We start from the raw sequence: 115,343 nt of genomic DNA, 5'->3' as shown, positions 1-115,343 counted from the left end.
CGACCGCCCGGCCGAGGACCACACCACGGTCGCCGAGCTCGCCATCGAGCGCGCCAAGCGTCTGGTGGAGCTGGGTCACGACGTCGTCGTACTGCTCGACTCGATCACGCGTCTGGGCCGTGCGTACAACCTCGCCGCCCCCGCCTCCGGCCGCATCCTGTCCGGTGGTGTCGACTCGACCGCGCTGTACCCGCCGAAGCGCTTCTTCGGTGCCGCGCGCAACATCGAGGACGGCGGCTCGCTGACCATCCTGGCCACCGCGCTCGTCGACACCGGCTCGCGCATGGACGAGGTGATCTTCGAGGAGTTCAAGGGCACCGGCAACATGGAGCTCAAGCTCGACCGGAAGCTCGCCGACAAGCGCATCTTCCCGGCGGTCGACGTCGACCCGTCGGGCACGCGCAAGGAAGAGATCCTCCTCAACGCGGAGGAGCTCGCCATCGTCTGGAAGCTGCGCCGGGTGCTGCACGCGCTCGACTCGCAGCAGGCCATCGAGCTTCTGCTGGACAAGATGAAGCAGACGAAGTCCAACGCCGAGTTCCTGATGCAGATCGCGAAGACGACGCCGGGCAACGGCGGCAACGACTGATCTGGACCCCGCGGAGCCCGAGGGCCGCCCCCGTCACACCGGTGACGGGGGCGGCCCTTTGCGTGGCACGGGCAGGGCGGCCGGCGAGACCTTTCCCACAATGATCAAGACCGGTACCGATTACGGGCAGTGCGTCCTCGCCGGTTGAAAACGCAGGTGAATGCGGGTTTACCCAGGTTCATCGGTGACTCACCGTGCCCGTCGGGCCACAGGCTGAGCACAGTGCGTTGTGCAACCCTTTCCCGAGTTTCCCCGTCTGACCGTACGGAGTGACCATGGAGCGGTACGTCATGGCACGCCGACCGGGCCTGAGCCTGAAAGCAGGGGGTAACCGACCCGAACAAGGACTGAGGAGCACATGCCTGCCGAGAGCACGCCGGAACCCGGCATACCCGGGGAGTCCGGCACCAGCGCCCCGCGCCACCGCGCGAAGGGCCGCCGCCGCAAGGCCCGCAGCAAGCGCCGCAAGGGCCTGCTGATCACGGCCTGGGTCGCGGCGGGGATCGTCGTGCTGGGCGGCACCGGCGCCGGATACCTGTACTTCAAGCTCAACGGCAACATCAAGAGCGTCGACATCAACCAGGCCCTCGGCACCGACCGGCCGACGAAGGTCGACAACGGTTCCGAGAACATCCTGGTCCTGGGCTCCGACACCCGCTCCGGCTCCAACGAGAAGCTGGGCGGCGGCACCGACGACGGCAGCGCCCGCTCCGACACGGCGATGGTCGTGCACGTGTACGAGGGCCACAAGTCGGCGAGTGTGGTCTCCATACCCCGCGACACCCTTGTCGAGCGCCCCTCCTGCACGGACGCCAACGGTGTCACGCACGACGCGGCCTCCGAGGTCATGTTCAACTCCGCGTACTCCACCGGTGGCGCCGCCTGCGCCGTGAAGACCGTCGAGTCCATGAGCGGGATCCGCATGGACCACTACATCGAGGTCGACTTCAGCGGCTTCCAGAAGCTCATCGACGACCTGGGCGGTGTGAAGATCACCACCACCCAGGACATCGACGACCCCGACAGCCACCTGAACCTCACGGCCGGCACCCACACCCTCAACGGCGAGCAGGCGCTCGGCCTGGTCCGCACCCGGCACGGCGTCGGCGACGGCTCCGACCTCGGCCGCATCCAGCTCCAGCAGGCGTTCATCAAGGCCCTGATGAACCAGGTCAAGAGCATCGGCCTGCTGACCAGCCCCACCAAGCTGCTCGAACTCGCCGACACCGCCACCAACGCCATCACCACCGACTCCGACCTGAAGTCCGTCAACGACCTGGTCTCCTTCGCCGGCGGCCTCAAGGGCATCAGCTCCTCGAAGATGACCATGGTGACGATGCCGGTCCAGTACGACAGCGCGAACGCCAACCGGGTGCTCATCGACGAGGCCAAGGACAAGCTGGTCTGGGGCGCCCTGAAGAACGACCAGGTGATCCCGAAGTCGGCCACCGAGGGCACGGCCACGGGCACCGCGAAGGACGTCGTCAGCGCCGGCTGAGCGGCATGAGAACCCTGCGGGAATAGATCGCCGCGCCCCCCGGTTTTGGGGGATGCGGCCAGTCCTGGCAGACTGGTACGTCGGCTCCGGTTCACGCACCCGCAATCCGCGGCGGCGACCCGGCGCCCTCCCGAAACTAGGAGACACCTTGAAGCGCGACATCCACCCCGAGTACGTCGAGACGCAGGTCAGCTGCACCTGTGGCGCGTCGTTCACCACCCGTAGCACGATCTCCAGCGGCACCGTCCGTGCCGAGGTCTGCTCCGAGTGCCACCCGTTCTACACGGGCAAGCAGAAGATCCTCGACACCGGTGGCCGCGTGGCCCGCTTCGAGGCCCGCTTCGGCAAGGCTGCCGCTGCCAAGAAGTAGCGACCTCACAGCGCCGGTCTTCGGTGCCCCCTGCACGGGGGCGCCGGGACCGGCGCTTTGCGGTGCAGCCCCCTCCCCCAACTCTCGGCTCCGCTCGAGCCGGGGGGACCCCCATGTCTTACCTACGTCCCCGAGCCCATGATGGAGCTGAGGGGACAGTCCATTGGAGCCGGAGATGTTCGAGGCGGTCGAGGAACTGATCGGCGAGCACGCCGATCTGGAGAAGAAGCTCGCTGACCCGTCGGTCCACGCCGACCAGGCCAACGCGCGCAAGCTCAACAAGCGCTACGCGGAGCTGACCCCGATCGTCGCGACGTACCGCTCCTGGAAGCAGACCGGGGACGACATCGAGACGGCGAAGGAGTTCGCGGTCGACGACCCGGACTTCGCGGCCGAGGTCAAGGACCTGGAGAAGCAGCGCGAGGAGCTGACGGAGAAGCTGCGGCTGCTGCTCGTCCCGCGAGACCCCAACGACGACAAGGACGTCATCCTCGAGGTCAAGGCGGGCGCGGGCGGCGACGAGTCGGCACTCTTCGCCGGTGACCTGCTGCGCATGTACCTGCGCTACGCCGAGCGCGTCGGCTGGAAGACCGAGATCATCGACGCCACCGAGTCCGAGCTGGGCGGCTACAAGGACGTCCAGGTCGCCGTGAAGACCAAGGGCGGCCAGGGTGCCACCGAGCCCGGTCAGGGCGTCTGGGCCCGTCTGAAGTACGAGGGCGGGGTGCACCGCGTACAGCGGGTGCCCTCGACCGAGTCACAGGGCCGCATCCACACCTCCGCCGCCGGTGTGCTCGTCACGCCCGAGGCCGAGGAGGTCGACGTCGAGATCCACGCCAACGACCTCCGCATCGACGTCTACCGCTCCTCGGGACCCGGCGGCCAGTCCGTCAACACCACCGACTCCGCGGTGCGCATCACGCACATTCCCACCGGAGTCGTCGCTTCCTGCCAGAACGAGAAGAGCCAGCTGCAGAACAAGGAGCAGGCGATGCGTATCCTGCGCTCCAGGCTTCTCGCGGCGGCGCAGGAGGAAGCGGAACGGGAGGCCGCGGACGCCCGCCGCAGCCAGGTCCGCACCGTCGACCGCTCCGAGAAGATCCGTACGTACAACTTCCCGGAGAATCGCATCTCGGACCACCGGGTCGGCTTCAAGGCGTACAACTTGGACCAGGTCCTCGACGGTGACCTGGACGCGATGATCCAGGCCTGCGTCGACGCGGACTCGGCCGCGAAGCTCGCCGCCGCGTAACGCCGACGCAGCCGTGTAAGGCCCTACGAACGCTCACGACAACAGCTCAGCCCGGAGGACCAGCGTGAACCTGCTGCTCGCGGAAGTGGCCCAGGCCACCCAGCGGCTGGCCGACGCCGGCGTGCCCTCGCCGCGCAATGACGCGGAAGAGCTCGCCGCCTTCGTGCACGGCGTGAAGCGGGGCGAGCTGCACACGGTCAAGGACACGGACTTCGACGCCCGCTACTGGGAGGTGACCGCGCGCCGCGAGGCCCGCGAGCCGCTCCAGCACATCACCGGGCGGGCCTACTTCCGGTACCTGGAACTCCAGGTCGGGCCAGGGGTGTTCGTCCCGCGTCCCGAGACGGAGTCCGTCGTCGGCTGGGCCATAGACGCCGTACGCGCCATGGATGTCGTGGAGCCGCTGATCGTCGACCTGTGCACGGGATCCGGCGCCATCGCGCTCGCCCTCGCGCAGGAGGTCCCGCGCTCCCGTGTGCACGCCGTGGAGCTGTCCGAGGACGCCCTCCAGTGGACGCGCAAGAACGTCGAGGGGTCCAGGGTCGACCTGCGCCAGGGAGACGCCCTGGAGGCCTTCCCCGACCTCGACGGCCATGTCGACCTGGTCGTCTCCAACCCGCCGTACATCCCGCTCACCGAATGGGAGTACGTCCAGCCGGAGGCACGGGACTACGATCCCGAACTCGCCCTGTTCTCCGGGGAGGACGGACTCGACCTCATCCGGGGCATCGAGCGCACCGCACACCGTCTGCTGCGCCCCGGTGGCGTCGTCGTCGTCGAGCACGCCGACACCCAGGGCGGGCAGGTGCCGTGGATCTTCACCGAGGAGCGGGGCTGGGCCGACGCGGCCGACCACCCGGACCTCAACAACCGGCCGCGGTTCGCGACCGCCCGCAAGGCGATGCCGTGAGCACGCGCATCGAGTTCCCCAGGCAGCAGTACGTGTACGAGGAGGCCCGCTAAATGGCACGGCGATACGACACCAACGACGCGACCGACCGCTCCACCGGTCTGCGTGAAGCCGCGTCCGCCGTCCGCCGTGGCGAGCTGGTCGTCCTCCCGACCGACACGGTGTACGGCGTGGGCGCCGACGCGTTCTCCTCGGAGGCCGTCGCCGATCTCCTCGACGCCAAGGGCCGGGGCCGCAACATGCCCACCCCCGTCCTCATCGGCTCCCCGAACACGCTGCACGGCCTGGTCACGGACTTCTCCGAGATGGCCTGGGAGCTGGTCGACGCGTTCTGGCCGGGGGCGCTCACCCTTGTCGCCAAGCACCAGCCGTCCCTCCAGTGGGACCTGGGGGACACCCGTGGCACCGTCGCCGTGCGCATGCCGCTGCACCCGGTCGCCATCGAACTGCTCACCGAGGTCGGCCCGATGGCCGTCTCCTCCGCCAACCTCACGGGTCACCCCTCGCCGGAGGACTGTGACGCCGCGCAGGAGATGCTCGGCGACGCCATCTCCGTCTACCTGGACGGTGGCCCGACCCCCGGCATCGTCCCCTCCTCGATCGTCGACGTGACCGGCAAGGTGCCGGTGCTGCTGCGCGAGGGGGCACTGTCGGCCGAGGAGCTCCGGAAGGTCGTACCCGACCTCGAGGTGGCGAATTGACAGCCCCTGACGCGGGGCGTGGCATAGGCACGGGGATCACGGGGGCCAACGGTTCTCCCAGGGGGTCCTTCCGCATCCTCCACGTCAGCACTGGCAATGTGTGCCGCTCGCCGATCACCGAGCGGCTGACCCGCCATGCCCTGGCGGACCGGCTGGGCGACCCCCTGTGGGGCGGCCTGATCGTGGAGAGCGCGGGCACCTGGGGGCACGAGGGCGCGCCCATGGAGACCAACGCGGCCACGGTCCTCACCGACTACGGCGCGGACCCCTCCGGCTTCGTGGGCCGCGAACTCCTCGACGACCACGTCATCCGCGCAGACCTGGTCCTCACCGCCACCCGCGACCACCGCGCCCAGGTCATCTCCATGGGCCACTCGGCAGGCCTGCGCACCTTCACCCTGAAGGAGTTCACCCGCCTCGTACGGGCCATAGACCCCGCGACGCTCCCACCCCTGGAAGAGGGAGTGGTCGAGCGCGCACGCGCCCTGGTGCGGGCTGCCGCGGCTCTACGCGGGTGGCTCCTGGCCCCCACCGCGGAGGCGGACGAGGTCTTCGACCCGTACGGGGCCCCGCTGCCGTTCTTCCGTTCGATCGGGGACGAGATCAATGAGGCGCTGGATCCGGTGGTGACGGCGCTGACGGGTGTGCCCACGCGTACGTAGGCTGCTGCCGGCGTTTCTGTGTACGGCGCCCGGCGCTGCAGGCTGTGCCCACCCGTTCCGCCCTGCGGAACGCCTGCCCACAGCAGTAGCAGTACCCGGTGGGCGGTAACACCGGGCGACTCATCGGTCCCGGTTCTACATTGGACTTAGCGCACCCCCATGCCGAGGTCCGGAGTCCATCATGCCGGTCACACAAACGTTGGAAGCGGATGTTCTGCGTCGGCAGGACCCGGAGCTTGCCGAGATTCTGCTCGGGGAGCTGGAGCGGCAGTCGACGACGTTGCAGTTGATCGCGGCCGAGAACTTCACCTCGCCGGCGGTGCTGGCCGCGCTCGGGTCGCCGCTGGCGAACAAGTACGCCGAGGGATATCCCGGCGCCCGCCATCACGGCGGCTGCGAGATCGTGGATGTCGCCGAGCGGGTCGCGGTGGACCGGGCGAAGGCGCTCTTCGGTGCCGAGCACGCCAACGTGCAGTCGCACTCGGGGAGTTCGGCGGTCCTCGCCGCGTACGCCGCGCTGCTGCGACCCGGTGACACCGTGCTGGCGATGGGGCTGCCGTTCGGCGGTCACCTCACGCACGGGTCGCCCGCGAACTTCTCGGGAAGGTGGTTCGACTTCGTCGGGTACGGGGTCGAGGCCGAGACCGGGCTCATCGACTACGAGCAGGTGCGCGCGCTGGCCCGTACGCACCGCCCGAAGGCCATCGTCTGCGGCTCCATCTCCTATCCCCGGCACATCGACTACGCCCTCTTCAGGGACATCGCCGACGAGGTCGGCGCCTATCTCATCGCCGACGCCGCCCACCCCATCGGGCTCGTCGCCGGGGGAGCGGCGCCCAATCCGGTGCCGTACGCCGATGTGGTCTGCGCCACCACGCACAAGGTGCTGCGCGGTCCGCGCGGCGGAATGATCCTGTGCGGCGCCGAGCTGGCCGAGCGTGTCGACCGTGCGGTGTTCCCGTTCACCCAGGGCGGCGCCCAGATGCACACGATCGCCGCCAAGGCCGTCGCGTTCGGCGAGGCGGCGACCCCGGCCTTCACGGCGTACGCCCATCGGGTGGTCGCCAACGCACGGGTGCTCGCCGAGGGCCTGGACGCGGAAGGGCTCGCGATCACCACCGGCGGCACCGACACCCACCTGCTCACCGCCGACACCGCACCCCTCGGCGTCGACGGCCGCACCGCCCGCGGACGTCTCGCCGCCGCCGGAATGGTCCTCGACACCTGCGCGCTGCCGCACGGGGACGCACGGGGACTGCGCCTGGGTACGGCGGCGCTGACCACGCAGGGGATGGGCGACGCGGAGATGGCGCGGGTCGCCGTACTCTTCGCGGGTGTGCTGCGGGACGAGGTCGACGGCAGGAAGGCGCGTGAAGAAGTCAGGGAGCTGACCAGTAGATTTCCGCCGTATCCCGGCTAATGAGGGGTACGCGGGAACTGGTGCACAGCCACTCGTGCAACCATCGTCGCTACCCGGAAGTCCCCATCCGTATGCGTGCATCGCTAAGGTGTGGGGCTCAGATGGCCAGCGAGACCTGTGGGGAAGCCCGTGCGTGAATACCTGCTGACGCTCTGTGTGACGGCCGCGGTGACGTATCTGCTGACAGGGCCGGTGCGGAAGTTCGCGATCGTGGCCGGAGCCATGCCGGAAATCCGTGCGCGCGATGTGCACCGAGAACCCACTCCGCGCCTCGGCGGCATCGCGATGTTCATCGGCCTGTGCGCCGGCCTGCTGGTCGCCGACCACCTGGAGAACCTCAGCGACGTCTTCGCGAACTCCAACGAGCCGCGGGCCCTGCTCTCCGGGGCCGCGCTGATCTGGCTGATCGGTGTCCTGGACGACAAGTTCGAGATCGACGCCCTGATCAAGCTGGGCGGCCAGATGATCGCGGCCGGCGTGATGGTCATGCAGGGTCTGACGATCCTGTGGCTGCCCATCCCGGGTGTCGGTCTGGTCGCGCTCACCCAGTGGCAGGGCACCCTGCTCACCGTCGCGCTCGTCGTCATCACCATCAACGCGGTGAACTTCGTGGACGGCCTCGACGGTCTCGCCGCCGGGGTGGTGTGCATCGCGTCCGCCGCGTTCTTCCTGTACGCGTACCGCATCTGGTACAGCTACGGCATCGAGGCCGCCGCCCCGGCGACGCTCTTCGCGGCGATCCTGATGGGCATGTGCCTGGGCTTCCTGCCGCACAACATGCACCCCGCCCGGATCTTCATGGGCGACTCCGGCTCGATGCTCATCGGCCTTGTGCTCGCCGGCGGCGCCATCTCCATCACCGGGCAGATCGACCCCGACGTGATGAACCTGTTCTCCGGCTCCGAGCGGAACACCGTGCACCAGACGGTGCCCGTCTTCATCCCGCTGCTGCTGCCGCTGACGATCATCGCGATCCCGGCCGCCGACCTGGTGCTCGCCATCGTGCGGCGCACCTGGCGCGGACAGTCCCCGTTCGCGGCCGACCGCGGGCACCTGCACCACCGCCTCCTGGAGGTCGGGCACTCGCACAGCCGCGCGGTCATGATCATGTACTTCTGGTCGGCGCTGATCTCCTTCGGCGCCCTCGCGTACTCGGTCAACTCGGGGGCCATGTGGAGCGTGCTCGGCATCATGGGGCTCAGCGCGGTCGGTCTGGTCCTGCTCCTGCTGCCGCGCTTCACTCCGCGTGCCCCGCGCTGGGCCGAGAGCTTCGTGCCGCCCCGCTACCGCCGCAGGAAGGTCACCGCCGCCCTGCTCGAAGCGGAGGAGGCCGTGCCGGCCGCCGTCGCGTACGGGACGGGTGCTCCGGCCGCCGAGGAGGACGGTGCCCACGAGCACCGCACCCCGGTTGTGGCAGGAGTCTCAGGTGTGTCAGGAGTCAACGGGGCGACGGCAATTGGCGCCCGTTCGCGCTTCCTGGATCGGGGTAAAGCCGGGTCGTCGCGCTGACGGCAAAGTAAGAATCTTGCAAGAGGCATGCGCCCTCGCGCGTCGGCAAACCGCCCCAATACCAGACAACTTGGCTCTCTGAATGCACAGACGCGCACCTTCACTCTCATGTGTGACAGCGAGCACACCAACCAGGTAAAGACCTCATCAAATAGTTTGTGATACGGTTCACGAGAACCCGGGACGGAGCCGAAGGACCTGAGAGAGACGGTCCCTTGGCGTGAGGTTCTCTCTCAGCCCGGGATTACGCTCGTCCATGACGACACCCTGCCCCCCTTAGCAAGCGGAGTTGCCGCCATGCCGTCCAATGACGTCCGGATTCTCCTTCAAGCCGCTGTGCCCACAGCTGCCGTCGGCGCGATTGCCGCCGTTGTCAGTGGTGTGGTTGCCGGTGGCAAGGGAGCGATCGGGGCGATCGTCGCGACGCTGGTCGTGATCCTCTTCATGGGCATCGGGCTCTACGTTCTGCAGCGCACTGCCAAATCGCTTCCGCACTTGTTCCAGGCGATGGGTCTGATGCTCTACACGGCACAGATTCTTCTGCTGTTCATCTTTGTCGCCGCGTTCAAGAACACGACGCTGTTCAACCCCAAGGCCTTCGCCATCTCGCTCGTCGCCGCCACCCTCGCGTGGATCGGTGCACAGGCGCGTGCCCAGATGAAGGCCAAGATTCTCTACGTCGAACCCGAGTCTTCGAAGGGCGACAAGCCCGAAAAGACAGGGCACTCGTCGTGAGGGGTAGGGCCGGGATAAGCGAGCGTAGGAACCCCTGCTATCGTCCGGTGCCAACTGCGGCATCGCGGGCGCGGGCATCTGAGCTGACGCCTGCTCAAACGCGAGGCTTGATGCCCCACAGCCGCCCCCACATCCGTAACACCAGTCCAGTGCCGAACCGCGGCTGCGCGCCGCGCCGACACAACGAGGTTGCCGTACCTATGCGCCACGCTGAAGGAGCCCGCGGTGAGTGCTGACCCGACGCAGGTGCTCGCCTTTGAGACCGACTGCCACATCTTCGACGGCTGTGGCTTCCCCGCTCCCGGGCTGCACTCGTTCCTGTTCGAGCCCCTTGTGGGCGATGCGGACAGCAGCGTCTATTTCAACAAGACGATGCTCCTGGCGCTGCTCGGCTCCGTCATCATCATCGGTTTCTTCTGGGCCGCCTTCCGTAAGCCGAAGGTCGTCCCGGGCAAGCTGCAGATGGTTGCCGAGGCCGGATATGACTTCGTCCGCCGCGGTGTCGTCTACGAGACGATCGGCAAGAAGGAAGGCGAGAAGTACGTACCGCTGGTCGTCTCGCTGTTCTTCTTCGTCTGGATGATGAACCTCTGGTCGATCATTCCGGTCGCCCAGTTCCCGGTGACGGCGATCATCTCGTATCCCGCGGTTCTCGCGGGGATCGTCTACATCGTGTGGGTCTCGCTGACCTTCAAGCGGCACGGATTCGTCGGGGCGTTCAAGAACTTCTCCGGCTACGACAAGTCGCTGGGCCCGGTTCTCCCGCTGGCCATGGGCATCGAGTTGCTCTCGAACCTGATCGTCCGGCCGTTCACGCACGCGGTGCGACTCTTCGCGAACATGTTCGCGGGCCACACCCTGCTGCTGCTGTTCACGATCGCCAGCTGGTACCTGCTCAACGGCCTCGGGATCGCCTACGCGGGCGTCTCGTTCGTCATGGTGCTTGTCATGACGGCGTTCGAGCTGTTCATCCAGGCCCTGCAGGCTTACGTCTTCGTGCTTCTGACCTGCACCTTCATCCAGGGCGCGCTCGCCGAGCACCACTGAGCAAACCCCCCTGTAAAACCCCCTAAGCGTCCGGTGGCCAACCTCCGCCGGTCCGTACAGAGAAGGAAGAATCAGCATGGCTGCCACTGAGACCCTCGCCGCCGTCTCCGGCTCCCTCGGCTCGATCGGCTACGGCCTCGCCGCCATCGGTCCTGGCGTCGGCGTCGGCATCATCTTCGGTAACGGCACCCAGGCCCTCGCTCGTCAGCCCGAGGCTGCCGGCCTGATCCGCGCCAACCAGATCCTCGGCTTCGCCTTCTGTGAGGCGCTCGCGCTCATCGGTCTGGTCATGCCGTTCGTCTATGGCGTGTGATCGTCGGATCCACGACAGCCCACTAGACGAAAGGCACTGATATGAGCCAGCTGCTCATTGTCGCGGCTGAGGAGATGGAAAGTCCCCTCATCCCGCCGATCCCCGAGCTCGTCATCGGCCTGATCGCCTTCGTCATCGTCTTCGGCTTCCTCGCCAAGAAGCTTCTCCCGAACATCAACAAGGTTCTGGAGCAGCGTCGCGAGGCCATCGAGGGCGGTATCGAAAAGGCCGAGGCCGCTCAGACCGAGGCCCAGAGCGTCCTCGAGCAGTACAAGTCCCAGCTCGACGAGGCCCGTCACGAAGCCGCGCGGCTGCGCCAGGAGGCGCAGGAGCAGGGCGCCACGCTCATCGCCGAGATGCGCGCGGAAGGCCAGCGGCAGCGTGAGGAAATCATCGCCGCCGGTCACACGCAGATCGAGGCGGACCGCAAGGCCGCGGCTCAGTCGCTGCGTCAGGACGTCGGCCAGCTGGCCACCGCCCTGGCCGGCAAGCTCGTCGGCGAGTCCCTCGAGGACAACGCCCGGCAGAGCCGCACCATCGACCGCTTCCTCGACGAGCTCGAGGAGAAGGCCGAGGCGGCTCGATGACAGCGCACGGAGCGAGCCGCGAGGCAACCGCAGCCGCACGTGAGCGTCTCGACGCGCTGACGGACAACACGTCTGTCGACGCGGCGCAGCTCGGCGACGAGCTGGCCGCGGTGACCGCGCTGCTGCACCGCGAGGTGTCGCTGCGCCGGGTCCTGACCGACCCGTCGCAGACCGGCGAGGCCAAGGCCGAACTGGCCGAGCGCCTGCTCGGCAGCCAGGTCAGCGGGACGACCGCCGATCTGGTGGCCGGTCTGGTGCGCTCGCGCTGGTCGCAGTCGCGTGACCTCGTGGACGCCCTCGAAGAGCTGGCCGACATCGCCGACCTCACGGCGGCGCAGCAGGCCGGCAAGCTCGACGATGTCGAGGACGAGCTGTTCCGGTTCGGCCGGATCGTCTCTTCCAGCACCGGGCTGCGCGCCGCGCTGACCGACCGTGCCGCGACGACCGCGGCCAAGAGCGAGCTGCTGCGCAGCCTGCTCGGCGGCCGGGCCGACGCGACGACCGAGCGTCTGGTGACGCGCCTTGTGACCGCGCCTCGTGGACGTAGCCTGGAAGCGGGACTCGAGTCCCTGTCCAAGCTCGCCGCCGAGCGTCGTGACCGCATGGTCGCCGTCGTCACCTCCGCGGTTCCGCTGAGTGACGGACAGAAGCAGCGCCTCGGCGCCGCTCTGGCGAAGCTCTACGGCCGTCAGATGCACCTCAACCTCGACGTGGACCCCGAGGTCCTCGGCGGAATCCAGGTGCAGGTCGGCGACGAGCTCATCAACGGCTCGATCGCGGACCGTCTCGCGGACGCCAGCCGCCGCATGGCCGGCTGACCCCAACTTCATACGTAGTACGCACCTACGGCCCTCGTTGGGCCGTGCAGAGGATTCACCTCTTTACAGGGGGGAGTCCCCATCCCCCCAAGTGAAACTTCGGGCCCAACAAGGAGAGCAGGGAACCCAGATGGCGGAGCTCACGATCCGGCCGGAGGAGATCCGGGATGCGCTGGAGAACTTTGTCCAGTCGTACAAGCCGGACGCGGCCTCGCGCGAGGAGGTCGGTACGGTCACCGTCGCCGGCGACGGTATTGCCAAGATCGAGGGTCTCCCCTCGGCGATGGCGAACGAACTGCTGAGGTTCGAGGACGGAACCCTCGGTCTCGCGCTGAACCTGGAAGAGCGCGAGATCGGTGCGGTCGTCCTCGGCGAGTTCAGCGGTATCGAGGAGGGCCAGCCGGTGCAGCGCACCGGTGAGGTGCTCTCCGTCGCCGTGGGCGAGGGTTACCTCGGCCGCGTCGTCGACCCGCTCGGCAACCCGATCGACGGCCTCGGCGAGATCGAGACCACCGGACGCCGCGCCCTCGAGCTGCAGGCTCCGGGCGTCATGGTCCGCAAGTCGGTGCACGAGCCGATGGAGACGGGCTACAAGGCCGTCGACGCGATGACCCCGGTCGGCCGCGGCCAGCGTCAGCTGATCATCGGCGACCGTCAGACCGGCAAGACCGCGCTGGCCGTCGACACGATCATCAACCAGCGCGACAACTGGCGCTCGGGCGACACCAAGAAGCAGGTCCGCTGCATCTACGTCGCCATCGGTCAGAAGGGTTCGACCATCGCCTCCGTGCGTGGCGCCCTCGAAGAGGCCGGCGCGCTGGAGTACACGACCATCGTCGCCGCCCCGGCGTCCGACCCGGCCGGCTTCAAGTACCTTGCGCCGTACACCGGTTCGGCCATCGGCCAGCAGTGGATGTACGAGGGCAAGCACGTCCTCATCATCTTCGACGACCTCTCGAAGCAGGCCGACGCCTACCGCGCCGTGTCCCTGCTGCTCCGCCGTCCGCCGGGGCGCGAGGCCTACCCCGGTGACGTCTTCTACCTGCACTCCCGTCTCCTTGAGCGCTGCGCGAAGCTCTCCGACGACATGGGCGCCGGTTCGATGACGGGTCTGCCGATCGTCGAGACCAAGGCGAACGACGTGTCGGCGTTCATCCCGACCAACGTCATCTCCATCACCGACGGTCAGTGCTTCCTGGAGTCCGACCTGTTCAACGCCGGTCAGCGTCCGGCCCTGAACGTCGGTATCTCGGTCTCCCGCGTCGGTGGCTCCGCCCAGCACAAGGCGATGAAGCAGGTTTCCGGCCGACTCCGTCTGGACCTCGCCCAGTACCGTGAGCTGGAGGCGTTCGCCGCCTTCGGGTCCGACCTGGACGCGGCGTCGAAGTCGCAGCTGGAGCGCGGTCAGCGCCTGGTCGAGCTGCTCAAGCAGCCTCAGTACCAGCCGATGGCCACCGAGGACCAGGTCGTCTCCGTGTGGGCTGCCACCACCGGCAAGATGGACGAGGTCCCGGTCGCCGACATCCGTCGCTTCGAGACGGAGCTGCTCGAGTACCTGCACCGCAAGGAGCAGGGCCTCATGACCTCCATCAAGGAGGGCGGCAAGATGTCGGACGACACCCTCACCGCCATCGCGGACGGCATCGCGGACTTCAAGAAGCAGTTCGAGACCTCGGACGGCAAGCTTCTCGGCGAAGACGCTCCGGCCGCCGCGGCCAAGTGACGACGGAAGGGACCTGACTCATGGGAGCCCAGCTCCGGGTCTACAAGCGTCGTATCAAGTCCGTCACCGCGACCAAGAAGATCACCAAGGCGATGGAGATGATCGCCGCCTCGCGTGTCGTCAAGGCGCAGCGCAAGGTGGCGGCCTCCGCGCCGTACGCGACCGAGCTCACCCGCGCGGTCACGGCGGTCGGCACCGGCTCGAACACCAAGCACCCGCTGACCACGGAGGCGGAGACGGCGACCCGTTCCGCGGTGCTCCTCCTCTCGAGCGACCGCGGACTGGCCGGCGCCTTCAACTCCAACGCCATCAAGGCTGCCGAGAGGCTGACGGCACGCCTTGAGGCGGAGGGCAAGGAGGTCGACACGTACATCGTCGGCCGCCGCGGTCTGGCCCACTACAACTTCCGCGAGCGCAAGGTCGTGGAATCGTGGTCGGGCTTCACCGACGAGCCCACCTACGCGGACGCGAAGAAGGTCGCGGGTCCGCTGATCGAGGCCATCGAGAAGGACACGGCCGAGGGCGGCGTGGATGAACTCCACATCGTCTACACCGAGTTCGTCTCGATGATGACGCAGAACGCGGTCGACGGCCGTCTGCTGCCGCTGCGCCTCGAAGAGGTTGCGGAGGAGGCGCCCAAGGGCGAGATCCTTCCGCTGTACGAGTTCGAGCCGTCGGCTGAGGACGTCCTTGACGCCCTGCTGCCGCGGTACGTCGAGAGCCGTATCTACAACGCGCTGCTCCAGTCGGCTGCCTCCAAGCACGCCGCCACGCGCCGCGCGATGAAGTCGGCGACCGACAACGCGGGAGACCTGATCACCATGCTCTCCCGTCTTGCCAACGCGGCCCGCCAGGCCGAAATCACCCAGGAAATCAGCGAGATCGTCGGTGGCTCCGCAGCCCTGGCCGACGCGACCGCGGGGAGTGACAAGTAATGACGACGACAGTTGAGACGGCCGTTGCCACGGGCCGCGTCGCCCGGGTCATCGGCCCGGTCGTCGACGTGGAGTTCCCCGTCGACGCGATGCCGGACATCTACAACGCCCTTCACGTCGAGGTGGCCGACCCGGCCAAGGACGGCGAGAAGAAGACGCTGACCCTGGAGGTCGCCCAGCACCTGGGTGACGGCCTGGTCCGCACGATCTCCATGCAGCCCACCGACGGTCTGGTCCGCCAGGCCGCGGTCACCGACACCGGCGCGGGCATCTCCGTCCCGGTCGGTGACTTCACCAAGGGCAAGGTGTTCAACACCCTCGGTGAGGTGCTGAACTCCGACGAGAAGTACACGGGCGAGCGCTGGACCATCCACCGCAAGGCCCCGCGCTTCGACGAGCTCGAGTCGAAGACCGAGATGTTCGAGACCGGCGTCAAGGTCATCGACCTTCTCACCCCGTACGTCAAGGGTGGAAAGATCGGTCTGTTCGGCGGTGCCGGTGTCGGCAAGACGGTGCTCATCCAGGAGATGATCTACCGCGTCGCCAACAACCACGACGGTGTCTCCGTGTTCGCCGGTGTCGGCGAGCGCACTCGTGAGGGCAACGACCTCATCGAGGAGATGTCCGAGTCGGGCGTCATCGACAAGACGGCGCTTGTCTTCGGTCAGATGGACGAGCCCCCGGGCACCCGTCTCCGTGTGGCCCTTGCCGGTCTGACCATGGCGGAGTACTTCCGCGATGTGCAGAAGCAGGACGTGCTGTTCTTCATCGACAACATCTTCCGCTTCACGCAGGCCGGTTCCGAGGTCTCGACCCTGCTCGGCCGTATGCCCTCCGCGGTGGGCTACCAGCCGAACCTGGCCGACGAGATGGGTCTCCTCCAGGAGCGCATCACCTCGACCCGTGGTCACTCGATCACCTCGATGCAGGCGATCTACGTCCCCGCGGACGACCTGACCGACCCGGCCCCGGCCACCACGTTCGCCCACCTCGACGCGACGACGGTTCTCTCCCGTCCGATCTCCGAGAAGGGCATCTACCCGGCCGTGGACCCGCTGGACTCCACGTCCCGCATCCTGGACCCCCGCTACATCGCGGCGGACCACTACGCGGCCGCGATGCGCGTCAAGTCGGTCCTTCAGAAGTACAAGGACCTTCAGGACATCATCGCGATCCTCGGTATCGACGAGCTGGGCGAGGAGGACAAGCTCACCGTCCACCGCGCCCGTCGCGTGGAGCGCTTCCTGTCCCAGAACACCCACGTCGCCAAGCAGTTCACCGGCGTCGACGGTTCGGACGTTCCGCTGGACGAGTCGATCGTGGCCTTCAATGCGATCATCGACGGCGAGTACGACCACTTCCCGGAGCAGGCGTTCTTCCTCTGCGGTGGCATTGAGGACCTCAAGAAGAACGCCAAGGAGCTCGGCGTCTCCTGAACGGTCTCCTGACCGAGTACTGCTTCTTGGTGAGGGGGCGGGGTCGCACCTCGCGGGGTGCGTCCCGTCCCCTCCCGTACGCCTACTAGACTTTGACCCAACACCCGGCGGCAACGACCGGGTGGTGACCCGAGGAGCCCACCTTGGCTGCTGAGCTGCATGTCGAGCTCGTCGCCGCGGACCGCAGTGTCTGGTCCGGCGAGGCCACCCTGGTCGTCGCGCGTACCACGTCCGGCGACATCGGCGTCATGCCCGGTCACCAGCCGCTGCTCGGTGTGCTGGAGTCGGGCCCGGTGACCATCCGTACGAGTGATGGTGGAACGGTCGTCGCCGCGGTGCACGGCGGTTTCATCTCGTTCGCGGACAACAAGCTGTCGCTGCTGGCCGAGATCGCCGAGCTGTCGGACGAGATCGACGTCCAGCGTGCGGAGCGGGAGCTCGAGCGCGCGAAGGCGGAGGGCGATGCCTCCGCCGAGCGTCGCGCGGACGTCCGTCTGCGAGCGGTGTCGACGCACTGAAACCAGCGCGCGACAGGAAGTGACTCAGCCGCGGCCAGGACCGGAGCTTGCTCCGGACCGGGTCGCGGCTGAGGCGATGCCGGTGCTTTTTTCCGTTTCATTACCTGCTTTACCTAGGAGACGAGGAGGTCGGTGTCGATGGTCCTCGCTCTGACTGTGTGCGGTTTGGTAGTGGCGCTCGTGGTGGTCGGCCTGTTCGTCTTCGGCCTCCGCCGCCGGCTGATCCAGCGCTCCGGCGGCACCTTCGACTGCAGCCTGCGCTGGGACGTGCCCGAGAAGACCGACACCAACGGCAAAGGCTGGGGCTACGGCGTCGCCCGTTACAACAGCGACCGCATCGAGTGGTACCGCGTCTTCTCCTACGCCCCCCGCCCGCGCCGCGTCCTGGAACGCTCGGCGATCGAGGTGGCGGGCCGCCGTGCCCCGGAGGGCGAGGAGGAGCTGGCGCTGCTCTCCGACGCGATCATCCTCGCCTGTCTGCACAGGGGTACGCGTCTCGAGCTGGCGATGAGCGAAGACGCGCTGACCGGATTTCTCGCGTGGCTTGAAGCAGCCCCGCCCGGTCAGCGCGTCAATGTGGCTTGATCTTCTTACTTAACTTGCTTAGCCGAGACCGTTCTTGATGGCGCTCACGAGTTCACCGTTCGAGGTGTCACCGCTGAACTCCCAGAAGAACGCGCCGCCCAGACCCTGGGCGTTGGCCCAGGCCATCTTCGTGCCGATGGTGGCCGGGGTGTCGTAGCTCCACCAGTTGTTGCCGCAGTACGCGTACGCCGTGCCGGCGATGGTGCCGGTGGACGGGCAGGACGTCTTGAGGACCTTGTAGTCCTCGATGCCCGCCTCGTACGTGCCCGGTGCCGCGCCGGTCGCCGTGCCGCCAGGGGTGGCCTGGGTGACGCCGGTCCAGCCGCGGCCGTAGAAGCCGATGCCGAGCAGCAGCTTGTTGGAGGGCACGCCCTTCGACTTGAGCTTGGCGATCGCGTCGGCCGAGTTGAAGCCTGCCGTCGGGATGCCGGTGTATGAGGTCAGCGGGGAGTGCGGGGCGGTCGGGCCGGTGGGGTTGAAGGCGCCGAAGTAGTCGTACGTCATCACGTTGTACCAGTTGAGGTACTGGGCGGCGCCGCCGTAGTCGGCCGCGTCGATCTTGCCGCCGGAGGAGCCGTCGGCGGTGATGGCCGCGGTCACCAGGTAGTTGCTGCCGAACTCCGTGCGCAGTGCCGAGGTCAGCGTCTTGAAGGAGCTGAAGCCGGAGGTGTCACAGGTCAGGCCGCAGGCGTTCGGGTACTCCCAGTCGATGTCGATGCCGTCGAAGACATCGGCCCAGCGCGGGTCCTCGACCAGGGCCTTGCAGGACTGGGCGAAGGCGGTGGGGTTGGCCGCGGCCTGGGCGAAGCCGCCCGAGTAGGTCCAGCCGCCGAACGACCAGAGCACCTTGATGTTCGGGTACTTGGCCTTCAGCTGGCGCAGCTGGTTGAAGTTGCCGCGCAGCGCCTGGTCCCACGTGTCGGCCACGCCGCTGACGGAATCGGCGGCGGTGAACGCCTTGTCGGTGGCGGCGTAGGAGTCGCTCATCACGCACTGCCCGTTCGTGACGTTCCCGAACGAGTAGTTGATGTGCGTGATCTTCGAGGCGGAGCCGGACGTGTCCAGGTTCTTGACCTGGTAGTTGCGGCCGTAGATGCCCCACTCGGTGAAGTAACCGAGGTTGACCTTGCCGCCGGTCGGCGGGGTCGTGGTGCCGCCGGTGGTGGTCACGGAGACCGCGCCGCTCGCCGGACCGGTCTGGTCGGCGGTGTCACGGGCCTTGACCGTGTACGAGTAGGTGGTGCCGGCGGTCAGGCCGGTGTTCGAGTACGAGGTGCCCGTCACCGTGGCGACCGTGGCGCCGTCGCGCAGGACGTCGTAGTTCTTGATGCCCTTGTCGTCGGTGGCCGCGGACCAGGACAGGTTCACCGAGGTGTTGGTGATGGCGGACGCGGTCGGGGTGCCGGGCGCGGAGGGCAGCGCGTCGCCCGGGACCGGCGGGGTGGTGGTGCCGCCGTCACAGGAGCCGCCGTTGAGAAGGCAGTTGGAGGGGGCGCCGGTGCCCGCGCCGTTGAAGCCGAAGGAGACGGAGGCGCCTGCTGCGAGGGTGCCGTTCCAGGACTTGTTCTTGGCGGTCCAGTGGGTGCCGGAGGACGTGACGTCCGCGTCCCAGGCCGAGGTCACGGACGTACCCGAGGGGAAGTCCCACTCGACCGTCCATGAACTGATGCTCGTGGTCCCGGTGTTCTTGACCGTCCACTTGCCTTCGAAGCCGGTGCCCCAGTCCTGGGTCTTGGCGTACGTGGCGGTGGCGCTGGTGGCTGCCTGGGCGGGGCTCGCGAGGCCGACCATGGCGGCGAACGGGAGCAGCAGGGTGGTGAGACCTGCCACGGCTCTCTGTCTGGCTCGGTTTCTGAAGCGCATCCGCGGTCCTCCGGGGGATTTAGTGAGGTGCGCAGGACAATAGAAAGGTCTGGACCATAGGTCAATAGGTCCAGACCACTGAGGCGGATGCGTGCGGTTACTTGTTACACGCCCAACTCCTGGGCCAGCACCGCCGCTTGGACCCGGCTGCGCAGCTCGAGCTTCCCCAGGAGGCGGCTGACGTGGGTCTTCACCGTCGCCTCCGCCATCTCGAGGCGCCTCGCGATCTCCGCGTTGGACATCCCCTCGCCGAGGCAGGAGAGCACCTCGCGTTCGCGCCGGGTGAGGGCTTCGAGGACCTCCGGGCCGGGCCCTGGATCCCGTACGGGCCTTGCGGCGAACTCGGCGATCAGCCGGCGGGTGACCGCGGGCGCGATCAGCCCCTCGCCGCCTGCGACCGTGCGGACGGCTTCCAGGAGTTGGCGCGCCTCGGTGTTCTTCAGCAGGAACCCGGAGGCGCCCGCGCGCAGCGCCCCGAAGACGTACTCGTCGAGGTCGAAGGTGGTGAGGACGAGCACGTCGGCCAGCTGCTCGGCGACGACCTGGCGGGTGGCGGAGACTCCGTCGAGCCGGGGCATCTGGACGTCCATCAGGACCAGATCCGGCCGGAGCCGGCGGGCGAGCGCGACCGCCTGCTCGCCGTCCGCGGCCTCGCCGACCACCTCGATGTCGGGCGCGCTGCGCAGGATGAGGACGAGTCCGGCCCGTACGGCGGACTGATCCTCGGCGACGAGCACGCGGATCATTCGGTTCCTCCGTGGGTTCCAGGGGTGCCAGGGGTTCTGTGGGTTCTGTGGGTGATCGGCAGGGTGGCGCGCACGGTCCAGACCTTGACCTGGCCCGCGCCCTCGGGGCCCGCGTCGAACGTCCCGTCCAGCAGGGCGACCCGCTCCTCCATCCCGACGAGCCCGGCCCCCGAACCGGGCGCGCGCGGCCCGACCCGGCCGCCGTACGGGCTGGTCACCCGCACGGTGAGTGCGCCGTCGAGCTGGGCGAGGGTGACGGTGACGTGGCCGGGGGAGGCGTGCTTGAGGGCGTTGGTCAGGGACTCCTGGACGATGCGGTAGGCGGCGAGTTCGACCGGGGCGGGGAGCCGGGCCTCGTGATCGGCGTCGAACGTGACGTCGAGCCCGTTGGTGCGGGCGCTCACCACCAGGGACTCCAGACCGTCGAGGGTGGGCGCCGCGGTGGGCTCCAGGTCGCCGCTCTCGTCGCGCAGGATCCCGATCAGCCGGCGCATCTCGGCGAGCCCCTCGACGCTGTTCTCACGGATGACGGCGAGGGCGTCCTTCGAGGTCTTCGGGTCGTCGAGCGAGAGGGCGGCCGTGGAGTGGATGGCGATCGCGGACAGGTGGTTGGCGACCATGTCGTGCAACTCCCGTGCCATGCGCGCCCGTTCGGCGGTGACCGCCTGGGTGCGGTCGATCTCCGCGAGCAGGGCGGTCTGTTCGGCCCGCAGGCGTTCCGCGGCTGCCGTGTCGCGGTGGTTGCGGACGATCCAGCCGGTGGCCGCGGGCGTCAGCGCCACCAGGCCCACACCCACCCCGACCAGCAGCGCCTCCGGCACGCGCCAGACCGCGACGGGTACGACCGTGCCGGCCACCGTGAACAGCCCGGTGATCCAGAGGATGCGCCGGGCGGTGGCCGCTTTGCCGTACAGCACCGCCGCGTACATGAGGTCGGTGAACATCAGGACGGTGGCCAGGCTGCCGCGCGTGAAGAGATCGGCGGTCACCGCGGCCGTGCCGATCAGGAGGGCCGTACGCGGCATGGCCCGGCGCAGCAGCTCGCAGCCCGCCATCACGACGAGCGGCAGGAGCAGCGCGCGGCTGTCCGGCCACAGCACGATCGGCTCGTCCGCCGGCCGGACGCCGAGGCCGACGGCGTACAGCAGGAGCCCGCCGAGCAGGCCGCCGAGCGCGATCCGCACGTCGTCTCGATGGGGGCGGGGGAGTCGTACGGCCATGACTCCATCCAACACGGCGTAGGTGCTCGTCGCCTGATGCCGGGGGACGGTCCGCGGCTACATCGAAGGATGCAGTGCGACTTCGTCACTGGCGACGACGATCCGGGCCCGCGCCGCCGGGAGGCTGGAAAGGTGACCGAGAGGAGCGAACCGTGATCGTCGCACTGATCATCGCCTGCGAAGTCGGCTTCTGGGTGCTGCTGGCCGCGGGCCTGGCCGTCCGCTACCTGCTGAAGTGGCGCCGCACGAGTGTGGTGCTCCTGCTCTGCGAGCCCGTGCTCGAACTGGTCCTCTTCGTCGTGACGGCGGTCGACCTGAGGAACGGCGCCGAGCCGAGCTGGGAGCACGGCCTGGCGGCGCTGTACATCGGCTTCACGGTGGCGTACGGCCACTACACGATCCGCTGGCTCGACGGCCACGCCGCCCACCGCCTGGCCGGGGCCCCGCGCCCGCCGAAGCCCCCGCGCTACGGGACGGCGCGCGCCCGGCACGAGGGCCGCCTGTGGCTCCGTACGGTCCTGATGGCCGCGGTCGCGTGCGCGCTGCTGCAGGCCGCGGTCTGGTACGTCGGCGACGGCGACACCTCGTCGTTGCGGTCCTTCCAGTGGATCGCGCTCAGGACCGCAGGCATCCACGGCATCATCGCGCTGACGTACACCATCTGGCCGAAGAAGCGGCCGGCGTCAGCGCTCCCCGCCCGGGACCCAGAGCACGTCCCCGACGTCCTTGTTCGCCGTCCGGGCAAGGATGAAGAGCAGGTCCGATAGCCGGTTGAGGTAGGTCGCGGTGAGCGGGTTCATCTCCTCGCCGTGTACCTCAAGCGCGGCCCAGGTGGAGCGCTCCGCCCGGCGTACGACGGTGCAGGCCTGGTGGAGCAGGGCCGCCCCCGGGGTTCCGCCCGGCAGGATGAAGGAGCGGAGCTTCTCCAGCCGCTCGTTGAAGCGGTCGCAGTCCGCCTCCAGCTTGTCGACGTAGAACTGCTCGACCCGCAGGTGCGGGAACTTCGGGTCCTCGACCACGGGCGTCGACAGGTCCGCGCCCACGTCGAACAGGTCGTTCTGCACGCGGGTGAGGACCGTGCCGACCTCCTCGTCGAGCCCGCCGAGCGCGATGGCCGTCCCGATCACCGCGTTCGCCTCGTTGGCGTCCGCGTACGCGGAGATCCGCAGGTCGGTCTTGGCGACCCGGCTCATGTCGCCGAGGGCGGTGGTGCCCTGGTCGCCGGTCCTGGTGTAGATGCGCGTCAGATTGACCATGTGCCCAGCGTAGTTACGCTCCGGCCTCCTGGCCGACACGTGTGCCCACCGTCACGGCGGGCGCAATCCGGACGAAGTGCCACGCGAAGTGCTCGGGCTCCCCGACGACATGAGGGACCTACCGCGTCAGAAGGTACTCAACTGCGCGCCGGGGGACGCTGGGTGAGCCATCCGGTGTGATGTCCGTCTGTTGAGACGTGACGCGCATTACTAAGCAGTCACACAGGCCCTCACGAGCGCTAGGGTCCGCCGGAGAAGCAACTTGAACAGCGTGTTAAGGGGAGTCGGAGTGGCACGGAAGCTCGCCGTCATCGGAGCCGGACTCATGGGGTCCGGAATCGCCCAGGTCTCCGCGCAGGCGGGCTGGGACGTCGTCCTGCGCGATGTCACCGACGAGGCGCTGAAGCGTGGCATCGACGGCATCAGGACCTCGTACGACAAGTTCGTGAGCAAGGGCAAGCTGGAAGCCGCCGACGCGGACGCGGCGCTCGCGCGCATCACGACCACCACCGATCTGGACGCCGCCGCCGCCGCCGACATCGTCGTCGAGGCCGTCTTCGAGAAGCTGGAGGTCAAGCACGAGATCTTCCGGACGCTCGACAGCATCGTCCGCGACAGCGCCGTGCTCGCCTCCAACACCTCCGCGATCCCGATCACGAAGATCGCGGCGGCCACCGCCCGCCCGGAGCGGGTCGTCGGCGTCCACTTCTTCTCGCCGGTGCCGATGATGCAGCTCGTCGAGCTGGTCCGCGGCTACAAGACGAGCGACGAAACCCTCGCCACCGCGCGGGAGTTCGCCGAGTCCGTCGGCAAGACCTGCATCGTCGTCAACCGTGACGTGGCCGGCTTCGTGACGACCCGTCTCATCTCGGCCCTCGTCGTCGAGGCGACGAAGCTGTACGAGTCGGGCGTGGCCAGCGCCGAGGACATCGACCTCGCCTGCAAGCTGGGCTTCGGTCACGCCATGGGACCCCTGGCGACCGCCGACCTCACGGGCGTCGACATCCTGCTGCACGCCGCGAGCAACATCTACACCGAGACCCAGGACGAGAAGTTCGCGCCGCCCGAGTTGATGCGCCGGATGGTTGACGCCGGTGACATCGGGCGCAAGAGCGGGCAGGGCTTCTACAAGCACTGAAGATCAAGTACCACCCGTCTGCGTTCATCACTGAAACCGCACGTGCCTCTGGGGCATCACCCCTTGAGGTGAATTCGGTATCGGTTCGCTTACAAGCAGCAACCACACTGCCCCTCGGGCAGTCAGACGGGGCACAGACAGACGCGGAGTACGAGAAGCACTCTCGGGGAGCGCATATGTACATCAGGGGCGACCACGCCGAGCTGGTCGTCGGGGGCCGCCTCGACGTACGCAGCGCGGCGGACGCCCGCACGGTCCTGCACTCGGCCGTCGACGACGGAGCCGGCGACCTGGTGCTCGACCTGTCCGAGCTGGACTCCTGGGACGCCACCGGACTCGGTGTCATCATGGGGGCCCACCGACGCGCCGGGCGGTGCGGCCGACGGCTTGTGCTGCGCGGCGTACCTCCTCAGATGCAGCGCCTCCTGGTGGCCACCAGGCTGCACCGGATCCTCGCGATCGAGGGCGGTATCGGTGTGGAGTCGCTGCCCCGGGTCTGACCGCGCAAGGGTCTGATCGGGGCGGGTGACGGGGCAACGGGGGAGGACCGCGCAACGGCGTACGAAACGCCCCCCGCGCACAATCCTCACGAAGCTGTGACGTCTCGGGCGGCGCGGTACCCCGGCTGTTCGTAGATACTGTGCGAAGGTTTAGGGTTCGGCTGCCCGCCGACTGAAACCCTGGAGCGGGCACCGGACCAGAAGCGACAGCGCGGTGTGCAGCAAGGCCGGGAGGGGCTCGGCACACGACGCTTTTGGGGGGCTTGGAACATGGACCCGAACAACCGGGGATCCGAAGAGTACGGCCATGACGACGACGGCCAGGCGCCTCGCTCGCGTCCGCCGCGCGATCCGCTCACGACCGACTTCGGGCAGCACGCACCGGCGCTCGCCCGCACGGTCCAGCTCGTCTCGGGCGACTTCCTGCTCACGGTCAACCCCGTCGACGGCAGCGAGATAGAAGCCCTCCCGCCGGGGGAGCGGCCACAGCGGCCCACGAAGTACGGCGCGGCGGAACGCGCCGAGCTGGGCCGCGCCGCCCAGCCGCCCGTCCCGCCCGGCCCGGCGCAGCCACGGCTGCCGCTCCTGGAGCGCCAGGAGGAGCGCGAGCGGCTCGTACGCCTCCTCGCACGCGGGCGCTCGGTACGGCTCACCGGCCCCTCCGGCTCGGGCCGCACCAGCCTGCTCGACGCCGTCGCCGACGACTGCGCGGACCTCGCACCCGACGGTGTCGTACGCCTCTCCGGGTACCGGCGCACGGCGAGCGACCTGCTGCACGAGCTCTTCGCCGCCGTCTACGAAGCGCCCCTGTACCGGCCGGAACGGGACGAACTGCTCCGGCTCGTCAACGAGATCGGCGCGGTCGTCGTCCTGGACGACGTGGAGTTCGGCGGCGCGGCGCTCGACGAGCTGCTCGACGCCACTCCCGAGTGTGCCTTCGTGATCGCCGCGACGCCCGACGTCCCCGCGCCGACCACCGACTCCCTCCTTGAAGAGGTGTTCCTCGGCGGACTCGACCGCAGTGGCGGCCTCGAACTCCTGGAGCGGGCCGTCGGACGCATCCTGACGGAGGAGGAGTCGAACTGGGCGGGCGACCTCTGGTTCGAGTCCGAAGGCCTCCCGCTGCGCTTCATGCAGGCCGGGGCGCTGCTCCGGCAGCGCGACCAGCTGCGCGCCGACCCGAACGCCTTCGACGAGTTCGGGTACTACGAGGACGCCCCGGTGGACGCGCCCTTCGAGGCCGGCGACGAACACGACGTACCGCTGCCCTCACTCGCCGAGGGCGCCGCACCCGCCTCGCTGCTCGCCTCCAGGCTCAGTGAGTCGGCGCGCGCCACCCTGCGGTTCGCGATCGCACTGGGCGGCGAGGTGCCGCACCAGGCGCATCTGCCCGCGCTCGTCGGCGACACCCACGCGGACGCCGCCCTCGCCGAACTGGCGGGCTGCGCGCTGGTCTCCCCGGTCGGCTCCCGCTACCGGCTCGCGGCCGGTGTGCAGGCCCAGCTGGAGGCCGCCGGATACGCGGACGGAGCCGACGAGCGGGCGTTCGCCGCGGCCCGGCACTACACCTGGTGGGCCGGGCATCCCTCGGTGACCCCGGAGCGGGTCTGCGCCGAGGCCGACGCCCTGCTCGCCGCGCTCACCGTCCTGGTCCCGCTCACCACGGTCCCGCTCGACGAGCAGGACGAGAGCGCCGCCGTACAGCTGGCACGTACGGCAGCGCCCGCGTTCGCGGCAGGCATGCACTGGAGCGCCTGGGAGCGTGCGCTGCGTTCCGGCGCCGAGGCCTCCCGGCTCTCCGGCGAGGTCGGCGAACAGGCCTACTTCCACCACGAGTTGGGCATCCTCGCGCTCTGCGGCGGCCAGCTGGACCGGGCCCGCTCCGAGCTCGAGGCCTCCATCGGGCTGCGTGGCGCCCTCGCCGACAAGCGTGGCTCGACCGCGGGGCGGCGCGCCCTCGCACTGGTCTCCGACCGCTCCGGAACCGTCCCGGCGGGCGCCAGCACGGCGGGCGGCGAGGAGGTGTCCGAATCCCGGTACGAGGAGTCGGCGTCGCCTCCGGGCGGCGTACCGGCCGCCTTCCTGGCCGAACAGTCCGGCGAACCCTCGACGTTGGTCACCCACCGCTCCGAGCCCGGCCCCGCGGCGAAGCGCGCCGGGGTCGCGAGCCGTGTGGTGAGCGGTGCCCGGCGCAACCTGGTGGCGGCGGGCGCGGGCGCGCTCCTCGTCGCCGTGCTCGGCACCGTGGTGACGCTCGGTGCGACCTCGGACGGCAGCAACGACCCGCCGTCCGAGAAGGTCGGCGTCAACCCGTCGGCCAGCCAGGGCGCCGACGACGACAGCCTGGGCGCGGACAAGGCGAAGAAGGGCGACGGGGACTCCGGCACGGGAGCGGTGAGTACGCCGACGGATCCGGGTCCTGACGGGACGTACGGGACTTCGGACGATCCGACGCCTACGGATGTGGCTCGGCCTTCGGATGATCCGAGTGGGACCGGCGGTTCTACGCCGTCGAAGTCGCCGTCGAAGAGTCCGTCGAAGTCGCCGACGGCCACACCGTCGTCCCCGAGGCCGCCGACCAGTTCGACGCCCACGTCGCCGACGCCTACGGACACCTCGCCCGAGCCCACGGACTCGCCGACCCCGTCGACGGAGCCGAGCACTTCGACCTCCGCCAGCGGCACCGTTTCCAGCGCCCCGGAGACCAGCGTCAGCAGCGCTCCGGTCAGCAGCAGCGAAGCCGGGTCGCCCAGCGGCGAGGTGATCTGACGTACAGAGCAAGCGAAAGGGCCGGGTCCGAAGGCGGACCCGGCCCTTTCGCGCGCGTAGTGGTCAGAACAGCCGCAGCTTGTCGTCCTCGATGCCGCGCAGCGCGTTGTAGTCCAGGACCGTGCAGCCGATGCCGCGGTCGGTGGCGAGGACGCGGGCCTGGGGCTTGATCTCCTGGGCGGCGAAGATGCCGCGGACCGGCGCGAGGTGCGGGTCGCGGTTCAACAGCTCGAGATAGCGCGTGAGTTGCTCCACGCCGTCGATCTCGCCGCGCCTCTTGATCTCGATGGCGACGGTCTTGCCCTCGGCGTCCCGGCACAGGATGTCGACGGGCCCGATGGCCGTCATGTACTCGCGGCGGATCAGCGAGTAGCCCTCGCCGAGCGTTTCGATGCGGTCCGCCAGGAGTTCCTGAAGGTGTGCTTCCACGCCGTCCTTGATCAGGCCCGGGTCCACGCCGAGTTCGTGCGAGGAATCGTGGAGGATCTCCTCCATCGTGATGATGAGCTTCTCGCCCGCCTTGTTGATGACGGTCCAGACGCCCTCCTCGTCCCCCGAACCCTCCTTCAGGGTGCAGGGCGGCGACATCCAGTTGAGGGGCTTGTAGGCCCGGTCGTCCGCGTGGATCGAGACGCTGCCGTCCGCCTTCACGAGGATGAGGCGAGGGGCGGACGGGAGATGGGCGGTGAGCCGGCCCGCGTAGTCGACGGAGCAACGGGCAATGACGAGACGCATGGTCCGCAACGCTACTCGACGGGCAGTGGTCCACGCGATTCGCCCTGGAAGACGCCTGTTCGGCAGTGGCTGATTGTGTGCCTAGTGGGAGTTCGCTATGTGCGCATTCTCCTGGTGCCGTCACCGTCCGTTGCTTACCGTATAAACAGGAGGTCGCGATGCGTGTACTCAGCGTGTTCGATATCGCGAACTCCCTTCCCTGTCCGGCAACCCCCGAGGTCTGGGGGTGCGAGAGGAGAACTCATGTCGCTCGACGTCTCACCGGCCCTACTCGAACAGGCCGAGCGAGGCGAGGTCGACGAAGCTGAATTCGTCGACTGCGTCCGGACCTCCCTGCCCTACGCATGGGAGATGATCAGTTCGCTGGTGGCCCAGCTGAAGGTGGACGGCGGCAACTTCGCCGACAACCAGACGCCTCCGCCGGACGAGCAGGCGCGTGGCCAGCTGCTGCGTGCGCTCGCGAGTGACGCGATCCGCGGTGCGCTGCAGCGGCACTTCGGAGTGCGACTGGCCTTCCAGAACTGCCACCGGGTGGCGGTGTTCCCGCTGGACACCTCAGTGGACGACACGCTGGCACGCTTCACCTCGGTCCGCAGTCAGCTGCTGAACCAGTCCCCGGAGTTCCGGGACTGCTGAGGCGGTGACGCCGCACTGCTTGCCGCTCCGTACGCGGGAGGTGTTTTGTACTGGGGCGGCAAGCTCCCCGCGGAACCGGCCCGTTGGCCTCCGGGCCCGGGCCGGTCACCGGAGCTGGGGGAGTACCTCGGTGCCAAGGCGTCGTACGTTCTCCTCGGTGGCCGCCAGATCCCCCGAGCCCTCCACGAGCAGGGCGAAGCGAGAGATGCCGGTGCGCTCCGAGGTCGCCGCGAGCCGGTCGGCGCACAGCTGCGGAGTCCCCACCGGGTGCAGCCCGCAGAGCAGTTCGGTGTACGCCATCGGGTCCCGCATCGTGCGGGCGCGGCCGTCGACCGTCACATGGGCGTCAAGTCCCTGCTTCAGCCAGCCCGGCATCGCTTTGAGGAGCGATTCGACGGCGTCGGTGCGGCGGTCCGCGATCTGGCAGACCCCCGCCGACACATGGGCCGCCGCGAAGATCTCGTCCGCGGGGCGCCCCGCCACACGCGCGTACTGCCGCCACAGGGCTACCATTTCGGCCTTCTCTTCGTCCCCCACATGCATCCCGAGGAGCATCGGCAGTCCGCGCTCGGCCGCGAGCCGCACACTCGCCGGTGAGGTGCAGGCGACGACCACCTCGGGGCCCGGCGCACAGCTCAGCGCCTCCGAGGGCCTCGGCACCACGGCGACTTCACGGAAGCCGAACCGCTCCCCGGCACCGGCGACGGACGGTTCGCGCAGCCAGCGCATCAGCAGATCGAGCGATTCCGGGAACCCCTTCTCGTACGCCTCGAGACCCGAGCCGAAGACCTCCAGGTCGACCCAGGGGCCGCCGCGCCCGACGCCCAGCGAGAACCGTCCGCCGGACGTCACATGCAGCAGCGCCGCCTGTTCGCCGAGTGCCACGGGGTGCACGGTGGGCAGCACGCTCACCGCGGTGCCGACCCGGATCCGTCGCGTACGGCCGAGCAGCAGGGCCGCGAGGGTGACCGCCGACGGGCAGGTGCCGTACGGAACGAAGTGGTGCTCGGCCAGCCAGACCGAGTCGAGTCCGGCCTCCTCGGCGACCTCGGCCGACCGCACCGCCCGGTGCAGGGCCTCCCCCTGGCCCTGGCCCGGGAACTGGGCGGCCAGTACAAAACTTCCAACGTGCATTGCACTTCCTGCTTCCTTGGCTCCGTCTCGGAGCTCCCCCACCGGCATAACCGCCCGACACGTGCCGAGGACACGGCCTCTCGGAGAGATTTGCGGATTGTCTGCAAAATGAGCCGATGGGAGGGCGGTCTGTGGGGGTTGGTGGAGTACGCCTACCCCCGTGTGTGCCGCGTAGGCTGGAGTTGGCCCCTGCTCCCTGTATAGCTCCGTGAGGTGTCCTGTGTCCCCGCGTCGCAACCGTCCGAAGGACGCCGGCTCGTCCGGCCCGAGCGCGTCCTCGGAGGACGGCGGCCGCTACGGCGGCTTTCAGTCCACGGAGAACTGGCAGGGCGAGGAGTGGAGCGTGCGCCATGTGGCGGGCGCGAGCTCCGAGGGCAAGACCTATCGCTGCCCCGGCTGCGACCAGATGATCCCCTCCGGCATCCCGCACGTGGTGGCCTGGCCGGAGCACTCGGGCGTCGACGACCGCCGCCACTGGCACAAGTCCTGCTGGAACGCGAAGGACCGCCGCACCTCCAGGGTGCAGCGGTCCCGCAACGCGCCCAGGTTCTAGGCGACTTCACACATCCAGGTCACAGATCCCGGTCAGACGTCCCGGCGCTCGAGCAGCACGAACGCGCCGGCGATCGCTGCCGCCGTCACCACGGCGAGCAGGCCGAGCTGCGCTCCGCCCGTGCCGTTCTCGTTGTCCAGGTGGAAGATCTTGGCGAGGGAGTTGGGAGCGTTGTACTCCAGCATCTTGTCGCCGATCGTCTGCAGGCTCTCGGACATCAGCAGGAACGCGGGCATGATCGCGGGCACAAGGACGAGGCCGAGCATCGCGGTGATCGCGCCCGCCGAGTGACGCAGCATCGAGCCCACCGCGAGGGCGAGGGTGCCGAGCAGCGAGACGTACAGCGCACCCATCACCACCGTGCCGCCCCAGGAGACCTCCGAGCCGCCGCTGTGCATCCCCGAGGTGAACAGGCCGACCAGGCCGATCGCGAAGGCCGACACGACGAACGCCACCGCGAAGAAGATGATCAGCTTCGCGGTGAGCACCCGGTGCCGCTGCGGCGAGGCGGTGAACGTCGTGCGGATCATGCCGGTGCCGTACTCGGACGAGACCACGAGCACGCCCAGCGTGATCAGGCAGATCTGTCCGAGGATCAGCCCGAAGAAGGCCGGGATCGTGTACGGGACGTCGCCGAAGTCCTCGTCGGTGGTCTGCACGGCGACCAGGAAGCCGATGCCGACGACCAGGACGAGGAAGACACCGAGCGTCCACATCGTGGAGCGCACCGACTTGATCTTCGTCCACTCGGAGGCGAGCGCGTGGCCCAGGTGAGTGGGCGTGACCGGGATCGGCGAGGTGTACGAAGAGCCGGGCGCCGCCTGCCAGTTGGGCGCGGCCTGCTGCGGCATCGGGGGCTGGGGCGTGCTCATCGGGCGTCCTCGGGCTTGTTCAGGTCGGGGGCGGCGGCCTGGGGCGCGGCCTGGGCGTACGGGTTGGCGGCCGGGGCACCGGGGGCGCCCGGAGCGCCGTACGGGCCGGGCTGAGCCGCGCCGGGCGGGCCGTACGGTCCCGGCTGGCCCTGCGGCATCGCGAACGGCTGTCCGCCCTGCTGGGGCGGCGGCGGTGCGTACCAGCCCGGCTGGCCCTGACCCGCCACCGGCATCTGCATCTGCGGGGGCATCGCGCCCGGCGGCAGCTGCTGCTGGAGCCCGGCCTTCTGGTCGATGGTCGAGCGGTAGTCGACGGCGCCCTGTGTCATCCGCATGTACGCCTCCTCCAGCGAGGCCTGGTGCGGCGACAGCTCCCACAGGCGTACGTCGGCGGAGTGCGCGAGGTCGCTGATCTGCGGCAGCCGCAGGCCCATCACACGCAGCGCGCCGTCCTGCTCGGGCAGCACCTGGCCGCCCGCCTCGGTCAGCGCGGACGTCAGCTTCTCGCGCTGCTGCGGCTCGGTGTCCGGGGTGCGGACCCGGGCGAAGTCGGCCGAGTTGTGCGAGATGAAGTCCTTGATGTTGCTGTCCGCGAGCAGCTGGCCGCGGCCGATCACGATCAGGTGGTCGGCGGTCAGCGCCATCTCGCTCATCAGGTGCGAGGAGACGAAGACGGTGCGGCCCTCCGCCGCGAGCGACTTCATCAGGTTGCGGACCCAGAGGATGCCCTCGGGGTCGAGGCCGTTGACCGGCTCGTCGAAGAGCAGCACCTGCGGGTCGCCGAGCAGCGCGGCCGCGATGCCGAGCCGCTGGCCCATGCCGAGTGAGAAGCCCTTGGAGCGCTTTCGGGCCACGTCCTGGAGGCCCACCACGCCCAGTACCTCGTCCACGCGGCGGGCCGGGATGCCGGACAGCTGGGCGAGGCAGAGGAGGTGGTTGCGGGCGTGCCGGCCGCCGTGCACGGCCTTGGCGTCGAGGAGCGCGCCGACCTGGCGGGGTGCGTTCGGCAGCTTGCGGTAGGGGAAGCCGCCGATCGTCACCTGCCCGGCGCTGGGGTTGTCGAGGCCGAGGATCATCCGCATCGTCGTCGACTTGCCCGAGCCGTTGGGCCCGAGGAAGCCGGTGACGGCACCTGGCCTCACCTGGAAGGAAAGGTTGTACACGGCTGTCTTGGCGCCATAGCGCTTCGTCAGGCCGACTGCCTCGATCATGCTCCGCACCCATCGAAAGGTTCAGGACGTTCAGGACGTCGGGGCGCACGCCCCCGTAAGGGTTAGGAGGATATCGCTGTGCTGACGGTTCCACTCAAAAGAAAGTAAAACAGTGCAGGTCAAGCCGCCCCCTTGGCAGGTACGCGTCTTGCCTGGTCAGCGTGGAAACGGAACCGTCGGGGGCCGGAAACCGATTCCTCAGCCGCGATACGGAAGCGAGTCGTCCAGTGGCGGCAGGTCGTCGTACAGCCGCAGCTCGTCCGATTCGTCGGCGTAGGGCAGGAAGTCGGTCTGCGGCAGCACCCAGCCCTCCTTGCCGAAGAGCAGCGTGCCCTGCTCGCGCAGGGAGCGCTCGGCTCCTGCGCGGCGCACCCAGGTGGCCGGGTCGGGTCCGAGCAGCTCGCGCAGTGCGGCGGAGTCGGCGAGCAGCGCGGCGAGCAGCGCTGACTGGTCACCGCCGCCGGGGCGCGGCTCACCGGTCGCCGGGTCGGCGAGCACGCCGTGCGCGCTGAAGTAGATGTACGCGGCGCCGAGCCGCTCGCCGGAGGGCATCGTCATCCCGAAGGCGTCGCCCGGGAGTATCGCCCGCCGGTAGTCCGGGAACTCGGTGTCGTCGACGGCCTTCAGCTGCGTGGAGTCCAGCCAGGTGACGACGAGCGTCGTCTCCGCGTCCGGGTCGACGTACGGCGTCCCGGCCACGTACCCCGCGGGGCTGATGTGCCCGGAGCAGCCGACGCCGATACCGCGCACCCGTACCGGCACCATCGGCACGGTCGCCGGGATGCCGAGGCGGGTGAGCTTGTGGGAGACCTGGCCGGGGGAGGCGTTCGAGCCGACGGCGATGACGGGGTGTCGGCGCCCGGTGCCGACCTGGCCGAGACCGGCGAGGGCCTCGTCGAGGCGCTGCGATTCCTCGCGCTCCTCCACGTACCACTCGCCGAGCCGCAGCGGGCGTACGCCGAGATGGAGCAGCTCGCTCCCGGTCAGCAGGGACGGCTCGGTGGTGGGGCGGCCCGGATAGGTGAGCGGCTGCTTGGCGGGCACGTCGTCTAGGCCCAGCGCTCGGAGGCTTCGGTCCTTCGTCGTCAAGGTGACGCCCTTCGGGGGTGGTCGCGCGGTACGGGCACAGCGTTCCACCCGAGGTCTACCCGGGGCTGACCCAGGACTTGCCCACCGGAGTGGGGTTGGCTGGAACGGACACCGGGAATCATGGCGTCCCATTGTACGAGTGGGTCCGATGTCGGTTACAGGGGACGTGAGTTGAGCTTACTGAGAAGTGGTGAGCGCCGCTGGGGGCAGCCGCGGCGGGACCGGGCGCATCCGCGCTTCCGTACGTCTGTTCGCTGGTGGATCGCCGCACGCACCGTCCACGCCCTGCTCCTGATGACGCTCGGCGCGCTGGCCGTGCTCTCCGTGGTCGTCGCGGCGCTGTGGACGGTGACCGAGCAGTCGGGGCGGTCGATGGGGGAGCGCTTCTCGAACAAGGAGCGGCTCTTCGACCTCAGCCTCACCGTGCTGCGCGCCTGCGTCGGGACCGACAACCTCGAACCGGAGCCGGACAGCACCGCCCACCAGCTGCTCGCCACACTCTCCTCGGTCACCGGCGCCATGGTGCCCGCGGTGCTCCTCGGGATCGTGCTCATCAAGCTGTTCGCGCTGCGGCCGTTCGTCTGGCGGCAGCGGGCCAGCGTCTCGCACGCCTGGACCGCGGACTTTCCCGGCTACTCGCGGGACCACGCCGACAGCGAGGACGCGATCATCGCCGTCCGCTTCTACAACCGCTTCGACAACCTCTCGGTCGTGGATCTGCGGGCCCGGGTCCATCTGCGCTATCTGGAGCGGTCGCCGCACGACGGCAGCCTGGTCATCTACAAGCAGTGGCTGAAGGTGCTGGACGCGAACGGGGAGCCCGCCGAGGAGCGGTCCTGGCTCGCGGTGGAGCGCGGGGCGCCCTTCACCGTGTGGATACCGGTGCAGGCGCCGGTCGCCGAGCTGCCGTTCCAGCTCATCCAGGGCAAGGACCTGTCCGGGTCGTACGGCGTGAAGCTGCTCGTGCGGCTGACGGCGCGGACCGTGGGCCTGGGCACCGAGGTCGCCGACGAGCGCTGGTTCGACCTGGAGGGCGGCGACTTCGAACTCGGCCGCTTCGTACCGCTCCAGCCGGACCTGGACAAGGACGTGTGGCGCTGGGAGGGGTGGGCGGACTTCGACGGGGTACTGGAGTCCCGGCCGGACGGCGGGGAACCCGCGATTCCCTCCCGCCCGGACTCCGAGGACCTTACGCGTCCCGCTTCTTGAGCAGCACATACCCCCCGACGACCGCCACCGCCACCCAAGCCACCATGATCGCGAGTCCGCCCCAGGGACCGTACGGAGTGTCGTCGTCGATCGGGGTCACCACCTGCATGATCTTGCTGCCGGCCTGGTCGGGGAGGTAGCGGCCGACCTTCTTGGTCGCGGAGACGGCGCCCAGGATGTTGGAGATCAGGAAGAAGAAGGGCATCAGGATGCCGAGGGAGAGCATCGGGCTGCGCAGCATCGTTGCGACGCCCATCGAGAAGACGGCGATCAGGGTCATGTAGAGGCCGCCGCCGATGACCGCGCGCAGCACGCCGGGGTCGCCGATCGACGCTTTGTGCGAGCCGAGCATCGCCTGCCCCAGGAAGAAGGCGACGAAGCTGGTGATGATCCCGACGACGAAGGCGAGGACCGTCGCCACCGCGATCTTGCTGAAGAGGAAGGTGCCGCGCTGCGGGACCGCGGAGAGCGAGGTGCGGATCATGCCGGTGCTGTACTCGTTCGAGACGACGAGCACCCCGAACACGATCATCGCGAGCTGACCGAGGCTCATGCCCGCGAAGCTGATGAACGTCGGGTCGAAGGAGAGCTGGTCCTTCGCGCTCATGTTGTCGAACTCGTTCTTGGACAGGAGCGAGATCAGGATGCCGAGGGCGACCGTGACGACCGCGGCGAGACTCAGCGTCCAGATGGTGGACGCGACGGAGCGGATCTTGGTCCACTCGGACTTGATGACCTGCGTCGCCGCCATGCTCAGTCCCTCTTCCAGTCGCCGCCCCATTGCCCCTGCGGTGGTGGCGGGGTCGCCGGAGGGGGTGCCTCCATGAGGGCGGCGTCCGTGTGCGCGTGGTACTCCACCGACTCCGCCGTCAGCTGCATGAACGCCTCCTCCAGGGAGGCCTGTTGGGGACTGAGCTCGTGCAGCACGACCTGGTGCCGCGCGGCGAGTTCCCCGAGGTGCTCCGGCTGGGAGCCGTCCACCTCCAGCGTGCCGCCGCCCGTCTCGACGACGGTGATCCCGGCGCCGTGCAGCACGTCGAGGAAACGCTCGCGCTGAGGGGTGCGGATACGGACGTACGACCGCGAGTTCTGCTGGATGAAGTCGGCCATGGAGGTGTCGGCGAGCAGCCTGCCCTGGCCGATGACGACGAGGTGGTCGGCGGTCAGCGCCATCTCGCTCATCAGGTGCGAGGAGACGAAGACCGTACGGCCCTGCGCCGCGAGCGACTTCATGAGGTTGCGGATCCAGTGGATGCCCTCGGGGTCGAGCCCGTTGACCGGCTCGTCGAACATCAGGATCCGCGGGTCGCCGAGCAGCGCGCCCGCGATGCCGAGCCGCTGGCCCATACCGAGCGAGAACCCCTTCGCCTTCTTCTTCGCGACCGCGGTCAGACCGACCGTGTCGAGGACCTCGTGCACCCGCGCCTTGGAGATGCCGTTGCTCTGCGCGAGGCAGAGGAGGTGGTTGAAGGCGCTGCGCCCGCCGTGCATGGCCTTGGCGTCGAGGAGGGCACCGATGTACTTCAGCGGGTCCTTGAGGTGGTCGTAGTGCTGCCCGTCGATCCGCACGTCGCCCGCGGTGGGCCGGTCGAGCCCGAGCAGCATCCGCATCGTCGTGGACTTGCCGGCGCCGTTCGGCCCCAGGAACCCCGTCACGATGCCGGGTCTGACGGCGAAGGTCAGATTGTTGACCGCCACCTTCTCGCCGTACCGCTTGGTCAGCCCCTCGAGCTCGATCATGCGGCCACGCTAAAACGGGACGAAGCCCCCTGCCACCGGAGTGGCAGGGGGCTTCGTGCGCCAACGATCAGGCGTTACCGGGACTGCTGAGCCGGTACCCCACGCGAGATCGGCTCGTCCTCGGCCGGCGTGGTGGCGGCGGCCACCGCGGCGCCCGTGAGCGTCGCGAGCATCTCGCGGACGTTCGTGAGCTGGGCGTTGATCGAGTCGCGACGGTTCGTCAGAGCCGCCAGCTCGCGCTCGGATTCCGAGCGGATACGGTCGGCCTTGGCGTTCGCGTCGGCCACGATGTCCTCGGCCTGGCGCTGAGCCGTCTCCACCGTCTGGCGGGCGCGGCGCTCGGCGTCCGTGCGCAGCTTCTCGGCCTCCAGGCGGAGCTGCTCCGCGCGGTGCTCGATCTCCGCGAGACGCTTCTCGGCCTTGGCCTGACGGGAAGCCAGGTCACGCTCGGACTGCTCACGCCGCTTGGCGAGGTTCGTCTCGAAGTCCGCGGCGGCCTGCGCGGCCTTGGCGCGGGTCTCCTCGAAGAGGGCGTCGGCCTCCTCGCGCTTCTGCTGCGCGTCCTTCTGCGCCTCGCCGCGCAGCTGGGAGGAGTCGGCCTTGGCCTTCTCGACGATCCGGACGCCCTCGTCCTCCGCCTTGGCCTTGCGGTCCGCAGCGAACGATTCTGCGTCGTTGCGGACCTGCTGGGCCGCCGACTCGGCGAGCTCGCGGTGCTGCTCCGAAGCGCGACGGGCCTCCTCGCGCAGGTCCTTCGCCTCCTCCTCGGCGAGGCGGAGGATCTTCTCGACGCGTGCGCCGAGGCCGGCGTACGACGGCTCAGCGTCGCTTACCTGGGCCTGGGCGCTCTGCGTCTCGAGGTGGAGTTCCTCAATGCGCTTTTCCAGAGCAGTGATACGGGCCAGAGCGCTGTCACGGTCGGAGACGAGCTTCGAAATGCGTTCGTCCACCTGAGCGCGGTCGTACCCACGCCGCACAAGCTCGAAGCCGTAGGGGGAAGTGTCGCTCATGGGGTTCCTGTCGAATGAGACCGGTGAGGTGATAGGGGGAATCCTAGGGGTCAAAGCGGTGTGTCATCGAGCGGATACGTGTTTGATCTGGAGAATGACACTCCTTTTGGGTGGCTACCTGTCGGAGCGCTTGCCAGAGCCTGTGTCAAAGGTCCCTACAAAGCATGGAATCGGTGCTTCTGACTAGCCCTCTGACGCCTTGCCACCCGAACGAGTCGCACCCGCGGCAGCGCCGGCCTTGACTCCACCGTCCTTGTTCCCGGACGGGGCCTCAAAGGATTCCAACGCTTCCAGCACGTCCTGGACACGGGAGATCTCGGCATTGATGTCCTCACGGCGTCGGACCAGGACTTCGAGCTCGCGCTTGCCCTCTTCAACCGTGCGCCGCGCTTCCTGCTCGGCATCGGCCTTGATCTTTTGAGCCTCGGCAACGAGCGAGTTCTTCTTCTGCTCGGCCTCCTTGAGGAGCCCCTCCGCCTTTCGGACGGCGGCGATCCGCACCTTGCTCGCCTCGGAATTGGCCTCCGAGACCAGGTCCTTGGCCTTCGCCTCGGCCTTCACCAGCGACTCCTCGGCCGCCTTGATGAGCGCGTCGCACCGGTCGCCGGCCGCCCTCATCGTCTCGGCGGACTCGCGGCGGGCCCGCGTGTGCAGCTCTTCGATCTCGTTGGTGATCCGGTCGCGCAGCTCCTCCGCGCGCTCCCTTATCGCCGTCGCGTCCCGGCGCGCGCCGACCAGCAGCTCGTCGGCGTCCGTACGGGACCGCTCCACCAGCGAGTTGCCCTCGACCGTCGCCTCGGACACCAGGCGCTCCGCCTCGTTGCGGGCCGCACCCACCATGGTGTCGGCCTGCTCCTCGGCGTCCGCCGTGGTCTTCTGCGCGCTCTGCTGGGACTCCGAGAGCAGCTTGTCGGCCTCGGCGGTCGTCTCCGAGATGAGCGTGTCGACCTGCTCGGCGGCCTCGGAGCGCCGTTTGTTGGCCGCCCGGCGCGCCTCGTCCGTCGTCCGCTCCGCCTCTTCGCGCGCGGCCGACGTGAGCCGCTCCGCCTCCGCGGCCGCCTGGGCCTTGACCCGCTCCGCCTCGGAGCGGATCCGCTCGGCGTGCTGCTGCGCGGAGCCGACCGTCGAGGCGGCCTCGGCACGCAGCCGCTCCGCGTCCCCGGTCGCGTCCGAGATCAGCTGCTCGGCCTTGGCCACGGATTCCGTCCGGACCCGATCGGCCTCGGAGTTCGTCTCCGCCGTGAGCCGCTCCGCCTCGGACCGCGACTCGGTGATGAGCGTGTCCGCCTGCGTGGCCGCGTCCGAACGGATCCGGTTCGCGTCCTCCCGGGCCTCGGCACGCGTACGTGAAGCGTCCTGCTCGGCGTTGGCGATGGCGTCGGACGCCTCGGTGCGGACCCGCTGGGCGTGCTCGGCGGCGTCCGAACGCAGCCGCTCGGACTCCGCGATCGCCTCCGAAACCGTGCGCTCCGCAAGGGACTTGGCGGCCTCCGACTCCTCGGACGCCTCCCGCCGGATCCGGCCCGCGTCCTCGCCGGCCCGCTCCCGCTCCTGGTACGCGTCGGCGCGCACCCGGTCGGCCTCGGCCTGCGCCTCGTTCCGCATCCGGTCCACCACATGCTCGGCGGCGGACCTGAGACCGGTGATCTCCTCCTGCGATTGCTCGTACAGCCCGGCCACCGAGTCACGCACCTGCTGTGCGGTCTGCTCGGCGTTCGAGACCATCTCGGTCGCGCGTCGGTCGGCCTCCTCGACCAGCCGTACGGCCTCGGCCTGGGCCTCATCCACCCGGTTGCGCGCGGAAGCCAGCAGCTCCTCGCTCTGCTCCCGGGCCCGCTCACGCTCCTGGTCGGCCTCCTGGCGCGCCGAACCGAGCAGCTCCTCGGCCTCACGGCGGCGCCGCAGGGCCTCCTCCTGAGCGGCGGCCAGCGCCTCGGCACCCTCGGTCGCAAGACGCTCGGCCGCGGCCTGCGCCTCCGCCCGTACCCGGTCTGCGCTGTCCTGCGCCTCCGACTTCAGCCGCTCGGCCTCCGCCGCGGCATCCGAACGCAGTCGTACGGCGATGTTCTCGCCCTCGGCCCGCGAGGTGGACGCGTCCGCCGCGGCCTCGTTGCGCAGCCGCTCGGCCTCCGCCTCGGCCTGTGCCCGGAGCGTACGGATCCGCTCCGCGGACTCCGAACGCAGCCGGTCCGTCTCCTCGGCGGCCTCGCGGCGGATCCGCTCGGCCTCCGCACGCGCATCGCCCAGCGCCTGCTCGGCCGAGGCGACCCGCTGCTCGGCCTCGGTGTGCAGCCGGGTCAGCTCCTCGGCGCCCTCCGCCCGACGGGCCGCTATGGCCCGCTCGGTCTCCTCGCGCATCGCCTCCGCGGCCCGCTCGGCCTCCGCCTTGACGGCCTCGGACCGCTCCTCGGCCTCGGCACGGTGCCGCTCGGCCTCCGTGCGGGTCCGCTCCAGGGTCTCCTCGGCCTGCCGGCGCAGCGTCGTGGCGCGCTCGATGGCCTCGGTGCGCACCCGCTGGCTGTCGGTCGTGGCGACCGACCGCTGCTCGTCGGCGTCCGCCTTGGCCTTGGCCAGCAGCTCCTCGGCGGTCTTGGCCGCCTCCTCGATCTGCTGGACGGCCTCGCGCCGGGCCTCGCTGCGGATCCGCTCGCCCTCGGCGTTCGCGTCGCCGCGCAGCTGCTCGGCCTCACCGCGCAGCCGGCGCGCCTCCTCCTGGAGCTCGACCGTCTTGGCGCGGTACTCCTTGGTGTCGTCCTTCGCCGTGCCCTTGAGCTGCTCGGCGATGTCGTGCGCCTCGGCACGCAGCCGGTCCGCCTCGGACTCGGCCTCCGCGCGGATCCGCTCGGCCTCCTCGACCGCCGCCTTGGTGGTCGACTTGGCTTCCTCGGACGCCTTGTTGAGTACGTCCTCAGCCGTACGCGCGGCCTTGGCGAGCTGGGACGCGGTCTCCTCGGCGGTGAGGCTCCGCGCGCTCTCCTCGGCCTCCGCGACGATCTTCTCGGCCTTGGCCTTGGCTTCCGCGACGACCTGTTCGGCGTCGGTCTTGGTGGTCTCGGCGGCCTCGTTGGCCTCGTTGACCAGCCGGGCGACCTGCTCCTTCGCCGTACGCGTGCGCTGCTCGTTCGTCGACTCGGCGGTGGCCAGGGCCTTGGCCGCGGCCTCCTTCGCCTCGGTGACGGTCTTCTCCGCCTCGGCCCGCGCCTCGCGCAGCGCCGCCTCGGCCTCGGCCGCGCGCTGCTCGGCGGTCCGGCTCAGCTCGGTGGCCTGCCGGCGGGCGGAGTCCGACTCGGTCGCCGTGGAGCTGCGCAGCTGCTCGGCGTGGTCGGTGGCCTCCTGGGCCTGGTTGGAAGCCGCGTTCAGCAGCCGCTCGGCGTCCGTGCGGGCCCGGCGCAGCAGCGCCTCGGCCTCCGAGCGCGCCGACTCGGCGTCGGCGTTCAGCCGCTGGCGGGCCTCGGCGGCGACCCGCTCGGCCTCCGCGCGGGCGGCGGCAAGGGACTGGTCGGCCTCGGTGCGCGACTCCTCGAGGAGACGGCGGGCCTGCTGCTCGGTGCGGGCGCGCAGCTGCTCCGCCCACGCCACGTTCTCGTTGACATGCGACTCGACGGTCTGCCGGCGCTCGCCCAGCTCCTGGTCGAGCTGCTGGCGGCGGGTGACCGCCTCCTGGTGCAGCTCTGCCTGGAGGCGGGCGGCCTGCTCGGCGTGCTCCTGGAGGATGCGCTGTGTCTGCGCGCGGGCCTGGCTCATCTCGCGCTCGGCGTCGGCGCGCAACTGGTCGGCCTGGATCTGCGCATTACGAAGGAGCTGCTCGGCCTGGTAGCCCAGGTCCCCGCCCTCGTAGGCAGGCCGGGTCGCCAGACTGCGGCGCGCCTCGTGCAGCTTGGCGCGCAGCACCTCGACTTGATAGCCGAGGTCCTCGGCGTGCTGGACGGCCTTCTCCCGCTCGGTCTTCAGCCGCTCCATCTCGGCCTCGAACCGAGAGAGGTGGTCGACGTCAGCCGCCGGCTCTCGCTCCTGGCGTTCGTAGCCCCGCACTGCGCGGTCCCATCCGTCCCCTGGTCGCAAGTCTCTCCAAACGAGCACCGTCCATCCGCCGAACGGGGCCCCCGGGGAATGGTGTCAGATCACCGGCGGAGCACGGGCCGATGCCCCGACGCTCGTCCCGCCCGTCCCCCGAAAACCTGGACCCCGGCCCTCGAATCCCAATGAAAGGAACCCGGGCCGCCCCGAAGAGGCGGCGGCCGTGCCCAACCCTACCGGCCCATATGTACGAGGGTCAGTGCTCAGGTGACTCAACAGGCGCCGAAGTGACCAGTTCTGTCAGGACGCCATGGCAATCCTTTGGATGCAGGAAGGTGATCCGGGAGCCCATCGACCCGATCCGGGGCTCGTCGTACAGCACTCGTACGCCCTTGTCCTTGATGTCCGCGGCATCGGCGTCCACGTCCGCGGTGCCGAAGGCGATGTGATGGACGCCCTCGCCGTTCTTGGCCAGCCACTTCGCGACGGTGGAGTCCTCGCGGGTGGGTTCGAGCAGCTGGAGGTAGGAGGCGCCGCCGTCGGACGTCTCGTTGATCTTGAGCATGGCCTCGCGTACGCCCTGCTCCTCATTGACCTCGGAGTGGTAGACCTCGAAGCCGTACGTGGCCCGGTAGAACTCGACTGTCCTGTCGAGGTCGAAACAGGCGATCCCAATGTGGTCGATTCGCGTCAGCATGGAGTCAGTGCAGCGCTCCTGGGGTGGTTACGCAACGTGCGCGCGATCACACTCCGGGCCGGATGACGGGTGGCCTACCGCTCAGTACATTCAAGTAAACCCTCGTTCACACTCCTCAGCTGTGCAGCTGAAAGGGGATCGCACCTCATGTCTGGAACGAACAGCACGACCTCGGTGATCGTCGCGGGCGCCCGTACGCCCATGGGACGGTTGCTGGGCTCGCTGAAGTCCTTCTCCGGAGCCGACCTCGGCGGCTTCGCGATCAAGGCCGCCCTCGACCGTGCGGGCATCGGCGGCGACCAGGTGCAGTACGTGATCATGGGCCAGGTGCTCCAGGCCGGGGCAGGGCAGATCCCGGCACGCCAGGCCGCGGTCAAGGCGGGCATCCCGATGAGCGTCCCCGCCCTCACCATCAACAAGGTCTGCCTCTCGGGCCTCGACGCCATCGCGCTCGCCGACCAGCTCATCCGTGCAGGTGAGTTCGAGATCGTCGTCGCCGGTGGCCAGGAGTCCATGACCAACGCGCCCCACCTCCTCCCGAAGTCCCGCGAGGGCTTCAAGTACGGCGCGATCGAGATGCTCGACGCCATGGCGTACGACGGCCTGACCGACGCCTTCGAGAACATCGCCATGGGCGAGTCGACGGAGAAGCACAACACCCGCCTGGGCATCGTCCGCCCCGAGCAGGACGAGATCGCGGCCCTCTCGCACCAGCGCGCGGCCGCCGCCCAGAAGAACGGCATCTTCGAGGCGGAGATCACCCCCATCGAGATCCCGCAGCGCAAGGGCGAGGCCGTCGTCTTCAGCAAGGACGAGGGCATCCGCGCCGAGACGACGGTGGAGTCGCTGGGCAAGCTGCGCCCGGCGTTCACCAGGGACGGCACGATCACGGCCGGCACCTCGTCCCAGATCTCGGACGGCGCCGCGGCCGTCGTGGTCATGAGCAAGGCGAAGGCGCTGGAGCTCGGCCTCGACTGGATCGCCGAGATCGGCGCCCACGGGAACGTCGCCGGACCGGACAACTCGCTCCAGTCGCAGCCCTCCAACGCCATCCTGCACGCCCTGAAGAAGGAGGGCCTGGACGTCTCGGCTCTCGACCTGATCGAGATCAACGAGGCCTTCGCGGCGGTCGCCGTGCAGTCAATGAAGGACCTCGGGGTGTCCACCGACAAGGTGAACGTCAACGGCGGAGCCATCGCCTTGGGTCACCCGATCGGGATGTCCGGCGCGCGGCTCGTACTGCACCTCGCCCTCGAACTGAAGCGGCGGGGCGGCGGTGTGGGCGCCGCCGCGCTGTGCGGTGGCGGTGGTCAGGGTGACGCGCTGATCGTGCGGGTACCCAAGGGCTGAGTATTTCTGTTCGTACGTCTCTACTCGGATCTACTCGGAACGGAGCTGTGATGCAGGACGTCGCCTCACTGGTGGCCCAGGCCAGGGAAGGCCGGCCGCGGGCCGTGGCCCGGCTGATCTCCCTGGTGGAGGGGGCGTCCGAGCAACTCCGCGAGGTCATGGCCGCGCTCGCCCCGCTCGCCGGGAACGCGTACGTCGTCGGACTCACCGGCTCGCCCGGCGTGGGCAAGTCGACGTCCACGTCGGCGCTGGTGACCGCGTACCGGCGGCAGGGCAAGCGGGTCGGCGTCCTCGCGGTCGACCCGTCCTCGCCGTTCTCCGGAGGCGCGCTGCTCGGCGACCGCGTGCGGATGTCCGAGCACGCCTCCGACCCCGGTGTGTACATCCGCTCCATGGCGACCCGGGGCCACCTCGGCGGGCTCGCCTGGGCGGCCCCCCAGGCGATCCGCGTCCTGGACGCGGCGGGCTGTGACGTGGTGCTCGTCGAGACGGTCGGTGTCGGGCAGTCCGAGGTCGAGATCGCCTCGCAGGCCGACACGTCCGTGGTGCTCCTCGCCCCCGGAATGGGCGACGGCATCCAGGCGGCCAAGGCCGGCATCCTCGAGATCGGCGACGTGTACGTCGTCAACAAGGCCGACCGGGACGGGGCCGATGCCACCGCCCGTGAGTTGAACCACATGCTCGGCCTCGGCGAGTCCCGCGGCCCCGGTGCCTGGCGTCCCCCGATCGTCAAGACGGTCGCTTCGCGGGGCGAGGGCATCGACGAGGTCGTCGAAGCGCTGGAGAAGCACCGGGCGTGGATGGAGGAGCACGGGGTGCTCACCGAGCGTCGCCTCTCCCGGGCCTCCCACGAGATCGAGACGATCGCCGTCACCGCGCTGCGGCAACGGATCGGCGACCTCCACGGGGACCGACGCCTCGGCGCACTCGCGGAGCGGATCGTGGCGGGGGAGCTGGACCCCTACCGGGCGGCGGATTCGCTGGTGGAGGGTTTGCGGGAGGGCTGAGGTATTGGGGTTTTCGCCCCCTCCGCCCCTACCCGTCCCTTGCTTCCGGGCTACGCCCGGTGTCAGCCCGTCCGGCGTTTGAGGACGAGCGCGCCAGCGCGATACGGGGGTTTGGGGGCGGAGCCCCCAAGTGACGCGAACGGGTAGGAGCGGAGGGGGCGAAAAACCCTCCTCAACCCCCGGCCCCCGCTGTTAAGTTGATCCCCATGTTCCTCCTCATGGCATAGGGCCGCCCAGGCCGCGACCACCGCGGCACTCAGGCGCCCCCTTCCGCCCTCTCGCCGAGGAACACACCCATGCCCGCGTCACCTCCGCGGCGGCCTTCGTACGCCGCCGTCCTCCGCATCCCCCACGCCCGCCGCACCTTCACCACCGCCCTGGTCGGCAGACTGTCGTACGGCATGGTCTCCCTGGCCATGATGCTGACAGTGACCCGCACGACCGGGTCGTACGCCGTGGCCGGCACGGTCCTGGCGCTGTTCGGCGCCACGAGCGTGTTCCTGTCGCCCGCAAGGGCGGCCCTGATCGACCGCTACGGCCCGCGCCGCGCCCTCATCCCCATGGCCTCCCTATACGCCACCCTGCTGGGAACCTTCGCCGCGACCGCCTGGCGCCCAGGAGCACCGACGGTGGTACTCGGCGCGCTGGCCGTAGCGGCGGGAGCCTGCACGCCCCCGCTCGGCCCCACGCTGCGCGCCGTGTGGAGCGAAGTAGTCGAGGACCGGCTGCTGTTGCAGCGCGCGTACAGCCTGGACGGCGTGGCGGAGGAGCTCCTGTTCGTCTCCGGGCCACTGCTGGTGGGCGGGGTCGTGCAGTTCGCACCCCCGGCCGCCGGAGTCGCGCTCAGCGCCGTGCTGGTGTGGACGGGAACCCTCGGGTTCGTCCTGTCGCCGGCGGTGGCGGGCGTACGTCCTGCCGTGGCGAAGGCAGGCCGCCCGCGAGCGCGGTTGCGCGGCGGCCGGGCCCTCGCACAGCCCGTCGTCGTCGCGGCGGGCGTCGGTCTGGCGCTGGGCGCACTCGACCTGCTGGTCATGGCCTTCGCCGAGCAGCGCCATCACGGGGACGACGTGGTGGCCTGGGTGCTCGCCGCACTGTCCGCGGGCAGCGCGCTGGGCGGGCTGCTGAACGGTGCCGTCGACTGGCGCACGTCCGCCCGGGTACGGCTGCCGCTGATGGCCGGGGGAGTGGGGCTCGCCCTGCTGGCCGCCGGGCTCGCGCCGGGCCTCGGCACGCTGACCCTCGCCGTGGCCTGCGCCGGCTTCTTCGTGGCCCCGGCACTGACCACGTCCTACCTGATCGCGGACGAGGCGGCACCACCGGGCTTCCGCACGCAGGCGGGCGCCTGGGTCAACACCGCGGTGAACGCCGGGAGTTCGGCCGGTGCCGCGGGGGTGGGCCTGCTGGTCGGCCGGCTGTCGCTGGGCTGGTGCTTCGCGGTCGCGGGCGCCGCGGCCGGGGTGGCGGGTCTGGTTTCTCTGCGAGGCTTGCGCGCTGCGGCTGCCCCTGGCGTGCCGCACGCGGACTCGGCGGAGTCCAGCCACGTCTGACCGTCCACGGAGGATGGGCTCCTTGCGTCGGCACCCTGCGTGGGTGCCGACGCCGGGGGCGGGCTGCGCAACTCGGCGCTACGAGGTGCCGCTGTGCCCACCCGTGCCGCCCCTAGCGGCAGGCATGCCCACAGCTACGACAGCTAAGGCTTGCCCCGCTGCCCCCGCAAATGCTCAGCGATGGGCGTCAGCGTCTTGTGGAGTTCCTCAAGCGCCTCCGGCGACAGCAGGTCCATGAAATGCCGTCGCACGGACGCCACATGATGCGGCGCGACCTTCCGCATCGTCTCCATGCCGTGCTCGGTGAGGACCGCGTACAGCCCACGCCGGTCGGACTCGCAGTTCTCGCGGCGCACCAGGTCCGCGTTCTCCATGCGCGTGATCTGGTGCGAGAGGCGGCTCTTGGACTGGAGGGTGGCGGATGCGAGGTCGCTCATCCGCATCCGTACGCCCTCCGACTCGGAGAGGTTCACGAGGATCTCGTAGTCGTTCATGGTCAGGCCGAACGGTTGCAGGTCCCTTTCGAGCTGGTAGGTCAACAGCCTGTTGACCTCCAGCTGGGTGCGCCAGGCACACTGCTCCGCATTGGTCAGCCAGCGCGTGGCCGTCTCGGTCTCCATAAGTGAAGTCTACCTAAAATGTTGAAAGGCGAACTAGTGAGGGTTGTGTGACTACGCGCACGCGTTCGACGTCACACTCCGCAGACTACCGTTCACAGCCCGAAGCGACGCTGGAGGTCCCCCAGCTGTCCGGGAAGGCGCGGTGCGCCGGCTTGCTGTCCGTGCTGACCCGGCACCCCGCCCCCGCCGGGCACTCCGGCCTGCTGCGGGACCGCGCCCGTGGCCTGCTCGGCCATGAGGGTTTCAGTGGACTGGAGCAGCACCGTGCCCGCCCCTACGAACTCGAACTGGTGCTCCTCCCCGGAGGCCCCGCCGACGCCCGTCATCGCACGTAGACCGCCCATCAGACCTGTCATGTACCCGTGGTCGTAGTGGTGGCACGGGGAGGGGCAGTCCGCCCAGCCGACCAGGGCCTGCGGGTCCACCCGGATCGGGGGTTCCATGAACACCACCGGACCGTTGGAGGCGGCCACAAACTTGCCCGTTCCGATAAGGGTCAGGAAACCCGGCACGATCGACTGCTTCAGCGCGAGACTTGGCTGAAAAGCGAGCAGGTTGCCCGAGCGAATGGTCAGGTTGCCGTTCTCCAGGTCGTACGAATTGACGTCGAAGGCCCGGTCGGCGAGGAGCATCTTGCCCGAGCCCTCCGCCACCACCCAGTCGCTTGCGTGCAGAGGCGAATGAAAGGACGTACGGACAAGTCGGTCGAGTCGGCCGTGTCCGATGCCGTTGAAGGAGATCGACCCGTAGTAGGCGATCATCTTGCCCTTCTGCAGGAACCACTGGCTCCCCTTGAGTTCCACGCAGAAGGTGTAGTTGTTCACGTTGTCGTCGACGGGCAGCGTCATCGGGTCGTGGACGACCGGCCCCGAAGCCCCGTATCCGCTCACAGCTTCTCCTCCGAGGCCTGGACGTACACCGCGCCGTTGCCGCTCAGCTCCAGCTGGAACGCCTCGCCCGAGCCGCGGCCCACCATGTCGCGCCAGCCGAGCGCCGTGGACAGCTTGTTGCGTACGTCGCCGTGGTGGGCGACATACGCCTGCGGGTCCACGTGCACCGGGCGCTGCGGGGTGATCGGGATCTCGAAGACGCCTCCGTGCGCCATGACGGCGACCGCGCCGTGCCCCTTCAGGGTCGTCGTGAAGAGCCCCTGGCCCGTCACCTGACCGCGCACCATGCCCATCACCCCGCCCTGCGAGCCCATGAACATCGTGCCCTGCTGGAGCGTGCCGTCGAAGGCGAGCAGCCGGTCCGCCTCCACGTACAAGGTGTCGCCGGTGAGGCCGATCACCTGGATGTGATGGCCGCCGTGCCCGAAGAGCACCGTGCCGGAGCCCTCGACCGTCATCAGCGGTGTCGCCTCGTTCGCCAGGCGGCGGCCGAGCATCGACATCACACCGCCCTGGCCGCCCTGGATGTTGGGCGTGAAGGACACCTCGCCCTTGTACGCGAGCATCGCCCCGCGCTGGCTGAACATCCGCTGCCCCGGCATGACCGTGGCCTCGACCATCTTCGAGTTCACTTCGCGGAAGGGCATGTCACACATCCCCCGCGATCGTGTTCCGCTCACTGGGCTGCACATAGACCAGTCCGTCGCCCTCGAAGCGGATCTGGAAGGCCTCGCCGCCACCCTCACCCATGAACGTGCGGAAGGTCACACCGGACTGGAAGGACTGCCGCACATTGCCCTGATGCGCGATGTACGCACCCGGATCGACCGTCAGCGGGTACTGCGAACTCACCCGCAGCACCACCGCCGGGCCGTCGGACATGATCGCCGCCTGCCCGTGCCCCTCGACGGTCGTCGTGAACAGCCCGTTGCCCTGGGTGGCACCGCGCATGCCGGTGAACGAGGTGCCGGTCCGCAAGCCGGCGTCCGTCACCAGCAGATTGCTCGACTCGACGTACAGCTTGTCCCCCTGGAGATTCACGAGGTTGATCTCGGAGGCCCGGTCCGCGAACCAGCAGGTCCCGTGCCCCTTCACCTCCATCACCGTCATCTGCTCACCGGTGAGACGCCGGGTCACCATCCCCCGTACGCCCTCACCGCCGCCGCTCATCTTCTTGAAGGCCATCTGGCCGTCGTACGCCACCATCGAGCCGTTCTTCGCCTTCACGGCGTCCCCGGTCATGTCGACGGCCAGCACCTTGCTGCCTTGAAGTCGGAACATCGCCACGGTGCGAAGGTAGCGGCCGGGTGCGGTCCGACAAAAGGGTCTACGGGTGGATCTCATCCCTGATCGGACCCCTAGGGGTGCCGGGAGCGGACCCCGTGGCCCGGTACCGTCCAGCCGTTTGCCACAATGGACGCAAGTTTGTGCTTGTGTTCACAAACTGTCGGCCGACGTCTCCCACCGAAGGTGACCCGTGGATCTCAAGACAGCTTCCGCCCTCCGCCGCCTCCGTCTGGTCTCCGTGCCGGAGGGCATCTCCTGGATCCTGCTGGCCGCCTGCACGGTCATCAAGTACACGGTCGCCAAGGGCTTCGACGTCGCCCCGGTGCTCGGGCCGATCCACGGCGTGCTGTTCATCCTGTACGTGATCTTCTGCCTGGACGCCTGGAACCGCACCAAGTGGAACGCCGGGACCGGCTGGCTCTACCTCGCGTACTCGATCATCCCCGGCGGCGGCTTCATCGCCGAGCGCAGGCTGCGCCGCGAGGCCGAGAACGCGGTCATCGCCTCCCGCGCCCGGCGCGAGGGAGTGGTGGAGACGTCATGATCGTCGCCTTCTCCGTGACACCGCTGGGTGTCGGCGAGGACGTGGGGGAGTACGTCGCCGACGCCGTCCGGGTCGTACGCGAGTCGGGGCTGCCCAACCGCACCGACGCCATGTTCACCTCGATCGAGGGCGAGTGGGACGAGGTGATGGCCGTGGTCAAGCGCGCCGTCGCCGTCGTCGAGGAGCGCGCCCCGCGCGTCTCGGTCGTCCTGAAGGCGGACATCCGCCCCGGTGTGACGGACGGTCTGACGTCCAAGGTCGAGACGGTGGAACGCCACTTGTCCGCGTAGGCCTCACGCATGCGAACCCCGGTCCTTCTGGGCCGGGGTTCTGTTGTGTCCGGCCCAGTGCGCCGATTACCCCTTCGGACGCGCCCAGTTCGACACGCCGCCAAATGTCCACTTGTGTATGGGTATCGGCTCGTTCGATCACCGGACAAGTTCAATCACTGGAGGGCGCTGTGCGGCCCGAGGGCTACGAATACGACACCTACAGCCGTCTCGCCGGACCGCTGACGCAGCCGTCCGGCCCGGCGTACCAGGTGCAGTACACCAAGCTCCTCTCGCGTGAGCCGCACCGAATACGCGCCATCCTGCTGATGACCTTCGCGCCGATCCTCACCGGCGTGCTCCTCGTCTACCTGGTGTGGCCGAGCCACTGGGTGGAGCGCGAAGGCGGCGCACGCTGGCTGGTCGGCCTCGACATCACGATGCTCATAGCCATCGGGCTGATCGAGCTCTTCATGGTCGTCAACGTGATCAGCATCGCGCACGCCACGATGGTGGCCCGGGACCCGATACCCGTCATGGCCCAGGAAGGGACACGGGTCGCCTTCCTCACCACGTACGTCCCCGGCAAGGAACCCCTCTCCATGGTCCGCGCCACCCTCGAAGGCGCCGTCCGGGTCACTCACACAGGACCCGTGGACGTCTGGCTCCTGGACGAGGGCAACGACGAACAGGCCAAGGCGCTCTGCGCGGAACTCGGCGTCCAACACTTCACCCGGTTCGGCGTCCCGGACTGGAACCGCGACAAGGGCGCCCACAAGGCCCGTACCAAACACGGCAACTACAACGCGTGGATCGCGATGCACGGTGCCGAGTACGAGTTCTTCGCCTCCGTGGACACCGACCACGTCCCGCTCCCCAACTTCCTTGAACGGATGATGGGTTACTTCCGGGACCCCAACGTGGCCTTCGTCGTCGGACCGCAGGTCTACGGCAACTACGAGAGCCCCGTCACCAAGGCGGCCGAGTCCCAGCAGTTCCTCTTCCACGCGCTGATCCAGCGCGCCGGCAACTGCTACCGCGCCCCCATGTTCGTCGGCACCAACAACGTCGTACGCATCGCGGCCGTCCGTCAGATCGGCGGCCTGTACGACTCCATCACCGAGGACATGGCCACCGGGTTCGAGCTGCACCGTCACAAGAACCCGATGAGCGGGAAGCACTGGCGGTCCGTCTACACCCCGGACGTGCTCGCCGTCGGTGAGGGCCCCGCCTCCTGGACGGACTTCTTCACCCAGCAGATGCGCTGGTCGCGAGGGACGTACGAGACGCTGTTCAAGCAGTACTGGAAGGCGCCGTTCACGATGCCTCCCGGCCGCCTCTTCTCGTACACCATGATGCTCGTCTACTACCCGATGACAGCCGTCAACTGGCTGCTTGGCATCATGAGTTGCTTCCTCTTCCTGTGGTTCGGCGCGTCCGGCACACAGGTCACCGCGTCCGTCTGGCTGATGCTCTACAGCGACGCGGCCGCCCTCCAGATCGGCCTCTACCTCTGGAACCGGCGGCACAACGTCTCCCCGCACGAACCCGAAGGGTCGGGCGGACTCGCCGGGATGGCCATGTCGGCCCTCTCCGCACCCATCTACCTGAAGTCGCTGGGCGAAGCCCTGATCCGCCGCCCCAGCCGCTTCGTGGTCACCCCCAAGGGCGGCGAGACCAACCCCGACCGGCTGCTGACCTTCCGTATCCACCTCACCTGGGCGGCGCTCCTCGGCGTCTCACTCGCCGCGTCGGTCGCCCTCGACCACACCCACGCGGCCATGCGCACCTGGGCGCTCCTTGCCATGGGCATCTCACTCGCCCCCGTCGGAGTGTGGATCTCCACCCTGCTCAAGGAACGCAGGGTCCGGCCGGTGCCCCACGCGACGACCGCACGGATCCCCGAGTCCGCCGAGCCCGCCCTCGCGACCAGCGGCAGCACCGCCAAGGTCACCAGCTCCACGACAGGAGGTAACTAGGCCATGGCCTACCAGCCCTCGCAGAAGACGAAGAAGACCGTGCTGGGCATCGGCGGCATAGTCGTACTCGCCGGACTCAACGCCCCCGCGGCACTCGACTTCGCCGGCGAGAAGTACTACGAGTACAAGATCGCGCAGCCCGGCTACAAGGCCAAGTACGGCTCCTGGAGCCACCTCGACATCCCCGACGACTACCGCACCAACGCCATCCACGCCGCCCTGCTGCACACCGGCAAGGTGCTGATCGTCGCGGGCTCGGGGAACGAGAAGCGGAAGTTCGACAAGGGGTCCTTCGACACCGTCCTGTGGGACCCGACGACCGACACCTTCAAGAAGATCGCCACCCCTGACGACTTCTTCTGCTCCGGGCACGCCCAACTCCCCAGCGGCAGAATGCTGGTGGCCGGCGGCACCGCCCGCTACGAGCTGCTCGAGGGCGAGGTCGAACGGGCCGGCGGCGGTATGCGGGTGAAGAACGAGAACCCCGACAAGGCGGTCCTCTTGAAGAAGGGCACCCGCTTCCGCTCACCCGCCGGCGTCGAGTACGTCAGCAAGGTCGACGTCACGGTCCCCAAGGCCAAGCGCACACAGAAGATCACGTACAACCGTGCGGGCGTCATGCAGCCCTGGAAGACCAAGGTCCTCGCGAGCGAGTCCCGCGTCTTCGTGGAGGCCACCGAGGACGGCCCGACCTCGGCCACCGACAAGCAGGCCCAGTACGAGATCGTCGGCCTGAAGGGCAAGGACGCCGACAACACGTACGGCCTCTCCGAGAAGATCACCCTGGAGAAGCAGGACTTCCAGGGGATCAGAGCCGCCTACGAGTTCGACCCGAAGGCCGAGAAGTACATCCCCGTCGACCCGATGCAGAAGGCCCGCTGGTACCCGACGCTCGTCGGCCTGGAGGACGGGCGCGTCCTCGCGGTCTCCGGCCTCGACGACGTCGGCGTGATCGACCCCGGCGACAACGAGATCTACGACCCGAAGACCAAGAAGTGGACGCCGGGCCCGAAGCGGTACTTCCCGACGTACCCCGCGCTCTTCCTCACCAAGGGCGGCAAGCTCTTCTACCCGGCGTCCAACGCCGGTTACGGGCCCGCCGAGAAGGGCCGCGAGCCCGGCATCTGGGACCTGAAGACCAACAAGTTCGAGAAGGTTCACGGCCTGCGGGACCCGGAGGAGACAGAGACCTCCGCCTCCCTCCTGCTGCCGCCCGCGCAGGACCAGAAGGTGATGATCCTCGGTGGCGGAGGCGTCGGCGAGTCCAAGAAGTCGACCCCGCGCACGGCCGTCGTCGACCTCAAGAAGGGCAGCCCCTCCTTCGAGGACGGCCCCAACCTCCCCCAGGGCACCCGGTACCTGAACAGCGTGATCATGCCGGACGACTCCGTCTTCACCACCAACGGCTCCGAGGACTACCGCGGCCGCAGCGCCAGCAACATCCTCAAGGCGCAGTTCTACGACCCCAAGGCCAACTCCTTCTACGAGGCCGCCTCCCCGAAGGTCGGCCGCAACTACCACTCCGAGGCACTGCTGCTGCCCGACGGCCGCGTCGCCACCTTCGGCTCCGACCCGCTCTTCGACGACCAGCAGAACACCAAGCTGGGCCACTTCGAGCAGCGCATGGAGATCTTCACCCCGCCCGCCCTGCACAAGAACGGCAAGAACCGCCCCGTGCTCGGTGACGGCCCGGAGGTACTCGACAGCAAGCGGCGCGCGACCTACCCGACCGAGTATCCGGAGCGGGTGGTCAAGGCCCGGCTGATGCGGCCGAGCGCGGTCACGCACACGACGGACGTCGAGCAGCGGTCCATCGAACTCGGGCTCACCAAGACCAAGAACTCGGTCACCGTGGACGTACCGAGTGACCGGGCGTTGGTGCCGCCGGGTTGGTACATGCTGTTCGTGACGGACGGGGAGGGGACGCCGTCGGAGGCGAAGTGGATCCAGGTCAAGTAACAGATGACAAGTGACAGATGACGGATAACAGATTCTGAAATCTGTTATCCGTCATCTGCTGCCGACCGTTAAGCCTTGGAGTTGCGCGCCAGCCCCAACGCGTAGTCCGGCCACCACTGCCCCGCCGCCGGCCCGCCTCGGCACTGCCCGTCCGACTCTCCGGGCCGCTTGATCCACAGATAGGCGTCGAGGGCGGACTCCCCGGTCTCTGTGGTGGGCCGGGTGCCCAGCGCCCGGCCGGGCGGGTTGCACCAGGCCTCGCTGCGGTCGCCGCTCAGCGGCCCGTTGCCGTTGCGGCTGGTGTCGACCACGAAGTGCTTGCCGCCGAGGTCCTGCGACAGGTGGACGCCGTACTCCTTCGTCACCGCGTCCGTCTGGAAGTTGGAGACGTTCAGCGAGAAGCCGTCGGCCTGGGCGACCCCTGCGCGTTGCAGCGGCTCGACGAGTTTCCAGGGCTCCTCGATCCAGGCGGGGTTGCCGGCGTCGAGGTACACCTTGGTGTTGGGTTGCTGCTTCAGCCGCACGATCGCCTCGGAGAGCAGCTGCTCGCGCTCCGCGTGGTACTCACCCGGGGTGCAGCCGTCCACGATGTGCGCGACGGCGTCGGGTTCGAGGACCACGAGGGCCTTGCTGTCGCCCAGCGCGTCCGCGAAATTCCCGATCCACTCCCGGTAGGCGCTCGCGTCGTACGCCCCGCCCGCGGAGTGCTGCCCGCAGTCGCGGTGCGGGATGTTGTACGCCACGAACACCGCCGTCCGCCCCTCCTGCGTGGCTGCCGAGGCCGCCGCCCTGATCGTCGCCCCCGGGTCCTCGCCCGCGGGCCACAGCGCGGCCGGCTGGTCCGCGATCCGCTTCAGCGACTCGGCGTCCTGCGCGCGCCCCTGTCTGTTCCACATCTCCATCTGCTGGGCGGCGGGACTGGCGGGATCGACCCAGAAAGGGGACCGGGACTGCGCGGTGGGCGTCGCGTCCTGGGGCGCGCGCCGCACGACGGAGGCCTCGTCGACGCCTGTCATGGACGAGCAGCCCGCCGCGAGCCCGAGCGCCGCGAGTGCCGCGAAGGTACGGATCAGCCGGGACATCCTGCCCCCTTGAGCGAAGGTGACTATCAGTGACGATTCATCAGTAATCGTTACATAGAGCGCTTAATCGACATGGATACGACACTGGGGCGGCGAGGTCCGGACGGTGTTCTGCCAGGCGTTCCGGGGCCGGGGACCGAAACGCGAGACGGGGCTGACCACGATGTGACCGGCCGGTAAGGTCTTTGGCGTGTCGAAGCCGCTCAGCCTTGCCTTTGATCCCATCGCCCGTGCCGACGAGCACTGGAAGCAGCGGTGGGGCTCTGTGCCGTCCATGGCGGCGATCACCTCGATCATGCGCGCGCACCAGATCCTGCTCGCGGAGGTGGACGCGGTGGTGAAGCCGTACGGGCTGACGTTCGCGCGGTACGAGGCGCTGGTGCTGCTCACGTTCTCCAAGGCGGGCGAGCTGCCGATGTCCAAGATCGGTGAGCGGCTCATGGTGCATCCGACGTCCGTGACGAACACCGTGGACCGGCTGGTGAGGTCCGGGCTCGTCGACAAGCGCCCCAATCCCAACGACGGGCGCGGCACGCTCGCCTCCATCACCGAGAAGGGCCGCGAGGTCTGCGACGCGGCCACCCAGGACCTGATGTCGATGGACTTCGGGCTCGGTGCGTACGACGCCGAGGAGTGCGGGGAGATCTTCGCGATGCTGCGGCCGCTGCGGGTCGCCGCGCGGGACTTCGACGAGGAATAGCCTCCTCCGGTACGGGCCGGGGGTGCCCGAAGATCGCCCGGAGTGCCTGGTTACGCTCATTGGCATGAAGAAGAGCGTGCTGACCCGCTACCGGGTGATGGCCTACGTCACCGCCGTGATGCTGCTGGTGCTGTGCACCTGCATGATCTTCAAGTACGGCTTCGACAAGGGAGAGGACCTCACGCTCGTGGTCTCGCAGATCCACGGCGTGCTCTACATCGTCTACCTCGTCTTCGCCTTCGACCTGGGCTCCAAGGCGAAGTGGTCGTTCGGCAAGCTGGCGTGGGTGCTGATCTCGGGCACCATCCCGACCGCGGCCTTCTTCGTCGAGCGCAAGATCACCCGTGAGCTCGAGGGCAGCCTTGTGGACGGCGCTCCCGCGGTCGCCAAGGCGTAATCGCACAACCTCTGCCGCCGTATGGGCAACCTACGGCGGTCAGCCATCGACATTTACTAGGACGTCCTAGTAAATTCGAAGGTATGGACGCTGACGCCATCGAAGAGGGCCGCCGACGCTGGCAGGCCCGGTACGACGCCGCGCGCAAGCGCGACGCGGATTTCACCACGCTCTCCGGCGATCCCGTGGAGCCGGTGTACGGGCCGCGGCCCGGAGACACGTACGAGGGCTTCGAGCGGATCGGCTGGCCGGGGGAGTACCCCTTCACCCGCGGCCTCTACCCGACCGGCTACCGAGGGCGCACGTGGACCATCCGGCAGTTCGCCGGGTTCGGGAACGCCGAGCAGACCAACGAGCGCTACAAGATGATCCTCGCCAACGGCGGCGGGGGCCTGTCCGTGGCCTTCGACATGCCGACGCTCATGGGGCGGGACTCCGACGACCGGCGTTCGCTCGGCGAGGTCGGGCACTGCGGGGTCGCGATCGACTCGGCGGCCGACATGGAGGTCCTCTTCCAGGACATCCCGCTCGGCGACGTCACGACATCGATGACGATCAGCGGGCCCGCCGTGCCCGTCTTCTGCATGTACCTGGTGGCAGCCGAGCGGCAGGGCGTGGACCCCGCCGTCCTCAACGGCACGCTCCAGACCGACATCTTCAAGGAGTACATCGCGCAGAAGGAGTGGCTCTTCCAGCCCGAGCCGCACCTGCGCCTCATCGGCGACCTGATGGAGCACTGCGCCGAGCGGATCCCCGCCTACAAGCCGCTCTCCGTCTCCGGCTACCACATCCGCGAGGCCGGCTCCACGGCCGCGCAGGAGCTGGCGTACACCCTCGCCGACGGGTTCGGGTACGTCGAGCTGGGCCTGTCCCGCGGCCTCGACGTGGACGTCTTCGCACCGGGCCTGAGCTTCTTCTTCGACGCGCACCTCGACTTCTTCGAGGAGATCGCCAAGTTCCGGGCGGCACGGCGGATCTGGGCGCGCTGGATGCGGGACGTGTACGGGGCCACGTCCGACAAGGCGCAGTGGCTGCGCTTCCACACGCAGACGGCGGGCGTCTCGCTCACCGCTCAGCAGCCGTACAACAACGTGGTGCGTACGGCGGTGGAGGCACTGGCGGCGGTCCTCGGCGGCACGAACTCGCTGCACACCAACGCCCTGGACGAGACGCTCGCGCTGCCCTCGCAGCAGGCCGCGGAGATCGCCCTGCGTACGCAGCAGGTGCTGATGGAGGAGACGGGCGTGGCCAATGTGGCCGACCCGCTGGGCGGTTCCTGGTTCGTCGAACAGCTGACGGACCGGATCGAGGCGGACGCCGAGAAGATCTTCGAGCAGATCAGGGAGCGGGGGCTGCGCGCGCACCCGGACGGACAGCACCCGATCGGTCCGATGACCTCCGGGATCCTGCGGGGCATCGAGGACGGATGGTTCACCGGGGAGATCGCCGAGTCCGCGTTCCAGTACCAGCGGTCCTTGGAGAAGGGTGACAAGCGGGTCGTGGGCGTGAACGTCCACCACGGCTCCGTCACCGGCGACCTGGAGATCCTCCGGGTCAGCCATGAGGTGGAGCGGGAGCAGGTACGGGCGCTCGACGGCCGCAAGGCCGCGCGGGACGGCGCGGCGGTACGGTCCGCGCTGGACGCCATGCTGGCCGCCGCCCGCGACGGCTCCAACATGATCGGTCCGATGCTGGACGCGGTCCGGGCGGAGGCCACGCTCGGGGAGATCTGCGACGTCCTCCGGGACGAGTGGGGGACGTACACGGAGCCGCCGGGCTTCTGACCGGCCGCTCCGTGTACGACGCGACCAGGAACACCCCACGGCCGTTCTCGGCGCCGATCACCGGCGCGGGGAGCGGCCGTAGGTAGTCGTACTCATGACCGGCTGCCGCCGGGCCGGGACGATGGGCCGTGATGGCGGACCCGGCCGGTGCCGGGCGGGGCAACTGGGGGACGGTATGGGGAAGTTCCTGATCGGTGTGTGCGCTGTGTTCGCGACGGTCGGAGCTCGTGCTCGCGTACGCGGTGGGGGCGCCGCTGTCCGTGGTGCTGGGGGCCGCGGCCGGGGTGGTGAGCCTGCTCTGGCTGCTCGTTCTGCTGACGGTGCCGTGGAATCTCTATTTCCGGGCCCATTCGGTGCTCGCCGAGATCGCGGTGAGCCGGGAGAAGGGGCTGGTGGTCTCGAAGGAGAGGGACGCCGAGGCCGCGAGGATCGCGCGCGTGATGCTTCGGGCCGCCATCGCCGGGCACCTGGTGACGGCGGGCCTCGTCGTCGCGGTCACCGCCGCCACGGGCAACGCCACCGGCTACTGGTTCGCCGGCTTCTTCCTCCTGAGCACGGTCTTCCGCCCCGCGGGCGCCTACTTCGCGCAACTGCGGCGACGCCTCGGCACGCTGCTCAAGGACGTGACGTACCCGCGCGACGACGTGGTCGAGCTGCGAGGGAATGTCACGCGGCTGGTGACGGGAGTGCGGGTCCTGGAGGAGAAGACCGAGGAGCAGTACCGCTCCCTCGCCGAACTGCGGCGCACGGTCGATGCCTTGGGCGTCTCGGTGTACGAGCGTGCCGATGACGCCGACCGGAAGATCGCCGCGCTGGGGCGGGAGTTCGAGGCCACGGTGAACCGGCTCACCAACAACGAGGAGATCATCGCGGGGTTGAAGGCGTTCCTGCGGTTGCTGCGGGCGGGGGACGGGGTGGAGGGGGGTCGGTCGGTGCGGGGGTTCTAGGACTTGGCGCTGGCGCTGGGGTGCGGTGGCTGCCGGGAATGTTCAGCGGACCGCTCAGGGAGGGCGCGATTCCGTTCAACAGCCGCCCGGCGCGCACCCTTTCCACCAGCCCATCGGGCTCGAGTCGCCTTGGACGGTCTCGTATGCGATTGGGTTCCATCCCCAAGGTAAAGAGACGGTCAAGCCGTAGTTTGTTTTGTCAGTTTGTGTCGCTCCCTGGGGTCTTGATGGAGAGTTCTTGACCTTCCCGTGAAGATCACGGCGTGAGACCGTTCGCGGGTAAGCGGCGGCGCCAGTTCGTGGGAGGGGCGAGTGCTGGCGCATGCCGCACGGGGGGTCGTCGTGGTGTTGGGCTGCCGCTGTGTCTGTCATGCCCATGGTGTGGATGCTGCCGACCATCGAAGAGATTGTTGGGCAGACCTACATGCCATCGTTCAGAGACGTCGGCAGACGCCGACGACGCTTGCGCCATGCGGTGACGAGAGGCGTCAGCGGGACGGCTTTCCTCACCGCGGCAGCCGTGTTGATGGGCCTGGTGCAGGCCGCACCGGCGACGGCTGACGTCACACCCGAGGAAGACCTCGGCTTCTACCGCAACAGTGTTGGCGAGGACCAGCGGCTCGACCGTTGCCTCGTCGGTGTGGCGCTGCACTACGGCGGCGCGAACATGAAGGCCAAGGCCATCGAGGGCCTGAAGGGCAGCAGCGAGGAGCTGTACGCGGTCATCGGGGACCGTGGCTGGATCGGGCTCGGGCCGTTGGGCCAGGCGTCGGACGCGGACAAGGAGGCCGGGCTCGACTACCGGGACGCCTCCAACGCTCGCACCGAAGCTCTCGACGCCGCCAACACGCCGTACGTCCAATCCGCGTACGCCAGCGACGACATGATGTGGGACCCGCCCGCGTTCGACGCGGACGTACGGCAGTTCACTCTGTTCACGCAGGAGGAGCTGGCCGGTCGGCTCGGCTGGGAGGGGCACAGCAACGCCAGTGCCGAGGCGATCGCCCGGGCCAAGGAGATCACCGAGGCGAACCAGGACCAGAACGAGTGGGCGGAGAACCTGGCCGCCGATGACCTGCTCCGGGATTCCGCTGTCAATCAGAAGCAGTACTCCGGCGGTACCACAGCCAGCGATATCGCCCTCTATCTCAAGTACGGCGGCTTCCCGAAGGAGGCGCCTGCCGAGGGCTCCGCCCAGTATCGGATCCTCGTCGAGGACCTCAAGCAGGCCTGGGCCGGCTGCGACTACCAGAACCCGGTCGACGTCCGGCGTGTGCTCAACGGTCCCCTGATGGCCGCGATGACGGAGTGGGAACTGGAGTACGCCTCTCAGGCGGCCCCGCGCGCCACGATCATCCAGGCCGAGGCGGACGCCGCCATCGCCACCCGTGAAGCCACGGACGACATGATCGAGGCCATCGGACAGGCCTGGCTGGCCGAACAGATCCTGACCTGGCGCAAGTACTGGCAAGACAGACTCGCCAGCGACCCCGACGCGCTCAGCCAGCCCGACCAGGCGCTCTACGACCAGGCCGACACCGACCTCGCCGCCGCCCGGGACAAGGCAGCCGTGCTGGTCGCCTCGGCCGAGCAGCAGGCCGCCGCTGCCGCCACCGCGGCCCAGAAGGCGTCCACCGCGCAGCAGGAGGCGTGGGGCATCGCCGATGCCGACAACGTGCCGCGCGGCCGGGGCCTGATGTACGCCCAGCAGTCGGTCCAGGTTGCCCGAGCCTCCAGCGCGGCCGCCGAAGCCGCTGCCAAGGCGACGCGCACCGCCCTGGAAGCCGCCAAGGCGACCGTCGCCGACAGCGAGACCCTGCTGGCCAAGGCGCAGACCCAGTCGCACGCGGTGAACACCGAGTTCCGCCGCATCGCCGCCGAGGAGGCGGCCGCGCAAGCCAAGGCCGCCGCCGACACCGCCGACGCCGAGGCGAAGGCCGCCGCGGACAGCGCCGACACAGCAAAGGCCGCGCAGGCCACCGCCGAGCAGGCGGGCGAGGAGGCCCACGACGCCGCGGCGACCGCGCAGACCCAGCGTGCCACCGCCGAGCTGGAGAAGGCCACCGCCGTCGCCTCCCGCGTCAGCGCCGCCGCAGAGCGTGCCAAGGCGCAGGAGGCCGAGGTACAGGCGGCGACCCAGCAGACCGCCGCCGAGGAGGCCAAGTCGGCCGCCACGACGGCCGCCGGGACCGCCAAGGACAAGCGGACTGCGGCCGACGTCAAGGCCAAGGACGCGGCCACCGCGCGTACGGCCGCCACGGTTGCGCTGCAGAAGAAGCAGGCCACGGCCGCGCGCGCCGCCGCGCTCCAGGCAGCCGCAACGGCCGCCGAGGGCACGGAGGCCGCCGCCGAGACCCGCGCGGCCGCCGACAAGGCCCGTACGGCTGCGACGGATGCCGCGACCGCCGCCACTGCCGCGCAGACCGCCGCCGATGAGGCCAAGGCGGCCGCGGTCAGCGCCCGTTCCGCCGCCACCAAGGCGGAAGCGGCTGCCGAACGCGCCCAGGCGAGCGCCGACGAGGCATGGTCGTCCTACCTGAAGGCGACCGGTGCTGCCGCCGACGCGCACGCCGCGGCCGCCACCGCGCTGGACGCCGCCCAGGACGCAGCCCTGCGCGCCGACAACGCTGCCACCGCTTCGGAGAACGCCACCGAGCTGGCGAAGAAGGCGGCCGAGGAGTCCTCCGCCGCGGGCATCGAGGCCGCGTCCGCGGTCACCACGGCCGCCACCGCGACCGGTCGCGCCTACGCAGCCGGACAGGCCGCGCTGGCCGCCCGCGACAGCGCGGGCCAGGCCATCGCCGCCGCCAACGACGCCGTGGCCATCGGCACTCCGTACCAGGAGAAGGACGCCTCGGCCGCGTTCGCCGTACTCGTCGGGCAAACGTCCAAGACCCTGGCGGAGCAGCAGGCCGCAGCCGCGGAGGCTAAGGCGGCAGAGGCCGCGGAAGCCGCCGAGGCTGCTCAGCTGGCGGCCGATCAGGCACTCGGGGACGCCAAGCTCGCCGCCGAGGCCGCCGCGCAGGCGGCGACCGACTCGGTGCGAGCGACCCAGGCCGTCGCCCGAGCCCAGGCGTCCGCGGCCGAGGCCCAGGACGCACAGCAGGCCGCGAAGAAGGCGTCCGAGTCCGCCTCTGGCTACGCCCAGCAGGCCGGTTCGGACGCCCTCAGCGCCCGTAACACCGCTGGTGAGGCGGGGAGCGAGTCCACCCAGGCCGACAGGGAGGCCACCGAGGCCGAGCGCAGCGCCGCCCAGGCTGAGGAACTCGCCTCGCGGGCAGCCGGTGCCGCGAGCGACGCCGTGAACGAGGCGACCAAGGCCGAGCAGGACGCCAAGGACGCCGAGGCGAAGGCGGCCTACGCCGACGCCGACAGCAACGCGGCCGAGGACGCCGCAGCCCAGGCTGAACAGGAACAGCGCGAGCAGAACGAGGCCGAGCGGGAGGACGCCCTCCAGGACGGCAACACGCCGATCGAGGGGGGTTCCGCCAACTGGGCCGTCCTCGGCGAGCAGGAGAAGCAGATCCTCCTCGACGCGTGCGGCCAGACCTGTGTTGACGCGTACGAGGACGCGCTGACCGCCGTATCGGTCGATGTGGTGGACTGGACCGCCGCCAACGGCGGGCAGATCCTCCTCGACGAGTTCGGCACCGCCAAGGTCAAGCAGTGCCTGGCCCTGGACGGCACCGAGGACTGCCTGTGGTCCCTCGTCGACATCCCGTCCTCCGCGGTCATCGTCGGCCGGATCCCCGCCCTCGCCGAGGCCATCGAGAAGGTCAGCACCGGTATCCGGCAGATCTTCCTGGACGCCTACGGCGGACGGGCCAAGCTGGTCGAGCTGACCCAGCTCATCAGTGAGACCCGCAGCACGCCCCGCCGGGACCAGTGCATCGCCGGGGTCGCCCTGCACGTGGGTGGCGCCAGCATGAAGGCCAAGGCCATCGAGGGCCTGACCGGTACCGCCGCCGAACTGCACGCCATCGTCGGCGACAGTGGCCTGATCGGGCTCGAACCGCTCGGCCAGGCCAGCAGCGAGGACCGTACCGCGGCCTTCGTCTACCGGGACGCCTCGGCAGCTCGAACGTCCGGCCTCGAGGACGCCAACCGTCCGTATGCGCGCAGCTCGTTCAGTGACGAGATCTCGCTGCACGCACCCGAGTTCGACGCGGCCGTCCTGCAGTTCACCCTGTTCACACAGGAGGAGCTGGCCGGCCGCCTCGGTTGGGACGGGCACAGCAACGCCGGTGCCGAGGCCGTCGCGCAGGCCAAGAAGATCACCGAGGAGAACCGCGGCAAGGACATCTGGAACGACTGGGCCGCGGACGAGATGCTCCGCGACACGGCCGTCAACCAGACGAGATTCGCCGGCGGTACGACCGCCTCGGACATCGCTTCGTATTTGAGCCACGGCGGCTTCCTGAGCGAGGCCCCCGCCGCGGACTCGGCCGAGTTCCGCTACGAGGTGGAGAACCTCAAGCAGGCCTGGTCGTCCTGCGACCACCAGGACCCGGTCGACCCGAACAACGCCCTCGGCCTGGTCGTCTCCACGGCGACTGCCGAGTGGAACGCGGAGTACGCCTCCCAGGCAGCCCCGCGCGCCGCGATCCTGCAGGCGGAGGCGGACGCCGCGGCGGCCACCCGCGAGGCCACGGACGACATGGTCGAGGCCATCGGCCAGGCCTGGCTCGCCGAGCAGATCCTGCTCTGGCAGAAGTACTGGCACGACGAGCTGAAGACCAACCCGGACAGCCTCTTCAAGCCCAAGCAGGCGCTGTTCGACCAGGCCAACGCCGACCTCGCTCGCGCCCGCGGCAAGGTGCAGGCGCTGGCCACCTCGGCGAAGCAGCAGGCTACGGCCGCTTCGGCCGCCGCCACCCGCGTGGTGACCGCGCAGCAGCAGGCGTACGACATCGCGGACGCGAGCGACGTGCCGCGTGGCCGGGGCCTGAGCTACGCCCAGCAGTCGGTCCAGGTCGCCCGAGCCTCCGGGGCCGCCGCGACCGCCGCCGCCAAGGCGACCGAGACGGCCCTGAACGCGGCCAACGCCACGGTCTCCACCTCGCAGGCGCTGCTGGCGCTGGCGCAGACCGAGGCGCACGCGGTCAACACCGAGTTCCGCCGTATCGCCGCCCAGGAGGCCGCCGCCCAGGCGAAGGCCGCCGCGGACAGCGCCGAGGCGTACGCCACCTCCGCCGCCAACAACGCGGCCATCGCGAAGAAGGCCAAGGAGGACGCGGCCCGCGAGGAGGAGGAGGCCCGCCAGGCCGCCGCCGACGCGCAGCGGACCCGTGCCGTCGCCGAGCTGGAGCGCGCCAACGCGGCGGCCTACCGGGCCACCGCCGAGCACGAGCGGGACATCGCCGCCGGCCACGAGGCCGACGCCGTCGCCCAAGGCCGGATCGCGAGCGATGCCCGCGCCTCGGCCGAGGCGTCCGGCACGGTCGCCTCCGACAAGCGGGCGGTGGCCGAACAGGCCGAGAGGGGCGCCGTCGCCGCCCGCGACGACGCCCTGGAGGCGGAGCAGCGGCGCGACTCGCTGCTCGCGAAGGCCGCAGCCCTGGAGGCGAAGGCCGACGCCGACGAGGGGACGGACGCGGCCGAGGCGTCCCGTGCCGCCGCCACCGGCGCCCGCTCGGCCGCGGACACCGCCACCACGGCGGCCACCAACGCCCGCGCGTCGGCGAACGCGGCCACGGCCGCCGCCGTCAACGCGCGTGAGGCAGCGACCCAGGCACAGGGCGCCGCGTCCCGGGCCCGGGCAGCGGCCGACGCCACCTGGGCGTCGTACCTGGTCGCCGCCGGTTCTGCCGCCAACGCGCACGTGAAGGCGGCCGAAGCCATCGACGCCTCGGAGGCGGCCGCGGCCGACGCGAAGGGAGCCAAGGAGGAGTCCGACAAGGCGAACACGGCGGCCAAGACCGCCAAGACCGAGGCCGCGGGCGCCCGTTCCGAGGCGCAGCAGACCGCGAACTGGGCGGCGGTGACCGCCGGCAAGGCCCAGGCGGCCGTGGCGTCCGCGCTCGCGGCCCGCGACTCCGCCGCCGCCGTGACCCGGCCGGCGCAGGAGGCGATCGCCCTCGGCACGCCTTACCAGCAGGAGGACAGCTCCGCCGCGTTCGCGGTCCTGACGGGGCAGTCGTCTCTGACGGTGGCCCAGCAGCAGGTGGCCGCCGCAACTGCCACGGCCGGTCTCGCCGAGGAGTTCTCGGCCGAGGCGAAGGCCCTGGCGGCACAGGCCGCGGCCGACATGAAGCTGGCCCTGGAGGCGTCGGCCGCCGCCGCCGCCGACGCGCTGCGCGCCGCCAAGGCGTACCAGCGGGCGCAGGCCTCGGCCAACCAGGCCGCGGCCGACGCCAAGGCCGCGCAGGGCTCGGCCGAACGCGCCGACGGCTACGCGATGTCGGCCGGTGAGGACGCGCTGGCGGCGAACTGGGCGGCGAACGAAGCCGAGCAGGACGCCGCCGCCGCCGACAACGCGGCGACGGAGGCGGAGCACGACGCCGCCCACGCCCGCGAGGTCGCCACCCAGGCGGAGGCCGACGCTGCCGCCGCCCGTACCACCGCCGACGAGGCGGAGATCGACGCGACCGCCGCCGAGAAGGCCGCCGAGGGGGCGCGCGACGCCGCCCAGGAGGCCCAGGACGCGGCGGACCGCACCGAGAAGGCGGAGAACGCCCAGCAGATCAGCGATGGCACCGTCCCCGACGGCGCCGACGGTTCGATCGGCGGCGTGTTCTACATCGTCGACCACATCGAAAAGGTCGGCGACCCGCAGGTCGTCAGCAAGACGGACGGATGCGACGGCTGGATCGACAATCTCTTCTACAACGGCGACTGCACCATCACCTCCAAGATCCGGTACGTGGCGGTCCTCGATCTGTACCTGTGCACCGCGCAGGACCTGGACCCGCAGAAGTACACCTGCCCGTCAGCGGAAACCACCTACATCGGCCAGATACGGACCGACGAACTGTCCCAGACGGTCACGCACACCATCACGATCGCGGAGTACCAGGAGGGCGTCGACCCGATCGACATCCTCTTCGGCAGCTGGATCAAGTGCGCCCAGAAGCTCACCCCGGGTGGGCAGAACGGAAGCGTGGGCGGTTGCGCCTGGGCTGCGGTGGATGTGGTGTCACTCTTCGCCGGCAAGATCATCCGTCCCATCGCGGATGCGCTGCGCGCCGTGGACGCCGCCTTCATCACCGGAGTCGGAGTCCGGGAGGCCTTCGCGGCGCTCAAGGCGCTCGACGGCGTCGACACGGCGGCCGTGGCGGCGATCGAGCGGGAGGTGGCCATCTACGAGGATCTGAAGACCGGCTGCCTGACCAACAGTTTCCCCGCCACCACTGAGGTGGTCCTGGCCGACGGCCGCCGCAAGGCGATCGGCGACGTACGGACCGGTGATCTGCTGCTGGCCTCCGACCCCGCGACCGGGGCGACCCGGGGCGAGGCCGTCACCCGTACCTTCCAGCACGGCGCCGCCGAGCTGGTCGACGTGACACTGGCCGAGGGCGGCCGTCTCACCAGCACCCCCGGGCACAAGGTCTTCGTATCCGGTCAGGGTTGGATCCTGGCCTCCGACCTGCGCCCCGGGGACACCCTGTCCACCCCGGACGGCACGCGCACCGTGCTGACCGTGAAGGACCGGCACGAGGCGGCTCCCCGGACCGTGTACGACGTGACCGTGTCCGGTCTGCACACCTTCTACGCGGTGGCAGGGGACAGCCCGGTCCTGGTCCACAACTGCAACGACCTCGTGTTCGACGGGCAGAAGTTCCCCGGTCTGGCCCACACTCTTGACGAGCACACGGCCGGGGCAGCCGCGGACGGGCTGGTCGATGCCGCCGAGGCCGCGCGGTTGGCCAACGCGAAGGGAGTGAACAGCGTGTTCGTCGACCAGGAGACCGCTCAGGCGGTCGTCGACTACGCGCTGGCCAAGAACGCCACCCGGATCAAGAACTGGCTCTCGAAGACCCGTGATCCGTGGTTGGAGTTCGAAGGCACCTTCAGCGGGAAGACCTCGCTCGGAACGGAGTACCGTGCCGGTGGAGCCACGGCGGCCACGGGCAACCGCTTCTACATCAAGCTCGTGCGCGTCGACAAGAACGTCAGTGGAAAGCACCCCATGGGTTTCTACGTCATGACGTGCTACCCGAAATGACGTGCTACCCGAAGGGAGTGCTCTGATGCCACGCTTCACGCCGTTCGACTTCGGGGTCACGCGGGTGATGTCCCTCTTCCATCAGGACTGGAAGCATGAGGGGGACACTCCCGCCGACGCCGTCGCCAACGACCTCGCACGGTCGGAGGACGAACACGTCCTGGCCGTACGCCGTGACGCACGGGCTCTCGACAGCCTCTCGTCCCCGGCGCTGGAGGTGCTCTGGGAAGCCGGCTGCCAGTACATGCCGGCCTTCGAGGATCTGGGGGGCGGAACGACGTGGACCCGCACGGTCGCCGGCCTGTGTGACGCCCGGCTGTCGGCGAACGCCACTGGGCACGTGCTCACGGGGGCGGACGCCGAGGACGGCACCGCCTGCCTCGACGCGGTCGTCGCCGAGATCGGGGAAGCACGGTTCCTCACGGCCGAGGTGCGGTCGGCGCTCACCGACTGCGCGCGCCACTGCACCCCGGACCTGGCGTTCCGGATCCTGCTGAGAGCCATGAGGTGCGCCCCCGAAGTCTCGCTGTCCGCAGCGCAGTACACGAGGCTGGAGGCGATCGGAGCGGCGATGCGGTACGGCGAGTTCCTCGTCGACAGCGTCAGGTACCAGGTCCAGGAACCCTGACGGCACGCAACACCTGACGGCCCATGGGGGCGGGCGGAGAACGGATCTCCGGTCGCCCCCATGGCATGTCCGAAGCGGCCGGAGACCGCCGACGCCGGTGGACTGCGCGGACGGTCACCGCCCGTTCAGGCGGATGTCATCTACCGGACCAGCAGTTCGACCGGTGAGGCGGCGGTCGCCTCCATGGCCTCGGCCCCGGTGATGCGGGCCACGTCGCCAGGCCCCAACTCCTGACCCGCCAGGCGCACTTCACCCCTTACCGGATGGACGTAGGCATACGGCGCGCCTGAGGGCGGCGGACGTGGAGGAGGGCGTCAACCCGATCGGCATCCTCTTCGGTAGCTGGCGGCCAGCTGGTTCGTCGCGGGCGTGATCTTCCGGACGGCGAAGGCCGCGGTGATGGCGATGGACGCCTCCATCAAGACGGGCGTCGGGTTCATGGCCGCCTTCCAGTCGCTCCGCACCATCGGTCTGATCGAGGCCGCCGTCCAGGGCATCGTCCGCCGGATCTTCCAGCGGGTCGGCGTGGCGTGCGAGGTGGCGGACGCCGCGACCCTCAAGGTCGCGTCGTACTCCGTCACGGCGGCGTCGTCCGACGACGAGATCGTCAAGAAGTGCCAGGAGATCCTCAAGGATCTCGTGAAGGACGGTGATCACATCGTCCTCGGTATCAACGCCGGCAAGAACAATCCCGGCTCGGACAATCTGGCCGGCGTCGTCGGAGGCCAGACCTTCAACGGCAAGCCGTACGACATCGAACTGCCCGCAAGCATGGGCATGGGGGAGCGCGCCATCTGGACGGTGGGCGTGGAGCGGGAGGTGAGCAACCCCAACGTGAAGATCACGGTGTCCCTGGACGGTGTCGAAGGCGCCAAGGACTTCAACCCCGCGCTGCAACTGCTTCTGGCACGAAGGGAGACGATCACGGGCAGCAACTGGGAGCTCATCCAGTCCACCGGCTGGGGAACCGCGTGGGAGATGGTCAAGTTCCGTACGGCAGTCCGGGGCGGGGATCGTAAGTGGAGTTCCATCGAGTGGCGAATGTACAACCCCGATACGAAGCAGTACGACGTCGTCAAGCCGGATCGCTTCACGTACGCCAACGGAACGCTGGTGCCCGACGAGTGAGAAGGAAGGAGTGGTCATGACGGATTTCGTCCGAGAGGGGCGGCTCTTCAGAGTGAGCGGGTTCAACCCCTCACACCGCCAGCTCTTCCTGACCAGTGAGGCCCTGCGCGAGGACCGGACCACGAAAGGGTCGAGGTCTATATCGGGCATGTGGAACTGATGTTCCTGAAGCCCTTCTACGGGAACGGGCTCCACATCCGGCGGGCGACCGCCGAGGAGTTCGCCGTGCTCAGCGAACGGCACGGCATTCCGGCGGAGGACGCCGCCTACACCTGGATGCTGGAGCGGGACGGCGACAGCTTCGTCGTCGGCGGCCACCCGTCCTGGCGGGAGGCGGAGTACGAGCTGATGGTTGACCGGACGTCGTTGTACGACGCGAGCAAGCCCTGGCCGCCGGAGTACCCGGTGGAATCGGGGCACGTCACCTGAGTGAAAAGGGAAGGGGCTTCCCCGGTGCACAGAGCACCGGGGAAGCCCCTTCGTTTCGCGTTCCCGCTCAGAGCCGGTCGAGCGGTGATGCGGTAACCGCAGTAGGTAGCCTTCGTTGGTGAGTTGGAACAGCCGATTACGCGTGTACGCAAATTGGATCGGTGATGTTGGCCATTCCCTCGCACTGACGTCTGTGGACAACTTCTCCGGGAACCGGAATTATGATGTCAGTCCAGCTTCTCCAACTGCGCCTCGATCGCCGCCTCCGGAATCGCGCTCTTCTCCGGCGTCAGCATGTTCACCCCGTAGAAAGCGGCGATCACCCCGCCCTTGCGGACGATGGTGAACGTCATCGGCACGGACTGTTTGCCGACGACGTTCGTGATGCGGTAGCCGACCGCCTCGTCGCCGAGGGACGGGTCCTTGAGCTGCCTCACGTCCTTGTACGTGAGGCCGAGCGTCTTGAAGCCGTCGCACTTCTTCAGGGAAGCGCGCAGGTCGGACATGACCAGTTTGGCGTTCTTCTCGGAATGGGAGGCGAGCCACATCGAGCCGATGGTGGCGTCGGTGGCCTCCGTGGGCGTCAGGGAGCGGTGTTCCACGCTCACCGCCTTGATGTGGGTGTAGCCGCCAGCGAGGCTGGCGATCGGCTGGCACGCGGCCTTGTCGGCCTTCATGTCCAAGCCTGCCTCGACGTCCGCCTTGGCGACCTGCTTGAACTCGAAGCCCTCGCCCTTCCCGGAGATTGTGGCGCTTTTCAGAGCTTTCGGGTCCATCGCGCCGATCCGCTTGGCCTCGGCGGCCTCCTTGGCCTCCGCGCTCGACGTCGCCTCCGCGGTCGGTGTGGCCTTCTTGCCGTCGGATTCTTTCGAATCGCTACTGCACGCGGATATCACCAGCAGGGCGGGAAGTGCGGCGACGACCGGGAGGACCCTTCGCAATCTCATGCTCATTCCTGACATTTCTCGCGGGGCGAAGCATTGGCGAAAGAATCTTACCGACGTAAAAGTCTTTTCCCTATTACGTTTTGACTACGCCGGTTCCGCCGCGCCTGCCAGACCCAGCAGCAGGATTCGAGTGAAGCTGCGTACCCACTCCTCGTCCGCGGGCTCCGCACTCACCAGGGTGCGGTGTACCACCGCGCCCGCCACCACGTCGAAGATGAGGTCGGCCGTGCGGGCCGCCGTGACGGGGTCCGTCTCCGGGGGGAGTTCGCCTCGGAGCTGGGCGCGGGCGCGGCCCTCCAGGACCAGGCGCTTCTGGCGGTCGACGATGGAGGTGCGGATGCGTTCGCGCAGGGGTTCGTCGCGGGTTGATTCCGCCACCACCGCCATCAGGGCGGTCTTCGCTTCCGGGCGGGACAGGATCGCCGCGAACTGGAGGACCACGCCCTCGATGTCGGCGGCAAGGCTGCCGCGGTCGGGGAGTTCGAGTTCGTCGAAGAGTTCGGCAACCGCGTCGACCACGAGCTCGTTCTTGCCCGCCCAGCGGCGGTAGAGCGTCGTTTTCGCCACCCCGGCGCGGGTCGCGACGTCTCCCAACGTGAGCTTGGACCAGCCCAGTTCGACCAGTGCGGCCCGCGTCGCCTCCAGGATCGCGGCGTCCGCGGCGGCGCTGCGTGGGCGCCCCGTCGTATGGGGGGCGGAAGTGCGACTCTGCATGTCAGTGACCATATCCGGCCGTCCTGCGCCGCTGGATCCGGCCGTGCCCGCCGTCTCGCGCACCCGTATCCGAGCGTTCCTGTGGAGCCGTGAGGCAGATCACCGGTGGAGCGCGGACAGCGAGGCGCTCGGGCAGTTACGCTACGACTCGTAGCGAAAGCTCGAACGCGGGTGACAACCGCACTGGCGTCAGGTGGGGACCCGGCGCCTAGCAGTACTCAGTGGGGACGAAAACTGGCCTGGCTTTCACTTGATTCTTGCGTGGATGCCCCGGCGTTCACGCCGGGGAAGAATCGCATCCTTGACCGGTGACGCTCCGCGTCACCGGTCAAGGTCGGGGGCGGAGTGTCCGTGTCGCTGTCCGGCGGGCCGGGAGATGCGTACGTGTGTGCGGGGTGGTCGCGAGGGTGGGTGGCTGTGTGCGAAGTCCGCTCGGGTGTGCGGGGTGGTGTCTAGGTTTGGGGTCGTGAAGCTGGTGGTGCAGGTGAAGCTGTTGCCGTCGCCGGAGCAGGTGGCGGCGTTGGAGGCGACCCTGCGTGCCTGCAACCGGGCTGCCGATCATGTCTCCCGCATTGCTTTCGAGACGGGCGTGAGGGACCGCAACGGGCTGCAGAAGCTGGTCTACGCGGACGTCAAGGCTGCGTTCGGGTTGTCGGCGCAGCCGGCGGTGCGGGTGGTGAAGAAGGTTGTGGATGCCTACAGCGCGCTTGCGGCGAGTCTGAAGGCCGGGCGGCTGGGTGGTCCGTCGTCGAAGCGGTACCGCAAGGCGGTCGGTTCGCCGGCCGTTTTCCGGCCGGAGGCGGCGCAGCCGTTCGACGACCGGTGTCTGTCCTGGCAGACGGACGTGCGCACGGTGTCCATCTGGACGGTGGACGGGCGGATGCGCGGCATCCCCTACACCGGTTCAGCAGACCAGCTGAACACGCTGGCCGGGTACCGCAAAGGCGAGTCCGACCTGGTCCGGCGGGGCGGCAAGTGGTTTCTGATCGCGACCTGCGACCTTCCCGATCCCGAGGTGTTCGAGCCGGTGGACTGGGTCGGTGTGGACCGTGGCATCGTCAACCTGGCCACCACCTCCGACGGCACCAACTACCAGGGCCGACGGCTGGCCCGCTACCGGCGCTGGCAAGCCCGCAAACGCGCTGAACTCCAGGCCAAGCGGACCCGTTCGGCCACCCGTCGCATGGCCCGCCGGGCGAAGAAAGAGCAGCGCCATGCCACTCACCTGAATCACGGCATCAGCAAGGAGATCGTGTCCGTCGCGCAACGCACCGGTCGCGGGATCGCCGTCGAGCTGCTGGACGGGATCCGGGACCGGGTACGGCTTCGCCGCGACCAGCGGGGCGCGTTCTCCTCATGGCCGTTTCACCAGTTGGGACAGCACCTCGCCTATAAGGCAAAGATGGCCGGGGTGCCGTTCCTGGAGGTGGATGCGGCTTACACCTCGCAGCGCTGCCCGCGCTGCGGGCACACCGAGAAGGCCAACCGGCCTGACCGGGACCACTTCTGCTGTCGTCGGTGTGGCCTCGCTGGGCCCGCCGACCACGTCGCCGGGGTCAACGTGCGCAACCGCGCACGCTCGGCGTGGGTGTTCGTCACCGCACCCGTCCCCGCACCGGCCTGAACAGGCCGAACCGTGGGGAGATGCGCCCCGTGACCGTCCCGTCGTAGGGGACAGTCGGGAGCGCGACAAGGTGTGAACGACCGAGTGCACAAGCTCGGCCGTCCACGGCCGAGAAGATGACAAGGCTTTTCACACACGCGCACGGGAAGGGGGAAGATGTACTCATGCAGCCACGGAACATGTCCATGAGCGGAGTCGTCGACCTCGCCGCGGTGAAGGCGGCCCAGGAGGCCAAGGCGAAGGCGGAGCAGGCGCGCGCCGAAGCGGCCAGGCAGGGTGGCGGGGGTGTGAGCGGGGGCGTTTCCCCCGCCAGCCTCGTCATCGATGTCGACGAGGCCGGGTTCGAGCGCGACGTCCTGCAGCGCTCCACCGAGGTCCCGGTCGTCATCGACTTCTGGGCCGAGTGGTGTGAGCCGTGCAAGCAGCTCAGCCCGGTGCTCGAGCGGCTGGCCGCCGAATACAACGGACGCTTCGTTCTTGCCAAGATCGACGTCGATGCCAATCAGATGCTGATGCAGCAGTTCGGGATCCAGGGGATCCCGGCCGTCTTCGCGGTGGTCGCCGGGCAGGCGCTGCCGCTCTTCCAGGGTGCGGCGGGCGAGGCCCAGATCCGCGGGACCCTGGACCAGCTCGTGCAGGTCGCCGAGGAGCGCTTCGGGCTGACCGGCCTGGTCGTCGACCCGGACGCCGAGCCCGGGAGCGCCCCGGTGGAGGCTGCCGAAGCACCGGCCGGACCGTACGACGCGCTCCTCGAGGCCGCCGTACAGGCCCTGGACGCGGGCGACTTCGGCGGTGCCGTACAGGCGTACAAGAACGTGCTGAGCGACGACCCGGGCAACACGGAGGCCAAACTCGGTCTTGCCCAGGCCGAGTTGCTCCAGCGGGTGGCTGGCGCCGATCCGCAGCAGGTGCGCAAGGACGCCGCTGAGAAGCTGGGGGACGCGCAGGCGCAGATCGCCGCCGCCGACCTGGATCTCGTGGGTGGGCATGTCGAAGACGCTTTCGGGCGGCTCATCGACGCGGTGCAGCGCACGGCGGGCAGCGACCGGGATGCCGTACGACTGCGGCTGCTGGAGCTTTTCGAGGTGGTCGGCGCCGACGACCCGCGGGTGATCGCGGCGCGCAGGGCGCTGGCCCGGGCGCTGTTCTGACGGGGGCTCCGACGGGTTCTCTGACCTGTTGCTAAACGCCAGGTCGTGTGATGCCCGGGTGAAAGATGTGCCGACGGAGCGAGAAGTGGCCGCGCTTTACCAAATCTTGGTAAACGCGGCCGCTGTTACTTGGAGTAAGTCGGGGGCGTTGTTCTGTCGGATTCTGTCCGAGGATCAACCGGTGTGTCACCCACCTTGGCGCCACCCTGCGTTGTCGACCGATACCGACGGGTCGTTGTTCGGTTATCCGCCCGTTACTAGCCAGTAACGAACCCCCTTGCGGGGGCGGCGAGAATGCACCACGATCGGCGACGCTCGGTCCATTACCCCCTACCCCGACAGCCAATCGGGTCAAGGGGTTTTCTGGGTCCCCACCGAGTAGGGACGGCGACAGTGGTGCCGTCTCTTGGACAGGGGGGTCTTTGCCGTTCGGCAGAGCCTGTCCAGCAGGTTGTGCGTGATGTGCGTCAGGCGCGACCAGTGGTTGTCGCTCGGGGGTGATCGCCAGTGATTCGGGCTCGGTTTGCGCCTGAAAGTACGGGCGCTCTCCTTCCCGAGGACGTAGCACTTCTCCCATCCCTGCCCGGCTGGGCCGCTACAACGGGGCAGTCAGGGCCAGGAGATGTACGTCCGAGAAGGAGGAAATATGGAGTCCCAGGTGCGTGGCGGGACAAGATGGAAGCGCTTCGCTGTGGTCATGGTGCCCAGCGTCGTCGCGGCCGCGGCCGTGGGTGTCGGGCTTGCGCAGGGTGCGCTGGCCGCGTCGTTCAGCGTGTCCGGCCAGCAGTTCAAGGTGCATGTCGACAAGCTGCACGGTGACGGTTTCGCCCAGTACGGTGGCATGGACACCGTCTACACCTCGACCGCAGGTGACAAGCAGACGCAGGTTCCCGTCGCCATCTCGTCGTTCGACGACGCGACCCTGACCAATATGTGCCAGTCGGTTAAGACGACGATCCCTGTCATAAACAAGACGATCTACCTTCGTCTTGACGCGGGGGCCGACCCGAAGAACCCGGTCAAGGCACACAATCTCTACATCGACATGTCGCAGCTCGACGCCGATGCGACGTTCACGAACATCGACATCGGTGTTGCCCTTCAGGACAAGACCCGTGGTCCTGCCGTGAAGGACACGAAGACGACGCTGCCGGGCGGCTTCGCCCAGCAGGCGGAGTCGGCCGACCTGTCGGACGTCGATCAGACGGCGTGGGCGACCTCGGCCGGCACCTTCAAGCTCAGTGGCCTGAAGATGCGCCTCGGCACGAGTGCGGACATGGAGTGCTTCTGACGGCTGCGGCCGTGAGAAGTGACCTTGGACAGCTGAGCTGACCAGGGGGGCGGGGAAGCCTGTGCTTCTCCGCCCCACATGCCCAGCCCGACGCCCGACGGCGGACAACAAACTCAGACTTTCCGGCTTCTCCACGCCAACGGCCGAGCCGGTACGTACTTCAACCGGACCCAGGGAGCTGTTTTCCATGAGTGCCGAGACTCCGGTCCAGAGCGCCGGGTACTTCACCCACGCGCGTCTGCGATTCCGGGCCTGGCGGGGCGCCCGGCCGTTCTGGGCGGGTCTGTTCACCCTGCTCGGCGGTGTGCCGATCGCCTACTTCCCGTACGCCACCCTCAAGTTGGGCACCATGTCGGTCGCCATGGCGACCACCGCGGGTGCCGGCTCCCTCATCATCGGCGTACTGCTGTTCACGCTCGGCCTGACGATGTGGTTCCAGCAGGCCACACGCATCTTCGCCGGCGTCGCGGCGATCGTCCTCGCCCTGGTGTCCCTGGTGGTCTCCAACATCGGCGGCTTCATCGTGGGCTTCCTGCTGGCGATGCTCGGCGGCGCGCTCTCCGTCTCCTGGATGCCCGCCGACGCGTCGGCCGACGGCACGAAGGCCAAGCGGTCCCGTAAGCACGCGGGGTATGCGAAGGAAGCGCCCGCTCCCGCCGAGGCCGATGCCGCAGGCACGACCGACGCGGGCGCGCCGGAGTCGGACCAGCACCTGCCCGAGAGCGCCTCTGCCGACAACGGCAATGGGGGGTACCGTGCCGACTGACGAGGTGTCCCAGGGTGACTCCGAGGCTCAGCCCCGTGTGAGAACCGGGCCGCGTCACGCCGCTCCCAAGAAGCCGTTGTCCACCAGGTTCCACATGCCCGCCGGCAAGGCGATAGCCTTCGCGGCCATGCCGACCGCCGTCCTCATGGGCATAGGTCTCACGCCGACGCTCGCCAACGCCGAGGACCAGCCGACCACCTCGAAGAGTCTGACGGCCGAGGAGTACCAGGCCTGCGTCGAGCTCCTGGACGGGGCCGAGGACGGCACGGACGCGTCCGCCAGCGCGACGCCGTCCGCCTCGGCGAGCGCTTCGGAGTCCGCGGACGAGACCGAGCCGAGCCCTTCGGCCACGGCGACCTCGGGTGAGGGCGACACCTCTTCGTCGGATTCAGGTTCCGACGACGAGGCCGAGCCCACCCCGTCGGCGTCCGCGACCAAGACGTCCGAGAGCAGCGACAGCAGCGCGGACACGGTTACGGCGACCCCCTCGGCGTCCGAGACCAGCAGCAACCCGCTGGACCCGCTGGGCATCGGCGACGCCATCAAGGACATCCTCACGCCCGACGAGACGGCGAGCGCCACCCCCACGCCGTCCGCCAGCGCCTCGGCGAGCGCGAGCGAGGACACGTCGGGCAGCGACAGCTCCGGCACCGTCAAGGACACGGCCGACAAGGTCACCGAGACGGTCGAGGACACCGTGAAGGACGCCACCGACACGGCGTCCCAGGCGGCCGAGGACAGCGCGGAGGCGGCCAAGGAGGCGGCGGACGAGGCCACTTCGTCGGCCAGCCCCAGCCCGTCCGCGAGCGCCAGTACGGACGCCGCCGACTGCCCGATCTCCACCGACGAAGAGGGCAACGTCGACAACCCGGTGATCCTGCCCAACGATCCCTGGTACCTCAACGCCAGTTCCCTGCTGCTCAAGGGTGCCGACTACCAGGGTGTCGTGAAGGTGAAGACCGCCGACGGCACGGTCAAGAGGGTCCTGAAGTACGTGATCTCCGACGGCACCGACATCGGCGATCTGCACCAGACGGTGATCGACAAGCATGCGGGCGCGACCTACCACGTCCAGGCGGACGAGGGCACGACGTCCACCATCCGTGACGGCGACACGGTCATGTACACGGAGAGCATCTCCGGCAAGCTGTTCGGCCTGATACCGATCACGTTCGACCCGGACAACCCGCCCCCGCTGAACATCCCGCTGATCTACTTCACCGACGTGAAGGTCGTCCAGGCCGGCCAGTTCGGCGGAACGCTGACCATCCCCGGGATGAGCACGTACCAGACCGAGGACTGAGCACGGCCCAGAGCCCATCCGGGAGCCGCACATAGGGCTGTGGCCCGGTTCTTCCGCTCACGCGGAGGTGCCGGGCCACAGTCATTGCGGGTCCTCTGCCCCCGGGCCACTCCTTTAAAGGCTGTTTACAACTTTCACAACTTCCCCATAGAGTGAATTTGCCGTGAGCATGACCAGCCACGGCACGGGGGCGGCACCGGGGAAAGCATGACCAGCGCGCGATGCGCTGGGGCGTGTGCGCGTGCGTGTCCCCCGCCGACCTCATCAGCGAGGGGCATCACTCCATGTTCACTCTCGTCAGCCGCTCGGTACGCCGGGCGGCGGTGCTCGCGGCCGCAGTCGCCGTGACCGCCGCACTGGCGGTGACGACGGCGACGGTCGCACAGACCTCGCCCTCCGCGCCGGACTCCGCAGAGGCCGCGCACACCGACCAGGCGCCGCTGGTCCAGCAGGCGGCCGCCGACGGTACAGGCCTCTTCCCGCTCATCGGCCTCGACAAGAACGGCCGTCTCTTCGATCACGAGGCCAAGGGCACCGGTGGTTTCGCGGCCAAGTTCGACCTGGGTGGCGGCTACGCCGGTGCGACCCTGCTCGCCCAGGCCAACATCTCGAACAACCTGACAGGTACCGACCTGTACGCCGTGATCGACGGCACGCTGTACTACACCGCCGAACGCGGCAACGACACCAAGGTGCTCGGAACCGGCTGGGACCAGTACACCCTGCTCATCTCCGTGGGCAACATGGGCGGCACCGCCCACCCTGACTTGCTCGCCCGCGACACGACCGGCGCGCTCTGGCTCTACCAGGGCAAAGCCGACGGCACGTTGTCCACCAGAGTGCTGGTCCGCTCAGTCGGCTGGAACGGCATGGACAAACTCGCCGGCCGGGGTGACTACACCGGCGACGGCAAGGCCGACGTGATCGCCCGATCCACGGCTGGTGCCCTCTACGTCTACCCGGGCAGCGGCACCGCCACGGCCGAAGCGGTGTTCGCCAACACCCGCTACATCGTGCCCGCTCCCACCGGCGGGGCGTGGGCGGACTACACCAATCTCGTCTCTGTGGGCGACAACGATGGCGACGGCAAGACCGACCTGATCGGCGTGGACAGCGCGGGCGTGCTGTGGCTGTTCAAGGGCACCGGCACGGCCACGGCCCCCTTCGCACCGCGCACGCAGATCGGCGGCAGTGGCTGGGGTTACAACCTGCTCTTCTGAGTAGTTCCGGCCAGCCCCTTCGCCCCCCAACTTCCTCTCAGCAGAACGGCTGACACTTCCGCATGCGTACACACGCACGTCCGGTTGCGCAGAGACGCCGGACCATGTTCCGCCGGGCCCCGGGCAGATGGTCCCGGCTCCTGACCACCACGGCCCTGGCCACCGCCACCGCGATCGCCATCACCGGCGGCCAACTCCCCAGCCTGGACCGCCAACAGGCCGCGGCCACCACTGACGACCCCACCGTCCCGACCCTCTTCGACCTGGAGAACACCCAGCAGGTCCGCGAGGACCAGTGCCTCCTCAACGGTGTCTTACGCAAGGGCGGTCCGGCGACGAAGGAGGTCGCACGGGCAGGACTCAGCGGCACGGAAGCGCAGCTGCACACGGCTGCCAATCGGGAGTACTGGACCGCCACGCCGCTTGCCACGTCCTACAAGACGGACCGGGCAGTGGCCGACACCAAGCTGGATGAGCTCGCCGGCCGCCCAGACGTGTGGGAGGAATCCCTCGCGATTCCGTCCATGAGCACACCGCCGGGTTATACGAAGACCGGTTTCGAGTGGGTGGAGAGCGACGCCAATCCCTTCGACACGATCAATCTGAGCAGCTGGGTAGCCGCCCAGTACTGGAAGCGTGACAGCGACCTCTACACCGACTCCCATCCCATGGCGAGCCAGGAGTCCGTCGACGCGGCCACGGCGATCTACAACGCCCGCTACGACGAGGACGCGCACGAGGACTACGAGGACCGCCAGGCTTGGGAGTCCATGCAGTTCATGCATGGCATGTACGCCGATGACGCGCGCCTTTTCCTCCAGTACGGCGGATTCCCCACCACCGCTCCCGACCCGGACTCGATGGAGTTCCGGATCGACGTCGAGAACCTCAAAGCCCGGTTCGCGTCCTGCGCATATACCAACCCGCCGGACCCGCATGAGGTGCTGGGCACCGAGCTGGCCGTGGCCGCCACCGAGTGGCAGGACGAACTCGCCGGCCAGAAGAGCCAGCGGGACGCCATCATCAAGGCCGAGACCCAGGCCAACGCCGATCTGTCGATGGCCTCGCAGGCGCTCGGCGAGGCGCTTGCCCAGTCGCTGATCGCCGACCGGCTGACCGACTGGCAGGCGTACTGGACCAAGCAGAAGCCGGCCGACCACCCCATCTTCTACCCCACGGCGGCTGAGTTCGCCCAGGTCAAGAAGTGGATTGCGAACGCGCAGGGGCGTGCCTCGGGTCGTCTCTTCGTGGCGTCCCGCGCCGCGCTCTCCGCCAAGGCGCAAGGGGCGAAGGTCACCAAGGCGCAGACCGAGGCGTACGCCATAGCCGATGCTGCCGGTCTGCCGCGCGGCAGGGGTCTGATGTACGGGCAGCAGGCCGCGCAGGTGACCATGGCGTCAGCGGCGGCCGCGCAGGCGGCGGCGAAGGCCACGGAGACGGCGTTCAACGCCACCCGCGCCTCGGCCGCCGACAGCAAGACGCTGAACGCGCTGGCCAACACCCAGGCGCATGCCGCGAAGGCCGAGTTCCGGCGCAAGGCCGCCGAGGAGGCTGCCGCCCAGGCGAAGGCCGCTTCGGAGGGCGCCGCCGCGCAGGCCGCGGAGGCCGCGAAGCACGCGTCCGAGGCGAAGGCCGCCGAGAACAGGGCCAAGGCCGCTGAGCAGACCGCGAAGAACGCGGCGGCGGACGCCAAGACCAAGCGGCAGAAGGCCGAGACCGAGCGCGACTACGCCAAATCGCAGAAGGAACTGGCCGAGAAGGAACGCAAGAAGGCGCAGGACGCCGAGGCGATCGCTCAGTCCCAGCGTCAGGTCGCGGCCGACAAGCTGACCGCGGCCCAGACAGCGGGGAAGACGGCGTCCGATCGGAAGGACGACGCCCTGGCCGCCGAGAACAAGGCAGCGAAGGCACGTGACAAGGCGCTCGAAGCCGAGAGCGACCGGGACACCGCGGCTGCCAAGGCCGCAGCGCTGGAGGCCAAGGCCGAGGCGGACGAGGGCACATCGGCGGCCGAGGCGTCACGGAAGGCGGCCACCGACGCGCGGGCCGCGGCCGACGGCGCCACCACGGCCGCGACAAAGGCTCGCCAGGCGGCCGACGACGCGACTCAGGCGGCAGCCGATGCACGAGCAGCCGCGACCCGCGCCCAGGGCGCGGCCAAGCGCTCCCAGTCGGCGGCCGACGGTGCCAAACGTGACGTGGCCATCACCAATGCAGCCGTGACGAAGGCTCACGCTGCCGCCGCCGCCGCCATCGACGCGTCCATGGCGGCGAAGTGGAACGCGATCGCGGCGAAGTCGGAAGCAGAGACGGCCCAGAAAGCCGCCGTGAAGGCCAAGGGCGACGCACTGGTCGCGCGCTCCGAAGCCGTGCTCGCAGGCGCCGACTCGATTCGCGCAGCGGGGCACGCCTACTCCACCGCGCAGGCCGCTACGGCAGCCCGTGACTCGGCCGCCCAGGTCGTCAAGCCGGCCAACGACGCCATCGAGCTCGGTTCCCCGTACGCGGAAACCGACTCCTCGGCGGGCCTCGCCGTGCTGACAGGTCAGGCTTCCAAGACGGCGGCCCAGCAGCAGGCCGCGCTGGCCAACGCCAAGGCGGCCGAGGCGGCGAAGGCCGCGGCGCTGGCCAAGACAGTGGCCGCCCAGGCGGGTGCCGACGCGAAGGCGGCGGCGCAGGCAGCGGCCGACGCGGCCGGATACGCGGCGAGTGCGACCAAGTCCGCGGCCGAAGCCCAGGCTTCGTCCGACGCTGCGGCGGCCTCCGCCAAGGCGGCGAAGAAGTCGGAGGCCAACACGGTCGAGTACGACCGGCAGGCCACCGAGGATGCCGCGGCGGCGCAGAGGGCGGCCGACTCGGCCGGCGGGTACGCGTCGGACGCCGACTCGGCGGCCACGGACGCCGAGCGGGACGCGGCGAGCGCCCGAGGCGCGGCAACCGCGGCAGAGGCCGACGCGGGCACCGCGCGTGATGTCGCCGACCAGGCCGAGGCCGATGCGACCGTGGCCGAGAAGGCTGCGGCGAACGCCCAGCAGTCCGCCAAGGAGGCCCAGGACGCAGCCACCCGCACCGAGAACGCCAAGGCCCGCGAGGACCTGACCAAGGGGGGTGCCACTGGCATCGGCGGCCTTTTCACCAGGCAGAAGGTCACGCCGCTCGGTGACCCGGTGGCGATGAACGAATGTGTGCTGGACGGCACCCCCTGGGACAGCTGTGACGTCAAGTTCAAGATGCGGTACGACCTGAAGGTCGACTTCTACCTGTGCCAGGGCTCGACCGACCTCGAAGTATCCGCGTCAACCTGCCCGACCGAGAACGTGACCTGGCTCGGCAGCGAGACGTACGAGGACCAGACGGCCTACATGACGAAGACCTTCACCACCTGGGACGTAACCAAGATGGTGGACAGGATCTTCCTGAACGTCCTGTGGGACATCTTTGTCCAGGACTTCATCGACTGCTCCAAGGGCGATGTCAGCGGCTGTGCCTGGGCGGCGAGCAACTTCGTCCCGGGCAAACTGATCGAGGACGCGGCGTTGGCGCTACGCGGCTTGGACGCGGCGCTGAAGACCGGGGTCGGGGTGGGCGACGCGATCAAGGCTCTGAAGAAGCTGGACCTGGACCCGCAGGTGCTGGCGGCCATAGAGCTGCAGGTCAACATCCTTGAGGACGCCCTCACTGCATGCAGGGTCAACAGCTTCCCCGGCAGCACCCAGGTGCTGATGGCGGACGGCTCACGTAGGGCGATCAGTGAGGTGCGGGAGGGCGACCGACTGTTGGCGAGCGACCCCGAAACGGGGGAGCTGCGGCCCCAGCCGGTTACCGATACATTCCGGCACGACACCGAGCGACTGGTGGACATCACTGTGGCCGGCGATGGTCGGCTCACCAGCACAGTGGGTCACAGGTTCTACGTCACCGGCCGTGGCTGGACGGTGGTTTCCGACCTGCGTCTGGGCGACCGGTTGCGAACTCCGGATGGTTCCGTGCAGCCCGTGACGGCTTTGCGGGATCGTTCGGGCCTGGCTCCGCGCGAGGTCTACGACCTGACGGTGGGTGGTCTGCACACGTTCTTTGTGCGTACCGACGGGGTACGGCCGCAGGACGTTCTCGTCCACAACTGCTTGAACATCGTCGGTGACGAGGGTGTTAGCGGCGCTCACACCCTGAGGGATCACGTGATCCCCGACGCAGCTGCGCAACTGAGGGCGGACAAGTATGGAATCGCGACGAAATGGAGGGACCAGGAAACGGCCGCACGCGCCATCGACAAGGCGTTCCAGCAGTGGGTCACGCGGGGGAGCAACGCCAAGACCCTGGCGAACTGGATGACCAAGCAGGCTCAGCGAGGAGGCGCCTTCGATCCCACCATCGACCTCAAGGAGATCCGATGGCAGGTCAGGGACGAAGGTCAACTCGGCACGGTGTTCCGTCGCGACGGCTCCGGAGGTGTCCCGACCGGCAATACCGTGGTGATCCAGCTGAAGTACGTCAAGACACATGCACAGAAGTTCGTCGTCTACACGTCCTACCCGGAGTAAGAAAGCGATCATGGCCCATTCATACGAGGGGTGCGACGAGGACTTCGGACTCAGTGGTCTCACGCAGAAGGTGCGTTACCCGACGCTGTTTCCGGACGAGACCGAAGCGCTCCGCCTCGTCGAGCGGATGGCAGGCTACTTCGACGGGGCGAACGCTGGGCGGTTGTTGGAGGACGTCCAGCTGCTACTGGCGTCCTCGCTGCCCGACGAGGTGATCGTCACGTTGTGGCTGGCTGCGACGCGCAGGTACTTCGACCCGGTTGCCCACGGCCTCGACGGCCGTGCATGGTTGAACCGGATCGCCGATGTGTGCGTCGCCCGGATCCGGCTGGACGATCCCTCTTTCGTCCTCCCCGCCGCCCCCGAGCCCGTTGGGGACCAGGGGGTGCGGGCGGCAGTTCTGGAGGAGATCCGGGGAGTCTCACCGGCTCTGACGAAGGCGGCTGTAACCAGCCTCTATGCTCCCGCGCTCCCGGACGTCGTGCCGGCGCTGGAGCGGGCTGTTGCCGAGGTTGGCGCCGACCTGGCATTCCGGCTCTTCCTGCGCGCCATGAAGGCGTACTTCGTGCCGATCAGCGAGGCCCGGCACAGCCGGTTCCTTTTGCTCGGTGAGATGTTGGGTTACCACGAGTTCGTCGTCGACGACGGCTGTCTGAACGTCTGGGACGACCTAGTGGACTGACCGCGACACCAAATACTGAGGGCGCCCCCTGCGCACAGGGAGCGCCCTCAACGTCGTACAAGCACCGCAGGTCAGGCCGTGCGGGCGCTTTCGCCCAAGTGGTGTACCCGGACCATGTTGGTGGTGCCCGGGACCCCGGGAGGCGAGCCGGCCGTCATGACGACGACGTCGCCGTCGTTGAAGACGTTGAGCTGCTGGAGTTGCTGGTCGACGAGGTCGACCATTTCGTCGGTGCTGTGGACGAAGGGGACGACGTGGGACTCGACGCCCCAGCTCAGGGTGAGCTGGTTGCGGGTGCCCTCGTCCGTGGTGAAGGCCAGGATCGGCTGGGAGGCGCGGTAGCGGGAGAGACGGCGGGCGGTGTCGCCGGACTTGGTGAAGGCGACCAGGCCCTTGCCGCCGAGGAAGTCGGCGATCTCGCAGGCGGCGCGGGCGACCGAACCGCCCTGCGTGCGCGGCTTCTTGCCGGGGACCAGGGGCTGCAGGCCCTTGGAGAGGAGCTCCTGCTCGGCCGCCACGACGATCTTCGACATCGTCTTGACCGTCTCGATCGGGTACGCGCCCACGGACGACTCGGCGGACAGCATGACCGCGTCGGCGCCGTCGAGGATCGCGTTGGCGACATCCGAGGCCTCGGCGCGCGTCGGGCGGGAGTTGGTGATCATCGACTCCATCATCTGGGTCGCGACGATCACCGGCTTGGCGTTGCGGCGGCACAGCTCCACGAGGCGCTTCTGCACCATCGGGACCTTCTCGAGCGGGTACTCGACGGCCAGGTCGCCACGGGCCACCATGACGGCGTCGAAGGCCGCGACGACGCCCTCCATGTTGTCGACCGCCTGCGGCTTCTCCACCTTGGCGATGACGGGGACCCGACGGCCCTCCTCGTCCATCACCTTGTGGACGTCGTTCACGTCGTGGGCGTCGCGCACGAAGGACAGGGCGACCATGTCGCAGCCCATGTTCAGGGCGAAGCGCAGGTCCTCGACGTCCTTGTCGGACAGCGCGGGCACGTTCACGGCCGTACCCGGCAGGTTGATGCCCTTGTGGTCGGAGATCACGCCGCCCTCGACGACGATCGACTTGACCCGGGGGCCCTCGACCTCGACGACCCGCAGCTCGACGTTGCCGTCGTTGATGAGGATCTGGTCGCCCTTGGAGACGTCGCCGGGCAGGCCCTTGTAGGTCGTGCCGCAGATCGACTTGTCGCCCGGAACGTCCTCGGTGGTGATGGTGAACTCGTCACCGCGCACCAGCTCGACGGGCCCCTCGGCGAAGGTCTCCAGGCGGATCTTCGGGCCCTGGAGGTCGGCGAGCACACCGATGGCCTTGCCGGTCTCGGCCGAGGCGGCCCGGACACGGTCGTACCGGCCCTGGTGCTCGGCGTGAGTGCCGTGGCTGAAGTTGAAGCGGGCCACGTTCATGCCAGCCTCGATCAGCGCGACGAGCTGCTCGTGGGAGTCGACCGCGGGGCCGAGAGTACAGACGATTTTCGAACGGCGCATAGGGCGATCCTATCGGTTTGTTTCGCTACGGAATATTCCGTCTGGTGGAAGATACAAATGGGCGGGTACGTGCTCAGGCGTGGACCTCGGAGGCCCCTCCGGCGTCCGCGCCGCCCACCAGTGCGTACGTCTGTGTCGCGATCTCCAGTTCCTCGTCCGTCGGCACCACGGCGACCGCCACGCGCGCGTACTGCGGCGAGATGAGCCTGGGCCCATCCGCTCGTGCGGCGTTCAGGTCGCCGTCGACCGCCAGGCCCAGCTCCTCAAGCCCGGCGATCGCGGCCTCGCGCACCGGGGCGGCGTTCTCCCCGACTCCGGCGGTGAAGGCGATGGCGTCCACCCGGCCGAGGACCGCGTAGTAGGCGCCGATGTACTTCTTCAAGCGGTGGATGTAGATGTCGAAGGCGAGCCGGGCCTGCTCGTCACCCTCGTCGACACGACGGCGGATCTCGCGCATGTCGTTGTCGCCGCACAGGCCGATCAGGCCGCTCTTCTTGTTCAGCAAAGTGTCGATCTCGTCGGTGGACAACCCGCCAACGCGCATCAAATGGAAGATGACCGCCGGATCCAGGTCCCCGGAACGGGTCCCCATCACAAGCCCCTCCAAGGGCGTGAGCCCCATCGAGGTGTCCACGCACCGCCCGCCCCGCACCGCGGAGGCCGACGCCCCGTTGCCGAGGTGCAGCACGATGACGTTCACCTCCTCCGGCGCCTTGCCCAGGAGCTCCGCGGTCGCCCGGGACACGTACGCGTGCGAGGTGCCGTGGAACCCGTACCGGCGGATGCGGTACTCGTCGGCGGTCTTCACATCGATCGCGTAGCGCGCCGCGGACTCCGGCATCGTCGTGTGGAACGCGGTGTCGAAGACGGCGACCTGGGGGAGGTCGGGGCGCAGTGCCATGGCGGTACGGATGCCGGTGAGGTTCGCCGGGTTGTGCAGCGGGGCCACCGGGATCAGCCGCTCGATCTCGGCGAGTACGGCGTCGTCGATGACCGTCGGATCGGTGAAGGTCTTGCCGCCGTGCACGACCCGGTGGCCGATCGCGGCCAGCTCGGGGGAGTCGAGGCCCAGCCCGTCCTTGGCCAGTTCCGCGGCTACGGCCTTGAGGGCGGCCTCGTGGTCGGCGATGGGCGCGACGGTCTCGCGGGACTCGCCACCGAGCAGCGGCGTGTGCTTGAGCCTGCTGGTCTCCTCGCCGATGCGCTCGACCAGACCCATGGCCAGCCGGCTGCTGTCCCGCATGTCGAGCAGCTGGTACTTCACCGACGAGGAGCCGGAGTTGAGGACGAGGACGCGGGTGGCGCTCACAGCTGGGACACCTTCTGGTCGGGGCTCTGGGCCTGGATCGCCGTGATGGCGACGGTGTTCACGATGTCCTGGACGAGCGCGCCGCGGGACAGGTCGTTGACGGGCTTGCGCAGGCCCTGGAGGACCGGGCCCACCGCGATCGCGCCGGCCGAGCGCTGCACGGCCTTGTAGGTGTTGTTGCCGGTGTTGAGGTCAGGGAAGATCAGCACCGACGCCTGCCCGGCGACCTCCGAGTCCGGCATCTTGGTGGCCGCGACGGACGGCTCGACGGCCGCGTCGTACTGGATCGGCCCCTCGATCCGCAGATCGCCGCGGCGCAGCCGTACCAGCTCGGTCGCCTCGCGCACCTTGTCGACGTCGGCGCCCGAACCGGACGTACCCGTCGAGTACGACAGCATCGCGATCCGCGGCTCGACGCCGAACTGCTGGGCGGTGGCGGCCGACTGGATGGCGATGTCGCAGAGCTGCTCGGCGTTCGGGTCCGGGTTGACCGCGCAGTCGCCGTAGACGAGCACCTTGTCGGCGAGGCACATGAAGAAGACGGACGACACGATCTTCGTGTCCGGCTTGGTCTTGATGATCTCGAAGGCGGGCCGGATGGTGGCGGCGGTGGAGTGCACGGAGCCGGAGACCATGCCGTCGGCGAGACCCTCCTGCACCATCAGCGTGCCGAAGTAGTTCACGTCGGCGACGACGTCGTACGCCAGCTCGATGCTCACGCCCCGGTGGGCGCGCAGCTCGGCGTACTTCTCGGCGAACCGGTCGCGCAGTTGGGAGGTCGCCGGGTCGATGAGCTGGGTGGCGCCCAGGTCGATGCCGAGGTCGGCGGCCTTCTTGCGGATCTGGTCGAGGGGGCCGAGCAGCGTCAGGTCGCAGACGCCCCGGCGCAGCAGTACCTCGGCGGCGTGCAGGACGCGCTCCTCGGTGCCTTCGGGCAGCACGACGCGGCGCTTGTCGGAGCGGGCCTGCTCCAGGAGCTTGTGCTCGAACATCATCGGTGTGAGGCGGTCGCTGCTCGGCGCGGAGACCCGCTTGAGGAGGTCGGTCGTGTCCACGTACCGCTCGAACAGGCCGAGCGCCGTCTCCGCCTTCCGCGGTGTGGCGGCGTTCAACTTCCCTTCCAGGCCGAAGAGTTCGGTGGCGGTGGGGAAGGAGTTCCCGGCCACCGAGACGACCGGGGTGCCGGGGGCGAGGCGGGCCGCGAGGGTGAGGATCTCGTCGGTGGGCCGCTCGTTCAGGGTGAGCAGTACGCCGGCGATGGGCGGGGTGCCCGCGCTGTGCGCGGCGAGTGAGCCGATGACCAGGTCGGCGCGGTCGCCGGGGGTGACGACCAGGCAGCCGGGGGTCAGGGCGTTGAGAAAGTTCGGCAGCATCGCGCCGCCGAAGACGAAGTCGAGCGCGTCACGGGCGAGGCCCGCTTCGTCGCCGAGGAGCACTGTGCCGCCGAGGGCCTGGGTGATCTGCGCGACGGTGGGCGCGGAGAGCGCGGGCTCGTCCGGGAGCACGTAACAGGGCACCGGGAGACGGCTGTCGAGCCGCTCGTGTATCCCGGCGCGGTCGGCCGGGGCGACCCGGTTCACGATCATCGCGAGGACGTCGCAGCCGAGTCCGTCGTACGCGCGGTAGGCGTTGCGGGTCTCGGCGCGCACGGACTCGGAGGTCTGCCCGCGACCGCCGACGACCGGGATGACGGACGCGCCGAACTCGTTTGCAAGCCGGGCGTTGAGCGCCAGCTCGTCGGGGAACTGCGTGTCGGCGAAGTCGGTGCCGAGGACGAGGACGACGTCGTAGTCACGGGCGACGAGATGAAAACGGTCGACCAGCGTGGACACCAGCTCGTCCGCCCCCTGCTCGGCCTGGAGCGCGGACGCCTCGTGGTAGTCCATGCCGTAGACCGTCGCCGGGTCCTGGGCGAGGCGGTAGCGGGCGCGCAGCAGCTCGAAGAGCCGGTCCGGACCGTCGTGCACGAGTGGACGGAACACCCCCACCCGGTCGACCTGGCGGGTCAGGAGTTCCATGACCCCCAGCTCGACGACCTGGCGGCCGTCGCCGCGGTCGATCCCGGTCACGTACACGCTGCGCGTCACGCGTGTTCTCCATCCGTTTCGTCGCTCGGTGAGCCCCTGGCCCGTACTGGATGAGCTCCTGGGCCCGTAGGTGGTTTTTGGGGCTCGAGAAAATAGCCCGCTGACGTGAGCAGAACCCTCTTGACAATACCTCTGCGGGTAGCTAGGGCGCCCGCCAGGGAGAACGTCCTGCCCGGGGGTGCGGAAGCGACGGTGCCCTCCGTGCCGTGAAACAATCGGACCGGCTCACACGTACCGGCAGCGAGCAGGAGAAACAGCACGATGCGCATCGGAATTCTCACCGCAGGCGGCGACTGTCCTGGCCTGAACGCAGTGATCCGGTCGGTCGTGCACCGAGCGGTCACCAATTTCGGGGACGAGGTCGTCGGCTTCGAGGACGGCTACGCCGGCCTGCTCGAAGGTCGCTACCGCACCCTCGACCTCGACGCGGTCAGCGGCATCCTGGCCCGCGGCGGCACCATCCTCGGCTCCTCCCGCCTGCAGCGCGACCGGCTCCGGGAGGCCTGCGAGAACGCGCAGGACATGGCCCGTGAGTTCGGCATCGACGTGCTCATCCCGATCGGCGGCGAGGGCACGCTGACCGCCGCCCGGATGCTCTCGGACTCGGGCGGCCTCCCGGTCGTCGGCGTTCCGAAGACGATCGACAACGACATCTCGGCCACGGACCGGACCTTCGGCTTCGACACGGCGGTCGGTGTCGCCACCGAAGCCATGGACCGCCTCAAGACCACCGCCGAGTCCCACCAGCGCGTGATGGTCGTCGAGGTCATGGGCCGGCACGCCGGGTGGATCGCCCTGGAGTCCGGCATGGCCGCCGGTGCCCACGGCATCTGCCTGCCCGAGCGGCCCTTCGACCCGGCCGATCTGGTGTCGATGGTCGAGGAGCGCTTCGCGCGCGGCAAGAAGTTCGCCGTCATCTGCGTCGCCGAGGGCGCGCACCCCGCCGAGGGCAGCATGGACTACGGCCACGGCGCGATCGACCAGTTCGGCCACGAGCGCTTCCAGGGCATCGGCACGGCCCTCGCGTACGAGCTGGAGCGGCGCCTCGGCAAGGAGGCCAAGCCGGTCATCCTCGGCCACATCCAGCGCGGCGGCACACCGACCGCGTACGACCGCGTGCTCGCCACCCGCTTCGGCTGGCACGCCGTCGAGGCCGCCCACCGCGGCGACTTCGGCAAGATGACGGCGCTGCGCGGCACGGACGTCGAGATGGTGCCGCTGGCGGACGCGACCACTGAGCTGAAGACGGTGCCGAAGGATCGGATGGACGAGGCGGAGTCGGTGTTCTAACCGACCTCTGGTTGGTGCCGCTCAGTGCGCCGGGTTCTGGTTCGTACCGCTCAGTGCGTACTCCTCTGGACCATCGACCAGAAGTGGCCGACGATCTGGTCCAGGAAGTCCCGGCCCGATTCGCCGGCGTCGGTGGCGGCCGACCCGCCGCCCCAGCTCAGCGAGGCGACCATCTGCCCCTGGTACTCGGTGTGCATCTCCTCGAGGACGCCCTCCAGGAGACGCCGGTCCAGGGGCACCATCTTGCCGACCGGGCGCACGTACGCCTGCCAGCGGGTCGTCATCGCGCTGCGCAGCAGCTCCGCGAGCTTGTCGTCGCGCCCTGTCACCGTGATGAAGTCGGGCAGCGAGAGTTCCAGGACCTCGGCGAGCGTGGTCGACTGCCGCTCGTTGCCGCGCCACTCGCCGGACTCCTCCATCCGCTGGTACGCGAGGAGTTCGAGCCCGACGGCACGCGCGAGGTCCTCGGTGGCGAGGCCGCGTGCGACACGGTGTTCGCGCAAGGTCCGTGGCGCGCCGATGAGTTCACCCTGCGAGCACCACAACACGCCCGCGAGCGCGGTGAGTTCGGGCGCGCTCGGCTCGGCTATCCCGCGTTCCCAGGCGGCGACCAGGTCCGGAGTGACGTAGGGAAGTCCGTACGAGGCTCTCATCCCGTACGCGACATGCTCGGGCCCCATTCCGAGTGCTGCGCGCAGTCTGCGGGCGGCCGGGGCGTTGAAGGGCGGGGTGGGCTGGTGGGCCTGCGGTCGGTGCACGCGGTCAAAGTATGGGCCGGGGGCGGCGGTGACTACGGTCTGTTCGGCCACAATCACAGATTGTAGGAACATACGGTTTCGGACGTAGGTCCGGGGTGGCCGAAGATCGGCTGGTGACACGCGTGCGTGGGTTGTCGCGCGGGTGCGGGGTGGCTGGTGGGGGACGGTCCGGGGCGGTGCCGAAAGCGCGAACGGCAAGGTGGAGGGGCATATGCGCGAGCGTTAGCCCACTCCTGGTCTGTGACGGCTGGTGACGGTGGGATCCGACAGCGCGCCGCAGGCGGCACCTCCGCAGCCGGTGTCGGGTCCCGGTCGCGTCAGGGTCGGCACGGAGATCGGCCTTGCGGCGGGGTGCAACCCCCGGCGCGATTCGGCTCCTGTCCGGCTGCCGTGTGGCTCCTGGGCGCGGCTACGGCTCCCGGTCGGCGTCCAGTAGACGCCGGCCGAGAGCGCGGGCTGCCTCCCGCAGCTCGCGTGGTTTCACGATGCGGAAGGGTGCCTTGATCGCCGTCAACTGATCGGCGTACCAGTCCGGTTCGTCGGTGGTGGCGAGCAGGCGGGTGCGGTCGGCGTCGATCGGCTCGGGGCGGCCCAGGCTTCGCGGGATCCACTGGGCGACCGTGTCGGCGGGGGCATCGATGATCACTTCCACCTCGTACGTCCAGCCTTCGGCGAGGTGTGCTTCGAGGGCTTCCGCCGGGTTGAGGCCGGGGGGAAGGGTGTATGCGTCGTTTGTGTCGGCGAGTACGTCGACTGCGGTGACCCGGTCCACGCGCAGAACCCGTCTCGCGTTCTTCGTGTGCGACCAGCACAGGAGGTACCAGCGACCATGGCGTACGACGACGGCCCACGGGTCGACTTCCATGGCGCGCTCCTCTCTGCCGGGGCCCGTGCGGTATCCGAGGCGCAGCCGGCGCTGCGAGGCGCAGGCCTGGACGAGGGCGGCCGTGGTGTCGGGGGCGGGGCTCGCGGCGTCGGGGTCCGGGACCAGGGCGCTCACCTTTCGGACCGCCTGGGCCGGGCCCGCGACCGACTCGGGAAGCACCCGCATGATCTTGCCGAGCGCGCTGCCCACCGGGTCGGCGGGGTCGGCGGCGTCGCGATGTCCGTCCAGTACGGCCATGACAAGGCCGAGAGCCTCGGCCGTGGTGAACATCAGCGGAGGCAGCCGTAGCCCGCGGCCGACGCGGTAACCCCCGTGCGGGCCCCGGGCCGACTCCACCGGCACACCCGCCTCGCGCAGGATGCCGACGTACCGGCGGACCGCCCGCTCGGAGACGCCGAGCCGCTCGGCCAGCCGGCTCGCCGTGACTCCGGGGCTGCTCTGGACCAGTTCGAGGAGCAGGAGGGCTCGGGCGGTGGGGCTCGTGTCGTGTTTCATCGCCAACTCCGTACCTCATTGGCTCCGTAATTGATCCGGAATTCCGGAAGCAGATCGTCCTGAATGGACCGTAGTCTGCCTGCCATGAGTGAGAGCAACGAGACGATTCTTTGGGAGCCGCCCGTCGCGGGCGACGAGGTCGACACGCTGTTGGGCTCCCTGGAGCGCCAGCGCAGGACCTTCGCGTGGAAGTGCGGCGGGCTGGACGCGGCGGGTCTGAGTGCGACGGTCGGCGCCTCGACGATGACCCTGGGCGGACTGCTCAAGCACCTCGCCCTGGTGGAGGACGACTACTTCTCCGGGCGGCTCTTCGGGCGGGAGCCGGGGTCCCCCTGGGACGCGGCGGACTGGGATGCCGTGCCCGACTGGGAGTGGCGCTCCGCCGCCGAGGACACCCCCGAGCAGCTCTACGCGCTCTGGGAGGACACCGTGGCCCGCTCCCGCGCCCTGACCGCGGAAGCGCTGGCCGACGGTGGCCTGGACCGGCTCGCCCTGCGTACCTCGCGCAACGGCAGCGCCCCCAGCCTGCGGCGGATCCTGATCGACATGATCGAGGAGTACGCGCGGCACACCGGCCACGCCGACATGATCCGGGAGTCGGTGGACGGGCTTGTGGGGGAGGACCCGCCGCGCCCGTAGGCCCTACGGGGAGTCAGCCGCTCAACCGGTGTAGCCCGCAAGGGTTTTGGTGAAGGCGTACGTGGTCTGGTCGATGCCGCTGCATTCGTCCGACGCCGTCGCCTCGGTGCCGTCGGCGCAGGCGCGGTCGCGGTTCACGGACCAGACGGAGACGCGCGCGAGGTGACGCTGCTTTGCGTACGTCACCATCGCCTTGAAGTCGGAGACGGTGACCGTCTCGCCGGCGGAGTCGGTCACACCGTTCATTGTCGAGAAGCCGACGCGACGGTAGGCGGCGGCCGAGGAGATCCCGTACGCCTCGGCGACCACGTCCTTGAGACCCTTCACCGCGGACTTCGTCGCCGCGACCATGTCCGAGGTGCCGTCGTCGAAGTCGAAGGGCATGACGGCCCAGCCGTCCACGTCCAAGTCCTTGGCGGCGGCCCGCTCGACGAGGTCCTCGCCGTCCGAGCCCGGCCCTGCGGGACCGGTGCCGAAGGTGACGTACACCTTGAGGCCGGGGTTGTTCTTCTTGACGGTCTTGAGTGCGCCGACGACCCGCTTGCGTGCGGCGACGCTCTCGTACTCCGACGACTCGATGTCGATGTCGATCGAGTTCAGGTCGTAGGCGTCGATGACCTTCTGATACGCGGCCGCGAGCTTCGCGACGGTCGTGCACTTCTCGCCGAGCTTGGCGCCGCTCCAGCCGCTGAAGGAGACGGTGACATCGCCGCCGGCCTTGCGGATCGCCTTGATCGCGGCGGCGTCGGTCCCGCCGGTGAGCGCGCGTTCCCCGTCCCACTTCGGGTTGCAGGTGCCGTCGGAGAGCATGAAGGCGAGGGTGAACTGGGTGGTGCCGGTGGCCGACATGACCTTGGTGGGGGAGGGCGGGTTGCCCCAACCGAGGTAGAGGTAGGGGGCGTTGAGGCCGCTGGGGATGGCGCTTGCCGTTGCGGTCGTGGTCGCCGCTTCGCCGTTGGGGGTTGCCGCGTACCAGAGGGTGGCTGCGGTGAGGGTGGTGGCGGTCATGGTGACGAGGGGTCTGTGGCTCATGCGAGTAAGAGTCAGTTAAGCGGCATGGTCACACCAAGGCGTGGATCATGAGTTCCCTCTCAGGTGGGTGAGAAGTGGGTGAGCGGGTGGGCGAGGGGTGGGTGAGGGGTCCTCTTGCGGGAGTTGGTCCTCCCAGGCCGCCCCCCACCACTGCCGGCGTCGGTTCTCGCGGGCCGATGTCGTCGACGGTCGCAACGCTTCTACGGCAACGGTCGGCCTGGGGCCGGGCTCGCTTCTATCGCGTACAGGTATCCGTCCCGGCTGCCGACGTAGAGCACGCCGTCGGCCACGACCGGGGACCTCACCGGCCCGCCCGTCTTCACCTTCCACCGCACACGGCCGTTCTCCGCGCTGATGGCCCACAGGTGGCCGTCGTCGCTGCCGAAGTACACCGTGCCGTCCGCCACCACGGGGGAGGAGTCGACGGGGCCGTCCGTGGTGACGTGCCACCTGACGGCGCCGGTGGTGGCGTTCAGTGCCCACAGCCGGTGGTTCTGGCAGCCGACGTACAAGGTGTTGCCGGAGATCGCGGGCGTGGTCCGGACGCTGCCGACGGAGTCGAGCAACGTGCGCCAGCGGAATGCGCCGGTGGCGGCGTCCAGCGCCTGTACGTGCGGGCCCAGTCCGTCCCCCACGTACAGGGTGCCGTCGTGCAGCAGTGGCGTGGCAGGCAGACGGCCGATGATGCGCTGTTTCCAGCGGACCTTGCCCGTGGCCGGGTCGAAGGCCCAGACGGTTCCGTCCTTGGCGGCCGCGTACAGGATGCCGTCGGCGAGCGCGGGCGCCGATACGGTCCCCCAGTCTCTGGGCTGGTACTTCGCCCTCCAGCGGCGGCGCCCGGTCGCCGCGTCCACGGTCCGCAGGTACCGGCTGCCGTTGACGTAGTGGAGCAGCCCGTTCGCGACGAGGGGCTGGGTGGTGGAGTACCAGTTCATCCGCCTGAGCCAGCGGGGTCGGCCGTCGGCGGCGTCGAGGGCGAGCAATGTGCCCCAGTGCGGGGCATGGCCCGAGGCATAGACGGTGTCACCGACCGCGGTGGGAGAACCCGTGAGTCCGGCGTCGGCGTTCGTCCACCGGACGGATCCGTCGGCCGTGTCCACGGCCCACACGCCCCAGCCGGTGACATAGACGGTCCCGTCGGTGACGTACGGCGCCGAGTTCACCCTGCCTCCTACGTGCACGCGCCATCGCACGGTTCCGGGTCCCGGGGTTCCGGTTCCGGTTCCCGCGGTTTGGGCCGGTGGGCTCGGCGTGCGGAGCTGGATGCCCTCGAGTGGGCGCCGGGTTCTCCGTCGGCGCGGGCTTCGCTTTGGCATGTGGACCCCCGTGTCGGGTGCTTTCGGTTCGTCAGAGGTCTTCAGGTTCGTCAGAGGTCTTCCGGTTCAGCGGAGGTCCTCCGGTTCAGCGGAGTCAGATGTCGCAGGCGTCCTGCCAGCCGCACGCGCCGCAGATGACCAGGTACAGGGCCCGGTCGCTGATGTGCTCGACGGTCGTGTACGAGCCCAGCCGGTCACTGCTCACGCCGCACCCCGGACAGGCCGCGAAAAGGCCCAGGTCGCCGAAGTCGCTGATGGCCAAGAGGTCTTCGGAGACATTGCCCCGAACAGTGGGCGCGGGTACGGCGGTTGAACCCATGTGCACGATCATGGCCGCCGTCGCGTCTGTCATACGGAACGTGCCGCCGACGAGGCGTACGTGGCGAAGGCTGCCCAGGGAGGGAGGCAGCGGCGTGTCGTCGAGACGGACGGGCACGAGGCGGGCATCGCCGGTGCGGGTGAGCCCGCTCGGCAAGCCGGATTCCGCCAGGGCCTCGCCCCACGCCTTTCCGGCGGCGGCCGACCACAGGAGGACGACGGCATCCTCAGTATCGGCGGAGGGGTGCGCCATGCCGCGGGACGCAGGGGAGTTGTCCGGGCCCGGGCCCGTCGTCCATGCGTCGAGTACGAGGTCGGCCCCGACACGCCTCAGCGCGGCCGCCAGCGAGGAAGCCGGTCGCTCGTCCTGCTGCTGGTACGACAGTCGGGTGCGCATGAGGTCATGGTGCGCCACGGGGGTGCGCAATGGCGTGCGCTTTTCGAACACCGGACCTGTTCGTCGACCGCCGTCGGGGAGTTGTGACCCGGCCGGGGGCTAGAGGAGGTGGTCGGCCTTTCCGGCCTTGATGTCCTGGATGAGGGTGCGGAGGGCTTCTCGGGTGTCGGTTAGGTAGGTGTCTTCCTGGCCGGCAATGGCGATGTAGGCGTTGCCGGTGGGGTCGGTGCCTATGCGGAAGCAGTTGGCGCCTTCGCCGCAGTACGGCTCTTCCCAGGTGATGTCGGGCATGGGGTCTCCTAGAGGTCGTCGGCGAGGGTGCGGATGAAGTCCCGGGAGGCCTTCGGGGCGAGCGCCACGGAGGCGGCGGCATCGAGTTGGGCCCGGTACTTGCGGAGCTGTGTCTCGGTGTCGATGAACTCCGGGCCGTGGGTGCTGTCGAGTTCCACGGTGTCTAGGCGGGGAACGTCCGCCTCGGCGTAGACGACGGACTGCCCGGCGCCGGGGAAGCCGCCCGCCTTGAACGGGATGACGCGTACGGTCACGGTCTCGCGTTCGGACGCGTGCAGCAGGTGCTCCAACTGCCGCCGCGCGACCGCCGGTCCGCCGAACTCCATGCGGAGGGCGGCCTCGTGGAGGATCACGTCGAGGTCCGGGGGCTCGCGACGGTCGAGCACCTGCTGCCGGTCGACGCGGTGGGCGACGCGCACGTCGATGTCGGAGACGGACAGGGGTGGGATCACGGCCTTGAAGACCGCGCGGGAGTGTTCCTCGGTCTGGATCAGCCCCGGCAGATGCACGGTGACCGCGATCCGCAGCCGCCTGGCGTGCCACTCCAACTCGGCGATGTCCAGGAAGCCGTCGGGCAGTTGACCCCGGTACGCCTCCCACCAGCCCTTGTCACGCCCGGCGGCCATGGCGGCCAGAGCCTCGACGAACTCCCCGCCCGCACAGCCGTAGTTGCTCGCGAGCGTGCGTACGCGGTCAGCGCTGATGCCGGAGCGGCCCGACTCCATGTTGGGCACGTTCGTGCGGGGCACGCCCAGCAGGCCGGCGGCGTACTCCGTCTTCATCCCGGCCGCGACGCGCATCCTGCGCAACTCCGCGCCCAGCCGCCGCTGTCGCTCTGTCGGTGCACTCCTCGGCGGCATGCGCCCCCTCCCGTCCGGTTTTGTGGCGGGGCCAGTCTGCCGCTGGGGCGGGTGATCGGTCCACCGGGAAGCTTTCTGGAGAGTAGTACACGTACTCCTCCGATGCTCTACAGTCGGTGACGAGTCGCTTACGGCCCGACGTCGTTCGGAAGCGCATCGCGTGAGCATGCCCGTGTTCTCCCTCCCTGGGAGGGGCAGGCCCGCGCCAGGGAGACAGGCCACTGGTCGAGCCGTACGTGCAGGTCAAGTCCACCGCAGCTAGAGGGAGTTCGCCATGTCCGCATCGCTGGCCGCTTCGGCCTGTCCCGTCTCCGCCGACCTACGGGAGACGGCGCCACCGTCTCCGGACACGCTCGCGTACAGCTTCACGTTGCCCGCCGGGGCCGCGAGTTCGCGGGTTGCGCGGGCGGCTACTCGGGTTGTTCTGCAGTCGCATGGGCTGGAGGACATGACGGAGGCGGCCGTGCAGGTGGTGGCTGAACTGGCGGCTTGTGCTTGTCGGTTCACGCCGGACGCCGAGGTGTATGTGTCGCTGCGTTATCGGGAGGGGGCGTTGAGGGTGGTTCTGTTCGACGGGCATCCTCGGCACAGTCATCCGCGGCTGGTGGCGGCTTGTGATGCGCGGCGGCGGGCGGCGTTGCGGGTGTTGGGGTGCGTGGTGCGGGTGTGTGGCGGGGAGTGGGGGTTTGGGGAGGCTCGAGAGCCGGGGGGTGGGACGCGGATGTGGGCGGTTTTGCCTTGGCGGGGGGCTCGGGAGTTTGCGGGGGTGGGGGCTGGGCGGGGGTGACACGGGGGTGGGGTGGTGGCTATTCCTGTTCCTCGGCTCGGGTACGGGCGTGGTCGGCTTGTGCGGTCTCGCCTGCCTGGGTGTAGGCGTCGGCGGCCTGGAGCCAGCAGGCACGGGCCTCGGCGGGGCGGCCGGCGGACCTGTGGACGACGGCGAGATTGTGCAGGACCTGGCCCGTCCGGTACCAGTCCTCGAACTCCCGGTAGACCGCCAGCGCCTTGCCATACCCATCGACCGCCTCCGCCACCCGACCTGCTCCCCGAAGGGCGTTGCCGAGGTTGTGCCATGCGCTGGCCTCGCGGTGGCGGTCCCCGACGTCCTGGTACAGGTCGCGGGCGCGGGTTTGGGCCTCGATCGCCTCCGCCACCCGACCCGCCTCCCGAAGGGCGTTGCCGAGGTTGTGCCACGCGTTGGCCTCGCGGTGGCGGTCCCCGACGTCCTGGTACAGGTCGCGGGCGCGGGTGTGCGCCTCGATCGCCTCCGCCACCCGACCCGCTCCCCGAAGGGCGTTGCCGAGGTTGTTCCACGCGATGGCCTCGCCGAGGCGGTGCCCGGCCGCCAGGTGCAGGTCGCGGGCGCGGGTGTGCGCCTCGATCGCCTCCGCCACCCGACGCGCTCCCCACAGCGCGAGGCCGAGGTCGTTCCACGCATTGGCCTCGGCCGTGCGGTCTCCGGAACGGTTGGCGGCTTGCCGGGCGGCCCGGCCCACCGCGACCCAGTCATCGAAATACCGCCGCCAGCTCAGGTAGAACGACAGGCGTGCGGCCACCCACATCGCCGTGCTCGCGAACCGCTCCCGCTCCGCCCACCCCGCCGCCGCCACCAAGCCCGCCCGCTCCCCATCCAGCCACCCCAACGCCTCCACCCGCCCCCCGAACCGCCCCGGCACCGGCCTCCCCGGCAACCACCGCAACCAGTCATCCGCCGCAGCAGCCCACCCGTGATAGAAGTCCAGCACCCGTTCCCGCGCCGCCTCCCCCTCCTCCACCAGCTCCGCATCTCCCGCCACCACACCCACCCCAAACGCCCGCACCAAGTCATGCAACCGCCACTGCACGCCGTTGCCCGGCCGCTCGTCAGCCCAAACCGGTGTGACGAGGCATCTCGCGGCCAGGTCCTCCAAGAGGCTCACCGTGGCCTCCATGCCAAGGCCGGCCAGGGCGGCCACCGCGTCGGTGCCGGTCTCAGTGCCCGGTGCGAGGGTGAGCAGACGGAGCAGGCGGGCCTGATCGGGAAGCAGGCGGCGGTACGAGGTCTCCAGGACCGGGCGGAGGACGAGGGAGCGGCCGTACTGATCGGTGCCGCGCGTGCCGTGGTCCAGTGCGGCCATCGCGTCCCCGGCCTGTTTGATCTCGTCCACCAGTGAGGCGATATCGCGGTGGCGGCGGCGGCGCAGCATCGCGGCCGCGATCTGGAGAGCGAGGGGCAAGTGGCCGCAGAGAGAGGTCAGTTCGCGGAGGTCGTCCGGTTCCCGGGCCGGACGTTCGTCGCGGTCATCGGCATCGTGGAGGGCGCGGGTGATGAGCGCGGCCGAGTCGTCGGGAGGCAGCGTTTCCAGGTCGATGAGGCGAACGCCTGAGAGGGAGTCCGGGCGGTCGCGGGTGGTGATCAGTACGCGGTGGCGGTCCGTGCCGGGCAGCAGGGGGAGGAACTGGGCCGGGTCCGAGGCGTTGTCCAGGATCAGCAGCATGCGGTGCTGCCGCTCGGCGAGGAGTTGGCGGTAGGCGTCGTACTGGCGTGCGGCGGACGGTGGCAGATCCGGGCCGCGTACGCCGAGCGCGTCGAGGAGGGCCAGGACCGCCTGGTCGGCGGTGACCGGGTCGTCGTCGTAGCCGCGCAGGTCGACGAAGAGTGTTCCGCCGGGGAACCAGTCCCGCGAACACGCCTGGTGTGCCGTCTCGACCGCCAGTGCAGTCTTGCCGATGCCGCCCATGCCCGTGACGGCGAAGATGAGGAGCGGGAGCGCGGCGCCGTTCGAGGCGGGTTCGAGGTGGGGCAGCAGGCGGCCCAGTTCTGCCGATCGGCCCGTGAAGCCGAGGGGGCGGGGCGGGAGGGTGGCGGTCGCTACGGGGACCGGGCCGTGGGAGTGGGTTCCTGCGCCGAGCCCCGCGTTCGGACTATCGTCCGTCGCCGTCGGGGCGTTGTCCGACCGACTTCGCCGTGAAGGGACCGCTGAAGGTGCTGCCCCGAAAGTCGAGGTGGTCACCGCCGTACGTTGAGCCGCGAAAAGGACCCTCCCGAGGGTCGGAGTCCGTCTGGCCAGGCGCGGTCTTCGGCTTTAGCTCGTGAAGTACGGTGATCGCTGCCTCGGCCGCGTTAGCGGCGGCCAGGGGCTGAGAACCCTTGGCGTCGGCCTGGGACTTGTCCGCGTTGGCCTTGTCGCTGATCCCCCGGATGATCAACGCGCCCGCCTCACCGGCGAGGTGCACCGCGTGGGCGACGCCGGAGCTCTCCATTTCGATGGCGACGGCGTCGTTGTAGCTCGTCCGGATGCGCTGGGCGAGTTCGGAGTCGGCGTCCGCCAGTACGACGTCCCCCACCGCGATCGGCTTGAAGTGCGCCTTGCCGCGCAGGGCTTCCTTGGCCGCCTGCTCCAGGCGGTGCGAGGCGCGCCACGCTTCTGGGCGGTCCAGGAAACCGTCGGGCGTCTGCTTGCCGCCGTGGATCGCGTACACCTTGGTCGCGACCACGACGTCGCCGATCGCGATGTCGTCCTTCAGGCCGCCTGCGACTCCGACGAAGATCACGGCCTCGGGGTCCAGCCACGTGAGCACGCGTTCGGTGAGCGTGGCTGCCGTGAGGGTGCCCTCGCCCATGTTGACCAGGGCCACTTGCCAGGGCGTGCCGGGGAGTTGGCCTTGCTTGGCCTTGGTGCCGTAGCGCGGGTGAGTGAGCGTCTGGACGTCCGTCAGGTGGGCGAGTACGGCGTCGTATTCGAGCGACAGTGCGGTGAGGACTGCCACCGTGGGCTTTGTCTGCGGCACGCGGTCAACGGTACTGCCAAGTGGCTTGCACAGAGTGTGTGTTGGGGTGATGGCGTGCGGCGTACCGTGATGTCACGCGAGGCTCGCACGCGGTACGGGGGAACGGCGCGATGACGACCGAGTACGGCGGGGACCATCTTGACTTCCGGGACGGGAAGTTCACGGGTCCCTTCACGGCGAAAGCGGAGTACCGCGAGCATGCTCCGGCGCCCACCGCGCTGGACGCCCTCCCCGCGCGGGCGGTCGGCTTCACCGGCCGGGACAGTGAACTGCGGGCCCTGCTGGACGCGTTCGACCCGTCCGCGTCCGGCGCCGGCCCGGAGGCGGTGGTGGTCGCCGCGGTGTCCGGGCTCGGCGGTATCGGCAAGACCGCGCTCGCGGTGGAGGCGGGATATGAGGCGTGCGGGAAGGGCTGGTTCCCGGGTGGGGTGCTCTTCCTGGACCTGCACGGGTACGACGAGGAACCTGTCACCGCCGACCGCGCCCTAGAGGCGCTGCTGCGGGCGCTGAGTACCGAGCTGGAGCACGTCCCGACCGGGGTGGACGCGCGAGCTGCGCTCTACCGCTCGGCCCTCGCCGCCCGTGCCCGCGAGCGGGGCCCGGTACTGGTCCTGGCCGACAATGCATCCTCGCCGACTCAGGTGCGGCCCCTGCTGCCCGGAAGCGGCACGGGGCACCGGCTCCTGGTCACCTCTCGGGACCGGCTGCCCCAACTCGGTGCGCGGCTACTGGCGTTGGACGAGCTGACGCCGCAGGAGGCGTACGACCTCCTCGACCGCGCCCTGCGGATCGCTCAGCCCGCCGACAGCCGCGTCGCGGATGACGCCGAGGCGGCCGAGAAACTCGCCGCTCTCTGTGGGCACCTGCCGCTGGCCCTCCAGATCGCGGCGGCGCTGCTGGTGGTGGACCGGGACAAGCCGGTCGGGGAACTCGTCACCGAACTCTCAGAGTCCCGTGACCTGCTCGGCCATCTCAACGACGGCGAGCGCAGCGTCCGCGCGGCCTTCGACCTGTCGTACAAGCGCCTGCCGCCCGAGCAGGCGCGGCTGCTGCGTCTGCTGGCGCTGGTGCCGGGGCCGGATGCGGGTAACGAGGTCGTCGCCGTGCTTGTCGGGGCGGATGCTCCTCCGGTGCAGGACCTGGAGGCTCTGGTTCGCGTGCATCTCGTTGAGCGGGGGCGGGCGAGCGGGCGCTGTCGGTGGCGGTTGCATGACTTGGTGCGGGTGTTTGGGGTGGGTGTGATGGCGGGGGATGCGGGGTTGGTGGAGGAGGGAGAGGCGGCTCGGAGGCGGGTGCTGGGCTTCTATTACGGGTGGGCGGATGCGGCGGATGACTGGTTGCGGTGGTTGCCGGGGATGGCGGTGCCGGGGCGGTTCGGGGGGAGGGTGGAAGCGTTGGCGTGGCTGGATGGGGAACGGGCGGGTCTGGTGGCGGCGGTGGGGTGGGCGGAGCGGGAGCGGTTCGCGGGCACGGCGGTGCGGCTGGCCCTATGCCTGGCGGAATATCTGGACTGGCGGCGGTATTTCGACGACTGGGTCGTTGTGGGTCGGGCTGCGCTGGAGGCCGCTGGCCGTTCCGGGGACCGCACGGCCGAGGCCGACGCGTGGACCAACCTCGGCGTCGCCTTGCGGGTGGCGGGTCGGGTGGCGGAGGCGGTGGAGGCTCTCACTCGTGCCCGCGACCTGTCTCAGGCTGTCGGGGACCGCCACCGTGAGGCCGTCGCGTGGGGCAATCTCGGCATTGCCTTGCGGGAGGCGGGTCGGGTGGCGGAGGCGGTGGAGGCTCTCACTCGTGCCCGCGACCTGTCTCAGGCTGTCGGGGACCGCCACCGTGAGGCCGTCGCGTGGGGCAACCTCGGCGTCGCCCTGCACGAGGCGGGTCGGGTGGCGGAGGCGATCGACGCCCACACCCGGGCCCGCGACCTGTACCAGGTTGTCGGGGACCGCCACCATGAGGCCACCGCGTGGCACGGCCTCGGCGACGCCCTGGACGAGGCGGGCCGGGTGGCGGAGGCGGTCGAGGGGTACGGCAAGGCGCTGGAGGTCTACCGGGAGTTCGAGGACTGGTACCGGACGGGCCTGGTCCTGCACAGCCTCGCCCTCGTCCACGAGTCCGCCGGCCGTCTCGCCGAGGCCCGTGCCTGCTGGCTCCAGGCCGCCGACGCCTACACGCAGGCAGGCGACAACGCCGAAGCCGATGAGGCCCGCACCCGAGCCGAGCAACAGCAGTAGCACCCGCCCCACCCCTCACCCCTTAACCGCCCCCCCCAAAGCAAACCCCCCACCCAACCGCCTCGCCACCAACACATACAACAAAATCACCGGCGTCGAATAAATAATCGAGAACGCCGCCAACTGCCCATAAACCACAGTCCCCCGATTCCCGAAGAACTCATTGATGCTCACAGACGCCGGCATCTGATCCGGCGTAAGCAGCAACATGAACGGCACAAAGAAGTTCCCCCACATCATCACGAATGAGAACACCGTCACCACAGCCACCCCCGGCCCCATCAGCGGCAGCACAATCCGCACCAGCGACTGAAGGGACGAAGCCCCGTCAGTCCAGGCGGCTTCCTCCAGCTCCTTCGGCACGCCATCCATGAAGTTCTTCATCAGCCAAATAGCAAAAGGAAGTTGAGAAGCCGCGAAGAAGAAGATCGTGCCCTGCACGGTGTCGATCAGGTTCACCTGGACGAAGAGTGCGTACACCGGCACCATGATCGCCGTGATCGGCAGACTCGTCGCGAACAGAATGGTCAGCAGGAAGGGCCGGTTCAGCCGCGACCGGAACCGTGACAGCGGATAGGCGGCCAGGGTCGAGCACACCACCGTCAGCAGCGTCCCGCCCCCGCACAGGATCAGGCTGTTGAGCAGCGGCGTGAACGTGATGTCCGGCGTCAGGACCGCGTCGAAGTTGTCCAGCGTGACGCCGTCCGGGACCTGCACCTTCAGGCCCGCGTGCGGGTCCAGCGAGGACAGGACCACCCACACCAGCGGCAGCGCGAACGCGGCGGCCAGTACGAGGAGCCCCGCATCCGCCGCCAGACGCCGGTTGGCACGGCGGGACTTGAGGGGCGTACGAACGGTCGGGCGAGCGGTCGTACGAGCTACCGGGATTGCCATCTCAGACCTCCGTCCGCAGCAGCCGCATATACACGACCGAGAACAGCGAGCCGACGACCAACAGCAGCAACGCCACCGCAGTCCCGTACCCGATCATGCTCTTCTGGAATGCCTGCTCGTACATGAACAGCGGAAGGGTCTGGCTCTTGCCGCTCGGCCCACCCCGGGTCATCACCCAGATCAGCCCGAACACCGAGAGCGTCTGCAAGGTGTTGAGCATCAGATTCGTACCGATCGACCGCCGAATCATCGGCAGCGTGATGTGCCACATCCGCCGCCAGCCCCCCGCCCCGTCCACCTCCGCCGCCTCCGTGATCTCCTTCGGGATTTCGTTCAGCGCGGCCGAATAGACGAGCATCGAGAAAGCCGTACCCCGCCACACATTCGCGAATGACACAGCCAGGATCGGCAGCGTGAACAGCCAGTTCTGGGACGGGAGATGGAGCCAGTCGAGGATGGCGTTCAACGTCCCTTCCCGCCGGAAGAAGGCGTACAGCAGAAACCCCGCCACCACCTCCGGCAGCACCCACGCCGTGACGACGATCCCGCCCACCACCGTCCGCACCGGCTTCGACGCCCGCTGCATGAGTGCGGCCAGCGCAAGGCCCAGCGTGTTCTGCCCGACCAGCGACGACAGCACCGTGAACACCAGCGTCAGCCAGACCGCGTTGAGGAACGCCTCGTCCTCGAACGCCGCCCGGAAGTTGTCGAAGCCGACGAACGACGACTGGGCCTGGCCCGTCAACTGCAGGTCTGTGAAGGCGATGTAGGCGCAGTAGCCGATCGGGCCCGCGAGGAAGAGGAGCAGGAGGATGACGGCGGGGGAGACGGGGAGAGCGCGGACGAGGGAGCGGCGGAGGCCTCCCCGGCGAGGGGAGGCGACCTTCGCGCCTGAGGGATCCGGGGGGCGGACCTGGGGCGCCACCCGCGTATCCACGCTCACTTGGTGATCACTTGGTCGTCGGTGGCTGTCTTCAACTCCTCGTCGTACCCGCTCGCCGCCTTGTCCACCGAACTGTCACCCGTCGTCACGCCCTCCATGGCCTCCTGGATGGCGGTCGAGACCTTCGGGTATGCCGGGTACGCGGGCCGGTAGTGCGTGCTCGCGACCAGGTCCGTGAAGAACTTGATGCCGGGCTGCGCGTCCACGTACGCGGGGTCGGCGGCGACGTCCTTCCGTACCGCGATACCGGAGTTGGCGATGTACCACTTCTGGGCGTTCGCCTTGGTCTGCATCGTCTCGATGAACTTGAAGGCCAGGTCGGGGTTGGAGGCCTTGGACGGGATGGACCAGGTCCAGCCGCCGGACATGCTCACCTTGCCGGGGGCCTGGCCGTTCTGCGTGGGCATGGCGGCGAGGCCGAGTTTCTCGGACCACTCGGGCCATGCGTGGCCCGCGCCCTCCAGCCAGTCCTGCGGGAGCCAGCTGCCGTCGAGGTTGATGCCGAGCTTGCCCTCGGGCAGCAGCTCGCCGCGGACCCTCGTCGCGATGTTGGGGTCGAGGGCGTCGGAGACGTCGAGGCCGAGCTTCTCCTTGTAGACCGTCTCGACGAATCCGAGAGAGTCCTTGAAGGCCTGGCTGCCGGCGATCCACTTCTTGGAGGCGGTGTCGTACAGGGGGTCCGCGGAGCCGTCCCCCGTGCCGTACAGCAGCATCTCGAAGCCCTGCATGGTGGCGGCTTCACCGGCCGGCTTGCCCGTGTAGATGTTGAGGGGCGTGACGCCGGGGACCTTCTCCTTGATCGTGCGGGCCGCGTCGAGGACCTCGTCCCACGTCTTCGGCTGCCAGTCGCTCGGCAGGCCCGCCTTCGCGAAGATGCCCTTGTCGAACCAGAGTCCCCGGGTGTCCGTCCCGTCCGGGACGCCGTACGTCTTCCCGTCCTCGGCCTTGGCCGCCGTCTTGGCCGTGTCGATGAACTGGTCCCAGTCCGCCCACTTGTCGAGGTAGGTGTCGAGGGGCTTCAAGTACCCGCTGGTGATGTCCGAGTTGATGAGGAAGGTGTCCTCGTAGACCAGGTCGGGGGCCGTCTTCGGTGACCGCAGCATCTGCTGGAGCTTCGTGTAGTACTCGGAGTCCGGGGCCTTGATCGGGACGAGCTCTATCTTCTTGCCGGGGTTCGCCTTCTCGAACTGCTTCTTCATCTCGCCCAGATAGGTGTCCATCACCTTGATGGAGTTGTCCGTGGACTGTTTGAACGAGACCTTCACGGTGTCCGGATCGCTGCCGGAACCCGATCCGCAAGCGGTGAGCGTGGTGGCGGTGAGCAGCGTGACGAGGAGAAGTGGGGCGGCGGTGGGGCGCACGGGCAGGACCTCCTGCTGGCCGACGTCGATGGTGGCCGAGATTGTCTGCTCGGTGAACCTAAGGTGGGTGTTGGAGCACGGTCAATGCCTGTGCAACGGTGCATGTCATCAACGTGACAACGTTGTTATTCGCCCACGGTCGGCCGGTGGTGGACAACCTCCCGCATACTCCAGCGTGAGGGCGGCGAGGATCCCGGTGCCGGGTCGCGCGTCGGGCACATTCCCGAGTACTGCCAAGTCGCCCACCCAGAAGGTGTGTTGGGAGCAGGTCGAAGGGGGCACCGGTGCCGGAGCAAGACGTCACCGTCGGGCAGTTGCTGCTCGCCGAGTATCAGGTCGTCAAGGATGAGCAGAAGGCGCGGATCGGGTTCCGGGACAACCTGCTGTACGTAACCCTCGCCGTGGTGGCCGCAGTTGTCGCCGCGGCCGCGCAGGCCAAGCAGACGTCGATGCTGCTGGCTCTTCCGCCCGTGTGCGTCGTCCTCGGGTGGACCTACCTGGTCAACGACGAGAAGATCTCCGCGATCGGCGCCTATGTCAGGGAGGAGTTGGGCCCGAGGCTCGCCGACCTCGCCTATGCCGAGGTCGCCTTCGGGTGGGAGACCGCCCATCGCGGCGACCGGCGCAGGGTGTCCCGCAAAGTCATCCAGTGCGGGGTCGACCTGCTCGCCTTCTGTGTCGTACCGCTCGCAGGGCTCGTCGTGTACTGGAGCAGCGGTCAAGTCGCGGACGGGCTGCTGGTGTTGTCCGTTGTCGAGGCGCTGGCCGCGGTAGGGCTCGGGGTGCAGGTCGTGTCGTACGCGCAACCCTCGGGGGCTGCCGTGAGTCCACCCCGTACGAGGTGAATCGTCGCGGCGGGTCATCGCAACGGGGGGCGTGATGTCGTACGACAAGGAGCACGGTTTCGTCGAGAGTGTGCGCCGGTTCTTCTGGCTGCCGGGGGAGGTTCCGCGACGTGTCTCCCCGGTCGGGCCGCTGGTGGGCGGCTGGTTCGTCTTCGCCGTCGTGGGGGCGGGGTTCATCGCCGTCGACTGGATCGATGGGTTTGTCCCGGTGGTGGTCGGCACCGTGCTCGCGTTGCTGGACGACGTGATCAAGGGAGTGCGGCATCGCTGGCCGGCCTTCGTCATCGGGCTCGGGGTCGGCTGGGCCGTCGGCAGGCTGGTGCGTATCGGCGTGCCCGCTCCCGCCGATCCCGACTGGGCCTCCTACCCCGGCCTCTTGTGCGGGAGTCTCGCCGCTTTCCTGGCCTTCGCGGCGATCACTCGGCTGCCTGAGGTGTCGCGGGCTCGGTGATGTCCCGGTGGGACATGCGAGCGTTTCCCCGCCGGGAAGGTGAACGGCCGGACAGTCGTCCTTCCCGATAGCTGACAGCTGACGCCTACGCCCGCGAGGTCACCCCTTCACCCACCGGTACTGCAACTCCGGCCGCCCCACCTGCCCGTACTGCGGACTCCGCGCGGCCCGGCCCGACTCCACCAGGTGCTCCAGGTACCGCCGGGCCGTGATCCGGGAGATGCCGACCGACTCGGCGACCCCGGCCGCGGTCAGGCCCTCGGCGCAGTCCCGCAGAGCGACGGTGACACGTTCGAGTGTCGGGGCGCTCAGGCCCTTGGGGAGCGCGGCCGGGCCCGGTGCGCGCAGGGTGGCCAGGGCGCGGTCCACCTCGTCCTGACCGCTCGCCTCGCCCGCCGCCGCGTGGAACTCCGCGTACCGGATCAGCCGGTCCCGCAAGGTGGCGAAGGTGAAGGGCTTCAGCACGTACTGGACGACCCCGAGCGACACACCCTCCCGTACGACCGCCAGATCCCTCGCCGACGTCACCGCGATCACGTCCGCGTGATAGCCGGCGGCACGCAGGGAACGGGCGAGCTGCAGCCCGTGCACGTCCGGCAGATGCAGGTCGAGCAACAGCAGATCCACCGGCGTACGGTCCAGTGCCCGCCGCGCCTCAGCACCCGTGTGTGCCTTCCCGACCGCCGTGAAGCCCGGCACGCGGCCCACGTACATGACATGCGCGTCGGCGGCGACCGGATCGTCCTCGACGACGAGCACGCGGATGGTGTCGGTCGTCGTACCTCTGGGGTCGGGCGTCATACGTCGCCTCCTGGCAAGGCGGGCTGGGCGGATTCGGGCCGGTCGTCCTGCTGTCGGGTCGGCGCGGCGGATGCTTCGGCATCGGGCGCCGCGGCCCTCGCCGCCGAGGACACCGTAGGCAATGGCAGTCGGGCCTCGAACTCCGCCCCGCCCCCGGCGGCCTCCGTCACCGTCAACGTACCGTCGTGCCTGCCCACGGCCTGCCGTACGAGAGCCAGTCCGAGCCCCCGCCCGCCGGGCCCCGACGGCTTGGTCGACCAACCGCGCTGGAAGACGGCTTCCGCGTGGGCGGGAGCAACCCCCGCACCGGTGTCGGCGACCCGCAGCACCAGCCCGTCGGCGTCGGTGAACGCCGTCACCGTGACGCGTGCCCCCGTCGTACCCTGCGCCGCGTCGACCGCGTTGTCGATGAGATTCCCCAGGACGGTGACCAGGTCGCGGGCGGAGAGTGAGTCCGGCAGGAGCCCGTCGTCGATGGCGCTGTCCTGGGACACCACCAGTTCCACGCCCCGCTCGTTGGCCTGGGCCGCCTTGCCCAGGAGCAGCGCGGCGAGGACCGGCTCGCTGACCGCCGCGACCACCTGGTCGGTGAGCGTCTGGGCCAGTTCCAGTTCCGCCGTGGCGAAGTCGACGGCCTCCTCGGCACGGTCCAGTTCGATGAGCGACACCACCGTGTGGAGACGGTTCGCGGCCTCGTGCGCCTGCGAGCGCAGCGCCAGGGTGAAGCCGCGCTCTGAGTCCAACTCGCCCATCAGGGACTGGAGTTCGGTCACGTCGCGCAAGGTCACGACGGTGCCGCGGCGTTCGCCGCCGGAGACGGGGGAGGTGTTCACGACGAGTACGCGCTCGGCGGTCAGGTGGACCTCGTCCACCCGCGGCTCCGCCGAGAGCAGCGCGCCCGTCAGCGGTGCGGGCAGCCCGAGTTCGGCCACGGAACGGCCGACCACATCGCCGCTCACGCCGAGGAGCTCCCGCCCGCCGTCGTTGATCAGCGCCACCTTGAACTGCCCGTCCAGCATCAGCAGACCCTCGCGTACGGCGTGCAGCGCGGCCTGGTGGTAGTCGTGCATGTGGCTCAGCTCGGCCGCGTTCATCCCGTGGGTGGAGCGGCGCAGCCGGGCGTTGATGACGTACGTGCCGAGACCGCCCAGGGCCAGCGCGGCCGCAGCGACCCCGATGAGCGCCGTCACCTGTTCCTGCACACGGGCACTGATCGCCTCGACCTTGATGCCCGCGCTGACAAGACCGACGATCTTGCCGTTGTCCCAGATGGGCGTGACCGCGCGGACGGACGGGCCGAGGGTGCCGGTGTACGTCTCCGTGAAGGGCGTGCCCTCCAGCGCCGGACCGATGTGCCCCAGGAAGTGCTTCCCTATCAGCGTCTCGTCGGGGTGGGTCCAGCGGATGCCGTTCGTGTTCATGATCGTGACGAAGTCGACCCCCGTGTCCTTCTGGACCTGGAGGGCGTACGGCTGGAGCGTCTTCGTCGGCTTGGGGGTGCGGATCGCCTCGCGTACCGAAGGGGAGTCCGCCACCGCGCCGGCGACAGCCATGGCCTGGCGGCCCGCCGCGTCCTCGGCCTGGCCGCGGTCGGTGACGTAGCTGAACAGCGCGTACCCGGCGACGAGCACCGCGATCAGCACGGCCTGCATGCCGAAGAGCTGACCGGCGAGGCTGCGGGGTTTGGGGACGCGGGGGAAGCGCATGTCCAACAGTCTCCCTCTACGTATAAGTGTGAACTAAATGAACGGAAGGGTGACCGCCCTCACAAGGCGGGAGATAGTCACCGCATCCCCTGGGAGTGCGCCTCCCGGACACACCGGGAGCCCGTCTCCCGGCCCCGCCGGGAATCCGCCTCCCGGATTCCGGTAGGCGCGACTTCCAGATCCCCCGGACGTGAGCCGTACTCCGGGGTTTCCGCCGGTCGTGAGCCGCACGCCGGATGATGCCGACGACGTCGTCAAGGAGGGCAGCCGTGGCCAGCACCCCGCAAACCGCACCTGCCGCACCCGCCGCAAAGCGGGACCGCACCCACTATCTCTACATCGCCGTGATCGGCGCCGTGATCCTCGGTATCGCCGTGGGCCTGATCGCTCCCGACTTCGCGGTCGAGCTCAAGCCCATCGGCACCGGCTTCGTGAACCTCATCAAGATGATGATCTCCCCCATCATCTTCTGCACGATCGTGCTGGGCATCGGCTCGGTACGGAAGGCTGCCAAGGTCGGCGCCGTCGGCGGTATCGCGCTCGGCTACTTCCTGGTCATGTCGCTGGTGGCTCTCACCATCGGCCTGGTCGTCGGCAACATCCTGGACCCGGGTACGGGCCTCCAGGTGACCGACGCGGTCAAGGAAGCCGGTCAGGGACAGGTGTCGGCCGAGGCGCTGCCGCCGGTCGAGTTCGTGCTGTCGATCATCCCGACCACGATGATCTCCGCGTTCACCGAGGGCCAGGTCCTGCAGACCCTCCTCGTGGCGCTGCTCGCCGGGTTCGCGCTGCAGGCCATGGGATCGGCCGGACAGCCCATCCTGCGCGGAGTCGAGCACATCCAGCGGCTCGTCTTCCGCATCCTCGCCATGGTGATGTGGGCGGCCCCGCTCGGTGCCTTCGGCGCCATCGCGGCCGTCACCGGTTCCGCCGGTCTGGACGCGCTCAAGAGCCTCGCCGTCCTGATGCTCGGCTTCTACGCCACCTGCTTCCTCTTCGTCTTCATCGTGCTCGGCACGCTGCTGCGCGTCGTCGCGGGCCTGAACATCCTCACGCTCTTCAAGTACCTGGGCCGTGAGTTCCTGCTGATCCTCTCCACCTCCTCCTCCGAGTCCGCCCTCCCGCGGCTCATCGCGAAGATGGAGCACGTCGGTGTCAGCAAGCCGGTGGTCGGCATCACCATCCCGACCGGCTACTCCTTCAACCTCGACGGCACCATGATCTACATGACCATGGCCTCGCTCTACATCGCCGACGCCCTGGGCACCCCGATGTCGCTCGGGGAGCAGATCCCGCTGCTGCTCTTCCTCCTCGTCGCCTCCAAGGGCGCCGCGGGCGTCAGTGGCGCGGGTCTCGCGACCCTGGCCGGCGGTCTGCAGTCGCACAAGCCCGCCCTCGTGGACGGCATCGGCCTCATCGTCGGCATCGACCGCTTCATGAGCGAGGCGCGCGCCCTGACGAACTTCGCGGGCAACGCGGTCGCCACCGTCCTGATCGGCACCTGGACCAAGGAGATCGACATGGACCGGGTGAACCGCGTCCTCGCCGGTGAGCTGCCGTTCGACGAGAAGACCCTGCTGGACGAGGACGAGGACAGCGCGGTTCCGGCCGACGCCGAGGTCCCGGAGCAGGGCGGCGAGAAGGAACTCGCCAAGGCGTAAGCCTCGCGGGTGCCCTCCTGAACCGGGCGCCCGCGAACCGGGGACCGGGACATCCCCCTCCCCAGAACGCCGAGCGGCCAGGCCTCCCCCCGTAGCCTGGCCGCTCGGTGCGTCTCCTGAAGTCTCAGCCTCAGCGTCTCCTGACGTCGCTGCCTCAGTCGCTCAGCTTCGCCACCAGCTCGGTGGCGTGTGAGGCGGGTACGCCCGCCGCGGTCAACATGGTGACCACGGCGGAGCGGCCCGCCTCTTCCGCTGCCAGCAGACCGTCGTTCACCGCCTCCATGAGGGCGAACAGCATCTGCTCGTGTACGTAGGCGAGTGCCGTCGCGGACAGCGGGGACTGGAAAACGCCCTGTTCCAGGCCGCGCCGGAGCACGTCCACACTGGCCTCGCGTACGGGTGCGAGGCGCTCGTGGATGCCCTGGGGCGTGACGCTGCGCTGGGCGAGCGCGACCAGCAGCCGGTAGCGGTCGGCGATCTCCCAGACGGCGAGCGTCGACCGGACGAGCGACTCCGCCGGCCCCCCGGCACCTGCACGAACCGCCGCGTGCGCCACCTCCACCGCCTCCACCGCGCTGTCGAACAGCGTGCAGATCAACGCCTCACGGCTCGGGAAATGCCCGTACACCGTCCGCCGTACGACGCCCGCGGCCCGTGCGATCTGGTCCATCGACGCGTCGGGGTCACGCAGCAGCTCGACGAGCGCGACGTCAAGGATGCGGCGGCGGTTCACATCCGCGCGGCTGGGGGCTTCCCTGCGGCCGGGGATCTGGGTGGTCATGGCGGCCATTCTGCACGGCCGGGGGGAAAGCCCTTGCTCCCTCCACAAGGGCTCCACCAATTGGTACGGGGAGACGGTTCACGGGGCTCACGGGGCTCACGGGGCTCACGGGGCTCACGGGGCTCACGGGGCTCACGGGGCTCACGCGGCTCACGCGGCTCACGCGGCTCACGCGGCTCACGCGGCTCACGCGGCTCACGCGGCTCACGCGGCTCACGCGTAAGGGTCGGTGATCTCCCGCAGCATCGACAGCGCCTGCCGCAGCTGGGACATGCGGCGCTTGCCGAGGTGGGCTTCCCACTCCTTCTCGACCTCGGCGACCGTCCCCTCGGCGACGGGGATCGCCGCGAGGCCGCGCTCGGCGACGCACACCAGCCGGGCCCGCCTGTCGGTAGGGTCCGGCACCCGCTTCACGTACCCCGCCCGCTCCAGCTGATCGACCAGGAAACCCGCCGTCTGCTTGGTGACCTGGGCCTGCTCGGCGAGGTCGGTCAGCCGCGTGCCGTTCGGGCCGATGCGCTGCATGACCCGGGCCTGGGCGGGCGTGAAGTCGTCGAAGCCCGCCTCGGCGAGCGCGGCGAAGACACGGTTCTCCAGGGCCCGGTACGGGATGAACAGGAGCAGCCCCGTGTTGAGCTCGCTCTCGGCCACCATGATCGCCACTCCCTGCTTGAGCCGTTGAGTCTCTGAGCTCCTTGACAATGGTCAGAGTCTCTGACTAATTTGGTCAGAGAAGCTTACCACTTTGAGTAGGTGGTGATCCCCATGGGCGTAGTCATCGGGACCGTGCTCGGTACCGAAGAGCGCTGGCAGACGATCGACCGCGAGCGAGCCGGCCTGTCCGACCTCCTGGAGAGCCTGAGCCCCGCCGAATGGGAGCTGCCGACCCAGTGCGCCAGCTGGCGCGTACGGGACGTCGCCGCGCATCTCACGCTCGCCCCGCGCATCTCGTACGGGACGGCCGTACGGGAGTTGGTCCGCGCCCGCGGCAACACCGACCGGATGATCCACGACACCGCCGTCCGCGCCGCCGACCGGCCGCCCGCGGACATCGTTGCCGACCTCCGCTCGACCGTCGGCTCCCGACGCCTCGCCCCCGGCACCACCCGCCGCGAACCACTCCTCGACATCCTCGTCCACGGCCAGGACATCGCCCTCGCCGTCGCCCGCGAACGAACCATGCCCCTCGAAGCCGCCCGCGACGCGGCCGACCGCGTATGGACGATGCGTTTTCCGCCCCGCCCGTGGCCCCTCCCGCATGCCCGGCTCGTCGCCACGGACATCGAGTGGACCCGGGGCAAGGGCCCGGAGATCAGCGGCCCGGTGTCCGCGCTGCTGCTCCTGCTGACGGGACGTACGGAGGCGGCGTTGCCCTGGGTCGACGGGGCGGTTCCGGCCGGCAGTTGAACGTGCCCGCGTCAGCGGGCCGACGCGCGTCCGGGGGAGGCGCCGCGGGGGAGCGGAGTGGCGGGTCCGGTCACCGGGCCCGCCACTTCGGTCACGCGGAGCACGGGAACCGTCCGCGACGCCGGGATCGTCTCCAGGGCGCCGAGGCCGCGCGGCCGGAATCGCCCGTACATCCCTTCGGGGACATCCGGCCCAAATCCTTTGACTGGTCCACGTGTTCGGGCCCACGCTGGGAGGCCTCAGTGAGCCGGGACGGCGTGGAGGCAGCATGGGTGAGACCGAGATCATCAGCAGTTCGGAGTACAGGGCCCGGGTCGCTGCGGAGGGGGCGGGGCCGGCGCTGTCGCTCGATCGGGTGGCCGAGCTGTTCCAGGAGTTTCTCGAGGCGGTCGCGCGGCCGAAGCGGCGGGACGGCGACGATCGCAACCTCGCCGAGCGGATGCGGGCGCATCTGGGGTCCGCGCCCGGGGACCAGCCGGTGGTCAAGGCGGCGTACGCCCCGTACGACCTGCCCAATGTGCATCTGGCGCTGGAGCGCTGGTTCGCGGCGGACGGACGTTCGTACGAGCTGATCGGCATGCGGGGCTCCTCCCATCACGGGGACCTGACGCTGGGCGAGATCCTTGAATCGGCCGACCGCTACAACAGGTTCGTGATCGGCGCGGTCGACTACGCGCATCTGCCGGTCTCCCCCGACGAGGAACTCGCCTGTGTCTCCTTCGGGTTCTACCTCGGAGTGGAGGGTGAGGAGCGGTTCGCGGTGCTGCTGCGCGGTCCGGCGGACCAGTACGGGCGCAACAAGGTCGAGATCGAAGTCCTCGCCCAGGAGAAGGAGTTCGCGGACCGGCTGCTCGCCGAGATCGACGTACTCGTACGCGAGCACAACATCTTCCGAGGGCAGGTCCTCTCCTTCGAGGGCTCCGACTTCGACCATGGTCTCGGCCCCTTCCGCTTCCACCGCCGTCCCGGGCTCAGCCGCGAGGAGATCGTGCTGCCGGCCGGGCTGCTGGAGCGCGTCGAGCGGCAGGTGGTGGGGGTGGCGCGGCGCCGTGAACGGCTCCTCGCCGCCGGGCAGCACCTGCGTCGCGGCCTTCTCCTGTACGGTCCGCCCGGCACCGGCAAGACCCACACGATCCGCTATCTCCTCTCCCACCTTCCGGAGTTCACGGTCGTCGTCCTCGCCGGCACGAGCATCAACGCCATCGGCCCGGCGTGCGCGCTCGCCCGCATGCTCCAGCCCGCGCTCGTCGTCCTGGAGGACTGCGACCTGATTGCCGAGGCCCGCGACTACGGGGGCGGTGAACAACCCCTCCTCTTCCAGGTGTTGAACGAGATGGACGGTCTGGGCGACGACGCGGACGTCGCCTTCCTACTCACCACCAACCGGGCCGATCTGCTGGAACCGGCGCTCGTCCAGCGCCCCGGCCGCGTCGACCTCGCCGTCGAGATCCCCGTCCCGGACGCCGAGGGCCGCGCCCGCCTCCTCACCCTGTACGGCTCCTCCCTCGGCCTCGGCAAGGACCTCACCGACGAGATCGTCGCCCGCACGGACGGCACGACGGCCTCCTTCACCAAAGAGCTCGTACGACGGGCCGTACTGATCGCCGCGGAGCGGGAGGCGGAGTTCACCGAGCCTGACGATCTGCGCGCGGCCGTCGACGAGCTGCTCTCCGACCGGGACCGGCTGACGCGGCGGCTGCTGGGGGTACGGGACTCCGGGGACGACGGACTCGACGGAGTCGAGGAGTTCCTGTCGGCACAGGAAGACGGATAGAGGGACAGAGGGACAGAGGGATGGGCGGACGGGGGAACAGCAACGGCCGGAGCCCGCATGAGGGCCCCGGCCGTCGGCTGCTTCTCGTCTATCCGAACTGGCCGGGCTGGTAGTCGCCAGCGGGCTGCTGGACGATGACGTTCATGCGGTTGAAGGCGTTGATGAGGGCGATGGTGCACATCAGGGCGGCGAGCTGCTCCTCGTCGTAGTGCTTGGCGGCGTTCGCCCAGGCCTCGTCCGTGACACCGCCGGCCGCGTCTGCGATGCGGGTGCCCTGCTCGGCCAGCTCCAGGGCGGCGCGCTCGGCATCGGTGAACACCGTGGCCTCGCGCCAGGCCGCGACCAGGTTGAGGCGCGTCGAGGTCTCCCCGGCGTGTGCGGCGTCCTTGGTGTGCATGTCGGTGCAGAAGCCACAGCCATTGATCTGGCTGGCGCGGAGCTTCACCAGCTCCTGTGTCGAGACCGGCACCGTCGAGTCCGCGAGCACCCTGCCCGCGGCGACGATGTGCTTCCCGAACTTGGCTGCGACCGGGTTGGTGAAGAGGTTCAACCGAGCTTCCATGGTGTGCACTCCCTTGCAA

98 protein-coding genes and 1 pseudogene (1 of these 99 running past the window's edge) are annotated in these 115,343 nt (G+C 69.3%); 57 read left to right on the top strand and 42 right to left on the bottom strand.

The window, feature by feature from the left end:
* The 19 genes from rho to OG266_RS13695 all read left to right on the top strand — a co-directional run.
* Nucleotides 1-589, top strand: partial view of a transcription termination factor Rho gene (gene rho, locus OG266_RS13785; RefSeq protein ID WP_266454243.1) — the end only. Its footprint begins 1,442 nt before the window's first position; 589 of the gene's 2,031 nt are visible here — the last part of the coding sequence; the start codon falls outside the window, past its left edge; its stop codon occupies nt 587-589.
* A 358-nt stretch (nt 590-947) separates the two neighbouring features.
* Nucleotides 948-2,087 (top strand): LCP family protein, encoded by a 1,140-nt coding sequence (locus OG266_RS13780; protein WP_371545856.1) that lies wholly within the window; start codon nt 948-950, stop codon nt 2,085-2,087.
* Nucleotides 2,088-2,235: 148 nt separating this feature from the next.
* Complete coding sequence (gene rpmE, locus OG266_RS13775) at nt 2,236-2,457, top strand: 50S ribosomal protein L31 (RefSeq protein WP_010984345.1); 222 nt, start codon at nt 2,236-2,238, stop codon at nt 2,455-2,457.
* Between the two features lie 175 nt (nt 2,458-2,632).
* Nucleotides 2,633-3,709 carry a peptide chain release factor 1 gene (gene prfA / locus OG266_RS13770; RefSeq protein WP_266454239.1) on the top strand — a complete coding sequence of 359 codons (1,077 nt, stop codon included), beginning with the start codon at nt 2,633-2,635 and terminating at the stop codon, nt 3,707-3,709.
* A 64-nt stretch (nt 3,710-3,773) separates the two neighbouring features.
* Nucleotides 3,774-4,619, top strand: coding sequence for a peptide chain release factor N(5)-glutamine methyltransferase (gene prmC, locus OG266_RS13765; RefSeq protein ID WP_266454238.1), 846 nt, complete (start codon nt 3,774-3,776; stop codon nt 4,617-4,619).
* Between the two features lie 53 nt (nt 4,620-4,672).
* Nucleotides 4,673-5,320, top strand: a complete 648-nt coding sequence (locus OG266_RS13760; RefSeq protein ID WP_266454236.1) for an L-threonylcarbamoyladenylate synthase — start codon at nt 4,673-4,675, stop codon at nt 5,318-5,320.
* Entirely contained in the window at nt 5,317-5,982 is a 666-nt protein-coding gene (locus OG266_RS13755) for a protein-tyrosine-phosphatase (protein WP_326720645.1), read from the top strand. The genes OG266_RS13760 and OG266_RS13755 overlap by 4 nt, the downstream gene beginning before the upstream one ends.
* A 181-nt stretch (nt 5,983-6,163) precedes the next feature.
* On the top strand, nt 6,164-7,402 hold the full coding sequence (gene glyA, locus OG266_RS13750) for a serine hydroxymethyltransferase (RefSeq protein ID WP_266454232.1): 1,239 nt from the start codon (nt 6,164-6,166) through the stop codon (nt 7,400-7,402).
* Nucleotides 7,403-7,531: 129 nt separating this feature from the next.
* Nucleotides 7,532-8,911 (top strand): MraY family glycosyltransferase, encoded by a 1,380-nt coding sequence (locus OG266_RS13745; protein ID WP_266454229.1) that lies wholly within the window; start codon nt 7,532-7,534, stop codon nt 8,909-8,911.
* A gap of 297 nt (nt 8,912-9,208) precedes the next feature.
* On the top strand, nt 9,209-9,646 hold the full coding sequence (locus OG266_RS13740) for a hypothetical protein (RefSeq protein ID WP_266454222.1): 438 nt from the start codon (nt 9,209-9,211) through the stop codon (nt 9,644-9,646).
* A 225-nt stretch (nt 9,647-9,871) separates the two neighbouring features.
* Nucleotides 9,872-10,693 (top strand): F0F1 ATP synthase subunit A, encoded by an 822-nt coding sequence (gene atpB, locus OG266_RS13735; protein ID WP_266454218.1) that lies wholly within the window; start codon nt 9,872-9,874, stop codon nt 10,691-10,693.
* Between the two features lie 76 nt (nt 10,694-10,769).
* Nucleotides 10,770-11,006: a F0F1 ATP synthase subunit C gene (locus OG266_RS13730; protein ID WP_067273352.1), complete on the top strand. Its 237-nt coding sequence runs from the start codon at nt 10,770-10,772 to the stop codon at nt 11,004-11,006.
* 41 nt (nt 11,007-11,047) lie between these two features.
* Complete coding sequence (locus tag OG266_RS13725) at nt 11,048-11,593, top strand: F0F1 ATP synthase subunit B (RefSeq protein ID WP_371545850.1); 546 nt, start codon at nt 11,048-11,050, stop codon at nt 11,591-11,593.
* Nucleotides 11,590-12,411: a F0F1 ATP synthase subunit delta gene (locus OG266_RS13720; protein WP_371545848.1), complete on the top strand. Its 822-nt coding sequence runs from the start codon at nt 11,590-11,592 to the stop codon at nt 12,409-12,411. The genes OG266_RS13725 and OG266_RS13720 overlap by 4 nt, the downstream gene beginning before the upstream one ends.
* 130 nt (nt 12,412-12,541) lie before the next feature.
* Nucleotides 12,542-14,134 carry a F0F1 ATP synthase subunit alpha gene (gene atpA / locus OG266_RS13715; protein WP_266454209.1) on the top strand — a complete coding sequence of 531 codons (1,593 nt, stop codon included), beginning with the start codon at nt 12,542-12,544 and terminating at the stop codon, nt 14,132-14,134.
* Between the two features lie 20 nt (nt 14,135-14,154).
* Nucleotides 14,155-15,069, top strand: a complete 915-nt coding sequence (locus tag OG266_RS13710; protein ID WP_266454207.1) for a F0F1 ATP synthase subunit gamma — start codon at nt 14,155-14,157, stop codon at nt 15,067-15,069.
* A complete protein-coding gene (gene atpD / locus OG266_RS13705; protein ID WP_266454206.1) occupies nt 15,069-16,505 on the top strand; it encodes a F0F1 ATP synthase subunit beta in 1,437 nt (478 codons plus the stop codon). Before OG266_RS13710 ends, atpD begins: the two co-directional genes overlap by 1 nt.
* Before the next feature lie 143 nt (nt 16,506-16,648).
* Nucleotides 16,649-17,023 (top strand): F0F1 ATP synthase subunit epsilon, encoded by a 375-nt coding sequence (locus tag OG266_RS13700; protein ID WP_266454205.1) that lies wholly within the window; start codon nt 16,649-16,651, stop codon nt 17,021-17,023.
* 138 nt (nt 17,024-17,161) lie between these two features.
* On the top strand, nt 17,162-17,608 hold the full coding sequence (locus OG266_RS13695) for a DUF2550 domain-containing protein (protein ID WP_266454203.1): 447 nt from the start codon (nt 17,162-17,164) through the stop codon (nt 17,606-17,608).
* Between the two features lie 18 nt (nt 17,609-17,626).
* On the opposite strand, the gene OG266_RS13690 is transcribed toward OG266_RS13695, so the two are convergent.
* The 3 genes from OG266_RS13690 to OG266_RS13680 all read right to left on the bottom strand — a co-directional run bounded on the left by OG266_RS13690 (nt 17,627) and on the right by OG266_RS13680 (nt 21,437).
* Entirely contained in the window at nt 17,627-19,471 is a 1,845-nt protein-coding gene (locus tag OG266_RS13690; RefSeq protein WP_329545450.1) for a glycoside hydrolase family 18 chitinase, read from the bottom strand.
* Nucleotides 19,472-19,575: 104 nt separating this feature from the next.
* Nucleotides 19,576-20,217 (bottom strand): response regulator, encoded by a 642-nt coding sequence (locus tag OG266_RS13685; RefSeq protein WP_371545845.1) that lies wholly within the window; start codon nt 20,215-20,217, stop codon nt 19,576-19,578.
* Nucleotides 20,214-21,437, bottom strand: a complete 1,224-nt coding sequence (locus OG266_RS13680; protein ID WP_371545843.1) for a sensor histidine kinase — start codon at nt 21,435-21,437, stop codon at nt 20,214-20,216. The genes OG266_RS13685 and OG266_RS13680 overlap by 4 nt, the downstream gene beginning before the upstream one ends.
* 152 nt (nt 21,438-21,589) lie before the next feature.
* Here OG266_RS13680 and OG266_RS13675 point away from each other — a divergent pair, with 152 nt between their 5' ends.
* The gene (locus OG266_RS13675; RefSeq protein WP_371545841.1) at nt 21,590-22,204 is read left to right on the top strand and encodes a hypothetical protein; all 615 of its coding nucleotides are present in this window, start codon (nt 21,590-21,592) and stop codon (nt 22,202-22,204) included.
* Here OG266_RS13675 and OG266_RS13670 read toward each other — a convergent pair.
* Nucleotides 22,121-22,693, bottom strand: a complete 573-nt coding sequence (locus tag OG266_RS13670) for a cob(I)yrinic acid a,c-diamide adenosyltransferase (RefSeq protein ID WP_371545839.1) — start codon at nt 22,691-22,693, stop codon at nt 22,121-22,123. The genes OG266_RS13675 and OG266_RS13670 overlap by 84 nt on opposite strands.
* Nucleotides 22,694-22,982: 289 nt before the next feature.
* Between OG266_RS13670 and OG266_RS13665 the strand changes: the two genes are divergently transcribed.
* The 3 genes from OG266_RS13665 to OG266_RS13655 all read left to right on the top strand — a co-directional run bounded on the left by OG266_RS13665 (nt 22,983) and on the right by OG266_RS13655 (nt 27,100).
* Complete coding sequence (locus OG266_RS13665) at nt 22,983-23,831, top strand: 3-hydroxyacyl-CoA dehydrogenase family protein (RefSeq protein ID WP_371545838.1); 849 nt, start codon at nt 22,983-22,985, stop codon at nt 23,829-23,831.
* Nucleotides 23,832-24,007: 176 nt separating this feature from the next.
* Nucleotides 24,008-24,331 carry an STAS domain-containing protein gene (locus OG266_RS13660; protein WP_261707178.1) on the top strand — a complete coding sequence of 108 codons (324 nt, stop codon included), beginning with the start codon at nt 24,008-24,010 and terminating at the stop codon, nt 24,329-24,331.
* Between the two features lie 270 nt (nt 24,332-24,601).
* Nucleotides 24,602-27,100 carry an ATP-binding protein gene (locus OG266_RS13655; protein ID WP_371545836.1) on the top strand — a complete coding sequence of 833 codons (2,499 nt, stop codon included), beginning with the start codon at nt 24,602-24,604 and terminating at the stop codon, nt 27,098-27,100.
* A gap of 63 nt (nt 27,101-27,163) precedes the next feature.
* Here OG266_RS13655 and nucS read toward each other — a convergent pair whose 3' ends face one another.
* Nucleotides 27,164-27,835, bottom strand: coding sequence for an endonuclease NucS (gene nucS, locus OG266_RS13650; RefSeq protein WP_266454192.1), 672 nt, complete (start codon nt 27,833-27,835; stop codon nt 27,164-27,166).
* A gap of 243 nt (nt 27,836-28,078) precedes the next feature.
* Between nucS and OG266_RS13645 the strand changes: the two genes are divergently transcribed.
* Nucleotides 28,079-28,471: an SCO5389 family protein gene (locus OG266_RS13645; protein ID WP_266454190.1), complete on the top strand. Its 393-nt coding sequence runs from the start codon at nt 28,079-28,081 to the stop codon at nt 28,469-28,471.
* A gap of 105 nt (nt 28,472-28,576) precedes the next feature.
* On the opposite strand, the gene OG266_RS13640 is transcribed toward OG266_RS13645, so the two are convergent.
* Entirely contained in the window at nt 28,577-29,605 is a 1,029-nt protein-coding gene (locus OG266_RS13640) for an LLM class flavin-dependent oxidoreductase (RefSeq protein ID WP_266454188.1), read from the bottom strand.
* Nucleotides 29,606-29,825: 220 nt separating this feature from the next.
* On the opposite strand from OG266_RS13640, the gene OG266_RS13635 reads away from it, so the two are divergent.
* A complete protein-coding gene (locus OG266_RS13635) occupies nt 29,826-30,158 on the top strand; it encodes an ATP/GTP-binding protein (RefSeq protein WP_266454186.1) in 333 nt (110 codons plus the stop codon).
* Nucleotides 30,159-30,190: 32 nt separating this feature from the next.
* Here OG266_RS13635 and OG266_RS13630 read toward each other — a convergent pair whose 3' ends face one another.
* The 3 genes from OG266_RS13630 to OG266_RS13620 form a co-directional block, all read right to left on the bottom strand.
* Complete coding sequence (locus OG266_RS13630) at nt 30,191-31,030, bottom strand: ABC transporter permease (protein WP_266454184.1); 840 nt, start codon at nt 31,028-31,030, stop codon at nt 30,191-30,193.
* The gene (locus OG266_RS13625) at nt 31,027-32,241 is read right to left on the bottom strand and encodes an ATP-binding cassette domain-containing protein (RefSeq protein WP_371545835.1); all 1,215 of its coding nucleotides are present in this window, start codon (nt 32,239-32,241) and stop codon (nt 31,027-31,029) included. The genes OG266_RS13630 and OG266_RS13625 overlap by 4 nt, the downstream gene beginning before the upstream one ends.
* A gap of 198 nt (nt 32,242-32,439) precedes the next feature.
* Nucleotides 32,440-33,330 (bottom strand): hypothetical protein, encoded by an 891-nt coding sequence (locus tag OG266_RS13620; RefSeq protein WP_371545833.1) that lies wholly within the window; start codon nt 33,328-33,330, stop codon nt 32,440-32,442.
* 171 nt (nt 33,331-33,501) lie between these two features.
* Here OG266_RS13620 and OG266_RS13615 point away from each other — a divergent pair, with 171 nt between their 5' ends.
* The gene (locus tag OG266_RS13615) at nt 33,502-34,539 is read left to right on the top strand and encodes a hypothetical protein (protein WP_371545832.1); all 1,038 of its coding nucleotides are present in this window, start codon (nt 33,502-33,504) and stop codon (nt 34,537-34,539) included.
* Here OG266_RS13615 and OG266_RS13610 read toward each other — a convergent pair.
* From OG266_RS13610 to mce, 5 genes are all read right to left on the bottom strand, one after another.
* The gene (locus OG266_RS13610; protein ID WP_266454176.1) at nt 34,520-35,290 is read right to left on the bottom strand and encodes an ABC transporter permease; all 771 of its coding nucleotides are present in this window, start codon (nt 35,288-35,290) and stop codon (nt 34,520-34,522) included. The genes OG266_RS13615 and OG266_RS13610 overlap by 20 nt on opposite strands.
* Nucleotides 35,291-35,292: 2 nt before the next feature.
* Nucleotides 35,293-36,279 (bottom strand): ABC transporter ATP-binding protein, encoded by a 987-nt coding sequence (locus tag OG266_RS13605; protein WP_371545829.1) that lies wholly within the window; start codon nt 36,277-36,279, stop codon nt 35,293-35,295.
* Nucleotides 36,280-36,353: 74 nt separating this feature from the next.
* Nucleotides 36,354-37,289, bottom strand: a complete 936-nt coding sequence (locus OG266_RS13600) for a cellulose-binding protein (RefSeq protein WP_266454173.1) — start codon at nt 37,287-37,289, stop codon at nt 36,354-36,356.
* A 183-nt stretch (nt 37,290-37,472) separates the two neighbouring features.
* Nucleotides 37,473-41,321, bottom strand: a complete 3,849-nt coding sequence (gene scy / locus OG266_RS13595) for a polarized growth protein Scy (protein WP_266454171.1) — start codon at nt 41,319-41,321, stop codon at nt 37,473-37,475.
* A 241-nt stretch (nt 41,322-41,562) separates the two neighbouring features.
* Nucleotides 41,563-42,003, bottom strand: a complete 441-nt coding sequence (gene mce / locus OG266_RS13590) for a methylmalonyl-CoA epimerase (protein WP_371545827.1) — start codon at nt 42,001-42,003, stop codon at nt 41,563-41,565.
* A gap of 147 nt (nt 42,004-42,150) precedes the next feature.
* On the opposite strand from mce, the gene OG266_RS13585 reads away from it, so the two are divergent.
* From OG266_RS13585 to OG266_RS13575, 3 genes are all read left to right on the top strand, one after another.
* On the top strand, nt 42,151-43,353 hold the full coding sequence (locus tag OG266_RS13585) for an acetyl-CoA C-acetyltransferase (protein ID WP_329545441.1): 1,203 nt from the start codon (nt 42,151-42,153) through the stop codon (nt 43,351-43,353).
* Nucleotides 43,354-43,403: 50 nt separating this feature from the next.
* Nucleotides 43,404-44,360, top strand: coding sequence for a methylmalonyl Co-A mutase-associated GTPase MeaB (gene meaB, locus OG266_RS13580; protein WP_329545440.1), 957 nt, complete (start codon nt 43,404-43,406; stop codon nt 44,358-44,360).
* 296 nt (nt 44,361-44,656) lie between these two features.
* Complete coding sequence (locus OG266_RS13575) at nt 44,657-45,907, top strand: MFS transporter (RefSeq protein WP_371545823.1); 1,251 nt, start codon at nt 44,657-44,659, stop codon at nt 45,905-45,907.
* 143 nt (nt 45,908-46,050) lie between these two features.
* Here OG266_RS13575 and OG266_RS13570 read toward each other — a convergent pair whose 3' ends face one another.
* The 4 genes from OG266_RS13570 to OG266_RS13555 all read right to left on the bottom strand — a co-directional run bounded on the left by OG266_RS13570 (nt 46,051) and on the right by OG266_RS13555 (nt 48,698).
* On the bottom strand, nt 46,051-46,527 hold the full coding sequence (locus OG266_RS13570; protein ID WP_266454163.1) for a MarR family winged helix-turn-helix transcriptional regulator: 477 nt from the start codon (nt 46,525-46,527) through the stop codon (nt 46,051-46,053).
* A gap of 92 nt (nt 46,528-46,619) precedes the next feature.
* Nucleotides 46,620-47,417 carry an AIM24 family protein gene (locus OG266_RS13565; protein WP_266454161.1) on the bottom strand — a complete coding sequence of 266 codons (798 nt, stop codon included), beginning with the start codon at nt 47,415-47,417 and terminating at the stop codon, nt 46,620-46,622.
* On the bottom strand, nt 47,414-48,064 hold the full coding sequence (locus tag OG266_RS13560; protein ID WP_266454160.1) for an AIM24 family protein: 651 nt from the start codon (nt 48,062-48,064) through the stop codon (nt 47,414-47,416). The genes OG266_RS13565 and OG266_RS13560 overlap by 4 nt, the downstream gene beginning before the upstream one ends.
* A gap of 1 nt (nt 48,065) precedes the next feature.
* Entirely contained in the window at nt 48,066-48,698 is a 633-nt protein-coding gene (locus tag OG266_RS13555) for an AIM24 family protein (RefSeq protein WP_266463721.1), read from the bottom strand.
* A gap of 196 nt (nt 48,699-48,894) precedes the next feature.
* Here OG266_RS13555 and OG266_RS13550 point away from each other — a divergent pair, with 196 nt between their 5' ends.
* The 4 genes from OG266_RS13550 (at nt 48,895) to OG266_RS13535 (ending at nt 53,455) form a co-directional block, all read left to right on the top strand.
* Nucleotides 48,895-49,248, top strand: coding sequence for a DUF3817 domain-containing protein (locus OG266_RS13550; RefSeq protein ID WP_266454159.1), 354 nt, complete (start codon nt 48,895-48,897; stop codon nt 49,246-49,248).
* Complete coding sequence (locus OG266_RS13545; protein ID WP_261707197.1) at nt 49,245-49,538, top strand: MTH1187 family thiamine-binding protein; 294 nt, start codon at nt 49,245-49,247, stop codon at nt 49,536-49,538. Before OG266_RS13550 ends, OG266_RS13545 begins: the two co-directional genes overlap by 4 nt.
* 170 nt (nt 49,539-49,708) lie before the next feature.
* Nucleotides 49,709-51,496, top strand: a complete 1,788-nt coding sequence (locus tag OG266_RS13540) for a glycosyltransferase family 2 protein (protein WP_371545819.1) — start codon at nt 49,709-49,711, stop codon at nt 51,494-51,496.
* 3 nt (nt 51,497-51,499) lie between these two features.
* Nucleotides 51,500-53,455 (top strand): galactose oxidase-like domain-containing protein, encoded by a 1,956-nt coding sequence (locus tag OG266_RS13535; protein WP_371545817.1) that lies wholly within the window; start codon nt 51,500-51,502, stop codon nt 53,453-53,455.
* A gap of 68 nt (nt 53,456-53,523) precedes the next feature.
* Here the strand turns inward: OG266_RS13535 and OG266_RS13530 are convergent, their stop codons facing one another.
* A complete protein-coding gene (locus tag OG266_RS13530) occupies nt 53,524-54,537 on the bottom strand; it encodes a glycoside hydrolase family 6 protein (protein WP_371545816.1) in 1,014 nt (337 codons plus the stop codon).
* 190 nt (nt 54,538-54,727) lie between these two features.
* On the opposite strand from OG266_RS13530, the gene OG266_RS13525 reads away from it, so the two are divergent.
* The 6 genes from OG266_RS13525 (at nt 54,728) to OG266_RS13500 (ending at nt 67,157) form a co-directional block, all read left to right on the top strand.
* Nucleotides 54,728-55,237: a MarR family winged helix-turn-helix transcriptional regulator gene (locus OG266_RS13525; protein WP_266454154.1), complete on the top strand. Its 510-nt coding sequence runs from the start codon at nt 54,728-54,730 to the stop codon at nt 55,235-55,237.
* Nucleotides 55,238-55,301: 64 nt separating this feature from the next.
* Complete coding sequence (locus OG266_RS13520; protein ID WP_266454153.1) at nt 55,302-55,634, top strand: DUF3817 domain-containing protein; 333 nt, start codon at nt 55,302-55,304, stop codon at nt 55,632-55,634.
* A gap of 83 nt (nt 55,635-55,717) precedes the next feature.
* On the top strand, nt 55,718-57,418 hold the full coding sequence (locus OG266_RS13515) for a methylmalonyl-CoA mutase (RefSeq protein WP_371545814.1): 1,701 nt from the start codon (nt 55,718-55,720) through the stop codon (nt 57,416-57,418).
* A gap of 227 nt (nt 57,419-57,645) precedes the next feature.
* The gene (locus tag OG266_RS13510; protein ID WP_371545812.1) at nt 57,646-58,365 is read left to right on the top strand and encodes a hypothetical protein; all 720 of its coding nucleotides are present in this window, start codon (nt 57,646-57,648) and stop codon (nt 58,363-58,365) included.
* Nucleotides 58,366-58,789: 424 nt separating this feature from the next.
* Nucleotides 58,790-66,529, top strand: a complete 7,740-nt coding sequence (locus OG266_RS13505; protein WP_371545810.1) for a polymorphic toxin-type HINT domain-containing protein — start codon at nt 58,790-58,792, stop codon at nt 66,527-66,529.
* A 25-nt stretch (nt 66,530-66,554) separates the two neighbouring features.
* Nucleotides 66,555-67,157 carry a hypothetical protein gene (locus tag OG266_RS13500; protein WP_266454145.1) on the top strand — a complete coding sequence of 201 codons (603 nt, stop codon included), beginning with the start codon at nt 66,555-66,557 and terminating at the stop codon, nt 67,155-67,157.
* Nucleotides 67,158-67,297: 140 nt separating this feature from the next.
* Here the strand turns inward: OG266_RS13500 and OG266_RS13495 are convergent, their stop codons facing one another.
* The gene (locus tag OG266_RS13495) at nt 67,298-67,405 is read right to left on the bottom strand and encodes a hypothetical protein (RefSeq protein ID WP_371545808.1); all 108 of its coding nucleotides are present in this window, start codon (nt 67,403-67,405) and stop codon (nt 67,298-67,300) included.
* Nucleotides 67,406-67,526: 121 nt separating this feature from the next.
* Between OG266_RS13495 and OG266_RS13490 the strand changes: the two genes are divergently transcribed.
* Together OG266_RS13490 and OG266_RS13485 are read left to right on the top strand one after the other, a co-directional pair.
* Nucleotides 67,527-68,285 carry a polymorphic toxin type 27 domain-containing protein gene (locus OG266_RS13490; RefSeq protein ID WP_371545806.1) on the top strand — a complete coding sequence of 253 codons (759 nt, stop codon included), beginning with the start codon at nt 67,527-67,529 and terminating at the stop codon, nt 68,283-68,285.
* Nucleotides 68,286-68,301: 16 nt separating this feature from the next.
* Nucleotides 68,302-68,714 (top strand): annotated as a pseudogene (locus OG266_RS13485) (hypothetical protein).
* Nucleotides 68,715-68,941: 227 nt separating this feature from the next.
* On the opposite strand, the gene OG266_RS13480 reads toward OG266_RS13485, so the two are convergent.
* Together OG266_RS13480 and OG266_RS13475 are read right to left on the bottom strand one after the other, a co-directional pair.
* The gene (locus tag OG266_RS13480; protein WP_266454141.1) at nt 68,942-69,661 is read right to left on the bottom strand and encodes a hypothetical protein; all 720 of its coding nucleotides are present in this window, start codon (nt 69,659-69,661) and stop codon (nt 68,942-68,944) included.
* 84 nt (nt 69,662-69,745) lie between these two features.
* Nucleotides 69,746-70,375: a TetR/AcrR family transcriptional regulator gene (locus OG266_RS13475; protein ID WP_266454139.1), complete on the bottom strand. Its 630-nt coding sequence runs from the start codon at nt 70,373-70,375 to the stop codon at nt 69,746-69,748.
* A 466-nt stretch (nt 70,376-70,841) separates the two neighbouring features.
* Here OG266_RS13475 and OG266_RS13470 point away from each other — a divergent pair, with 466 nt between their 5' ends.
* The 8 genes from OG266_RS13470 to OG266_RS13435 all read left to right on the top strand — a co-directional run bounded on the left by OG266_RS13470 (nt 70,842) and on the right by OG266_RS13435 (nt 82,953).
* On the top strand, nt 70,842-71,999 hold the full coding sequence (locus tag OG266_RS13470; protein WP_266454137.1) for a transposase: 1,158 nt from the start codon (nt 70,842-70,844) through the stop codon (nt 71,997-71,999).
* A 164-nt stretch (nt 72,000-72,163) separates the two neighbouring features.
* Entirely contained in the window at nt 72,164-73,150 is a 987-nt protein-coding gene (locus tag OG266_RS13465) for a tetratricopeptide repeat protein (protein ID WP_371545804.1), read from the top strand.
* A gap of 646 nt (nt 73,151-73,796) precedes the next feature.
* Nucleotides 73,797-74,441, top strand: coding sequence for a DUF6230 family protein (locus OG266_RS13460; RefSeq protein ID WP_266454134.1), 645 nt, complete (start codon nt 73,797-73,799; stop codon nt 74,439-74,441).
* 187 nt (nt 74,442-74,628) lie between these two features.
* Nucleotides 74,629-75,207, top strand: coding sequence for a DUF6114 domain-containing protein (locus tag OG266_RS13455; protein ID WP_266454132.1), 579 nt, complete (start codon nt 74,629-74,631; stop codon nt 75,205-75,207).
* Complete coding sequence (locus tag OG266_RS13450) at nt 75,197-76,510, top strand: hypothetical protein (RefSeq protein ID WP_371545802.1); 1,314 nt, start codon at nt 75,197-75,199, stop codon at nt 76,508-76,510. The genes OG266_RS13455 and OG266_RS13450 overlap by 11 nt, the downstream gene beginning before the upstream one ends.
* Nucleotides 76,511-76,794: 284 nt before the next feature.
* Nucleotides 76,795-77,730, top strand: a complete 936-nt coding sequence (locus OG266_RS13445) for a VCBS repeat-containing protein (protein ID WP_266454128.1) — start codon at nt 76,795-76,797, stop codon at nt 77,728-77,730.
* 104 nt (nt 77,731-77,834) lie between these two features.
* The gene (locus OG266_RS13440; RefSeq protein ID WP_371545799.1) at nt 77,835-82,271 is read left to right on the top strand and encodes a polymorphic toxin-type HINT domain-containing protein; all 4,437 of its coding nucleotides are present in this window, start codon (nt 77,835-77,837) and stop codon (nt 82,269-82,271) included.
* 10 nt (nt 82,272-82,281) lie between these two features.
* Nucleotides 82,282-82,953, top strand: a complete 672-nt coding sequence (locus OG266_RS13435; RefSeq protein ID WP_371545797.1) for a hypothetical protein — start codon at nt 82,282-82,284, stop codon at nt 82,951-82,953.
* Between the two features lie 71 nt (nt 82,954-83,024).
* On the opposite strand, the gene pyk is transcribed toward OG266_RS13435, so the two are convergent.
* The 3 genes from pyk to pta form a co-directional block, all read right to left on the bottom strand.
* Nucleotides 83,025-84,458 carry a pyruvate kinase gene (pyk, locus tag OG266_RS13430; protein ID WP_371545796.1) on the bottom strand — a complete coding sequence of 478 codons (1,434 nt, stop codon included), beginning with the start codon at nt 84,456-84,458 and terminating at the stop codon, nt 83,025-83,027.
* A gap of 73 nt (nt 84,459-84,531) precedes the next feature.
* On the bottom strand, nt 84,532-85,767 hold the full coding sequence (locus tag OG266_RS13425) for an acetate kinase (protein WP_266454123.1): 1,236 nt from the start codon (nt 85,765-85,767) through the stop codon (nt 84,532-84,534).
* Nucleotides 85,764-87,854 (bottom strand): phosphate acetyltransferase, encoded by a 2,091-nt coding sequence (pta, locus tag OG266_RS13420; RefSeq protein WP_266454122.1) that lies wholly within the window; start codon nt 87,852-87,854, stop codon nt 85,764-85,766. Before pta ends, OG266_RS13425 begins: the two co-directional genes overlap by 4 nt.
* A 261-nt stretch (nt 87,855-88,115) precedes the next feature.
* Here pta and OG266_RS13415 point away from each other — a divergent pair, with 261 nt between their 5' ends.
* Nucleotides 88,116-89,144: an ATP-dependent 6-phosphofructokinase gene (locus OG266_RS13415; protein ID WP_371545794.1), complete on the top strand. Its 1,029-nt coding sequence runs from the start codon at nt 88,116-88,118 to the stop codon at nt 89,142-89,144.
* 50 nt (nt 89,145-89,194) lie between these two features.
* On the opposite strand, the gene OG266_RS13410 is transcribed toward OG266_RS13415, so the two are convergent.
* Nucleotides 89,195-89,824, bottom strand: coding sequence for a helix-turn-helix domain-containing protein (locus OG266_RS13410; RefSeq protein ID WP_371552777.1), 630 nt, complete (start codon nt 89,822-89,824; stop codon nt 89,195-89,197).
* A 487-nt stretch (nt 89,825-90,311) separates the two neighbouring features.
* On the bottom strand, nt 90,312-91,283 hold the full coding sequence (locus OG266_RS13405; protein WP_371545792.1) for a helix-turn-helix transcriptional regulator: 972 nt from the start codon (nt 91,281-91,283) through the stop codon (nt 90,312-90,314).
* An 84-nt stretch (nt 91,284-91,367) separates the two neighbouring features.
* On the opposite strand from OG266_RS13405, the gene OG266_RS13400 reads away from it, so the two are divergent.
* Nucleotides 91,368-91,922, top strand: coding sequence for a DinB family protein (locus tag OG266_RS13400; RefSeq protein WP_266454116.1), 555 nt, complete (start codon nt 91,368-91,370; stop codon nt 91,920-91,922).
* A gap of 21 nt (nt 91,923-91,943) precedes the next feature.
* Here OG266_RS13400 and OG266_RS13395 read toward each other — a convergent pair whose 3' ends face one another.
* From OG266_RS13395 to OG266_RS13365, 7 genes are all read right to left on the bottom strand, one after another.
* Nucleotides 91,944-92,954: a chitinase gene (locus OG266_RS13395; protein ID WP_371545790.1), complete on the bottom strand. Its 1,011-nt coding sequence runs from the start codon at nt 92,952-92,954 to the stop codon at nt 91,944-91,946.
* A 200-nt stretch (nt 92,955-93,154) separates the two neighbouring features.
* A complete protein-coding gene (locus OG266_RS13390; protein ID WP_371545788.1) occupies nt 93,155-94,270 on the bottom strand; it encodes a PQQ-binding-like beta-propeller repeat protein in 1,116 nt (371 codons plus the stop codon).
* A 94-nt stretch (nt 94,271-94,364) separates the two neighbouring features.
* The gene (locus OG266_RS13385; RefSeq protein WP_371545786.1) at nt 94,365-94,985 is read right to left on the bottom strand and encodes a toll/interleukin-1 receptor domain-containing protein; all 621 of its coding nucleotides are present in this window, start codon (nt 94,983-94,985) and stop codon (nt 94,365-94,367) included.
* Between the two features lie 99 nt (nt 94,986-95,084).
* A complete protein-coding gene (locus OG266_RS13380; protein WP_266454111.1) occupies nt 95,085-95,276 on the bottom strand; it encodes a hypothetical protein in 192 nt (63 codons plus the stop codon).
* 8 nt (nt 95,277-95,284) lie between these two features.
* The gene (locus tag OG266_RS13375; protein ID WP_371545784.1) at nt 95,285-96,136 is read right to left on the bottom strand and encodes a helix-turn-helix domain-containing protein; all 852 of its coding nucleotides are present in this window, start codon (nt 96,134-96,136) and stop codon (nt 95,285-95,287) included.
* Nucleotides 96,137-96,942: 806 nt separating this feature from the next.
* Entirely contained in the window at nt 96,943-98,856 is a 1,914-nt protein-coding gene (locus tag OG266_RS13370) for a tetratricopeptide repeat protein (RefSeq protein WP_371545782.1), read from the bottom strand.
* 184 nt (nt 98,857-99,040) lie between these two features.
* Complete coding sequence (locus OG266_RS13365; RefSeq protein ID WP_371545780.1) at nt 99,041-99,907, bottom strand: nucleosidase; 867 nt, start codon at nt 99,905-99,907, stop codon at nt 99,041-99,043.
* A 110-nt stretch (nt 99,908-100,017) separates the two neighbouring features.
* On the opposite strand from OG266_RS13365, the gene OG266_RS13360 reads away from it, so the two are divergent.
* Nucleotides 100,018-102,138: a tetratricopeptide repeat protein gene (locus OG266_RS13360; RefSeq protein WP_371545779.1), complete on the top strand. Its 2,121-nt coding sequence runs from the start codon at nt 100,018-100,020 to the stop codon at nt 102,136-102,138.
* Between the two features lie 15 nt (nt 102,139-102,153).
* Here OG266_RS13360 and OG266_RS13355 read toward each other — a convergent pair whose 3' ends face one another.
* Genes OG266_RS13355 through OG266_RS13345 form a run of 3 tightly spaced genes read right to left on the bottom strand, consistent with a single transcriptional unit; the run spans nt 102,154 to nt 105,342 of the window.
* On the bottom strand, nt 102,154-103,032 hold the full coding sequence (locus OG266_RS13355; RefSeq protein WP_371545778.1) for a carbohydrate ABC transporter permease: 879 nt from the start codon (nt 103,030-103,032) through the stop codon (nt 102,154-102,156).
* Between the two features lies 1 nt (nt 103,033).
* Nucleotides 103,034-103,969 (bottom strand): carbohydrate ABC transporter permease, encoded by a 936-nt coding sequence (locus OG266_RS13350; RefSeq protein ID WP_371545777.1) that lies wholly within the window; start codon nt 103,967-103,969, stop codon nt 103,034-103,036.
* Between the two features lie 2 nt (nt 103,970-103,971).
* Nucleotides 103,972-105,342, bottom strand: a complete 1,371-nt coding sequence (locus tag OG266_RS13345) for an extracellular solute-binding protein (protein WP_371552775.1) — start codon at nt 105,340-105,342, stop codon at nt 103,972-103,974.
* A gap of 278 nt (nt 105,343-105,620) precedes the next feature.
* Between OG266_RS13345 and OG266_RS13340 the strand changes: the two genes are divergently transcribed.
* Together OG266_RS13340 and OG266_RS13335 are read left to right on the top strand one after the other, a co-directional pair.
* Nucleotides 105,621-106,181, top strand: coding sequence for a hypothetical protein (locus OG266_RS13340; protein ID WP_371545775.1), 561 nt, complete (start codon nt 105,621-105,623; stop codon nt 106,179-106,181).
* A gap of 34 nt (nt 106,182-106,215) precedes the next feature.
* Nucleotides 106,216-106,632 (top strand): hypothetical protein, encoded by a 417-nt coding sequence (locus OG266_RS13335; protein ID WP_371545774.1) that lies wholly within the window; start codon nt 106,216-106,218, stop codon nt 106,630-106,632.
* Nucleotides 106,633-106,731: 99 nt separating this feature from the next.
* Here OG266_RS13335 and OG266_RS13330 read toward each other — a convergent pair whose 3' ends face one another.
* Nucleotides 106,732-107,433 (bottom strand): response regulator, encoded by a 702-nt coding sequence (locus tag OG266_RS13330; protein WP_266454098.1) that lies wholly within the window; start codon nt 107,431-107,433, stop codon nt 106,732-106,734.
* Nucleotides 107,430-109,139: an ATP-binding protein gene (locus OG266_RS13325; RefSeq protein ID WP_371545771.1), complete on the bottom strand. Its 1,710-nt coding sequence runs from the start codon at nt 109,137-109,139 to the stop codon at nt 107,430-107,432. The genes OG266_RS13330 and OG266_RS13325 overlap by 4 nt, the downstream gene beginning before the upstream one ends.
* A gap of 239 nt (nt 109,140-109,378) precedes the next feature.
* Between OG266_RS13325 and OG266_RS13320 the strand changes: the two genes are divergently transcribed.
* On the top strand, nt 109,379-110,800 hold the full coding sequence (locus tag OG266_RS13320) for a cation:dicarboxylate symporter family transporter (RefSeq protein ID WP_371552773.1): 1,422 nt from the start codon (nt 109,379-109,381) through the stop codon (nt 110,798-110,800).
* A gap of 154 nt (nt 110,801-110,954) precedes the next feature.
* On the opposite strand, the gene OG266_RS13315 is transcribed toward OG266_RS13320, so the two are convergent.
* Together OG266_RS13315 and OG266_RS13310 are read right to left on the bottom strand one after the other, a co-directional pair.
* Nucleotides 110,955-111,590 carry a TetR/AcrR family transcriptional regulator gene (locus OG266_RS13315; protein ID WP_371545769.1) on the bottom strand — a complete coding sequence of 212 codons (636 nt, stop codon included), beginning with the start codon at nt 111,588-111,590 and terminating at the stop codon, nt 110,955-110,957.
* A 204-nt stretch (nt 111,591-111,794) separates the two neighbouring features.
* A complete protein-coding gene (locus OG266_RS13310; protein ID WP_371545767.1) occupies nt 111,795-112,235 on the bottom strand; it encodes a MarR family winged helix-turn-helix transcriptional regulator in 441 nt (146 codons plus the stop codon).
* Nucleotides 112,236-112,346: 111 nt separating this feature from the next.
* Between OG266_RS13310 and OG266_RS13305 the strand changes: the two genes are divergently transcribed.
* Both OG266_RS13305 and OG266_RS13300 read left to right on the top strand, forming a co-directional pair.
* A complete protein-coding gene (locus tag OG266_RS13305) occupies nt 112,347-112,988 on the top strand; it encodes a maleylpyruvate isomerase family mycothiol-dependent enzyme (RefSeq protein WP_371545766.1) in 642 nt (213 codons plus the stop codon).
* Nucleotides 112,989-113,256: 268 nt separating this feature from the next.
* Nucleotides 113,257-114,762 carry an AAA family ATPase gene (locus OG266_RS13300; protein WP_371545764.1) on the top strand — a complete coding sequence of 502 codons (1,506 nt, stop codon included), beginning with the start codon at nt 113,257-113,259 and terminating at the stop codon, nt 114,760-114,762.
* A gap of 88 nt (nt 114,763-114,850) precedes the next feature.
* Here OG266_RS13300 and OG266_RS13295 read toward each other — a convergent pair whose 3' ends face one another.
* Nucleotides 114,851-115,324, bottom strand: coding sequence for a carboxymuconolactone decarboxylase family protein (locus tag OG266_RS13295; RefSeq protein WP_266454083.1), 474 nt, complete (start codon nt 115,322-115,324; stop codon nt 114,851-114,853).
* Between the last annotated feature and the right edge of the window lie 19 nt (nt 115,325-115,343).

It is taken from the genome of Streptomyces sp. NBC_00554 (assembly GCF_041431135.1).
Classification (GTDB): Bacteria; Actinomycetota; Actinomycetes; order Streptomycetales; family Streptomycetaceae; genus Streptomyces.
The sequence above is the reverse complement of the archived record's forward strand: the minus strand, read 5'-3'. Positions and strand labels throughout refer to the sequence as shown.

Bases quoted from the DNA above. Each gene is read 5' to 3' on its own strand.
- OG266_RS13780 (WP_371545856.1), top strand. From the start codon at position 948: ATGCCTGCCGAGAGCACGCCGGAACCCGGCATACCCGGGGAGTCCGGC.
- prfA (WP_266454239.1), top strand. From the start codon at position 2,633: ATGTTCGAGGCGGTCGAGGAACTGATCGGCGAGCACGCCGATCTGGAG.
- OG266_RS13760 (WP_266454236.1), top strand. From the start codon at position 4,673: ATGGCACGGCGATACGACACCAACGACGCGACCGACCGCTCCACCGGT.
- glyA (WP_266454232.1), top strand. From the start codon at position 6,164: ATGCCGGTCACACAAACGTTGGAAGCGGATGTTCTGCGTCGGCAGGAC.
- OG266_RS13740 (WP_266454222.1), top strand. From the start codon at position 9,209: ATGCCGTCCAATGACGTCCGGATTCTCCTTCAAGCCGCTGTGCCCACA.
- OG266_RS13730 (WP_067273352.1), top strand. From the start codon at position 10,770: ATGGCTGCCACTGAGACCCTCGCCGCCGTCTCCGGCTCCCTCGGCTCG.
- OG266_RS13725 (WP_371545850.1), top strand. From the start codon at position 11,048: ATGAGCCAGCTGCTCATTGTCGCGGCTGAGGAGATGGAAAGTCCCCTC.
- OG266_RS13720 (WP_371545848.1), top strand. From the start codon at position 11,590: ATGACAGCGCACGGAGCGAGCCGCGAGGCAACCGCAGCCGCACGTGAG.
- atpA (WP_266454209.1), top strand. From the start codon at position 12,542: ATGGCGGAGCTCACGATCCGGCCGGAGGAGATCCGGGATGCGCTGGAG.
- OG266_RS13710 (WP_266454207.1), top strand. From the start codon at position 14,155: ATGGGAGCCCAGCTCCGGGTCTACAAGCGTCGTATCAAGTCCGTCACC.
- atpD (WP_266454206.1), top strand. From the start codon at position 15,069: ATGACGACGACAGTTGAGACGGCCGTTGCCACGGGCCGCGTCGCCCGG.
- OG266_RS13695 (WP_266454203.1), top strand. From the start codon at position 17,162: ATGGTCCTCGCTCTGACTGTGTGCGGTTTGGTAGTGGCGCTCGTGGTG.
- OG266_RS13690 (WP_329545450.1), bottom strand. From the start codon at position 19,471: ATGCGCTTCAGAAACCGAGCCAGACAGAGAGCCGTGGCAGGTCTCACC.
- OG266_RS13685 (WP_371545845.1), bottom strand. From the start codon at position 20,217: ATGATCCGCGTGCTCGTCGCCGAGGATCAGTCCGCCGTACGGGCCGGA.
- OG266_RS13680 (WP_371545843.1), bottom strand. From the start codon at position 21,437: ATGGCCGTACGACTCCCCCGCCCCCATCGAGACGACGTGCGGATCGCG.
- OG266_RS13670 (WP_371545839.1), bottom strand. From the start codon at position 22,693: ATGGTCAATCTGACGCGCATCTACACCAGGACCGGCGACCAGGGCACC.
- OG266_RS13660 (WP_261707178.1), top strand. From the start codon at position 24,008: ATGTACATCAGGGGCGACCACGCCGAGCTGGTCGTCGGGGGCCGCCTC.
- OG266_RS13655 (WP_371545836.1), top strand. From the start codon at position 24,602: ATGGACCCGAACAACCGGGGATCCGAAGAGTACGGCCATGACGACGAC.
- nucS (WP_266454192.1), bottom strand. From the start codon at position 27,835: ATGCGTCTCGTCATTGCCCGTTGCTCCGTCGACTACGCGGGCCGGCTC.
- OG266_RS13645 (WP_266454190.1), top strand. From the start codon at position 28,079: ATGTCGCTCGACGTCTCACCGGCCCTACTCGAACAGGCCGAGCGAGGC.
- OG266_RS13640 (WP_266454188.1), bottom strand. From the start codon at position 29,605: ATGCACGTTGGAAGTTTTGTACTGGCCGCCCAGTTCCCGGGCCAGGGC.
- OG266_RS13630 (WP_266454184.1), bottom strand. From the start codon at position 31,030: ATGAGCACGCCCCAGCCCCCGATGCCGCAGCAGGCCGCGCCCAACTGG.
- OG266_RS13625 (WP_371545835.1), bottom strand. From the start codon at position 32,241: ATGATCGAGGCAGTCGGCCTGACGAAGCGCTATGGCGCCAAGACAGCC.
- OG266_RS13610 (WP_266454176.1), bottom strand. From the start codon at position 35,290: ATGGCGGCGACGCAGGTCATCAAGTCCGAGTGGACCAAGATCCGCTCC.
- OG266_RS13605 (WP_371545829.1), bottom strand. From the start codon at position 36,279: ATGATCGAGCTCGAGGGGCTGACCAAGCGGTACGGCGAGAAGGTGGCG.
- OG266_RS13600 (WP_266454173.1), bottom strand. From the start codon at position 37,289: ATGAGCGACACTTCCCCCTACGGCTTCGAGCTTGTGCGGCGTGGGTAC.
- mce (WP_371545827.1), bottom strand. From the start codon at position 42,003: ATGCTGACGCGAATCGACCACATTGGGATCGCCTGTTTCGACCTCGAC.
- OG266_RS13585 (WP_329545441.1), top strand. From the start codon at position 42,151: ATGTCTGGAACGAACAGCACGACCTCGGTGATCGTCGCGGGCGCCCGT.
- meaB (WP_329545440.1), top strand. From the start codon at position 43,404: ATGCAGGACGTCGCCTCACTGGTGGCCCAGGCCAGGGAAGGCCGGCCG.
- OG266_RS13575 (WP_371545823.1), top strand. From the start codon at position 44,657: ATGCCCGCGTCACCTCCGCGGCGGCCTTCGTACGCCGCCGTCCTCCGC.
- OG266_RS13570 (WP_266454163.1), bottom strand. From the start codon at position 46,527: ATGGAGACCGAGACGGCCACGCGCTGGCTGACCAATGCGGAGCAGTGT.
- OG266_RS13560 (WP_266454160.1), bottom strand. From the start codon at position 48,064: ATGCCCTTCCGCGAAGTGAACTCGAAGATGGTCGAGGCCACGGTCATG.
- OG266_RS13555 (WP_266463721.1), bottom strand. From the start codon at position 48,698: ATGTTCCGACTTCAAGGCAGCAAGGTGCTGGCCGTCGACATGACCGGG.
- OG266_RS13545 (WP_261707197.1), top strand. From the start codon at position 49,245: ATGATCGTCGCCTTCTCCGTGACACCGCTGGGTGTCGGCGAGGACGTG.
- OG266_RS13535 (WP_371545817.1), top strand. From the start codon at position 51,500: ATGGCCTACCAGCCCTCGCAGAAGACGAAGAAGACCGTGCTGGGCATC.
- OG266_RS13530 (WP_371545816.1), bottom strand. From the start codon at position 54,537: ATGTCCCGGCTGATCCGTACCTTCGCGGCACTCGCGGCGCTCGGGCTC.
- OG266_RS13520 (WP_266454153.1), top strand. From the start codon at position 55,302: ATGAAGAAGAGCGTGCTGACCCGCTACCGGGTGATGGCCTACGTCACC.
- OG266_RS13515 (WP_371545814.1), top strand. From the start codon at position 55,718: ATGGACGCTGACGCCATCGAAGAGGGCCGCCGACGCTGGCAGGCCCGG.
- OG266_RS13505 (WP_371545810.1), top strand. From the start codon at position 58,790: ATGCCATCGTTCAGAGACGTCGGCAGACGCCGACGACGCTTGCGCCAT.
- OG266_RS13500 (WP_266454145.1), top strand. From the start codon at position 66,555: ATGCCACGCTTCACGCCGTTCGACTTCGGGGTCACGCGGGTGATGTCC.
- OG266_RS13480 (WP_266454141.1), bottom strand. From the start codon at position 69,661: ATGAGATTGCGAAGGGTCCTCCCGGTCGTCGCCGCACTTCCCGCCCTG.
- OG266_RS13475 (WP_266454139.1), bottom strand. From the start codon at position 70,375: ATGCAGAGTCGCACTTCCGCCCCCCATACGACGGGGCGCCCACGCAGC.
- OG266_RS13465 (WP_371545804.1), top strand. From the start codon at position 72,164: ATGCAGCCACGGAACATGTCCATGAGCGGAGTCGTCGACCTCGCCGCG.
- OG266_RS13460 (WP_266454134.1), top strand. From the start codon at position 73,797: ATGGAGTCCCAGGTGCGTGGCGGGACAAGATGGAAGCGCTTCGCTGTG.
- OG266_RS13455 (WP_266454132.1), top strand. From the start codon at position 74,629: ATGAGTGCCGAGACTCCGGTCCAGAGCGCCGGGTACTTCACCCACGCG.
- OG266_RS13445 (WP_266454128.1), top strand. From the start codon at position 76,795: ATGTTCACTCTCGTCAGCCGCTCGGTACGCCGGGCGGCGGTGCTCGCG.
- OG266_RS13440 (WP_371545799.1), top strand. From the start codon at position 77,835: ATGTTCCGCCGGGCCCCGGGCAGATGGTCCCGGCTCCTGACCACCACG.
- OG266_RS13435 (WP_371545797.1), top strand. From the start codon at position 82,282: ATGGCCCATTCATACGAGGGGTGCGACGAGGACTTCGGACTCAGTGGT.
- pyk (WP_371545796.1), bottom strand. From the start codon at position 84,458: ATGCGCCGTTCGAAAATCGTCTGTACTCTCGGCCCCGCGGTCGACTCC.
- OG266_RS13415 (WP_371545794.1), top strand. From the start codon at position 88,116: ATGCGCATCGGAATTCTCACCGCAGGCGGCGACTGTCCTGGCCTGAAC.
- OG266_RS13410 (WP_371552777.1), bottom strand. From the start codon at position 89,824: ATGGGGCCCGAGCATGTCGCGTACGGGATGAGAGCCTCGTACGGACTT.
- OG266_RS13405 (WP_371545792.1), bottom strand. From the start codon at position 91,283: ATGAAACACGACACGAGCCCCACCGCCCGAGCCCTCCTGCTCCTCGAA.
- OG266_RS13400 (WP_266454116.1), top strand. From the start codon at position 91,368: ATGAGTGAGAGCAACGAGACGATTCTTTGGGAGCCGCCCGTCGCGGGC.
- OG266_RS13395 (WP_371545790.1), bottom strand. From the start codon at position 92,954: ATGAGCCACAGACCCCTCGTCACCATGACCGCCACCACCCTCACCGCA.
- OG266_RS13390 (WP_371545788.1), bottom strand. From the start codon at position 94,270: ATGCCAAAGCGAAGCCCGCGCCGACGGAGAACCCGGCGCCCACTCGAG.
- OG266_RS13385 (WP_371545786.1), bottom strand. From the start codon at position 94,985: ATGCGCACCCGACTGTCGTACCAGCAGCAGGACGAGCGACCGGCTTCC.
- OG266_RS13380 (WP_266454111.1), bottom strand. From the start codon at position 95,276: ATGCCCGACATCACCTGGGAAGAGCCGTACTGCGGCGAAGGCGCCAAC.
- OG266_RS13375 (WP_371545784.1), bottom strand. From the start codon at position 96,136: ATGCCGCCGAGGAGTGCACCGACAGAGCGACAGCGGCGGCTGGGCGCG.
- OG266_RS13370 (WP_371545782.1), bottom strand. From the start codon at position 98,856: ATGGGCGGCATCGGCAAGACTGCACTGGCGGTCGAGACGGCACACCAG.
- OG266_RS13360 (WP_371545779.1), top strand. From the start codon at position 100,018: ATGACGACCGAGTACGGCGGGGACCATCTTGACTTCCGGGACGGGAAG.
- OG266_RS13355 (WP_371545778.1), bottom strand. From the start codon at position 103,032: ATGGCAATCCCGGTAGCTCGTACGACCGCTCGCCCGACCGTTCGTACG.
- OG266_RS13335 (WP_371545774.1), top strand. From the start codon at position 106,216: ATGTCGTACGACAAGGAGCACGGTTTCGTCGAGAGTGTGCGCCGGTTC.
- OG266_RS13330 (WP_266454098.1), bottom strand. From the start codon at position 107,433: ATGACGCCCGACCCCAGAGGTACGACGACCGACACCATCCGCGTGCTC.
- OG266_RS13325 (WP_371545771.1), bottom strand. From the start codon at position 109,139: ATGCGCTTCCCCCGCGTCCCCAAACCCCGCAGCCTCGCCGGTCAGCTC.
- OG266_RS13320 (WP_371552773.1), top strand. From the start codon at position 109,379: ATGCCGACGACGTCGTCAAGGAGGGCAGCCGTGGCCAGCACCCCGCAA.
- OG266_RS13315 (WP_371545769.1), bottom strand. From the start codon at position 111,590: ATGGCCGCCATGACCACCCAGATCCCCGGCCGCAGGGAAGCCCCCAGC.
- OG266_RS13310 (WP_371545767.1), bottom strand. From the start codon at position 112,235: ATGGTGGCCGAGAGCGAGCTCAACACGGGGCTGCTCCTGTTCATCCCG.
- OG266_RS13305 (WP_371545766.1), top strand. From the start codon at position 112,347: ATGGGCGTAGTCATCGGGACCGTGCTCGGTACCGAAGAGCGCTGGCAG.
- OG266_RS13300 (WP_371545764.1), top strand. From the start codon at position 113,257: ATGGGTGAGACCGAGATCATCAGCAGTTCGGAGTACAGGGCCCGGGTC.
- OG266_RS13295 (WP_266454083.1), bottom strand. From the start codon at position 115,324: ATGGAAGCTCGGTTGAACCTCTTCACCAACCCGGTCGCAGCCAAGTTC.